At 57.4% G+C, this 115,343-nt stretch carries 102 protein-coding genes and 7 tRNA genes (2 of these 109 only partly in view); 32 read left to right on the forward strand and 77 right to left on the reverse strand.

Going from position 1 to position 115,343, the window contains the following annotated elements:
* The 35 genes from ribH to aspS all read right to left on the reverse strand — a co-directional run.
* Positions 1-346, reverse strand: partial view of a 6,7-dimethyl-8-ribityllumazine synthase gene (gene ribH, locus I6J19_RS08300; protein WP_038628949.1) — the 5' portion only. Its footprint begins 137 nt before the window's first position; 346 of the gene's 483 nt are visible here — the first part of the coding sequence; the start codon lies at positions 344-346; its stop codon lies beyond the left edge, outside the window.
* Positions 347-1,609 carry a bifunctional 3,4-dihydroxy-2-butanone-4-phosphate synthase/GTP cyclohydrolase II gene (locus tag I6J19_RS08305; RefSeq protein ID WP_187402584.1) on the reverse strand — a complete coding sequence of 421 codons (1,263 nt, stop codon included), beginning with the start codon at positions 1,607-1,609 and terminating at the stop codon, positions 347-349.
* Between the two features lie 11 nt (positions 1,610-1,620).
* Entirely contained in the window at positions 1,621-2,208 is a 588-nt protein-coding gene (locus tag I6J19_RS08310; protein WP_038628943.1) for a riboflavin synthase, read from the reverse strand.
* Positions 2,209-2,278: 70 nt separating this feature from the next.
* The gene (gene ribD, locus I6J19_RS08315) at positions 2,279-3,331 is read right to left on the reverse strand and encodes a bifunctional diaminohydroxyphosphoribosylaminopyrimidine deaminase/5-amino-6-(5-phosphoribosylamino)uracil reductase RibD (RefSeq protein ID WP_038628940.1); all 1,053 of its coding nucleotides are present in this window, start codon (positions 3,329-3,331) and stop codon (positions 2,279-2,281) included.
* 16 nt (positions 3,332-3,347) lie between these two features.
* The gene (rpe, locus tag I6J19_RS08320; RefSeq protein WP_038628938.1) at positions 3,348-4,016 is read right to left on the reverse strand and encodes a ribulose-phosphate 3-epimerase; all 669 of its coding nucleotides are present in this window, start codon (positions 4,014-4,016) and stop codon (positions 3,348-3,350) included.
* Positions 4,017-4,027: 11 nt separating this feature from the next.
* Complete coding sequence (locus I6J19_RS08325) at positions 4,028-5,485, reverse strand: RsmB/NOP family class I SAM-dependent RNA methyltransferase (protein WP_038628936.1); 1,458 nt, start codon at positions 5,483-5,485, stop codon at positions 4,028-4,030.
* Positions 5,486-6,460 (reverse strand): methionyl-tRNA formyltransferase, encoded by a 975-nt coding sequence (gene fmt / locus I6J19_RS08330; RefSeq protein ID WP_038628934.1) that lies wholly within the window; start codon positions 6,458-6,460, stop codon positions 5,486-5,488.
* 97 nt (positions 6,461-6,557) lie between these two features.
* The gene (def, locus tag I6J19_RS08335; protein ID WP_038628930.1) at positions 6,558-7,061 is read right to left on the reverse strand and encodes a peptide deformylase; all 504 of its coding nucleotides are present in this window, start codon (positions 7,059-7,061) and stop codon (positions 6,558-6,560) included.
* Between the two features lie 60 nt (positions 7,062-7,121).
* Positions 7,122-9,158 carry a primosomal protein N' gene (locus I6J19_RS08340; protein WP_038628927.1) on the reverse strand — a complete coding sequence of 679 codons (2,037 nt, stop codon included), beginning with the start codon at positions 9,156-9,158 and terminating at the stop codon, positions 7,122-7,124.
* A gap of 49 nt (positions 9,159-9,207) precedes the next feature.
* Entirely contained in the window at positions 9,208-10,425 is a 1,218-nt protein-coding gene (gene metK, locus I6J19_RS08345; protein WP_038628923.1) for a methionine adenosyltransferase, read from the reverse strand.
* Positions 10,426-10,543: 118 nt separating this feature from the next.
* Complete coding sequence (gene coaBC, locus I6J19_RS08350; RefSeq protein ID WP_038628920.1) at positions 10,544-11,824, reverse strand: bifunctional phosphopantothenoylcysteine decarboxylase/phosphopantothenate--cysteine ligase CoaBC; 1,281 nt, start codon at positions 11,822-11,824, stop codon at positions 10,544-10,546.
* A gap of 27 nt (positions 11,825-11,851) precedes the next feature.
* Entirely contained in the window at positions 11,852-12,130 is a 279-nt protein-coding gene (gene rpoZ / locus I6J19_RS08355; protein WP_005510796.1) for a DNA-directed RNA polymerase subunit omega, read from the reverse strand.
* Positions 12,131-12,247: 117 nt separating this feature from the next.
* Complete coding sequence (gene gmk / locus I6J19_RS08360) at positions 12,248-12,820, reverse strand: guanylate kinase (RefSeq protein ID WP_016422715.1); 573 nt, start codon at positions 12,818-12,820, stop codon at positions 12,248-12,250.
* 5 nt (positions 12,821-12,825) lie between these two features.
* Entirely contained in the window at positions 12,826-13,152 is a 327-nt protein-coding gene (gene mihF / locus I6J19_RS08365) for an integration host factor, actinobacterial type (protein WP_016422714.1), read from the reverse strand.
* A gap of 419 nt (positions 13,153-13,571) precedes the next feature.
* Complete coding sequence (gene pyrF, locus I6J19_RS08370; RefSeq protein ID WP_187402583.1) at positions 13,572-14,441, reverse strand: orotidine-5'-phosphate decarboxylase; 870 nt, start codon at positions 14,439-14,441, stop codon at positions 13,572-13,574.
* 1 nt (position 14,442) lies between these two features.
* Positions 14,443-17,802 carry a carbamoyl-phosphate synthase large subunit gene (gene carB, locus I6J19_RS08375; RefSeq protein WP_038628913.1) on the reverse strand — a complete coding sequence of 1,120 codons (3,360 nt, stop codon included), beginning with the start codon at positions 17,800-17,802 and terminating at the stop codon, positions 14,443-14,445.
* A gap of 24 nt (positions 17,803-17,826) precedes the next feature.
* The gene (gene carA, locus I6J19_RS08380) at positions 17,827-19,059 is read right to left on the reverse strand and encodes a glutamine-hydrolyzing carbamoyl-phosphate synthase small subunit (protein WP_371199671.1); all 1,233 of its coding nucleotides are present in this window, start codon (positions 19,057-19,059) and stop codon (positions 17,827-17,829) included.
* Positions 19,060-19,097: 38 nt separating this feature from the next.
* Positions 19,098-20,459, reverse strand: a complete 1,362-nt coding sequence (locus I6J19_RS08385) for a dihydroorotase (RefSeq protein WP_038628909.1) — start codon at positions 20,457-20,459, stop codon at positions 19,098-19,100.
* Positions 20,460-21,413 carry an aspartate carbamoyltransferase catalytic subunit gene (locus I6J19_RS08390; protein WP_016422709.1) on the reverse strand — a complete coding sequence of 318 codons (954 nt, stop codon included), beginning with the start codon at positions 21,411-21,413 and terminating at the stop codon, positions 20,460-20,462.
* On the reverse strand, positions 21,410-21,979 hold the full coding sequence (pyrR, locus tag I6J19_RS08395) for a bifunctional pyr operon transcriptional regulator/uracil phosphoribosyltransferase PyrR (RefSeq protein ID WP_038628907.1): 570 nt from the start codon (positions 21,977-21,979) through the stop codon (positions 21,410-21,412). The genes I6J19_RS08390 and pyrR overlap by 4 nt, the downstream gene beginning before the upstream one ends.
* 251 nt (positions 21,980-22,230) lie before the next feature.
* Positions 22,231-22,935, reverse strand: coding sequence for a transcription antitermination factor NusB (gene nusB / locus I6J19_RS08400; RefSeq protein WP_038628905.1), 705 nt, complete (start codon positions 22,933-22,935; stop codon positions 22,231-22,233).
* 48 nt (positions 22,936-22,983) lie between these two features.
* Positions 22,984-23,547 carry an elongation factor P gene (efp, locus tag I6J19_RS08405; protein ID WP_016422706.1) on the reverse strand — a complete coding sequence of 188 codons (564 nt, stop codon included), beginning with the start codon at positions 23,545-23,547 and terminating at the stop codon, positions 22,984-22,986.
* Between the two features lie 88 nt (positions 23,548-23,635).
* Positions 23,636-24,808 (reverse strand): M24 family metallopeptidase, encoded by a 1,173-nt coding sequence (locus I6J19_RS08410; protein WP_038628903.1) that lies wholly within the window; start codon positions 24,806-24,808, stop codon positions 23,636-23,638.
* Positions 24,805-25,281, reverse strand: coding sequence for a type II 3-dehydroquinate dehydratase (gene aroQ, locus I6J19_RS08415; protein WP_049180997.1), 477 nt, complete (start codon positions 25,279-25,281; stop codon positions 24,805-24,807). Before aroQ ends, I6J19_RS08410 begins: the two co-directional genes overlap by 4 nt.
* Entirely contained in the window at positions 25,281-26,387 is a 1,107-nt protein-coding gene (aroB, locus tag I6J19_RS08420) for a 3-dehydroquinate synthase (protein WP_038628901.1), read from the reverse strand. The genes aroQ and aroB overlap by 1 nt, the downstream gene beginning before the upstream one ends.
* An 87-nt stretch (positions 26,388-26,474) precedes the next feature.
* Positions 26,475-26,996, reverse strand: coding sequence for a shikimate kinase (locus tag I6J19_RS08425; protein WP_038628898.1), 522 nt, complete (start codon positions 26,994-26,996; stop codon positions 26,475-26,477).
* A 40-nt stretch (positions 26,997-27,036) separates the two neighbouring features.
* The gene (gene aroC, locus I6J19_RS08430) at positions 27,037-28,224 is read right to left on the reverse strand and encodes a chorismate synthase (protein ID WP_070560335.1); all 1,188 of its coding nucleotides are present in this window, start codon (positions 28,222-28,224) and stop codon (positions 27,037-27,039) included.
* A gap of 94 nt (positions 28,225-28,318) precedes the next feature.
* Entirely contained in the window at positions 28,319-28,930 is a 612-nt protein-coding gene (locus I6J19_RS08435; RefSeq protein WP_052155608.1) for a prepilin peptidase, read from the reverse strand.
* A 26-nt stretch (positions 28,931-28,956) separates the two neighbouring features.
* Entirely contained in the window at positions 28,957-29,772 is an 816-nt protein-coding gene (locus tag I6J19_RS08440; protein WP_038628896.1) for a shikimate dehydrogenase, read from the reverse strand.
* 14 nt (positions 29,773-29,786) lie between these two features.
* Positions 29,787-31,013, reverse strand: coding sequence for an endolytic transglycosylase MltG (gene mltG / locus I6J19_RS08445; RefSeq protein WP_038628894.1), 1,227 nt, complete (start codon positions 31,011-31,013; stop codon positions 29,787-29,789).
* A 258-nt stretch (positions 31,014-31,271) separates the two neighbouring features.
* Entirely contained in the window at positions 31,272-31,775 is a 504-nt protein-coding gene (gene ruvX / locus I6J19_RS08450; protein WP_038628891.1) for a Holliday junction resolvase RuvX, read from the reverse strand.
* Positions 31,776-31,812: 37 nt separating this feature from the next.
* Entirely contained in the window at positions 31,813-34,473 is a 2,661-nt protein-coding gene (gene alaS, locus I6J19_RS08455; RefSeq protein WP_038628889.1) for an alanine--tRNA ligase, read from the reverse strand.
* A gap of 128 nt (positions 34,474-34,601) precedes the next feature.
* Positions 34,602-35,987 (reverse strand): replication-associated recombination protein A, encoded by a 1,386-nt coding sequence (locus I6J19_RS08460; RefSeq protein ID WP_392389637.1) that lies wholly within the window; start codon positions 35,985-35,987, stop codon positions 34,602-34,604.
* A gap of 88 nt (positions 35,988-36,075) precedes the next feature.
* On the reverse strand, positions 36,076-37,257 hold the full coding sequence (locus I6J19_RS08465) for a phosphotransferase (RefSeq protein WP_049180992.1): 1,182 nt from the start codon (positions 37,255-37,257) through the stop codon (positions 36,076-36,078).
* Positions 37,258-37,404: 147 nt separating this feature from the next.
* The gene (gene aspS / locus I6J19_RS08470) at positions 37,405-39,234 is read right to left on the reverse strand and encodes an aspartate--tRNA ligase (protein WP_038628885.1); all 1,830 of its coding nucleotides are present in this window, start codon (positions 39,232-39,234) and stop codon (positions 37,405-37,407) included.
* Positions 39,235-39,517: 283 nt separating this feature from the next.
* On the opposite strand from aspS, the gene ypfJ reads away from it, so the two are divergent.
* Positions 39,518-40,405 carry a KPN_02809 family neutral zinc metallopeptidase gene (gene ypfJ, locus I6J19_RS08475; protein ID WP_038628883.1) on the forward strand — a complete coding sequence of 296 codons (888 nt, stop codon included), beginning with the start codon at positions 39,518-39,520 and terminating at the stop codon, positions 40,403-40,405.
* Positions 40,406-40,432: 27 nt separating this feature from the next.
* On the opposite strand, the gene hisS is transcribed toward ypfJ, so the two are convergent.
* Positions 40,433-41,716 carry a histidine--tRNA ligase gene (gene hisS / locus I6J19_RS08480; RefSeq protein WP_038628881.1) on the reverse strand — a complete coding sequence of 428 codons (1,284 nt, stop codon included), beginning with the start codon at positions 41,714-41,716 and terminating at the stop codon, positions 40,433-40,435.
* Between the two features lie 43 nt (positions 41,717-41,759).
* On the reverse strand, positions 41,760-42,431 hold the full coding sequence (locus tag I6J19_RS08485; protein ID WP_070432222.1) for an MBL fold metallo-hydrolase: 672 nt from the start codon (positions 42,429-42,431) through the stop codon (positions 41,760-41,762).
* Between the two features lie 608 nt (positions 42,432-43,039).
* On the opposite strand from I6J19_RS08485, the gene I6J19_RS08490 reads away from it, so the two are divergent.
* Positions 43,040-43,912 (forward strand): peptidylprolyl isomerase, encoded by an 873-nt coding sequence (locus I6J19_RS08490; protein WP_187402581.1) that lies wholly within the window; start codon positions 43,040-43,042, stop codon positions 43,910-43,912.
* 122 nt (positions 43,913-44,034) lie between these two features.
* On the opposite strand, the gene I6J19_RS08495 is transcribed toward I6J19_RS08490, so the two are convergent.
* From I6J19_RS08495 to ruvC, 8 genes are all read right to left on the reverse strand, one after another.
* The gene (locus tag I6J19_RS08495) at positions 44,035-46,296 is read right to left on the reverse strand and encodes a RelA/SpoT family protein (RefSeq protein ID WP_038628875.1); all 2,262 of its coding nucleotides are present in this window, start codon (positions 46,294-46,296) and stop codon (positions 44,035-44,037) included.
* Positions 46,297-46,303: 7 nt separating this feature from the next.
* Positions 46,304-46,840 carry an adenine phosphoribosyltransferase gene (locus tag I6J19_RS08500; protein ID WP_070432221.1) on the reverse strand — a complete coding sequence of 179 codons (537 nt, stop codon included), beginning with the start codon at positions 46,838-46,840 and terminating at the stop codon, positions 46,304-46,306.
* A gap of 110 nt (positions 46,841-46,950) precedes the next feature.
* Positions 46,951-48,168 carry a protein translocase subunit SecF gene (gene secF, locus I6J19_RS08505; RefSeq protein WP_038628873.1) on the reverse strand — a complete coding sequence of 406 codons (1,218 nt, stop codon included), beginning with the start codon at positions 48,166-48,168 and terminating at the stop codon, positions 46,951-46,953.
* Between the two features lie 6 nt (positions 48,169-48,174).
* Positions 48,175-50,100, reverse strand: a complete 1,926-nt coding sequence (secD, locus tag I6J19_RS08510) for a protein translocase subunit SecD (protein ID WP_038628872.1) — start codon at positions 50,098-50,100, stop codon at positions 48,175-48,177.
* 309 nt (positions 50,101-50,409) lie between these two features.
* The gene (gene yajC / locus I6J19_RS08515; protein WP_038628871.1) at positions 50,410-50,874 is read right to left on the reverse strand and encodes a preprotein translocase subunit YajC; all 465 of its coding nucleotides are present in this window, start codon (positions 50,872-50,874) and stop codon (positions 50,410-50,412) included.
* Positions 50,875-50,940: 66 nt separating this feature from the next.
* Positions 50,941-52,053: a Holliday junction branch migration DNA helicase RuvB gene (gene ruvB / locus I6J19_RS08520; RefSeq protein WP_016422683.1), complete on the reverse strand. Its 1,113-nt coding sequence runs from the start codon at positions 52,051-52,053 to the stop codon at positions 50,941-50,943.
* 66 nt (positions 52,054-52,119) lie between these two features.
* Positions 52,120-52,740, reverse strand: a complete 621-nt coding sequence (gene ruvA, locus I6J19_RS08525) for a Holliday junction branch migration protein RuvA (RefSeq protein WP_038628870.1) — start codon at positions 52,738-52,740, stop codon at positions 52,120-52,122.
* Positions 52,741-52,822: 82 nt separating this feature from the next.
* Entirely contained in the window at positions 52,823-53,380 is a 558-nt protein-coding gene (gene ruvC / locus I6J19_RS08530) for a crossover junction endodeoxyribonuclease RuvC (RefSeq protein ID WP_016422681.1), read from the reverse strand.
* A 115-nt stretch (positions 53,381-53,495) separates the two neighbouring features.
* Between ruvC and I6J19_RS08535 the strand changes: the two genes are divergently transcribed.
* Complete coding sequence (locus I6J19_RS08535) at positions 53,496-53,960, forward strand: DUF3817 domain-containing protein (RefSeq protein WP_038628868.1); 465 nt, start codon at positions 53,496-53,498, stop codon at positions 53,958-53,960.
* A gap of 156 nt (positions 53,961-54,116) precedes the next feature.
* Here I6J19_RS08535 and I6J19_RS08540 read toward each other — a convergent pair whose 3' ends face one another.
* The 14 genes from I6J19_RS08540 to I6J19_RS08605 form a co-directional block, all read right to left on the reverse strand.
* Entirely contained in the window at positions 54,117-54,869 is a 753-nt protein-coding gene (locus tag I6J19_RS08540) for a YebC/PmpR family DNA-binding transcriptional regulator (protein ID WP_005511479.1), read from the reverse strand.
* Positions 54,870-54,948: 79 nt separating this feature from the next.
* Positions 54,949-55,569: a pyridoxal 5'-phosphate synthase glutaminase subunit PdxT gene (gene pdxT, locus I6J19_RS08545; protein WP_016422679.1), complete on the reverse strand. Its 621-nt coding sequence runs from the start codon at positions 55,567-55,569 to the stop codon at positions 54,949-54,951.
* A complete protein-coding gene (locus tag I6J19_RS08550; RefSeq protein ID WP_016422678.1) occupies positions 55,569-56,447 on the reverse strand; it encodes an acyl-CoA thioesterase in 879 nt (292 codons plus the stop codon). Before I6J19_RS08550 ends, pdxT begins: the two co-directional genes overlap by 1 nt.
* A 2-nt stretch (positions 56,448-56,449) precedes the next feature.
* Complete coding sequence (gene pdxS / locus I6J19_RS08555) at positions 56,450-57,289, reverse strand: pyridoxal 5'-phosphate synthase lyase subunit PdxS (RefSeq protein WP_231367223.1); 840 nt, start codon at positions 57,287-57,289, stop codon at positions 56,450-56,452.
* 202 nt (positions 57,290-57,491) lie between these two features.
* On the reverse strand, positions 57,492-57,995 hold the full coding sequence (locus tag I6J19_RS08560; protein WP_016422677.1) for a hypothetical protein: 504 nt from the start codon (positions 57,993-57,995) through the stop codon (positions 57,492-57,494).
* 53 nt (positions 57,996-58,048) lie between these two features.
* Complete coding sequence (locus I6J19_RS08565) at positions 58,049-59,191, reverse strand: glycosyltransferase family 4 protein (protein ID WP_038628866.1); 1,143 nt, start codon at positions 59,189-59,191, stop codon at positions 58,049-58,051.
* A gap of 2 nt (positions 59,192-59,193) precedes the next feature.
* On the reverse strand, positions 59,194-60,096 hold the full coding sequence (locus I6J19_RS08570; protein WP_070432220.1) for a phosphatidylinositol mannoside acyltransferase: 903 nt from the start codon (positions 60,094-60,096) through the stop codon (positions 59,194-59,196).
* A gap of 11 nt (positions 60,097-60,107) precedes the next feature.
* On the reverse strand, positions 60,108-60,809 hold the full coding sequence (gene pgsA, locus I6J19_RS08575) for a phosphatidylinositol phosphate synthase (RefSeq protein ID WP_016422674.1): 702 nt from the start codon (positions 60,807-60,809) through the stop codon (positions 60,108-60,110).
* Positions 60,803-61,438, reverse strand: a complete 636-nt coding sequence (locus tag I6J19_RS08580) for an ATP adenylyltransferase (RefSeq protein ID WP_042388668.1) — start codon at positions 61,436-61,438, stop codon at positions 60,803-60,805. The genes pgsA and I6J19_RS08580 overlap by 7 nt, the downstream gene beginning before the upstream one ends.
* 150 nt (positions 61,439-61,588) lie before the next feature.
* Positions 61,589-63,583, reverse strand: a complete 1,995-nt coding sequence (thrS, locus tag I6J19_RS08585; RefSeq protein WP_222867254.1) for a threonine--tRNA ligase — start codon at positions 63,581-63,583, stop codon at positions 61,589-61,591.
* 159 nt (positions 63,584-63,742) lie between these two features.
* Positions 63,743-64,969 (reverse strand): Dyp-type peroxidase, encoded by a 1,227-nt coding sequence (locus I6J19_RS08590; protein ID WP_038628860.1) that lies wholly within the window; start codon positions 64,967-64,969, stop codon positions 63,743-63,745.
* 286 nt (positions 64,970-65,255) lie between these two features.
* Positions 65,256-65,864 carry a copper chaperone PCu(A)C gene (locus tag I6J19_RS08595; RefSeq protein WP_016422670.1) on the reverse strand — a complete coding sequence of 203 codons (609 nt, stop codon included), beginning with the start codon at positions 65,862-65,864 and terminating at the stop codon, positions 65,256-65,258.
* Between the two features lie 4 nt (positions 65,865-65,868).
* Positions 65,869-66,459, reverse strand: a complete 591-nt coding sequence (locus I6J19_RS08600; RefSeq protein WP_016422669.1) for a copper resistance CopC family protein — start codon at positions 66,457-66,459, stop codon at positions 65,869-65,871.
* A 185-nt stretch (positions 66,460-66,644) separates the two neighbouring features.
* Positions 66,645-66,719: transfer RNA gene (locus I6J19_RS08605), tRNA-Val, on the reverse strand.
* A gap of 359 nt (positions 66,720-67,078) precedes the next feature.
* Between I6J19_RS08605 and I6J19_RS08610 the strand changes: the two genes are divergently transcribed.
* The 6 genes from I6J19_RS08610 to I6J19_RS08635 all read left to right on the forward strand — a co-directional run bounded on the left by I6J19_RS08610 (position 67,079) and on the right by I6J19_RS08635 (position 67,736).
* Positions 67,079-67,151, forward strand: a tRNA-Gly gene (locus I6J19_RS08610).
* A 66-nt stretch (positions 67,152-67,217) separates the two neighbouring features.
* Positions 67,218-67,288: transfer RNA gene (locus tag I6J19_RS08615), tRNA-Cys, on the forward strand.
* 32 nt (positions 67,289-67,320) lie between these two features.
* Positions 67,321-67,395 (forward strand) — tRNA-Val (locus tag I6J19_RS08620).
* 27 nt (positions 67,396-67,422) lie between these two features.
* Positions 67,423-67,495, forward strand: a tRNA-Gly gene (locus I6J19_RS08625).
* Positions 67,496-67,561: 66 nt separating this feature from the next.
* Positions 67,562-67,636 (forward strand) — tRNA-Val (locus tag I6J19_RS08630).
* A 27-nt stretch (positions 67,637-67,663) separates the two neighbouring features.
* Positions 67,664-67,736: transfer RNA gene (locus I6J19_RS08635), tRNA-Gly, on the forward strand.
* 322 nt (positions 67,737-68,058) lie between these two features.
* Here the strand turns inward: I6J19_RS08635 and I6J19_RS08640 are convergent.
* Positions 68,059-68,556, reverse strand: coding sequence for a ferritin (locus I6J19_RS08640; protein ID WP_016422668.1), 498 nt, complete (start codon positions 68,554-68,556; stop codon positions 68,059-68,061).
* Positions 68,557-68,659: 103 nt separating this feature from the next.
* On the opposite strand from I6J19_RS08640, the gene I6J19_RS08645 reads away from it, so the two are divergent.
* From I6J19_RS08645 to msrB, 3 genes are read left to right on the forward strand one after another with little or no spacing between them, the layout of a single operon-like run.
* The gene (locus I6J19_RS08645) at positions 68,660-69,472 is read left to right on the forward strand and encodes a dihydrofolate reductase family protein (protein WP_038628857.1); all 813 of its coding nucleotides are present in this window, start codon (positions 68,660-68,662) and stop codon (positions 69,470-69,472) included.
* An 11-nt stretch (positions 69,473-69,483) separates the two neighbouring features.
* Complete coding sequence (locus tag I6J19_RS08650) at positions 69,484-70,872, forward strand: glycosyltransferase family 87 protein (protein WP_224792280.1); 1,389 nt, start codon at positions 69,484-69,486, stop codon at positions 70,870-70,872.
* Positions 70,865-71,290 (forward strand): peptide-methionine (R)-S-oxide reductase MsrB, encoded by a 426-nt coding sequence (gene msrB, locus I6J19_RS08655; protein WP_016422665.1) that lies wholly within the window; start codon positions 70,865-70,867, stop codon positions 71,288-71,290. Before I6J19_RS08650 ends, msrB begins: the two co-directional genes overlap by 8 nt.
* A gap of 91 nt (positions 71,291-71,381) precedes the next feature.
* Here msrB and hemQ read toward each other — a convergent pair whose 3' ends face one another.
* From hemQ to hemE, 3 genes are all read right to left on the reverse strand, one after another.
* Positions 71,382-72,080 carry a hydrogen peroxide-dependent heme synthase gene (gene hemQ, locus I6J19_RS08660; RefSeq protein ID WP_016422664.1) on the reverse strand — a complete coding sequence of 233 codons (699 nt, stop codon included), beginning with the start codon at positions 72,078-72,080 and terminating at the stop codon, positions 71,382-71,384.
* A gap of 86 nt (positions 72,081-72,166) precedes the next feature.
* Complete coding sequence (hemG, locus tag I6J19_RS08665) at positions 72,167-73,645, reverse strand: protoporphyrinogen oxidase (RefSeq protein ID WP_187402580.1); 1,479 nt, start codon at positions 73,643-73,645, stop codon at positions 72,167-72,169.
* A gap of 105 nt (positions 73,646-73,750) precedes the next feature.
* Positions 73,751-74,860, reverse strand: a complete 1,110-nt coding sequence (hemE, locus tag I6J19_RS08670) for a uroporphyrinogen decarboxylase (RefSeq protein WP_038628855.1) — start codon at positions 74,858-74,860, stop codon at positions 73,751-73,753.
* 134 nt (positions 74,861-74,994) lie between these two features.
* Here hemE and I6J19_RS08675 point away from each other — a divergent pair, with 134 nt between their 5' ends.
* Together I6J19_RS08675 and I6J19_RS08680 are read left to right on the forward strand one after the other, a co-directional pair.
* Positions 74,995-75,585 (forward strand): DUF3000 domain-containing protein, encoded by a 591-nt coding sequence (locus I6J19_RS08675; RefSeq protein ID WP_038628853.1) that lies wholly within the window; start codon positions 74,995-74,997, stop codon positions 75,583-75,585.
* Positions 75,586-75,625: 40 nt separating this feature from the next.
* Entirely contained in the window at positions 75,626-76,927 is a 1,302-nt protein-coding gene (locus I6J19_RS08680) for an HRDC domain-containing protein (protein ID WP_049181522.1), read from the forward strand.
* On the opposite strand, the gene I6J19_RS08685 is transcribed toward I6J19_RS08680, so the two are convergent.
* The 3 genes from I6J19_RS08685 to dut all read right to left on the reverse strand — a co-directional run bounded on the left by I6J19_RS08685 (position 76,928) and on the right by dut (position 79,678).
* Positions 76,928-78,193, reverse strand: coding sequence for a class I SAM-dependent RNA methyltransferase (locus tag I6J19_RS08685; protein WP_038628851.1), 1,266 nt, complete (start codon positions 78,191-78,193; stop codon positions 76,928-76,930). It abuts the gene before it with no gap.
* A gap of 134 nt (positions 78,194-78,327) precedes the next feature.
* Positions 78,328-79,107: a DUF3710 domain-containing protein gene (locus tag I6J19_RS08690; RefSeq protein WP_038628848.1), complete on the reverse strand. Its 780-nt coding sequence runs from the start codon at positions 79,105-79,107 to the stop codon at positions 78,328-78,330.
* Between the two features lie 118 nt (positions 79,108-79,225).
* Complete coding sequence (gene dut / locus I6J19_RS08695; RefSeq protein WP_038628845.1) at positions 79,226-79,678, reverse strand: dUTP diphosphatase; 453 nt, start codon at positions 79,676-79,678, stop codon at positions 79,226-79,228.
* Positions 79,679-79,844: 166 nt separating this feature from the next.
* Here dut and I6J19_RS08700 point away from each other — a divergent pair, with 166 nt between their 5' ends.
* The gene (locus I6J19_RS08700; RefSeq protein WP_038629599.1) at positions 79,845-80,321 is read left to right on the forward strand and encodes a DUF3093 domain-containing protein; all 477 of its coding nucleotides are present in this window, start codon (positions 79,845-79,847) and stop codon (positions 80,319-80,321) included.
* A 109-nt stretch (positions 80,322-80,430) separates the two neighbouring features.
* On the opposite strand, the gene I6J19_RS08705 is transcribed toward I6J19_RS08700, so the two are convergent.
* A complete protein-coding gene (locus I6J19_RS08705; protein ID WP_038628842.1) occupies positions 80,431-80,727 on the reverse strand; it encodes a DUF4193 family protein in 297 nt (98 codons plus the stop codon).
* A 203-nt stretch (positions 80,728-80,930) separates the two neighbouring features.
* On the opposite strand from I6J19_RS08705, the gene I6J19_RS08710 reads away from it, so the two are divergent.
* A complete protein-coding gene (locus I6J19_RS08710) occupies positions 80,931-81,539 on the forward strand; it encodes a LytR C-terminal domain-containing protein (protein WP_158407486.1) in 609 nt (202 codons plus the stop codon).
* 10 nt (positions 81,540-81,549) lie between these two features.
* Here the strand turns inward: I6J19_RS08710 and I6J19_RS08715 are convergent, their stop codons facing one another.
* Positions 81,550-82,443 (reverse strand): inositol monophosphatase family protein, encoded by an 894-nt coding sequence (locus I6J19_RS08715; RefSeq protein WP_049181526.1) that lies wholly within the window; start codon positions 82,441-82,443, stop codon positions 81,550-81,552.
* A 118-nt stretch (positions 82,444-82,561) separates the two neighbouring features.
* Here I6J19_RS08715 and ppgK point away from each other — a divergent pair, with 118 nt between their 5' ends.
* Together ppgK and I6J19_RS08725 are read left to right on the forward strand one after the other, a co-directional pair.
* Positions 82,562-83,317 carry a polyphosphate--glucose phosphotransferase gene (gene ppgK / locus I6J19_RS08720; protein ID WP_038628835.1) on the forward strand — a complete coding sequence of 252 codons (756 nt, stop codon included), beginning with the start codon at positions 82,562-82,564 and terminating at the stop codon, positions 83,315-83,317.
* Positions 83,318-83,713: 396 nt separating this feature from the next.
* Positions 83,714-85,285 carry an RNA polymerase sigma factor gene (locus tag I6J19_RS08725; RefSeq protein WP_038628828.1) on the forward strand — a complete coding sequence of 524 codons (1,572 nt, stop codon included), beginning with the start codon at positions 83,714-83,716 and terminating at the stop codon, positions 85,283-85,285.
* Positions 85,286-85,697: 412 nt separating this feature from the next.
* On the opposite strand, the gene I6J19_RS08730 is transcribed toward I6J19_RS08725, so the two are convergent.
* The 4 genes from I6J19_RS08730 to I6J19_RS08745 form a co-directional block, all read right to left on the reverse strand.
* Positions 85,698-87,305, reverse strand: coding sequence for an SLC13 family permease (locus tag I6J19_RS08730; protein WP_038628826.1), 1,608 nt, complete (start codon positions 87,303-87,305; stop codon positions 85,698-85,700).
* Between the two features lie 282 nt (positions 87,306-87,587).
* Entirely contained in the window at positions 87,588-88,028 is a 441-nt protein-coding gene (locus tag I6J19_RS08735; RefSeq protein WP_038628824.1) for a hypothetical protein, read from the reverse strand.
* Positions 88,029-88,067: 39 nt separating this feature from the next.
* The gene (locus I6J19_RS08740; protein ID WP_038628822.1) at positions 88,068-89,813 is read right to left on the reverse strand and encodes a DEAD/DEAH box helicase; all 1,746 of its coding nucleotides are present in this window, start codon (positions 89,811-89,813) and stop codon (positions 88,068-88,070) included.
* Positions 89,810-90,058 carry a DUF3039 domain-containing protein gene (locus I6J19_RS08745; protein WP_005509477.1) on the reverse strand — a complete coding sequence of 83 codons (249 nt, stop codon included), beginning with the start codon at positions 90,056-90,058 and terminating at the stop codon, positions 89,810-89,812. The genes I6J19_RS08740 and I6J19_RS08745 overlap by 4 nt, the downstream gene beginning before the upstream one ends.
* Before the next feature lie 174 nt (positions 90,059-90,232).
* Between I6J19_RS08745 and I6J19_RS08750 the strand changes: the two genes are divergently transcribed.
* The 6 genes from I6J19_RS08750 to galE all read left to right on the forward strand — a co-directional run bounded on the left by I6J19_RS08750 (position 90,233) and on the right by galE (position 95,902).
* On the forward strand, positions 90,233-90,772 hold the full coding sequence (locus tag I6J19_RS08750; protein WP_038628820.1) for a DUF3099 domain-containing protein: 540 nt from the start codon (positions 90,233-90,235) through the stop codon (positions 90,770-90,772).
* A gap of 38 nt (positions 90,773-90,810) precedes the next feature.
* Positions 90,811-92,376: a DUF7782 domain-containing protein gene (locus tag I6J19_RS08755; RefSeq protein WP_187402579.1), complete on the forward strand. Its 1,566-nt coding sequence runs from the start codon at positions 90,811-90,813 to the stop codon at positions 92,374-92,376.
* Positions 92,377-92,811: a D-aminoacyl-tRNA deacylase gene (dtd, locus tag I6J19_RS08760; RefSeq protein WP_038628816.1), complete on the forward strand. Its 435-nt coding sequence runs from the start codon at positions 92,377-92,379 to the stop codon at positions 92,809-92,811. It abuts the gene before it with no gap.
* 136 nt (positions 92,812-92,947) lie between these two features.
* A complete protein-coding gene (locus I6J19_RS08765) occupies positions 92,948-93,937 on the forward strand; it encodes a sigma-70 family RNA polymerase sigma factor (RefSeq protein WP_038628815.1) in 990 nt (329 codons plus the stop codon).
* Positions 93,938-94,241: 304 nt separating this feature from the next.
* Positions 94,242-94,922, forward strand: coding sequence for an iron-dependent transcriptional repressor DtxR (locus I6J19_RS08770; RefSeq protein WP_038628813.1), 681 nt, complete (start codon positions 94,242-94,244; stop codon positions 94,920-94,922).
* Entirely contained in the window at positions 94,919-95,902 is a 984-nt protein-coding gene (galE, locus tag I6J19_RS08775) for a UDP-glucose 4-epimerase GalE (protein ID WP_038628810.1), read from the forward strand. Before I6J19_RS08770 ends, galE begins: the two co-directional genes overlap by 4 nt.
* A 26-nt stretch (positions 95,903-95,928) precedes the next feature.
* On the opposite strand, the gene I6J19_RS08780 is transcribed toward galE, so the two are convergent.
* Entirely contained in the window at positions 95,929-97,041 is a 1,113-nt protein-coding gene (locus I6J19_RS08780; RefSeq protein WP_038628808.1) for a DUF4192 domain-containing protein, read from the reverse strand.
* Positions 97,042-97,270: 229 nt separating this feature from the next.
* Between I6J19_RS08780 and I6J19_RS08785 the strand changes: the two genes are divergently transcribed.
* Both I6J19_RS08785 and I6J19_RS08790 read left to right on the forward strand, forming a co-directional pair.
* Complete coding sequence (locus tag I6J19_RS08785) at positions 97,271-98,488, forward strand: PAC2 family protein (RefSeq protein WP_038628806.1); 1,218 nt, start codon at positions 97,271-97,273, stop codon at positions 98,486-98,488.
* Between the two features lie 42 nt (positions 98,489-98,530).
* Positions 98,531-101,050, forward strand: coding sequence for a DEAD/DEAH box helicase (locus I6J19_RS08790; protein WP_141737500.1), 2,520 nt, complete (start codon positions 98,531-98,533; stop codon positions 101,048-101,050).
* Between the two features lie 75 nt (positions 101,051-101,125).
* Here I6J19_RS08790 and I6J19_RS08795 read toward each other — a convergent pair whose 3' ends face one another.
* Complete coding sequence (locus tag I6J19_RS08795) at positions 101,126-102,058, reverse strand: hydrogen peroxide-inducible genes activator (RefSeq protein ID WP_038628799.1); 933 nt, start codon at positions 102,056-102,058, stop codon at positions 101,126-101,128.
* A 105-nt stretch (positions 102,059-102,163) separates the two neighbouring features.
* Between I6J19_RS08795 and I6J19_RS08800 the strand changes: the two genes are divergently transcribed.
* Together I6J19_RS08800 and ahpD are read left to right on the forward strand one after the other, a co-directional pair.
* Complete coding sequence (locus tag I6J19_RS08800) at positions 102,164-102,760, forward strand: peroxiredoxin (RefSeq protein WP_016422637.1); 597 nt, start codon at positions 102,164-102,166, stop codon at positions 102,758-102,760.
* 5 nt (positions 102,761-102,765) lie between these two features.
* Entirely contained in the window at positions 102,766-103,290 is a 525-nt protein-coding gene (gene ahpD, locus I6J19_RS08805; protein WP_038628796.1) for an alkylhydroperoxidase, AhpD family, read from the forward strand.
* A 125-nt stretch (positions 103,291-103,415) separates the two neighbouring features.
* Here ahpD and I6J19_RS08810 read toward each other — a convergent pair whose 3' ends face one another.
* Positions 103,416-104,633, reverse strand: a complete 1,218-nt coding sequence (locus I6J19_RS08810) for an MFS transporter (protein WP_038628793.1) — start codon at positions 104,631-104,633, stop codon at positions 103,416-103,418.
* A gap of 143 nt (positions 104,634-104,776) precedes the next feature.
* Positions 104,777-106,879: a neutral/alkaline non-lysosomal ceramidase N-terminal domain-containing protein gene (locus I6J19_RS08815; protein WP_038628790.1), complete on the reverse strand. Its 2,103-nt coding sequence runs from the start codon at positions 106,877-106,879 to the stop codon at positions 104,777-104,779.
* A 215-nt stretch (positions 106,880-107,094) separates the two neighbouring features.
* Here I6J19_RS08815 and I6J19_RS08820 point away from each other — a divergent pair, with 215 nt between their 5' ends.
* The 3 genes from I6J19_RS08820 (at position 107,095) to hrpA (ending at position 113,740) form a co-directional block, all read left to right on the forward strand.
* Positions 107,095-108,597, forward strand: a complete 1,503-nt coding sequence (locus tag I6J19_RS08820) for a DUF1846 domain-containing protein (RefSeq protein WP_038628787.1) — start codon at positions 107,095-107,097, stop codon at positions 108,595-108,597.
* A gap of 61 nt (positions 108,598-108,658) precedes the next feature.
* Positions 108,659-109,591 (forward strand): oxygen-dependent tRNA uridine(34) hydroxylase TrhO, encoded by a 933-nt coding sequence (gene trhO, locus I6J19_RS08825; protein WP_038628784.1) that lies wholly within the window; start codon positions 108,659-108,661, stop codon positions 109,589-109,591.
* 93 nt (positions 109,592-109,684) lie between these two features.
* Positions 109,685-113,740 carry an ATP-dependent RNA helicase HrpA gene (gene hrpA, locus I6J19_RS08830; RefSeq protein WP_038628782.1) on the forward strand — a complete coding sequence of 1,352 codons (4,056 nt, stop codon included), beginning with the start codon at positions 109,685-109,687 and terminating at the stop codon, positions 113,738-113,740.
* Here hrpA and nrdR read toward each other — a convergent pair.
* Entirely contained in the window at positions 113,737-114,219 is a 483-nt protein-coding gene (nrdR, locus tag I6J19_RS08835) for a transcriptional regulator NrdR (RefSeq protein ID WP_038628780.1), read from the reverse strand. The two genes, hrpA and nrdR, sit on opposite strands and share 4 nt — an antisense overlap.
* 865 nt (positions 114,220-115,084) lie before the next feature.
* Here nrdR and lexA point away from each other — a divergent pair.
* Positions 115,085-115,343: the 5' portion of a transcriptional repressor LexA gene (gene lexA / locus I6J19_RS08840; protein WP_038628778.1), read on the forward strand. Its footprint extends 443 nt past the window's final position; the window shows 259 of its 702 coding nt (coding positions 1-259); it begins with the start codon at positions 115,085-115,087; its stop codon lies off the right edge, out of view.

The following is a 115,343-nucleotide window of genomic DNA, read 5'->3' on the forward strand; positions in this document are numbered from 1 at the left end:
TCAATACACCATTGCCAACAGGCGTCTCACAGTCCAGTGCAATCCGCGTCAGCCCCTCAGTCACCGAGTCGCAGACATAGTCGAAGTGCGGCGTACCACCGCGGATAACGCATCCCAGCGCCACCACGGCGTCGTGAGTTCGCGCGAGCTGCTGTACCACAACCGGAATCTCCAGAGCACCGACGACAGTCACATCCGTGACTACAGCGCCGGCCTCCTCAGCCTGTGCCAGCGCTTCACGACGAAGCTGCCCAGTAATCTCCTCGTTCCAGTGAGAGGTGACCAGACCGACGGTCACACCAGTGGAATCGGGAACGGTAATTTCAGGAAGACCTGCGCCGCTCATCTACTGTGCTCCTTCTGTCGAAATGCCGCGGGTCTCCATGTACTCATCCAACCAAGGAAGTTCATGGCCCATGCGTTCGCGCTTTGTCAACAAGTATTTCAAGTTATCCTCGTTGACCTCAACTGGCACCGGTACCCGGCGGCTCATCTCCAGTCCATAACCACCTAGGCCGGCGCGCTTGGTCGGATTGTTCGTCAGCAGCGCCATAGAGGTGACCCCAAGATCCTGCAGAATCTGTGCACCAGTGCCGTACTCGCGGGCGTCCGACGGCAAACCGAGTGCGAGATTGGCATCAACGGTGTCAGCGCCTTCATCTTGCAGGTGGTAGGCCTGCAGCTTCGGCATCAGACCAATGCCTCGGCCTTCGTGACCGCGCATGTAGAGAATGACGCCGCGCCCTGCCTCGTGGACCATGCGCATGGAGTTGTGCAGCTGTTGCCCGCAGTCGCAGCGGCGAGATCCCAATGCGTCGCCGGTGAGGCATTCGGAGTGCACACGCACGAGGACATCCTGGCCATTGTTGGAAGACACATCCCCCACAACGAGAGCGACATGCTCGACACCGTCGATAAGGCTGCGGTAACCAATGGCACGGAACTCGCCGTAGTCGGTCGGCAGCTTGGTTTCGACAACGCGCTCAATCAAGTGTTCGTTGTGGCGACGGTATTCGATGAGCTGCTCGATGGAAATCAGCGCTAAATCGTGGTCGTCGCAGAAGCGACGTAGTTCCTCCGCGCGCGCCATGCTGGTCGGGTCTTCCTCGGAGACAACCTCACACAGCACACCGGCAGGACGAAGCCCTGCCAGGCGGGCGAGATCGACCGCAGCCTCGGTGTGGCCGGCACGGATGAGGACGCCACCATCGCGAGCTCGCAACGGAACCACGTGTCCCGGTCGGGTGAAATCGTGCGGGCTGGACGTGGGGTCAGCCAGAGTACGAATGGTGTTCGCACGATCTGTGGCGGAAATACCGGTCGTACCGGTGTTGGCATCCACGGTCACTGTGTATGCGGTACCGCGGGCATCCTCATTCTCCGACACCATCGGTGGCAGATTCAGACGCTCGCAGTCCTCGGCGGTCAGCGGTGCACAGATGTAACCAGAGGAATAGCGAACCATAAAGGCAACAAGTTCAGGCGTTACCTTCTCTGCGGCGAAGATGATGTCGCCCTCGTTCTCACGATCTTCATCGTCGACGACGACCACGGCCTTACCGGCTGCGATGTCCGCAATGGCCCGTTCAACAGAATCGAACTTAATCACAGTCTTGTAGCTTATCTTTCCAACATTTTCTCGACGTACTTGGCTAGCACATCGACTTCCAAATTGACCTTGGTGCCTACTGCGGTTGAACCAATAACGGAGTCCGTCAGCGTCGTCGGTATCAGGCTGACCTCAAAGAACCTCTCGCCTACTGCAGAGACAGTCAACGAGGTGCCATCCACGGCAATTGAGCCCTTTTCCACGACATACTTGGAGAGCTGCTTCGGCAGAGAAATCCGCACTACTTCCCAGCGTTCCCCTGGCGTGCGCGAAATAACCTCGCCGGTGCCATCGATATGTCCCTGCACGATATGGCCGCCGAGGCGTTGCCCTACTGCGGTTGCACGTTCGAGGTTGACCTTGGAACCGACCTCAACCTGGCCGAGACTCGACCTATCCAGAGTCTCTTGCATGAGATCAGCGGTAAAGAAGTCATTGTCAAACTCCACGACGGTCAAACAAACGCCATTGACAGCAATGGAGTCACCGTGGTGCACGTCGTCAAGCACGGTGGTCGCGCGAATGGTCAGCGTAATGGAATCGGCTTCGCGGTGGATTTCGCGAATTTCGCCGAGTTCCTCAACAATTCCCGTAAACATAGTGGTCAGGAAAATCCTTTACCGTTTGTTATAAATTGAAAGATTTTTTCCAAAATTAACTCTAGCCGGTCTACCCGCGATCTTTGCCACTGCGGAGTGCCGTGATCAAAATGTCATCCCCCAGAGTCTCTACCGCGACGGTACGGAAACGGGAGATGTCAGTGATGGTGGTCTCGTGGTTGGCCGATGTCACTGGCAGACCAGCGCCGAGAAAGGCCGGGGCAATATAGGACTCAATCGCGTCGACAGCATCGGCTTCTAAGAAAGCGCTGGCGAGCCGTGGACCGCCTTCTACCAGCACGTCAATAAGCCCCATATCCGCCATTGTCTCCAGCGCCACTTCCACATCGTGAGTGCGAATGTGGCGGAAGTTATCGCCACGGATATTCGCATCGGCGGCGACCTCCGAAGTGCCAATCGCGATGCGCAGAGGTTGTGTTGACAGCTCCTCGCCGTCTGGTGTGCGCGCGGTCAATCGCGGATTGTCGGCGAGCACTGTTCCCGTTCCGACGACAATCGCTTGCCGACGTGCACGATCGATATGTACCCGTGCCCGCGCCTGCTCCCCTGTGATCCACTGCGAGGTGCGGTCGGTAGCGGCAGCGAAACCATCCAGCGTGCCCGCAGTCTTCAGCGTGATGTGTGGGCGCCGAGTGCGCTGCCAATGTAACCATGGACGTAGGTAGCCAGCGGCTACTCGGTTACGCTGGAATTCTTCAACGACCTCGATGTCTTTATAACGCAACCACTCGCTGCCGCCAGCGGCCACGGGATTCGGATCGGCGACTGCAAATATGACGCGGGAAACACCGGCTGCCGCAAGTGCCTCGGTGCACGGTGGTGTACGGCCGATATGATTGCACGGCTCGAGTGTGACCACTGCAGTGCCGCCCTGAGCTCGTGGCCCCGCCATCTCCAATGCCTGTGGCTCTGCGTGTCGCCCGCCTACAGGCTCAGTTCCGGCCACACCTACCGCGATCCCTGCGGTATCGAGGATGACGCAACCAATCGGTGGATTGGGATAAGTGGTGCCTCGAACTCGCTGGCCGGCTTCTATGGCCAATGCCATCGCTTGCTCGTCAGTCAGCGGCTGTGCGGAGACGAGATCCGGAAACTGTGCCACCGTTTCTCACCGCCGTCTACTTAGTTGCAGCAGCGGTGGCCAATGCGCGCAGCTCATCGACAGCCGCCGCACGATCATCAGCGCCGAAAACGGCCGACCCTGCGACAAAGGCGTCGCAACCAGCGGCGGCAGCGGATTCGATGGTCTTGGCGGAGATACCACCGTCAATCTCGATCAGAGTATCCAGACCTTCGGCATCAATGCGTTCACGTAGCTTCTCGACCTTGGCCAGCTGATCCGGCATAAAGGACTGGCCCCCGAAACCGGGCTCGACACTCATGACCAGCACCTCGTCGAATTCGGCGAGGTGATCCAGCCACGGCTCAATTGGGGTACCCGGGCGCAGTGAGAACCCGGCCTTCACGCCCTGGGAACGAATGTGGCGTGCCAGTGCGATGGCGTCGTCGGCGGCTTCCACATGGAAGATAACGGAGCTCGCCCCCGCCTTAATGTAGGTGTCGACCCACTTCTCCGGGTTTTCAATCATGAGATGGACATCCAAGTACTTGTCCGTCACCGCAGCTACGGCCTCCAGCACCGGAGCGCCGAAGGACAGGTTGGGAACGAAATGGCCATCCATGACGTCGATATGTAGCCAATCTGCATTGGCTACAGCCTCAACCTCGCGGTCGAGGCGAGCGAAGTCAGCAGCGAGAATGGACGGGGCAATAATTGGTGCGCTCATAACCTCTGAGCCTAGTCGTTCTTGCGCAAAACTGAGAAGAACATCGCATCGGTCCCGTGGCGGTGTGGCCACATCTGCACAGATGGATACGGTCCGACATCAGTCATCGGCGCTACCAACTCGTGTGCACTCAGCTCAGTCGCCGGTAATTCCGTCACTGCCCTGTCGACAATGCCCCTGGTTTCCCGCAGATGCGGCGAACACGTGGAATAGACGATGATGCCACCCGGCCGTGCAAGACGCACAGCTTCGCTGAGCAGTTCAAACTGCAGCGTAGTCAACGAGTTCAGATCGGACGGCGACTTCCGCCAGCGCGCTTCCGGGCGACGGCGGAGCGAGCCCAAGCCAGAGCACGGCGCGTCTACCAAGATGCGGTCAAAGCCTGTCTCGAGCCCGGTATCACGACCATCCGCAACCGTTACAGTCACTGGTAGCCCGGTAGTAGCCTTCTTCACCAGTTCTGCGCGAGTCGCCGATACCTCAACAGCATCGAGCTTCGCGCCCTCAATAGCTGCAATGCCGCCGATGAAAGCTGACTTACCACCGGGGCCGGAACACAGATCTAACCAGCGGCCGCTGTCTTCACCGGCAACGGGTGCCATGGTGACGGCACGCGCAATGAGCTGAGAACCCTCGTCCTGCACCGCAGCCAAACCCTGTCGGACCGGCTCCAACTCTCCTGGGGCACCGGAGTCCAAGCGCACGCAGTACGGCGACCACTGTCCCTCTTCACCGCCAGTGATCAGTGCCAATTCTTCAGCAGTAATCTCGCCCGGACGAGCGACCAAGTGCACCAGCGGGCGGGCATCGTCGGCAGCGAGTGCCTGCTGCAGCTCACCGGCTTGTGCACCGAGTGCGCGGGCAAACTCCATAGCAATCCAGCGCGGGTGGGCATGCTTCATTGCCACGTAGCCAATCGGATCGGTCGCGGGATCCGGCGCAATCTCAGCCACCCATTCGCTTTCGGTCTTCGAGGAGACCTTCCTCAAAATGGCATTGACAAAGCCGCGCGCGCCAGGTCCCGCCACCTTCGCCACTGCCCGCACCGAGGTATCGACCGCTGCGTAGGCGTCGACGCGCGTACGCAGCAGCTGGTACGTGCCCAGGCGTAGCACGTCCATCACCGGTCCAGCAATATCGCTTAACGGGCGTGACGACGATGCCTCAATCACGGCGTCCAACAGGCCTTCCGCCCGCAGTGTGCCGTACGTCAGCTCCGTTGCAAAAGCAGCATCCCGCCCCTTGAGCTTGTGTGTCTTCAGCAACTTGGGCAGCAGCAGGTTTGCGTAAGCATCCTTCTCGCGAACGTCAGCTAGTACCTTCAGCGCGACCTTGCGTGGCTGGTCAATGCCACCGCGATTATCCCCTCCTCGGGTGTCACGGTTACGGTTGCGGTCATCGCGGTTCTGTCCGCCGCAGTTGCTGCGCTGCCGTCCGCCACCGGTGTGGCGGGGTTTGTCGTTGCCCATTTACTCGCAGACCTTTCCGCCGGGTTGGCTACCTCGCGCCCAGTCGGACGCATCCATCATCTTCTTACCCTGTGGCTGCACCTTCACCAGCTGCACATAGCCATCGGCACAACGCACGGATACCCGGTGTTTCTCCACTACCAACTCACCTGGTGTGGCGGCTGCCACCTCTGGAGCAGCTGCCTTTCGCACCTCGTCGACCGCAGCGCTGTCCTCGTCGGAAAGCGGGGTGAGCTCTCCGACCTTCAAACGTGAGCCGTCGAGGGTCGTCCACGCACCTGGAGCAGGCGTGAACGCGCGAGCGCGGCGGTCGAGAAGATGTCGCGGCTGAGTCCAAACGATTCGGGCATCCTCCGGCCCGAACTTAGCGGCGTAGCTGACGTCCTGTTCCGGCTGAGCAGTCGGACGCAACGCACCTGCTTCGATGCCGTCCATGGTGGCGGTTAGAAGATCCGCGCCGGAGAATGCGAGGCGGGTCAAAAGGTCGTCGGCATTATCGGTCGAGCGAATCGCTTCGGTGACGGTACCGAAAACTGGTCCGGTATCCAGGCCCTTTTCAATCCGGAAGGTACTGGCACCCGTGACTTCGTCGCCAGCGGCGATAGCTGCCTGCACCGGCGCGGCACCTCGCCAAGCAGGAAGCAGTGAGAAATGCAGATTTACCCAGCCGTGCATCGGTACATCGAGCAACTCCTCCGGCACGAGATTGCCGTAGGCGACGACCGGGATGCAGTCGGCGTTTAGTTCGCGGATCTGCTGTTGGATTTCCGCATCGCGCAGGGTAGTCGGGGTGAGAACGGGAATGTCGTGTTCCAAGGCCAGAGCCTTCACCGGCGAGGGCGAAAGCGACTTACCGCGGCCACGGCGGGCATCGGGGCGAGTGAGAACAGCAACGATCTCATGGTGGGAGTCTTCGAGTAACTTCTTCAGTGCAACGACAGCGGGTTCCGGGGTTCCGGCAAAAATCAGGCGCACAGTAAGTGGATTCCTTCCTGGTGGACCTAGTTGTTCTAGTTAATCTAGTGATGAAACTCGGGGCGCCACGCCCGGGGGGGGGCTAGGCGCAGGTGAGTTAACCGCGGTTGAGGAACCATTCCTGCTCACGCAGAGAGCGCATCGCGGTCTTGCGCTCGTCGCCCTCGAGACGCTTCAAAAACAGCACACCGTCCAGGTGGTCGCTTTCATGCTGCACGCAGCGAGCCAGCAGATCGTCAGCTTCGAAGCTCACCGGTGTGCCGTGGCGATCCTGGCCAGTAACGCGCACACGTGCGTGCCGAGTCACGGGTCCATTAATCCCCGGGATAGACAGGCATCCTTCGATTTCGTGGACAGTCTCATCGCCGATGGCTTCCCATTCCGGATTGACGATGTGCCCGCGGGTGCCATTGCAGTCGTAGACGAAGACGCGCTGCAGCACGCCAACCTGGTTTGCTGCGAGCCCGACACCCTGTTGCTCGTCCATGGTGTCGAACATGTCATCAATCAGGTGCGACAGCGTCGCGTCGAAATCAGTGACGGTTTCCGCCTTGGACAGCAACACCGGATCGCCGAAAAGACGTACCTCACGAACTGCCATGAACTTAGAGCCTCCAAGAAAACTGGTGTGAATCAAGCAATAACGCGCTCATTTTAGCAGCTAGCCGAAATTAATCGGATCGACGACAACGCGCACCGGCGTCGGGTCCTTCCTAGTCGCGCGAACGACCTGTGCTGCCTTCAACGCCGCTCCCACTACCCGTGCTTGACGACGGTCACAGCGAATCAACATCCGCTGAATAGGTGCACCCGGCTCCACGCCCGCTGGTGGCCTGGCGTTGCGGAGAAGGTCTACCGGCCCCAGAATTTCCGCACCCGATGGGACTTCCAGGGACTCCATGAAGTTACGCAGGCCCTCTTCAGTCCCATCCACCGCTGCCACGTGAAAGGCCGGAGGCAGAGCGGCAGCTGTGCGGTCGGCCAATTCCCTGTTCGCAGCGCCTACCGCGTCCCATGCCAGAAGATCGGCCACAGTCGGGACTGCAGCATCCGCATCGATAACCACCGCCCCGCCTTGCTCCCGCGGACGGGCAAGCGTGACAGCCCGAGACCAATGCGCATAGGCCTCTTCATGAGCGCGCAAGTCCTGCCGGCCAAGCATCGCCCAAGTGTCCAGCAGCATCACTGCACCGTAGCCCTCCGGCGAATAAGGCTCGGCTCCCGGCGTGGCCACCACGACCCTCGGGCCTTCGGGAATGTCGTCAACAATGCGTTCTCCAGAGGAAGCGATGACCGGGAATGGACTGAAAATACGGCCAAACTCCTCTGCCGTACGTTCACTGCCGACCACGACCGGCCGAATCTTGGTGGAACCGCAGCTATGGCAACGGTGGTGAATGTCAATACGACCACACCACCGACACGTCGGTGGTGCCGGGTCGTCCGGGCTATCGGACGGTGGAATTCCCAGTGGACCATTACACCAGCGACAGCGCGCAGGCGCGCCACAGGAGCGGCACGACAGTGTCGGCACATATCCCTTGCGAGGTACCTGGACCAGGATCGGAAGCTCTTCGCGCAGCGCGGCCTTTGCCCGTCGAAAAGCGATGGCAGGAAGGCGTCCCCTACTGACGTCATCCGGGTCTTCGGAAGTGTCCGTCGAGGCAATCATCTCCGGCATGGACTCAGCCAGGGTGTCAGTTCCCGCGACCAGATTGTGCGCCCAACCTGAGGAGACGAGCAGCTGCACCTCGGCTGTACGGCTATACGACGCAAAGATGAGAGCGCATCCTTCCTGCGCACTACGCGTCACCAACACCTCGCGAGAGTGCACGTAGGGTGCGCGGGGATCCACGAGGTTGTCATCGCCATCATCGACAATCACTGCTAAACGCAGATTCTTCACTGGCGCGTATGCTGCCGAACGCGTGCCGACGACTATGCGCCCCTGGCCGTGCAGGATATCCAGGTAGCGGCGATAGCGGGACTCGGGACCGAGGCCAGCCCCGAGAAGAGTGAGCTGACGGGCAGAAATAAGCTCGCGAAAAGCGCTCTCAAAGCGCGCCTGTGTGCGTGCGTCCGGCACAATGATGAGAACACCGCCACCATCGCGCGCGACCGAAACGCTGAGTGCGGCGAGCATGGTTGCCACCTGTTCGCCTGGAACTGGCTGCCACGCTGCGCGTGCCGGGGCACCCTTGCGGACGGAATCGACAAAGGATTCGCCGAAGACATAGTTGCCCCAAGCGGAAAGGTCCGGATCTTCGGTGGCAAGCTTTCCCAACTCCTCCCACGTCGGGGGCATGTTCTCCTTGCGAGCACGTTCGGCCCGTGCATGACGGGTTGGGATGGCGGAGCGAATGATGTTTGAGCGCGTTGCGCCGTAATACTCCGCCAGAGAATCCACCAACCGTCGAAGCTGAGGCGGATAGACAACCTCAGAGCTGATGACATCCTTGAGATAGGACAGTTTGCCGTCGTGAGTGGGCGTGGTACAGCGCTCCAGCACCAGCGCATTGACCAACTGGCCGTGGAAGCGAATCCGCACGCGGCAACCGACGACCGCTTCCTCCGCTAGCGCGCGCGGAACCAGGTAGTCGAAGGGGCGATCTAACTGCGGCAGCCCCAAAAGCGGAAGCACCCGCGCGACTGGCAGCTTCTCAGCTGCGGCGGCGGGTGCGAAGGGGGCGTCGGTCATAGAGTCTTACTCTACTGCCCTACCCCAGGGTAATGCTGGCGGGTGGTGTTTATCCCAGGCCAGCGGCTGCGCGGAGCTCTTCAACGCGGTTGAGCTGCTCCCACGGCAGGTCCAAGTCAGTTCGGCCGAAGTGACCGTAGGTGGAGGTCTGTGCATAAATCGGGCGCAGCAGGTCCAGGTCACGAATAATAGCGGCCGGACGAAGGTCGAAGACCTTGTTGATAGCCTCGCGGATGGCGTCGTCTGAAACGTGACCAGTGCCGAAAGAGTCGACGTAGAGGCCCACTGGGCGAGCGCGACCGATAGCGTAGGCGACCTGAATCTCGAGGCGGTCAGCCAGACCCGCGGCCACGGCATTCTTCGCAACCCAACGGGTGGCATAAGCGCCGGAGCGGTCCACCTTTGACGGGTCCTTGCCCGAGAACGCGCCGCCACCGTGACGAGCCATACCGCCGTAAGTGTCGACGATAATCTTGCGACCGGTCAGGCCGGCATCGCCCATCGGGCCACCGATAATAAACTGGCCAGAAGGGTTAACCAGCAGCTTCAATTCATCGGTAACAAAACGCTCGCGCAGGTTAGCGTCGTCGAGCACCCAATCGACGACGTGAGTCTTAATCTGCTCGGTGATCCACTCCTGGGTGACGTCCGGGTCGTGCTGCGTGGACACCACAACGGTGTCCAAGTACGCCGGGCTATTGTCTTCGTCGTAAGCGAAGGTGACCTGAGTCTTACCATCCGGTCGAAGCGATGGGACGATCCCTTCCTTGCGTACCTGCGTCAAGCGGCGAGCCAGGCGGTGCGCCAGTGCAATCGGTAGCGGCATATACTCCGGCGTTTCGTTGGTAGCGTAGCCAAACATCAGCCCCTGGTCGCCAGCGCCCTTGAGATCTTCTGCTTCGACTTCTCCACCAGAGCTGCGTGCTTCCAGAGAAGTGTGCACACCGTCGTGGATGTCTGAGGACTGCTCACCGATCGAAATGGAGACACCACAGGTTTTGCCGTCAAAGCCCTTTTCAGAAGAATCGAAACCGATCTCCTTCAATCGACTCCGGACAATACCGGGGATGTCGACGTAGCTTTTCGTGCGAACCTCGCCAACAACATGGACTAAACCGGTAGTCACCACAGTCTCGACGGCGACCATCGATGCAGAATCCTGCGCGAGCATAGCGTCAAGGATGGAGTCCGAAATCGAGTCGCAAATCTTATCTGGGTGCCCCTCGGTAACAGATTCACTGGAAAACAGCCGAAGATTAGAGGCCACGAGCAGTACAACTTTCTTCTAGATTATTTCCCCACCCCTGCGGTGTCGCTGCGGCGTGGGTTTTCGTTTGATTCGATAATTATAGACCAAGCGGTTCAGTCGCCGTAGTAGGCACCGGCTACTCCGCTGGCTGAGGTTCCTGTCGCAGCTCGGAAACTGCATCCAAAATCGAACCGGCCACCGAGAATTTTGAGCCCCGCGGCACGTCCCACTGCTCGCCATCGAGAGACAGCAACCATCCGACATTGTCAGTCGCACCGAAAGTTTGCCCACCCGAGACGTCGTTACACATGAGCAAATCGCAGCCCTTGCGAACAATCTTCTGCTTCGCAAGCTCGAGCGGCGTCGTCGTCTCGTCACCGGTCTCAGCCGCAAAGCCCACCATCGTCGTGGTCGCCGGAATCTCGCCCGCTTTACGACGCTCCACAGTGGTAGCCAAAATATCTGGGTTTTCTACGAGCTGAATGTTGCTCAACGCGTCGTCTGCGACGCCCTTCTTCATCTTGGCCCCAGCGGTCGATGCCGGACGGAAGTCGGCGACGGCGGCGGCAAAAATGCAGACATCGGCCAGCTTGGAGTGTGCGTGCGCGGCCTCGGCCATCTCCAAAGTGGAATCAACCCTTACAACATTCGCGCCCAGCGGTGTCGGCAACTGATCCGTATGTCCTGCCACCACGGTGACCTGAGCGCCACGCTGTGCTGCCATCTCGGCTAGCGCGAAGCCCTGACGACCTGAGGAGTGGTTGCCGATAAAACGTACCGGGTCGATAGCCTCACGGGTGCCACCGGCAGTAATCATGAAGCGTACGCCCTCGAAGTCGCGGCGGAAGTGGCGTGGATTCTCGACCGCTGCCAATGCTAGTGAAACAATCTGCTCTGGCTCCGGCAGGCGACCTGGACCGGTGTCCTTACCAGTCAAACGGCCATGGGCCGGATCGAGGACAATAGTGCCATGGCGACGAAGAGTCGCGACATTATCCCGCGTAGCTGGATGGTTCCACATTTCGGTGTGCATCGCAGGGGCCAACACCACTGGGCAAGTCGCCACAAGCAAGGTTGCGGTGAGCAGGTCGTCGGCACGCCCGTGCGCGGCGCGCGCCATAAAGTCGGCAGTCGCGGGAACCACGACGACGAGGTCGGCCTCCTGCCCCACGCGGACATGCTGAACCTCATCGACTGCGTCAAAAACTGTAGTCGACACCGGGTTCCCCGACAGCGCCTCGAAAGTAGCTGCACCTACAAAGTTCAATGCGGACTCAGTGGGAACGACACGAACATCGTGACCAAGTTCCTTGAAGCCTCGAACAACGTGTGCGGCCTTATATGCAGCGATGCCGCCGGCAACCCCGACGACAACCTTTAAACATTCGGATACGTCAGCATTACCGGCGGCATGCATACAGATATCTCCCCTTAAGGAAATGCTCTAGCCCTCAGTGTGGTCCAGCAGACCAGCGTTGATTTCACGAAGAGCGATGGACAGAGGCTTCTCAGCGACCCCCGGAGTAACCAGCGGGCCAACGTACTCCAGCATGCCTTCGTCAATCTGCTGGTAGTAGTCATTAATCTGGCGTGCACGCTTGGCAGCGAAGATAGCCAGAGCGTACTTCGAAGAAGCCTTACCAAGCAGCTCATCGATCGGCGGGTTGGTAATACCAATTGGCGGGTCGAACACTGCCTCGGTGGCGGTATTTTCCTGGGTCACGAGAAATCTTTCCTCAATAGAACGTGAGTTACTGGGGTGACAATAAAAATCGTCATAGCAATAGAAACACCATTGCTCGAAAGCGATTTCTACTATCTATGATGTGGAGTCGCCCTGTTACTTACCAGTAGTCAGCGCCCGAGCGATGGCCGCGACAGCATCATCGACGTTGTCGTTGACAACGACCTCATCGAATTCGTGCTGAGCATCCATTTCCACTCGTGCGGTTTCCAGGCGACGCTTGACTTGCGCCTCGGTTTCCGTGCCACGACCAGTGAGCCTGCTGACGAGAATCTCCCAGCTTGGCGGAGCCAAGAACAGCAGGTGAGCATTGGGCGCTACCTTACGGATGGAGCGGGCTCCCGCCAGATCCACCTCAACGAGTACTGGACGCCCCTCGGCGAGAGCTTTATCCACCGGGCCGCGCGGCGTACCAGAACGCTGCAGACCACCGTGGATTTCAGCCCACTCGAGCATCTCTCCTGCATCAATATGCTGTTGGAACTTCTCTGGGGTCACGAAGAAATAGTCGCGGCCATCGACCTCCCCCGGCCGTGCGGCGCGGGTGGTCATGGAAACGCTGAAGTACAGTCCGGGAACCTCGGCACGAAGCCGACTGACAACAGTGGATTTTCCTACACCGGCAGGGCCGGCGAGGACTACCAACTGACCGTTTTCATTCCCGGCCACTGCGACTAGTCCTCCACTGCGTAGCCGAAGCGCTCCAGCAGAGCGCGACGCTGACGGTCACCCAGGCCACGCAGACGGCGGGTCTGAGCAATCTCCAGGTCATTCATGATGTCCTGCGCCTTGACCTTGCCGACCTTCGGCAGAGCCTCGAGCAGAGCGGAGACCTTCATCTTGCCGATGATCTCGTTCTCGTCAGCCTGCTTGAGAACCTCTGGCAGGTCGATAGCGCCACGCTTCAGCTTGTCCTTGAGCTCTGCGCGTACCTTGCGGGCCTGAGCTGCCTTCTCGAGTGCTGCTGCACGCTGCTCCGGGGTCAACTGCGGAAGGGCCACGTGTTCCTCCGTAAAAATAGATTGGTTAGCTTCTTATTTACTAGCACGAGCCTCGCGTCCACCAAAGGCAGGCAACGACACCGTGCTTAACGATTGGAGACCGTACCGCACTCACCGGTTGTTGAGGCAAATGCTGACGGGGTGTCGATAAAAATGACACCGGGGCTTTATCCGCCCCACCTTTCGGTCGTGGTCAACCAACTCCGGCGATTGTAGCACCGTTTGCCCAGGAGAATGGAAATTGACCACGGTTTTTGTACGAAATCTCCTAGGAATTGTCACAGTAACTTGCCTATACCTACGCCACCGCCATCCGAGGGTCATTAGGAAAATCCCGGCAGCTAGGTACGGAAGAGCCCGCAGGGGCACCTGTTCTATGAGGTGTCCCCGCGGGCTTCTGACAATTCGGCGAACTGCTGCTAACTCTCGGAAAGGAACGGAGCTGCAGCTTCAATCGTTGCGCGCCGCAGCGCAGCAGGATCAGGTCCAGCGGAGAGAATCGCACGCGAAATATTCGGCAGTGCAAGCCCCTTGGATTCCCCTGCCAGACGATCTACATCTGCCGGGGTTCCACCCTGAGCTCCCACACCGGGCATGAGAATGGGACCGCGCAGGTCACTGAGCACCGGGGCGTCGTCAAGCGTTGCGCCAACAACAACGCCGATGCTGCCCGCCTTTGCACCACCGTCAATTTGGCGAGCATTAATAGCGGCTGCCTGGTTGACCATGGTCTGAGCCAGAGTCTCACCCGAAACCATCGCCTTCTGCACTGACGCACCTTCCGGATTGGACGTCGCGGCCAGCACAAACAAGCCCCGTCCGTTCTCCAACGCCAACGAAACCGCCGGATCAAGAGCACCGAACCCAAGGTACGGAGATACCGTCAGTGCGTCGGCGTCTAGCGGCGAGCTATCCGACAGCCAGGCTTCGGCGTATGCAGCCATAGTCGAACCGATATCGCCACGCTTGGCATCTGCAATCGACAGCGCACCTGCGTCCTTCAGGTCCGCCAACGTCCGCTCCAGGACGGCAAAGCCCTTGGAACCGTAGGCTTCGAAGAACGCCACCTGGGGCTTGACGACGGCAACGATGTCACCAAACGCTTCGACGCATGTGGTGGCAAAGCGCTCTAGACCTTCTGCCGATCGCGGTAACTGCCAGGCATCAAGCAACCTAGGGTGCGGGTCGATTCCCACACAGAGCCGGCCGCGCTCGGCGACAACCTCGCTGAGGCGATCGCCGAAACTCTTAATTGTCCGCACTGCGGATCCTTCAGCCTTCGCGGTCATGTTAGACCTGCTCCTGAGCAGCCAACTCTGCCGGGTGGAGCTCCTGCAGAGCCTTAACGCTCATCTCACCGTTGCGCAGTGCCAGGATGCCTTGCAGTGCGGCGACAGCACCCTGAGCGGTAGTCACACAAGTTACGCCCTGGCTCACCGCAGCGGCGCGAATCTCGTATCCGTCAGAACGTGCGCCAGCGGAACCGGATGGGGTGTTGATAATGATGTCAACCTCACCGTCGCGGATCATGTCGACAATGTCGCGCTCGTCAGACGGCGCTTCGGAATCAGTCGTACGCTTTGCGACGACCTCACACTCGACACCGTTGCGGCGCAGCATGCCGGCAGTACCCTCCGTTGCCAGGATGCGGAAGCCCATATCCGCCAGCGTGAGAATCGGGAATACCAGAGTGCGCTTATCGCGGTTGGCCAGCGAGACGAAGATCGTGCCCTCGGTCGGCAACTCACCGAAACCGGCCAGCTCTCCCTTGGCGAAAGCAGCACCAAAGTTGTCGGCCAGACCCATGACTTCACCGGTGGACTTCATCTCCGGGCTCAGCAGGCTGTCGAGAGCGCGGCCCTCAAAGTCGCGGAAGCGGTTGAACGGCAGGACGGCTTCCTTAACCGCAATCGGAGCGTCAGCGGGCAGAGAACCGCCGTCGAAGTTGGATGGAATCATGCCCTCTTCGCGCAGTTCCGCGATTGTAGTACCCATCATGACGCGGGATGCGGCCTTAGCCAGCGGAACCGAGGTTGCCTTGGAGACAAACGGTACGGTACGAGATGCACGCGGGTTGGCTTCGATGACGTAGAGGGTCTCGTCCTTGAGTGCGTACTGAACGTTCATCAGGCCCTTCACACCGATGCCGTGTGCCAGTGCCTTGGTGGATTCACGCACCTTGTCGATGATGCTTCCGGACAGAGTCATCGGAGGCAGCGCACACGCGGAGTCACCGGAGTGAATACCGGCTTCCTCGATGTGTTCCATGACGCCGCCGAGGTAGACCTCTTCCCCATCACACAGTGCATCAACATCGATTTCGATGGCGCTGTCCAGGAAGCGATCAACCAGTACCGGGTGCTCATTGGACAGCTCGGTAGCGCGGTTGATGTAGTCCTCCAGGGTGGCCTCATCGTAGACGATTTCCATGCCACGGCCGCCGAGGACGTAGGACGGACGGACCAGCACCGGGTAACCGATGCCAGCGGCAACCTGGCGAGCTTCTGCGAAGGAGGTGGCGGTACCGAACTCCGGCGCCGGCAGGTTGGCCTCAGCCAGGACCTTGCCGAACTCACCACGGTCCTCAGCCAGGTCGATTGCCTCCGGGCTAGTGCCGACAATCGGAACACCTGCGGTCTGCAGACGCTCAGCCAGGCCCAGCGGAGTCTGGCCACCGAGCTGAACAATGACGCCTGCGACCTTTCCAGACTGGCTCTCAGCGTGGTAGACCTCAAGGACATCCTCGAAGGTCAACGGCTCAAAGTAGAGACGGTCTGCGGTGTCGTAGTCGGTGGAGACGGTTTCCGGGTTGCAGTTGACCATGACGGTCTCGTAGCCAACGCGGGAGAGCTCGAGGGCTGCGTGAACACAGGAGTAGTCGAACTCAATGCCCTGGCCGATGCGGTTCGGACCGGAACCGAGGATGATCACCTTTTCCTTCTCGGTCTGCGGAACGACCTCGGACTCAGCAGCCGGGTCCAGTTCGTATGCCGAGTAGTGGTACGGAGTCTGTGCTTCGAACTCGGCGGAGCAGGTATCGACTGTCTTGAAAACCGGGTGGATATTCAGGCGCCAGCGCAGCTCACGCACGCCGTCTTCCCCGGCCAACTCCGGACGCAGAGCAGCAATCTGGGCGTCGGAGAGACCCCAGTACTTAGCTTCGCGAAGTAGATCGGAGGTCACCACCGGAGCGTCGATAAGCTCCTTGCGGATATCCTGCAGGTTTTCCATCTCGGCAATAAACCACGGATCGAGGCCAGAAGCTTCGTGGATCTGCTCAATGGAAGCACCCAAACGCTGAGCCAGCTCAACGTCGTAGATGCGGCCTTCAGTCGGACGCTTCAGGTCCTCAAGGACAGCGTTGACATCGTTTGCGCGCTCACCTGCGAAGTCCTCATCCGGAACGGTCCAGAAACCAGCTGGCTTGTTCTCCAGCGAGCGCATGACCTTACCGAGCGCGCCGATGTAGTTGCGGCCGATAGCCATGGCCTCACCGACGGACTTCATGGTGGTGGTCAGCGTGTCGTCAGCACCAGGGAACTTCTCGAAAGCAAAGCGTGGAGCCTTGACAATCACGTAGTCCTGCACCGGCTCAAACGCAGCTGGGGTTTCACCGGTGATGTCGTTGGTGATCTCATCGAGGGTGTAGCCGATAGCCAGCTTGGCAGCAATCTTTGCAATCGGGAAACCAGTTGCCTTGGAAGCAAGCGCCGAGGAGCGGGAGACGCGCGGGTTCATCTCAATGGTGATGATGCGGCCGTCATTTGGATTGATGGCGAACTGGATGTTACAGCCACCGGTGTCAACGCCGACCTCACGCAGGATTGCGATGCCCTGGTCACGCATGGTCTGGAACTCGCGGTCGGTCAGAGTCATCGACGGAGCGACAGTTACCGAGTCACCAGTGTGGACACCGAGGGCATCAACGTTTTCAATGGAGCAGACCACGACAACGTTGTCGTCGCCATCGCGCATGAGCTCGAGCTCAAATTCCTTCCAACCGAGGATGGACTCCTCAATCAGAACATTGGCCTCGGGCGATGCGGCTAGGCCGCCACCTGCAATACGGTCGAGGTCTTCCTGGTTGAAAGCCAGACCGGAGCCCAGACCACCCATGGTGAACGAGGGGCGAACAACGACCGGAAGACCGAGCTCTGCAACAGTCTCATGGACTTCTTCCATGTTGTGGCAGACGCGGGAACGAGCGGACTCGCCACCAATCTTGGCGACGATGTCCTTGAACATCTGGCGATCCTCACCGCGCTGAATGGCCGGAATATCAGCGCCAATCAGCTCGACATTATACTTTTCCAGAATGCCCTCGCGGTCCAGCTGAATAGCTGCGTTCAGTGCAGTCTGGCCACCGAGAGTTGCCAGGACAGCGTCAATCGGGTTGCCCTCTGCAGCTTCCTTGGCCAGGATCTTTTCGATGTACTTGGTTTCAATCGGCTCGATGTAGGTGGAGTCTGCGAACTCCGGGTCAGTCATAATCGTTGCCGGGTTAGAGTTAACCAGCGTGACTCGCAGGCCCTCTTCGCGCAGCACGCGGCAAGCCTGGGTGCCGGAGTAATCGAACTCGCAGGCCTGACCGATAACAATCGGGCCGGAGCCGATAACCAGTACGTGGTTGATGTCTGTACGACGTGGCATGGTGTTAGGTCCCTTAGCCCTTTCCTACTTGTTCGAGTTTCCGGTTGCGGACTTGTTGAAATCGACCTTCTGAATCAGCTCCAGGAAGTCATCGAAGAGAGAGTGCGCATCGTGCGGGCCGGCTGCGGACTCTGGGTGGTACTGCACAGAAAAGGCCATGCCGTTCTTCAGTGCGACACCTTCAACGACGTCGTCGTTAAGGCAAGTGTGCGTAACCTCTGCCTCGCCCCACGGAGTATCGAAACTCTCGCCGGCCTTGCCTTCAAGTGCGAAGCCGTGGTTCTGAGCGGTGATAAAGATGCGGCCAGTGCGGTGGTCCTTCACCGGAACATTGACGCCGCGGTGGCCGAAGACCAGCTTGTAGGTGTTCAGGCCGAGTGCCCGACCAAGAATCTGATTACCGAAGCAGATACCGAATAGCGGCATGCCGTCATCGAGTGCGGCCTTGGCGACCGCAACCATCTCATCAGCAGTTGCCGGGTCACCCGGGCCGTTGGACAAGAAGACGCCATCCGGCTGGTATTCCTTCTTAATATCTTCGTACGGAGTGTTAGCCGGAACCACTACGACTTCCAGGCCACGCTTAGCCAGCTCACGCGGGGTGTTGGACTTAATGCCCAGGTCGTAGGCCACAACACGTGCCTTCTTCTCCCCCTGTGCTTCCACAACATAGGCCTGATCGGTGCTGACCTCGCGAGCCAGATCCGCGCCCTTCATCGCAGGCTGAGCGCGAACGATTTCCACCAGCTTATCGACGGGTTGCTGTGCGTCCTCACCAGAGAAAATACCAGCGACAATCGAGCCATTGTCGCGCAAATGGCGAACCAGCGCGCGGGTATCAATCTGGCGGATACCGATGATGCCCTGTGCCTTCAGCTCATCTTCCAAGCTGCGCTCGGAGCGCCAGTTGGAGGGAATACGCGATAGATCGCGGATAATAAAGCCCGCTGCCCAAATCTTGTTTCCACGGGACTCGTAGTCCTCGTCATTCCAACCGGTGTTACCGATCTGTGGTGCAGTGGCCACAACCAGCTGGCGGTGGTAGGACGGGTCAGTCAGGGTTTCCTGGTAGCCCGTCATAGCGGTGGTAAAAACTGCCTCACCCAGGGTCGTACCGGTGGCGCCAAAACCGCGTCCGCGGAACACTCGTCCATCTGCCAATACCAGGACTGCCGCTGTAGCGGCCGCGGCCTGCGACTCGTTGCTCACGTTATTGCCTTTCAGTTGGGTAGCGTGCGAGGAATTTACATTAATCATACGGGACGCATGTGAGTTTTTATGCGTTGACATGAATATTATCCAGCGACCTCTCCGTTAAGAGCGGTCACCTTACCGCGCAGCACGGTAGCTGCCACGGACACGGCCATCTCCATTTCCTCATAAGGAGTGTTCTCGGACTTCGACGCCAGGTCTTCGCCGCGGACCGTCCACTTTTTGCCCGGGTCAACAACGGTCAGGTTGGCAGGCTCACCGACAGCGATTGGTCGGCCGTGCCCCGGCAGCTTCACAATTTGAGCAGGACGCTCACTCATAACCTTGGCCAGCCAGCGCCAATCACAATCGCCCTTCAAAACAAACTCTTCGGCGATGATTGGCATCGAGGTCTCCAGACCAAGCATGCCGGGCTTAGCGTGCTCAAACTCGCAGCACTTTTCTTCAGAGCCGTGCGGAGCATGGTCGGTAGCGACACAGTCAATAATCCCGTCAATCAGAGCCTGACGCAGAGCCAGGGTGTCGCGCTGCTCACGCAGCGGCGGGTTGACGCGGTAGACGCCGTCGTAGGTCTCCAGCTTCTCATCGGTGAGAATTAGGTGATGTGGGGTAACCTCGGCGGTCAGCGGAATGTCATGCTCCTTTGCCCACTTGACCAGCTCAACAGTGCCTTCGGTGGAAGCGTGGCAGATATGCATGCGTCCGCCGTAGTCGCGAGCCATGATGGCATCTCGGGCCACGATGGACTCCTCGGCTACGCGCGGCCACCCGGTCAGGCCCAGACGTGCGGCGGTCGCACCTTCGTGAGCCGATGCATCTGCGGTCAGACGCGGATCTTCGCAGTGCTGCGCCAGCAATACGTCTTCGCCGCGGGCGTATTCAATCGCGCGGCGCATAATCAGCGGATTGTCGACGCACTTACCGTCATCGGAGAACATGCGTACCTTCGCCTGCGAGTCTGCCATCATGCCGAACTCGGTCAGCGTCTCGCCCTTCAGGCCCTTAGTAATAGAGCCGACCGGGTGAATGTCGCAGAGGTTCAGCGCCTGGCCCTTGAGCCATACCGACTCAGCAATCGAAGGGTCGTCGGTTACCGGAGCGGTATTGGCCATAGTGAACACTGCGGTGAAACCACCGCGTGCTGCGGCAGCGGAACCAGTGGCCAGGGTTTCCGTATCTTCACGGCCCGGCTCACGCAGGTGCACATGGATGTCGACCAGACCTGGCAGAAGAACGAGGGAGTCGAACTCCAGGACCTCTACCCCGTCCTCGACCGTGAGGTTTTCGCCAATCTCAGCGATAACGCCATCGTCAATCAAGACGTCGACATCTTCGCCTTCACCGTAGGGGCGCACACCCTTCAGCAGTAGTTGTCCCCGTGCAGGTGCTGCCAATGGTCCTACCTCGGGGTACGAGGCTTCGTCATATTCATTGCGATTCGACATTTATGCCTGCCCTTCCAAGTTGGCGGAAACGCCTGAGGTCAGCAGTGTGAAAAGAACTGCCATGCGGACGTGGACACCGTTGGCTACCTGCTGCAGCACGGCAGTGCGCGGCAGATCAGCGACGGCATCGTTAATTTCCATGCCACGAAGCATCGGACCTGGGTGCATCACAATGCAGTCGTCGCGAAGCATCTTCTCACGAGCCTTCGACAGCCCGTAGCGAGTGGCGTATTCGCGATGGGATGGGAAGAAACCTCCGTTCATGCGCTCCTGCTGAACGCGGAGCATCATCACGGCATCAGCATCTCGGATCTCGTCTTCCATGCGGTAGGCAACACGCACCGGCCAGGTCTCGATGCCAAATGGCAGCAACGTCGGTGGGGCGACGAAGACGACTTCGGCGCCGAGCTTGCTCAGGAGATCGGCGTTAGAGCGGGCGACGCGAGAATGCAGGATATCGCCAACGATGACGACCTTGCGCCCCTCAATTCCACCGAGACGCTGACGCAACGTCACCGCGTCCAGGAGAGCCTGCGTCGGGTGCTGGTGCTTTCCGTCACCCGCGTTGATGATCGATGGGCCGTTGCCAAATTCCTCAGTCCACTTGGCGATCAGCTGTGCCGCTCCCGACGATGGGTGCCTAACGACGATGGCATCGCCGCCGATAGCATCCAAAGTCAGCGCGGTGTCTTTCAGGCTCTCGCCCTTCTTCACAGAGGAAGAGGAAGCTGAGATATTAATAACATCGGCGCTCATCCACTTACCCGCAGTCTCAAAAGATGAGCGGGTGCGCGTGGAGTTCTCGTAAAAGAGGTTGTAAATAGTGCGGCCGCGCAGGGTCGGCAGCTTCTTAATTTCCCGACCGCGGATGACCTCCTTAAAACGATCGGCCTCATCCATCAGGCCGACAATTTCATCCTTGGTCAAATCCGCAATGCTAATCAGATGTTTCACTGTTCCTCCGCCCGGGTGAGAATAACCGCGTCGCGGCCGTCAAGCGCCTCGACCAGCACATCGACGTCTTCGTCGCGGGAAGTTGGCAGATTCTTACCGACGTAATCGGCGCGAATTGGTAGTTGGCGATGACCACGATCGACCAGCACTGCAAGCTGGATTACTCGCGGGCGACCGATATCAGCAATAGCGTCGAGTGCGGCACGAATCGTGCGACCTGAGAAAAGGACATCGTCTACGAGAACAACGGTGGTTCCGTCAATTCCGGAGTTCGGAATATTCGTGGGCTGCAGGGCGCGGTGCGGGCCCTTGCGCAAGTCATCCCTGTATAGGGTGATATCGAGCGATCCAGTTTCCGGACGTATGCCGGAGAACTGTTCAATCAAATCGGCTAGCTTTTCCGCCAGCGGCACGCCACCAGATGGAATGCCGAGGAGAACTACGCGCCCAGCATTTGGGCTATCCAGCGCAGTTTTTTCAATAATTTGGTGCGCGATGCGCGCGACGGTACGTGCAACTTCGTCTGCATTGAGCAGCTCGGTTGTTTGCGGCGTTCCTTCGCTCATCGTGACCTCCTTCCCCGCCTCTCAGTGCGGTCCGTTAAAGGATGTCTTGATTGTGGATATTTGATTATCAGTCTGCATGACCCGCAACTACGGTCGCGGTGCAAACTTCCGCTGACCAGAATAGCACCCACGCTTAGATTGCCTCTAAATGCAACAAAGCTCCAAGCCCCCAAAAAAGGGACTTGGAGTTTCAGACAATCCGCGAGAAACGACTGCGATTGACTCGCAGTAATCCCGGCCGCTTTTACTGGCTAGGACCCGTTCTCGCTCTTAGCCACGTCTTCAGCCACCAGCTTGGCAATATCGCTCATGTCCAGGCCGGTAATCTTAGCCATCTCATCGGAGTCGACCAATGCCTTGTCAGCTTCCTCATTTGCGGCAGCCTGTGCCTGGATAGCTTCATCGAACTGGGACTCGCCCACCGAAGTGCTCACAGCTGCAGCTGCCAGGCGTGCCTGGTCGGCAATCTTGGCTTCAGCATCGAGTACTGCGTTGATGTACGGTGCCGCCACATCAGTGGAGTATTCCGATGCCAGCTCAACGCCTTCCACCACGGCCACACGCGGAGGCACGTCGGAGTTGTAGAACAGCTCCCAGGTGGAAAGACGCAAAATAGCGCGGTCGACTGCCGGTAGGCGACGCAGCGGCCACTCCTCCGTCAGGTACGAAGAAATCGTAGAGTCGATACCGATGATCTCCGCAGCTACACCGCGCACAATCTGCTCGGTGTACTCCGCAATTGGATTCACATCCAAATCGGGATTACGGACCATTTCCAGCCGCTCTTCAAGAAGCTTGACGACGTCGACGCCTCGCTGCTCGGCCTCAAAAAGCAGATCTACTGCACGACGGCGCGCACGGTAGCGCGCGCCGTGGCGCTTGTAGTTAGGTTCGCGAACGTTCGCGGACTCCTGCGCATCCGAGGTGTCAACGGACTTGTGATCCTTTTCAGTCATGGATGTGTATGTATCGCTCTCAACAAAAGGGTGAACTAGATGAGGGAATTAGTGGTTGACGCGGGACAGGTAGGAACCGTCACGGGTGTCGACCTTCAGAACGTCGCCGGTTTCGATGAACAGCGGCACCTGAATCTCAGCGCCAGTCTCCAAAGTTGCCGGCTTGGTGCCACCGGTGGAGCGGTCGCCCTGCAGACCCGGGTCGGTCTGCTCAACCTTCAGTTCGACCGAAACAGGCATTTCAGCGAAAAGAACGTTGCCCTCATGGAAGGACACCTGGCAGGTGGTTTCCGGAAGCAGGAACTTAGCACCCTCCGGCATCTGAGCATCCAGGATGGAAATCTGGTCGTAGGTCTTGTCGTCCATGAAGACGTATCCTTCACCGTCGTGGTACAGGTACGTCATGTCGCGGCGGTCGACGGTAGCAGTCTCAATCTTGACACCAGCGTTGAAAGTCTTGTCAACAACCTTGCCGGTCAGAACGTCCTTCAGCTTGGTGCGGACGAATGCCGGACCCTTACCTGGCTTGACGTGCTGGAACTCCACGATCTGCTGAAGCTTGTTGTCGTGCTTGATAACTAGACCGTTTTTAAAATCTGCGGTGGTAGCCAACTAAACTCTCCTGAAATTGTTAAAAAGCTCTCTGACGAAACCACGATACTCCGTATCTCATCGAGAGAAAAATAAAAACGCCGTGATGTTAGGCTCGCGGTTTCGGCAGCTGTGTAATAATTTCCGGCTCGGTGTCAGTGATAATCAACGTATCTTCGATGCGCACACCGCCGAACCCCGGAACATAAATACCAGGCTCGATGGTCAACGTCATGCCAGCTGCCAACTTCCCCTTGCCGGTGCGAGCGGCAAATGGAGCCTCATGCACCTCGATACCAATCCCGTGGCCGGTGGAATGGACGAAGTGTTCCCCATAACCAGCATTTTCAATAATGTCCCGGCATGCTGCGTCAACAGCCACAACATCGGCCCCTGGCACGGCCGCTTTTACGCCGGCCAGCTGTGCTTCCAGTACGACGTTGTAAATCTCTCGGGCTTTCTCGTCTGCGAACTCCACACCGGCAACGATCGCGCCGGCCAGATCCGACGACGTACTGTTCGGATTGTTTTCGCTTGACGACGTTGCCGTCTCACCGGCAAAGAGGGTACGTGTCATATCGGAGTTGTAGCCCCCGGCAAAGGCACCAAAGTCAATAGTGACCAGGTCACCTGCCTCGATTACGCGATCTTCCGCTCCGTGATGTGGCTTGGCGGAATTCGGGCCGCTTGCGACAATCGTGTCGAAGCTGGGCCGATCGGCACCATGCATGCGCATCCGGTACTCCAACTCTGCGGCGACTTCGCGCTCCTTGCGGCCGGCGACCACGATGCCGTCGTGAAGCAAGTCCTCGAATGCGCGGACCGCGATGTCGGCGACGTGGCGCAGAGCGACGAGTTCCGTATCGGACTTGATTTCCCGCAGTTTAGAGACGACGCCCGTAGTCGATACCAGCTCGAGTGCCTGTGGACGGGCATCCTCTAGCTCTTGGTAAGCAGCCATGGTGAGGAACTCAGATTCAACACCAAGACGCGAAATATCCAACTTTCGGGCTTGACCGACGAGTGCCACGCCGGTGTTGCGGGCGGTGAGTAACTCCACGTCCGGTGCCTGCTTGCCAGCCTGAACCGTATAGCGGCCGTCGGTGGAAAGCAGCGCTTCCCCACTGGCCGCAACAATCAAACCAGCATTCGAGCCGTGGAAACCCGTAAGCCAACCAACATGCGTCGGATTGACTGTGAGGAAACCGTCGCAGTCGTTGTCGGACAATGCGTCGATAAGAGCGGCTCGGCGGGCGGCGTAGTTCGTGGAGATATCTGTCATAGTGTCGTACTCACCCTTCTCAGTGCCATGGAATAGCCATCAGTTCCACATCCGACGATAACGCCCGCGGCAAGCGCCGAAAGATACGAGTGATGCCGAAACTCCTCCCGGGCGTGAATGTTTGAAATATGAACCTCGTGGAAGCCCGGGCCGTCGGCAATCTCGGCGAGCGCGTCACGTAGGGCGACGGAGGTGTGTGTCAACCCTCCTGGATTGATAATTACTGGCCAACCGTAATCAGCAGCTTCGTGAACCCACTCGATGAGCTGACCTTCATAGTTGGATTGGCGGCAATCCACTACGACGCCAAGCTCCTTGGCTAGGGTACGAAGTTCAGATTCGACATCGGCCAAAGTAGTGGCACCGTAAATTTCTGGCTGACGCTTGCCCAGACGATCGAGGTTCGGGCCGTTCAAAACAAGCACGGTCGGAATCGCCGTCGTGGCATCCGTTGCTGCACGAAGAGAGGTCATTAGCGGGTTGACTCCTCAGATGCGGCCTGCCCACTGTTGCAGAGCAGTTCGTATGCACGCTCGAGGTCATCCATGCCCGGGCCTTCAAGACGGGCTGTTTCACCGGGGTTTTCCAGAATAACGAATCGGATCGCACCATCGCGGTTCTTCTTATCCCTGGTCATAGCATCGTAGAGCTCGGTAAAACGACCCGCCTGGTAGGTCGTTGGCAGCCCAATGGACTCTAGGATGCGACGGTGGCGGTCTACAAGTTCCTGATTAATATGTCCGGTGATCTTGGCCAGCTCGGCGACATAAACCATGCCTACAGCTACGGCGTGGCCATGGCGCCAACGGTAGTTTTCAAAGTGCTCAACTGCATGACCGAAAGTGTGGCCATAGTTAAGGATCTCGCGGAGGCCAGATTCCTTCAAATCCTCAGCGACAACGCGTGCTTTGACAGCAATCGCGCGCTCGACCAGTTCTGGCAAGTCACCGTCAACATCGAGGCAGGTCTGCGGGTTTGCCTCGTAAAGATCGAGAATCTTCGTGTCCGCGATAAATCCAGCCTTGATGATCTCTGCCGTGCCCGCAATCAGTTCAGCCTTCGGCAAGGTGCGCAGGACATCCAGGTCACAGAACACCGCGGCAGGCTCGTGGAAGGCGCCGACCAGGTTCTTTCCGGCTGCAGTGTTGATACCGGTCTTACCGCCGACAGCTGCGTCGACCATGCCGAGCAGCGTTGTCGGGACCTGGATAACCTTCACTCCACGCATCCACGCGGCGGCGACGAATCCACCGAAATCTGTGGCTGCACCGCCGCCAATCGCGATTACCGCGTCACGCCGGCCCAGACCGCGTTCACCAAAAGTGTCCCAAACTGTTTCAGCAACTGTGAGCGTCTTGCCCTCCTCCGCATCAGGAATCTGGATGCTGAAGGCATCGACTCCCTTGTCCGCCAGTGCCTTGATGACGCCGAAGCTCAGCTCTTGAACGCTCCCCTGGTGAATCACCGCAACCTGGGAGGCAAAGGTAACGGCCTCCGCAATCTGCTCGGTGAGTCCATGCCCCATGGTCACCGTGTACGGGGATGGGCCTTCAACACGGATTCTGCGGGTTGAGTTCATTGTCAGTCCCTAGTCGTTAGCGTAAGAAATGTATGGAGTTGCTGGTTATGCGGCAGTGATTAGCTACCGCCATTTAATAGTCGCCGGTTAAGCCTCGTCGCAGGTTTCATCGAGGTAGCTGAGGATCTCGGCTACAACGCGCTGCGGGGAACGTTCGTCGGAACGCACCTTGAAAGTGGCTGCATCTTCGTAGAAAGCTCGGCGAGCCTCATAGAGTGCGCGGTAATGAGCCTCTGGGTCAGCCGCCTGGAGTACCGGGCGCGAATTGTTACCCGCGGTACGGCGGACGCCCTCTGCAATGCTGATCTCGAGGTAGACGACGTTATGGTCTGCCAGCAGGTCACGGGTCGCCTGCGAAATCACGGCACCACCGCCAAGTGAGACGATTCCGTCGTGGGTCAGAGCCTCCGCCACAACTTGTTCCTCGATGCGGCGGAATTCCGGCTCTCCCAGCTCGGAAAAGACTTCCCCACAAGTCTTGCCCATGCGCTGTTCAATCATCTCATCGGTATCCGTAAGTCTCGTGCTCAATGCACGAGACAGTCGACGACCGATGGTGGACTTTCCCGATCCGGGCGGTCCGACAAGGACAATAGTAGGAACGGACATTCCCCTCGTTTTACCCTTCTTCGTGTGCGCGACAGTGGCGCTATTTCCAATCAAGGCGACGTCGAGTCTGCTCCAAGTAGCCCTCAACGTTACGCTTGGTTTCCTCCAGGCTATCGCCGCCGAACTTCTCCATTACTGCACGCGCCAGTACTAGCGCGACCATTGCCTCTGCGACAACACCGCCGGCCGGGACCGCGCAGACATCAGAGCGCTGGTGGATCGCGGTAGCTGCATCGCCGCTGGCCATATCAACGGTCTTCAACGCACGCGGAACGGTCGAAATTGGCTTCATCGCAGCACGTACAACGAGAGGTTGAGCATTAGTCATGCCACCCTCCAGGCCACCGGCGCGGTTAGTTTCACGATCCACGCCGTCGTCGGTACGCACCATTTCATCATGGGCCTCGGTGCCACGGCGACGGGCTTCCTCAAAACCGTCGCCGATCTCCACGCCCTTGACGGACTGAATTCCCATCAAGGCACCTGCAAGCTGCGAATCCAGACGGGCATCACCGGAAATGTGCGATCCCAGCCCCACCGGCAGACCGTGGACAACGATCTCGACGATGCCACCGAGAGTGTCGCCCTGCTTCTTGGCGGCCTTGATTTCGTCAATCATCGACTCCTCCGCAGCTGCGGAGAATGCACGCACTGGCGACTCGTCAATCTTGTCCTGATCGGCGAAGGTCGGCAGTGGCCCCTCGTAGGGCTCGGAACGACCGATGGAAATAACGTGGCTGACAACTTCCACACCGAGAGTCTCACGCAGAATTGAGCGGGCCACAACTGATGCCGCCACACGTGCTGCAGTCTCACGAGCCGATGACCGCTCCAGGATGTTTCGAGCATCGGTGTGATTGTACTTCAGCATGCCGTTGAAATCGGCATGCCCCGGGCGCGGGCGGGTTAAGGTGGCGCCACGAGCTGTATCCAAAACAGCTGGCTCAACCGGATCCGGGCTCATGACCTCAGTCCACTTGGGCCATTCGGAGTTGCCGACCATTATGCCAATCGGCGATCCCAGCGTCTCACCATGTCGAATGCCAGTCAGCAGCGTGACCTCATCAGCCTCAAACTTCATTCGCGCGCCGCGACCATAACCGAGACGGCGGCGTGCGAGGTGGCGTGATACGTCATCTGTAGTCAGGGGAAGTCCGGCTGGCGCACCTTCTACGAGAGCGATAAGCGCTTTGCCGTGAGATTCACCCGCGGTAGTCCAACGAAGCATAGGTATCATAATGTCACGTTTGCCGTACTTCTTGTGCATTTGGGGGCATACAAGTTTCAAATATGCCCCATTTTATCGCCCCTGGTCTACCGCTTCAGGGGACTTGTAGGTGCCCTCCGCTTATCCCCCACACAATGGCAGTTGCTGCAAGCATTGCAGGCCCATGAGGCACGCTCGCCGGCACACGCGCGGTTTTTGCTTTACGACGGTCACCCCAGCCCCGCTTTCCCGCCGTGACTACTGCGATGAGGAGAGTGAGTCCCGCAGCCAACAGAATTGCCACTGCAATCCAGATCGCTGCCGCCACCGGCTCGCCCGATACCACACCGACACCGCCACCGAGAATTGCTGCGAGCTTCACATCTCCAGCCCCCATAGAGCGTCGGTTGATTATGAAGACTGCTACATAGAGGCCAAACCAGAGGCCTATTCCTGTTCCTATGGCTGCGACTGCACTGGCGAAATCGTCAGCCAAGGTGCCTTTATGCTGGAGCACCATTCCAGTGATCGCTATCAGGCCCACTCCCCCTAGCATCAACCACCAGTTCGGCAGTCTTCGCCGGATCACATCCAACCAGCAGCCAGTACCGCCCCAGCCGAGAACAAGCAACACGACTAGGTAATAGAAAACCCGGTCAAGGTAGACCGGGTCAATCCTGTGCTGTCCAATCGGAGACAGCCCTATCTCAGTTATGTCCCACCCCATAACTTTGGGATTGTAACGGGTGTGAGTTAGATCGGCAGCGCTGCACGCATCGCCTCGACATCGGGAGTGCGCCCAGTGAACTGCTCGAACTGTCCCACCGCTTGATGTAGCAACATGGACAGTCCACCGACCGCCTGTGTCCCTCCGCGTTCGGCTGCTTTCACAAGTGGGGTTGGCCAGGGATTGTAAATAACATCGAGAATCTTCGGTGCTCGAGCGAGGTAGCCAGCAACCGATTCAATTGCGGCTGACGGCACCGTAGAGACCAGCACGTCGGCATTGCCAGCAATATCTGCCAGGTTTGGAGCGTCAAAAGTCACCCAAACAAATTCCATCCCCAGCGCGGCAGCTAGCGGTTCAATGTCATATGCGCGCTTGGAGCGCGCTATTACAGTCACATGATTGACACCCAGCTGCGATAGCGCCCAAAGTGCCGGTCGTGCCGTGCCACCGGCACCAACAACAACGGCGCGACCACGTGGTGCGTTCGTGCAGTCAATCTCGCGCAGTGCTCCCAATACACCGTCACCATCAGTGTTGTCGGCGAACCAGCCCGAATCGCGACGGACCAGGGTGTTCGCCGAACCAATTAGCCGTGCGCGCTCACTGACTTCATCGGCGAAGTCCAGCGCGGCAAACTTGCCGGGCATCGTGACGGAAAACCCCTGGAAACTGGGGTCTGCGCCACCAACGACGTCGGCAAGCTCTTCGGCGTTGCACCGAATGCGGTCATAGTGCCAGTCATTCATTCCCGCAGCGCAGTAACCGGCGTTGTGAATAGCCGGCGAGTACGAGTGATCAATCGGATCTCCCAGCACGGCTGCGCGATGAGTTATAGGCATAGGAGTTCTACCTCTTAGCGGTTCGAATCCAGCACGCCATTGCTGCGTGACTCGTCAATAGCGGCCTCGTGCTCTTCGAAGGTCGTGCTAAAGACGGTATTCCCTTCCTTGTCCACCGTGACAAAGTACAGCCAGGTGCCGTCAGCCGGATTTTCCATGGCACGAATCGCCTCGATGGAGGGCGAAGCAATAGGGGTTTCCGGCAGCCCCTCCTTGGCGTAGGTGTTCCATGCGGTCTTTCGCGCGCGGTCCTCATCCGTGGTTGCGATTTCCTGATCCGGCAGATCGTAATTGACTGTCGAGTCGAACTGCAGCTGCATCGGCTCCTCCAGACGGTTCAGAATAACGCGAGCGACCTTATCGAAGTCACCATCTGGCGACTCCATCTGAATCAGAGAAGCTGCGGTAATCAGCTCGTATGGAGACAGACCAACCATGTCCGCTGAAGCCATGAGCCCTGTGTCCTCATAGTTCTTCACCGATTCCTTGACCAATTTTGCCAGCATCTGTTCGGGCGTCTGCTGCGGGTCAAGGTGATGAACACCTGGCGTAATGAGTCCCTCAAGACGACGAGGGTCGTTGCCACGCGCAGTTACCGCGTCCCGTGCCCATTCTGGAACACCGAGCGCGGCCAAATCAGCCTCGCCAGCAGCACGTTCGAGATCGGTCTTGGACACGCAGTCATTGTCCTCAACGCAAGTGGCCTCTGAAATAAGCGAGAAAATTCCCTTACGCACATCCGATGAGGACACAATGCGGGTATCGGCGAAACGGGCGCCAGTCGGAATGTCAACGGTACCGACCTGATTTTCGACATCCAGAAGAGCCTCGACGGTCTCATCGGCCTTCATCCGCTGGTGGAGTCGGTAGAAACCCGGCTGCAATTCACTTGAATGGGAGTTTTCATTCGCGGCCTGGATGAATGCACGGGAAGACTTGACGACGCCGCTTTCCACCAATTGGTTGGACAAATCAGTAAGTGACGTGCCTTCACTGACCTCAACAATCGTCATTGGCCCCTCGGCTTTGCCGTCGTAATCGTCTACAATGCCCCCACGATTCCAGACGAGGCCAATCACTGCGAGGACGAACACGCATAACAGGACAGAAGTCACATTGATTGCCACTGCCGTTTGGCGGTGGCGAACCCGAGGCTTTGTCCCACCGCTGCGAGCACCAGCGCGGTCCCGGTCGTCACCGCCGCTACCAGTGCGGCGCGCAGTCTGCGCGTCTTTACTCATCAATAATCTCCTCGAACGCAGCTCACTCTCCCATCGGTATCAGCGCGGAGTCTTCCCATTTGGGTGCGACACGCGACTAACAGCGACTGGTACGACATAGCTTTACGACGAAGTCGTAGCACTAGGTTGCATTGTAGGTGTGAATCGCCACTTCAACTTTTCAAATCCCATGCACGCAGAAACGTGCTCAGATATTACACACTTAATAATTGCGCAAAGGTGGGTGAATTGTCACCTTTCGGTAACTTTTGTGTGCCCCTAGTCGGTATTTTCGTCCAAAGATTTTGCCCGTCTGTCCAACCAGGATTGTAGAATTTCTACTGCCGCAGCCTGGTCAATAATCTTCCGCCCGGACTTAACATCAATACCTGCTGCGTGCAGCCTTGATTGAGCCATTACCGTCGTCATCCGTTCATCGGCGTAATGCACTACGACTCGGTCACCGAGTCGGCGCTGCAGCCGGAATCCAACGTCAGTAGCTTTCCGCGCAGAAGTCCCGAACGTGCCGTCGAGCATAAGGGGCATCCCGACAACAATCTCGACGACCTCAAGTTCAGTGGCGAGTCCCACGAGCCGGTCAATATCCGGCCCGTCAGGATCTTTTCGCCCCGTTGCTCGAGTGACTGTTTCAACCGGGGTCGCCAGGATACAGTCGGGGTCAGAGACTGCGACACCAACGCGGACATCGCCGACGTCGATTCCGAGCCGCCGACCCCAACCGGGATCATCCTGACCGGGGGTATCAATGCGGGGCTTAGCCATTGTTTACTGCTCTTCCGATAGCACAGCCGTTAATTGACTACTTGGACAGTTCGGCCTCAACAGCGGCCAATGCTGCGTCGATACCGGAGGCATCAGAGCCGGAGCCCTGTGCCATTGCCGGTTTACCGCCGCCCTTGCCGCCGACCTCGGCGCCCATCAGCTTCACCAAATCGCCGGCCTTAATACCGCGATTGACGGCTTCATCCGAAACCGAGGCCACAAATGGAACCTTGCCGCCAGCGTTGGAAATCAACGCAATAACGCTTGGGCGATCCGCAAGACGCTTCGCCAAGTCATTAGCCAGCGAACGGATGTCCTTCATCTCCGTACCGTCGGGAAGCTTAAGGCCGAGGTAAGTAACATCGCCGATGGTGCGAGCGGACTCCAGGTGAGATGCGGCATTGGCCAGCAGCTGTCCGGCCTTGAAATCAGCGAGCTGCTTCTCTGCAGCCTTGAGCTTCTCAGCCAATGCTGCGATGCGGTCTGGCAGCTCAGCAGACGGAGCCTTGAATTCAGTGGCCAGTCGTTCAGCCAGGAGACGCTCGGTGGACAGGTAGCGGAAGGAATCCATACCCGAGTAGGCCTCAATACGGCGCACGCCCGATCCGACAGAGGACTCGCCCAGCACAGCTACCGGACCAATCTGCGAAGAATGCGAAACGTGGGTACCGCCACACAGCTCAATTGAGAACGGGCCACCGACCTCGACAACGCGGACGATGTCGCCGTAGTTTTCGTTGAACAATGCCATGGCACCAGCGGCCTTGGCCTCTTCCAACGGCATCTCGGCAGTATTGACAGCCCAGTCGTTGTCGACAGCCTCATTGGTAATCTGCTCAATCTCACGGAGCTGTTCCGGTGTGAGCTGCTCACCGTACTTGAAGTCGAAACGGAGGTAGCCCGGCTTATTCATGGAACCAGCCTGAGTTGCAGTATCCCCCAGTACCTGACGCAGAGCACCGTGAATCAGGTGAGTTGCAGTGTGCGCCTGACGAGCACCGTGACGCCACTGCTCGTCTACCAAAGCTTCAGCGGAGACGCCCGGGGTAAACTCACCGGCTGTGACGATGCCCTTGTGCAGCCACAGCTTCTTGCCCACCTTTTGGACATCGTTGATGTGGACCACAGCGCCGGAATCAGTCACGATTCGACCACGGTCAGCCAGCTGACCTCCGGCCTCGGCATAGAGCGGAGTGCGGTCGAGGATAACCTCAATCTCATCGCCCTCTGCGGCAAACGCCTGCTTCTGGCCATCGGCAATGATGCCGAGAATCGTGGATTCGTCGGCAAGCCGATCGTAACCAGTGAAGGACGTCGGGTGTTCATCGATGAACTCGCGGTAGACGTGCAGGTCGGTGTGCGACTGTTTCTTTGCCTGGCTGTCGGCCTTTGCACGCGCACGCTGCTCAGCCATCTCGCGATCGAATTCCTCGCGGTCGATGGTCAGGCCAGCTTCTTCGGCCATCTCGATGGTCAGGTCGATTGGGAAGCCGTGGGTGTCATGCAGGGTGAAGGCATCGTGACCGGATAGAACGGTTTTACCCTCTGCCTTGGCCTTGGTGGCCGCGCGCTCGAACAGCTCCTCACCAGCGGACAGAGTCTTGGTGAAGGTCTTTTCCTCGGCGACGGCGACGCGGCGAATACGGTTCCAGTTCTCCGCGATCTCTGGGTACGACGGGGTCATGGTCTCGGCCGCGATACCAATCAGCTTCTCCAGCACTGGACCGTTAGCTCCGAGCAAGCGCGCAGAGCGGATAATACGGCGCAGAAGGCGACGCAGAATATAGCCACGATCGGAGTTCGAGGGAGTGACGCCGTCGAGCATCAGCATCAAGCCGGTACGGCTGTGGTCAGCGATGACGCGGAAACGGATGTTGTCCTGGTGGTTCGAGCTGTATTTCGAACCGGTTAGCCGCTCTGCCTCGTCGATAACCGGACGCAGTAGGTCAGTTTCGTAGACGTTGTCGACACCCTGCAGCAGGAAAGCAACACGCTCGATACCCATACCGGTATCGATGTTCTTCTTCGGCAACGGGCCAAGAATCTCGAAAGAGTCCTTGCCTGTTCCTTCGCCACGCTCGTTTTCCATGAAGACGAGGTTCCAAATCTCGATGTAGCGATCCTCGTCGGCCTCTGGGCCACCATCAGCACCGTACTCCGGGCCGCGATCGTAGAAAATCTCTGAGCACGGACCACACGGGCCAGGTACACCCATGGACCAGTAGTTGTCCGCCATACCTCGGCGCTGAATGCGCTCCTCCGGTACACCAACCTTCTCGTGCCAGATGTCATGGGCCTCATCGTCGTCGAGGAAAACCGTTACCCACAGCTTCTCAGCCGGGATGCCAAAGCCGCCGTCCTCAACAGCACCAGTCAGAAGGCTCCATGCATGAGTGATGGCACCTTCCTTGAAGTAATTTCCGAATGAGAAGTTACCCGCCATCTGGAAGAAGGTGTTGTGGCGAGTGGTGATACCCACCTCTTCAATGTCCAGTGTGCGCACGCACTTCTGAATCGAGGTCGCGGTGGAGAAGTCCGGAGTCTCATTGCCGAGGAAGTAGGGCTTGAACGGCACCATGCCGGCATTAACGAACAGCAGGTTCGGGTCATCCAAAACCAGGGAGGCACTGGGGACCTCGGTGTGTCCCGCCTTTACGAAATGCTGGATGAAGCGATTTCGAATTTCATGAGTCTGCACGGTGTTCTACTTCCTCGTTTCACGTCGAGCGTCCGAGATGTTTAATACAAAACTAGCAGTCTACCCGCTCGGTTCGAGCAACTTTAAAACCACCCCACCGGCACCCCGTAGATCCCGACCGATCTCGCCTACTTCGATTTCCGGCGGCTCCCCCGGATAATTCGGCGAATGCGTCCGAGGTACTCAGCCATGCCGTTTTCACGACCATGATTGGATGGAACGAAATAATCAGTGCCCACCAACTGATCTGGTGGATACTGTTGGGCAACGACACCCATGGGGTCATTGTGCGGGTAGATATAGTCCACCGCGTGACCAAGGTCCTTAGCCCCGCTGTAATGTCCGTCGCGCAAATGCGGTGGCACCGGCCCGGTCTTCCCGGAACGAACATCCTTCAACGCCCCGTCGATTGCGCTTATGACCGAATTGGATTTCGGTGCCGTGGCCAAGTGAATCGTGGCCTGCGCCAGCGTCAGCCGGGCTTCCGGCATGCCTATCAAGGCAACGGCCTGCGCCGCGGCGACGGCGGTTTGCAGTGCTGTCGGGTCTGCCATACCGATGTCTTCGCTAGCCAGAATTACGATTCGGCGGGCAATAAACCGAGGGTCTTCCCCACCCTCAATCATCCGCGCCAAGTAGTGCAGGGCAGCATCGACATCAGACCCTCGAACGGACTTAATAAACGCGCTGGTGACGTCGTAATGCTGGTCGCCATCGCGGTCATAGCGAACCACGGCCCTGTTGATCGAATTGGCAAGCGACTCAGAGGTAATCTGCTCACCGTCGGCTACGGCTTCTGCGGCTGCCTCGAGGTACGTGAGGGAACGACGAGCATCACCAGCTGCCAGCGCAATGAGTTGATTACGTGCATCGTCTGTAATACTGACGCGACCATTGAGGCCGCGCTCATCAGTAAGTGCTCGATCAATGAGCGTGCCGACGGCTTCGTCATCCAGTGGCTGCAACTGTAACAACAGTGATCGACTGAGCAGCGGGGACACCACTGAGAAGGATGGGTTTTCCGTCGTTGCCGCAACGAGAAGGACAATCCGATTTTCCACGGCACCCAACAGGGCATCCTGCTGGGTCTTAGAGAAGCGGTGCACCTCGTCGATGAAGAGCACCGTTTGAATGCCCTGATTAACGAGCGTGCGACGAGCAGTATCGATAACCGCACGCACTTCCTTCACCCCGGCATTAAGCGCGGAAAGCGCTTCAAAGTGTCGACCGGTCGCCGCGGAAATCAAACTGGCAAGAGTGGTCTTGCCAGTTCCAGGAGGGCCAAACAGAATAACGGAGGTGTCGCCGCCCCCCTCGACCAGACGGCGCAACGGTGCTCCGGGTGCTAGCAGGTGGTCTTGACCAACGACTTCATCCAGGTTTCGCGGTCGCATCCGAACAGCCAATGGCGCATGTGCACCTGGGTGGAAATAGGTGTTCGCATCGGAGTTCAGGCCAGTGCTTGCTGGCCCCGCACCCCGACCTTGGCTCTTGGCCGCCGCAGGGCCGGCAATCGAAGGCTCGTCGAAAAGCCCTGGAGCGTCATCGGCGGAGCCGTTTGCACCGCCTGTCGGCAGCTTATTCGGATCCGCCACGTATGCCCTAGCCTTCCTCTTGCTCTAAGAAATCAATTACAGCATGTGCGAACTTTTCCAGCTCGTCGGCACGATCGTCCTCACATCTATGGGCGAACTGCGCAATGGCGCGAGCTGTGTTAGCCATGTCGCGTCGCTCCAATGCTGAGCCACCAACTTCCGGCTTCAGGTCCGTACGTCCTTCATGCCCCACCCACAGCGCTTGCTTCGGAGAACCGAAGACGGAAACCGTTGCGGAGATGAAGAACCAACCGAGCAAAGCCGCAGCAATGAACGCCATCATACGGCGGTCGCTCGTGTCGCGATACCAATGGTCACGAATCTCTTCCATCCATGCACGGACAAATGCGTCGACCTCTGCCTCCGATGGGCGCTCCACGAAAACGTGCAGCGGGAAGCCTGCGACGACGCTGGCCACGTCGAAGATGACATCGCGGTAACCAGCCCACTCATAGTCGAGGAACTGGACCTTGTCCGCCAGCAGAATGTTGTCCGGGGCGAGGTCAAACGGAGTAAACGCCCTATGCGTGCCCTTCTCAATTCGACGAGCAGCATCCTCACCGAAAGAGCGCACAGCGTCGGGAACAGGAATACCGGAGCCTTCAATAGCTCGCATGCCAAAGCGAATCCCCGACACAATGCCGTGGTCACGCGCCTCGAGAGCCTCACGATCGACCTTGTTCTTCACCCACATACGACGACGCAGGGTCTCAAACCCCTCTTCGCGAGTATGCGTGTGAATATGCATCCGGCCCAGCGACGCGCCGAGACTGCGGAACGCGCGCAATCGACGCTCTTCATCGCCACGAAAGAGTACGTCCGCAAGAGTGTCCACGACACCGACGTCGCTGAGAACCAATAGCTGCTTTGAAACATCGTAAGCAAGAAGCTGAGGCCCCGGGCGAACGTCGTCAGGCAGCGTATTGATGAACTGGTACGCCACGACTTCCCGTAAAACGGCGGGATCGACACCTTCAGTCATCGTAGGAATTTGCTTTACGACGACCGTGCGCTCCTGCATAAAGGGATTTGTGGCGACCCGTACGCGGACAACAAGAGCGTTTGACTGGCCTGTAAGTACTTCTGGATCCGACAACACTGGAGTGCCGCCGAATCGTGCGGAAAGCAGTGTCTCTGCATCTTTAACTACACTGTCAACTTCTGCTGCAGCGTCGTCCGAGTACTCCATTGAATGCCCTTTCAATGAGCCAGTTTCAGTCAGGCGATACGGATGTCGCGTTGTGGCCCGTACCGCCTTAGTTAGGAGGAATCGACCCCGCTCGCGCTGTTCACGCTGGAGTGGCGGAGCACATTCCTCGCAATGTGATTTCTTTGTTTACTTGCTGTCGCCTGCGTCGGCTGCTGCCTTAGCGGCGTCTGCCTTCTGCTTTGGCTTCGGCTTGAAGTCGATACCGGTCTCCTTGCGCTGCTGAGCGGTAATCGGAGTCGGGGCGTCAGTCAACGGATCAACGCCGCCACCGGACTTCGGGAAGGCGATAACATCGCGAATGGAGTCAACGCCGGCCAGCAGGGAAACGATACGGTCCCAACCGAATGCGATACCACCGTGCGGCGGAGCGCCGTACTGGAAAGCGTCCAACAGGAAGCCGAACTGCTCCTGTGCCTCTTCCTCGCCGATGCCCATAACATCGAAGACGCGCTTCTGGACATCTGGGCGGTGAATACGAATGGAGCCGCCACCAATTTCGTTACCGTTGCAGACGATGTCGTAGGCGTAAGCCAGTGCGTTGCCCGGATCCTTGTCGAAGGTATCCATGTGCTCTGGCTTCGGCGAGGTGAAGGCGTGGTGCACAGCAGTCCACTGGGAGTGGCCCAGGGCAACGTCACCGGAAGCGGTAGCGTCGGCAGCCGGCTCGAACAACGGTGCGTCGACGACCCAGGTGAATGCCCAGTCGCCTTCCTTGATCAGGCCGAGCTTCTTGGCAATCTCTCCACGAGCAGCACCCAGCAGTGCACGGGAGCTCTTAGCATCACCTGCAGCGAAGAAGATGCAGTCACCCGGCTTTGCGCCGACGTGCACCGCGATGCCTTCACGCTCTGCGTCAGTAATGTTCTTGGCAACCGGGCCACCCAGAGTGCCGTCCTCCCCGACGAGGATGTAGGCCAGGCCCTTCGCGCCGCGCTGGCGGGCCCAATCCTGCCAAGCATCGAGTTGACGACGAGGCTGCGATGCGCCACCGTCCATAACAACTGCACCAACGTAGTCGTTCTGGAAGACACGGAAAGTGGTGTCCTTGAAGAACTCAGTGCACTCCACCAACGGAATGTCGAAGCGCAGGTCTGGTTTGTCAGAACCGTACTTCTCCATGGCCTCCTTGAAGGTCATGCGTGGAATCGGAGTCTGAACAGTGACACCGGCCTCGGCGAAGATAGCAACCAGAATCTCTTCTGCCAGCGCAATGACATCGTCCTGCTCGGCGAAGCTCATCTCAACGTCGAGCTGAGTGAACTCTGGCTGGCGGTCAGCGCGGAAGTCCTCATCGCGGTAGCAGCGGGCAATCTGGTAGTAGCGCTCCATACCAGCGACCATAAGCAGCTGCTTGAACAGCTGAGGGGACTGCGGCAGTGCATAGAAAGTGCCCGGCTTCAAACGAGCCGGCACTACGAAGTCACGAGCGCCTTCCGGCGTAGAGCGAGTCAACGTCGGAGTCTCGATTTCTGTAAAGTCGTGGCTGTCCAGCACCTTACGTGCTGCGCGGTTGACAGCCGCACGAAGACGCATAATTTTGGCCGGGCCTTCACGGCGTAGGTCTAGGTAGCGGTACTTCAGGCGAGCTTCTTCGCCCACAGTGCCAGAAGTTCCAACGTCCTCGAGCTGGAACGGCAATGCCGCCGACTCGTTGAGGATGGTCAGCTCCGTAACATTGACCTCAATTTCTCCCGATGCCAGGTTCGGGTTTTCGGAGCCCTCCGGGCGCTTCTCAACGACACCGGTGACCTGAATGCAGTACTCGCTGCGCAGGTGGTGTGCACGCTCAGCAACTTCACTGTTGCGGAACACAACCTGGGCGTAACCGGAGCGGTCACGCATGTCAATGAAGATCACACCACCGTGGTCACGGCGGCGTCCTACCCAACCGGTCAGGGTTACTGTGCTGCCGGCGAGGTCAGCGCGGAGGTCTCCGGCAAGATGCGTACGAAGCACTGCGAATTGGTCCTTCCAAAATTGGTGCTATAGGGATTAACGCTGTGGATAGCGGTTTCGTCCGTGTAGTCTACCTTGAAGCCATTAAGGTGAGAAGAAGACCCCGGTTATTTTGCCTATTACCGGTCATCGCCCCGGTCATCGCCTTGGGTCTACCTCGGGCTTCATGTACTCACTTAGACATAGATTTTTGTAGGCCTTGACGTTGACTTCCATACGGACACTTTGACGCAGCGCTATTCAATGGCCCGTTTTCCGAACCCTATGCAATAGTCTTACTCCTATGACCTTCCGGAATGACTTCCAAAAGAGCTCGGCTCGTGCCGAGCGACGCTCGGGTGGTGGCCGCGCTATTGCAGTAGGCGGTGGCGGCATCGGCGGCCTTGTCCTCATTGGCCTGTACTTACTTCTCGGCGGCGACCCGGGACAATTGGGACAGCTGACAGGTGCCCAGAACAACCAGTCCTCTCAGACTGCACAGCAAACCCCTGGTGAGGATCCCTGTAAAACCGGCGAAGATGCCAACAGCCGCATCGATTGCCGGATGGAATTCACCGGCATTTCGGTCGACCGAGTCTGGGAAGAACAGCTTCCCGCACAGGCCGGCATCGGGTACACGAACCCAGACCTAGTCCTCTTTGAAGGCTCCACTCAGTCGGGCTGCGGCGCAGCGTCCTCGTCCACCGGCCCGTTCTACTGCCCCGCCGATCAAACGGCCTACTTCGACACGGAGTTCTTTAGCACCCTGGAGCGCATGGGCGGAGGCAACGGCCCGCTCGCGCAGGAGTATGTCGTAGCCCACGAATTCGGTCACCATATCCAAAATTTGGAGGGTACGCTCGGCCGCAGTAACTACAACGAGCCTGGCCCCGATTCCGATGCCGTAAAGATTGAGCTGCAGGCAGACTGCTATGCGGGTATCTGGGCTCATTACGCGGACAAGGGGCCGGACGCAATCCTCGAACCGCTTTCCGACGAGCAAGTTGCCGATGCCCTCAAAACTACGAAGGCCATTGGCGATGACACCATCCAGCAGCATTCCGGCGGTGGTGTTCAACCGGACTCCTGGACCCATGGCTCAGCTGAGCAGCGTACGAAGGCATTCCTCACCGGCTACAAGTCAGGAAAGATGTCTCAGTGCGACACTCTCGAGCGCGGTGTCTACAGCTAGACTCCGCACTCAACAAATGCGCGTTTCCTAGATGCGCGACTGCAACTCCTGAACCAGCGCATCTAGGGCCACCGCGTGCTGCTCGTGGGACTCGAGGTCCTTCAGCTGAACCTCGCCCGCAGCCAATTCAGATTCGCCGAGAACCAACGCAAATCGGGCTCCAGCGCGATCGGCACCCTTCATTGCACCCTTCAGCCCGCGGCCACCGTAGGACATATCCGCGCGGATACCCGCTTGGCGCAGCTTATTGATCTGCACCGCCATAGTGTGAGCGGCTTCTTCACCGAGCGCAACACCATACACATCGACGCGTCGACCGTCGCTAGCCTGCTTGCCCTCGGCTTCCAGCGCGAGCAGTGCACGATCCACACCCAAACCAAAGCCAATTCCGGACAGCTCTTGGCCGCCGAGCTGCGCCATCAGGCCGTCGTAGCGACCACCGCCACCGATACCCGACTGAGCACCAAGGCCGTCGTGAACAAACTCGAAGCACGTCTTGGTGTAGTAGTCCAGCCCCCGCACCATTCGAGGATTGATGACATAGGGCACCTTCATGTCATCCAACAGTCCAGTCACAGCTTCAAAGTGACTGCGAGCGCTGTCAGAAAGGTGGTCCAGCATCAGTGGTGCGTCGGCAAGCATTTCCTGCATTTCCGGTCGCTTATCGTCGAGGACGCGCAGCGGGTTGATGTTTGCACGGTGGCGAGTTTCCTCATCCAGCGGCAGCTCAAACAAGAATTCCTGCAGCTTAGCGCGGTATTCGGGGCGACAGGTGTTGTCACCGAGGCTTGTCAGCTCAAGCCGGAATCCTTCCAGGCCGATGCCGCGGAAACATGCGTCGGCAAGCGCGATGACCTCAGCGTCCAGCGCAGGATCATCGACGCCGATTGCCTCTACGCCAACCTGCTGCAACTGACGGTAACGGCCCGCCTGCGGGCGTTCATAGCGAAAGAACGGCCCCGCGTAGGAAAGCTTGACCGGCAGCTGACCGCGGTCGAGATTGTGCTCAATGACCGCGCGCATCACGCCCGCGGTACCCTCCGGGCGCAGGGTGACCGAGCGGTCGCCGCGGTCGGCGAACGTGTACATCTCCTTGGTGACGACGTCCGTCGATTCACCTACGCCGCGTGCAAAAAGCCCGGTTTCCTCGAAAATTGGCAGCTCAATGTGCTCATAGCCCGCAAGTCGTGCGCGGTGCTGGAATGAGTTTCGCACCGCCTCGAATTCGCGGGAGACCGGCGGGACGTAATCCGGCACGCCCTTGGGCGCGGAGAATGGCTTCAACTTCTTTGGCTTCTGGCTAGAGTTCACTCCGCTAACTCTACCTGCCAACTCTCACGACGTGTCAGCCAGGCTAGGTGAGGTTTTGCAGGAAGGGGTTGGTCTCGCGCTCCTCGCCTATCGACGATGCGGAGCCATGGCCCGGAAGAATCATGAGGTCATCCGCCAGCGGGAGAACCTTATCCTTCAACGACTGCTGCATGTGCTCCGGACTACTGCCCGGTAAATCTACGCGACCGATAGCCCCCTTAAAGAGGACGTCCCCGCTGAAGATAATCTCATCTTCCCCATCGGAAGCGCGCAGCATTACGCACCCCGGCGAGTGACCCGGTGCGTGAATGACTTCGAAATTCAACCCTGCCCACTTTACTTCGTCGCCATCCTCGAAGAAATCGGCTTTCGTATAAGTCTGCATGGACTCGATGTCAAAGAGGTGTCCGAAAGAAGAACCGCCGAGTTTCGGATTGGCCAGCAACACATTGTCGCTTTCGTGAATGAAGACGGGGATATCCCAGAAGTCGGCAGCCTCCGCGACATCGCGAATGTGATCGATGTGGCCATGCGTCAACAGAATTGCCTCCGGCTTCCAATTTCGTTTCTCAACCTCAGTGCGCACAACCTCAAGTGCCCCCATGCCCGGGTCAATAATGACGCACGGGGTAGCCAAGTCGTCCATCTCCGGAGTGCCTGTTGCCACGTAGCAGTTGGTCTGAAAAGGGCCGGCTGCAAATCCAAATATCTCCATAGCGCACATTCTATCGAGTGTCTGCTTGGCTCGAGCTGGGTTCATTTATCACGCTGTTAAGTTCCCGCTAAAACGACGGCTGATAGGTGGCGAAACTCGTAGAACTGTTCTTGGCAATTGGAACTGACGATTGGAAGCTTTTATGCAGATTACGTACTCAGCCACTATCACCTTTTTCATCCTGACAGCTGTGGGAACGGCTCTAGCAGGTTATCCGCGACTGGCCTTCATCCTTTTCATGTCAGCCGCAATAAGCCTGGGTGCGAGGAGTCTAACTCGCCGTTGTCGTAGTCGCGTTGTCGAAGGCACAGGCAGAAGTAAGAGCTGCATCACGCCGGAGAAGGTGAAGAAGTACCGTCGCCAACACCCCGGTGTCGGCATCAAAGAAGCTGTCGAAGCTCTACGTGCTAAAGCGGAACGCCCTTTCCCATGCCGACTTGGCCTGTCATCTCGCAAATGAGAACCGACTCCGGGCATAATGGTCGATTGTGTACGCGACGGTGACCGACTGAGCTTTCACCTCAAACTCGGTCACTATCTATGGGCAAAACCGTCCGCTGGTGTGCCGTCACCGGCAATCGATGACTAACAGATACGGAGAGAGACTAGTGGCCAATAATGAGCAAAGGCGCAAAGATGCGATGCGGACGCTCGAGCGCGAACTTAAGCGCCGTGCACGTGCCGAGAAGCTGAAGCCACTGGGTGTTGTCGTAACCACCTTGGCTATCCTGCTCTTTATCGGTGGCGGAATCTACCTGCTGACCACGGCTGGCGGCGCTGACGACAATGAGGCCGCTGATGAATCCACGACTCCAGTCGAACCTGCAGCTCTGACAGCTACTCCCGTCAGCGGTGAAAAGGTTCCGATGAAGCGCTCTTCCGCGCTTCCGGAAACCGTGACCTGTGACTACCCGGATGATGGCGAGGCATCGAAGGATATCGATAAGCCAGCTACCGACAAAGTTCCCGCCACTGGCACTGTAACCATCACTCTGAAGACTAACCAGGGCGACATTCCGATGGAGCTGAACCGCGCTATTTCACCTTGCGGTGTCAATGCGATTGAGCACATGGCCAAGTCCAACTACTTCGACGACACCGTGTGCCACCGTATTACCGGTGGTGGCCTGAACGTTCTGCAGTGTGGTGACCCGACTGGTACCGGTAGCGGCGGCCCGGGCTTCAAGTTCGCTGGCGAGTGGCCGGTCAAGGATTCCGGTCTGGATCAGAACACCCCGTTGGTGTACCCGAAGGGCTCTATCGCCATGGCAAACCCGAGCGACCCGGATGCCAACGGCAGCCAGTTCTTCCTCAACTGGGCAGATTCTCAGCTGCCACCGCAGTACACCGTGCTTGGCTCCATGACTGACGAGGGCACCAAGACGGTTGCGGACATTGCGAAGAATGGTATCGAGGGTGGCGGTACCTCTGACGGTAAGCCAGCTAAGGAAGTCCGTATTGAGAAGGCGGAAGTCAAGTAGTTGACTCAACTAACTGATTGAGAAATTCATCAAAAACAGGGCCAAGGTGTTTCACCTTGGCCCTGTTTTAATACCGACGCGGCCTCAATCTTTATTCACATATCGATGCGCTGATAAACCGGCTACTGACCAGAAGTAATGCGGTAGACATCGAAGACTCCCTCGACACCGCGCAGAATGTTGAAGATATAGCCCATCTGCTTAGTGTCCGAAACCTCGAAGCTAAAACGCATTACGGCAACGCGGTCATCGGAGGTATGGGAGGACGTCGACAGGATTGAGACCTTCTGATCAGAGAAGACGCGAGTGATCTCCGAGAGCAGTCCGTGACGGTCAAGTGCTTCGATTTGCACCGTAACCATAAAGACCGCCCCGGAGGAATCTGTTGCCCAGGAGACCTCGATAATGCGCTCGGGCTCCTGGTGGAGTTTTTCCGCATTGGTGCAATCCGTGCGGTGCACGCTGACACCGCCACCGCGGGTGACGAAACCAAAGATGGCATCGCCAGGCACCGGTGTACAGCACTTGGCCAACTTGGCAGCCATATCCGCACTGCCCTCCACAAGCACGCCGGTGCTGTCGGCGCGACGCGGAGTATTGTGCACACTCATCTTCGAAATCGGAGTGCGCGAGACCAACTGCTCTTCTGCATCGTCTGTGCTCGAGAACTGCGCCATCAGACGGTGCGTCACATGCTGAGCCGATACCTGCCCCTTACCAATCGCGGTATAGAGCGCATCGACATCCGCATAGTGCAGCTCGGAGGCAATCTGCTTGATGGACGCCGGAGTGAACAGGCGGTGCATCGGCAGACCACCGCGCTGTACCTCTGCCGCCAGCGCATCGCGTCCGGCATCGAGTGCCTCCTCGCGTCGCTCCTTGGCAAACCACTGGCGAATCTTTGCCCGCGCACGGGGAGTTTTAACGAACTTCTCCCAGTCCTTGGACGGACCAGAATGGGCATCCTTGGACGTGAAAATCTCGACGCGGTCACCGGTTTTTAGCGGTGATTCCAACGCCACCAACTTGCCGTTGACCTTGGCACCAATACACCGGTGGCCAACCTCAGTATGGACCGCGTAGGCAAAGTCGACCGGCGTGGAGTCCGCGGGCAAAGTGATGACATCACCCTTCGGCGTGAACGCAAAAATTTCAGTGACTGAGAGATCATAGCGCAGCGAGTCCAGGAACTCGTTAGGATCTGCGGCCTCGCGCTGCCAATCCAGCAGCTGACGCATCCACGCCATCTGATCGACTTCGGCGGAATCTCCCTTATGAGAGCCTTTTGTTTCCTTGTAGCGCCAGTGTGCGGCAATGCCGTACTCAGCGTTGTAGTGCATCTCATGGGTGCGAATCTGCACTTCTAGCGGGGCCCCACCTGGACCAATGACCGTTGTGTGCAACGACTGGTAAACCCCGAAGCGCGGCGCGGAAATATAGTCCTTGAATCGCCCCGGCATGGGTTTGAACAGCGAGTGGACGGCGCCCATGGCGGCGTAGCAGTCCTTGGTCGTGTCCACCAGAACTCGAAGTCCGACCAGGTCAAAAATCTCGTCGAACTCGTGGCCGCGGACAATCATCTTCTGATAAATCGACCAGTAGTGCTTCGGCCTGCCCTGTACCTCAGCAGCAATGTGAGACTCCTTCAGATCCTTCTGAATCATCTCGGAGACTTCCTGGATGTACCGGTCCCGCTGCGGCGCTCGGTCTGCGACCAAACGCACAATCTCGTCGTACTTCTTCGGGTACAAAATGGCAAAGGAGAGATCTTCCAACTCCCACTTCACGCTGGCCATTCCCAAACGATGCGCCAGGGGTGCAATCACCTCGAGGGTCTCGCGGGCCTTCTTAGCCTGCTTTTCCGGCGGCAGGAAACGCATTGTGCGCATGTTATGCAGCCGGTCAGCCACCTTGATAACCAGCACGCGCGGGTCCTGGCTCATGGCGATAATCATCTTTCGCACGGTCTCTGCCTCGGCGGCGGAGCCCAACGCAACCTTGTCCAATTTGGTCACGCCGTCGACTAGGCGCGCGACCTCTGGGCCGAAGTCCCGTTCCAGGTCCTCCAGCGTGTAATCGGTGTCCTCGACCGTGTCATGCAGCAGCGCCGCCACCAGCGTGGTGGTATCCATACCAATCTCGGCGGCAATAGTGGCGACTGCAAGCGGGTGAGTGATGTATGGCTCGCCGGATTTCCGGTACACGCCGTCGTGAAGGCGCTCGGCGGTATCGTAGGCACGCTGAAGCACAGCTAAATCCGCGCGCGGATGCACCTGCCGATGCACCGCGACAAGGGGATCTAGCACCGGGCGGGTCTTCGTTCTGTTTCCGGTAAGGCTTCGCGCTAGGCGAGCACCATAACGGCGTGCGGGCCCTTCAGCCATGGCTCATTCACCCCTTATTAACCACGTACAGAGGCAGATCAGCAAGCTTCTCCCGAGCGCCCAGGCCTTCAACCTCCAGCACGGTGCACAGCCCGGTCACCTCGACACCAGCTGTCTCTAGCAGGGCGCGAGCTGCACACAGGGTGCCACCAGTTGCCAACACATCGTCGACAAGTACGGCCTTCTTGCCCTTCAGCTCAAACCCACGAGCCGGAATCTCAAGCGCGGCCGTACCGTATTCCAGTTCATAGGTCTCCGTCAGCACAGGTGGTGGGAGCTTGCCCTTCTTACGAATAGCGAGCACTCCCAGTCCGAGCTTGTATGCCACCGCAGAACCCAGCAGGAATCCACGCGCATCGAGGCTGCCGATAATATCGGCCCCGAACTCTTCCACCTTGGCGGAAATCTCGTCCACAAGCAGGGCGAACGTCGTGGCGTCGGCAAGCGCCGGCGTCAGGTCCTCGAACAGTACGCCCTCAACTGGAAAATCGGGCACAAACCGAATCTGATCAGCTAATGCCTCACGCGCGTGTGCATACGACACAGGTTTAAGCTCCTTTTCGGCAAAAAGAAAAAGTGCGGGTACCTGTCAACGATACCCGCACAATGCGCTTTTAAAGTAGTTTCACCCGAACCACTGGGAGGTGCTACCTCCTACTGCCCCGGACGCCAGGACAGCGGCTTGTCTTCATCGCCCTTAAGCTTCGGGGTCTTCACCGTTCGTTTCGGCGTCGACTGTTCCATTTCGCTTGCAGACGATTCCTTCGCGCCCAAGTCCTCCGCGACATCAGCAGTGGCGGAATCGGTGTCCGATCCGGCCCGCTCAGATGCCTTTGCGCGAGCAGACAGTACCGCCTCGTCATGCTTGCGGTATTCACGCTGACGCGACTTGAGCGTTACCAACAGCGGCGAAGCCAGGAAAATCGAGGAGAACGTGCCCTGAATAATGCCGATGAGCTGAACCAGCGCCAAATCCTTCAGCGTACCGACACCCAGCATGCCCACGGCGATAATCATCAGTGCCAGGATTGGCAGCAGCGTCGACACTGTGGTGTTTATAGAACGCATGATGGTTTGGTTGACAGCCAGATTCACCAGCTCGGCGTAACTTCTACGTGTCGATGAACGATATCCTGCCGTATTCTCGTCGACTTTGTCGAAGACCACGACGGTGTCGTACAGCGAGAACGACAGCACGGTCAGGAGACCGATAATGGTGGCCGGGGTGACATCAAGGCCGATCAGCGCGTAGATGCCCATAATCACGATTGCGTCCACGGCCAGGGCGAGGATGGCAGAAATGGCCATGTCACGCTCGAAGCGGATAGTGATGTAGGCGAATACCAAGCCCAAGAACACTACTGCAGCCAGCAGCATGCGGTTGGTAATCGACGAGCCCCACGATTCCGAAACGGTCGAGTCACCAATCGCATCCGGGGTCTGCTCCCCCTGTGCGTCGACGGGTTTGAATGCGTCGTTCAGTGCGACGCGAGCATCATTAATCTCGCCCTGGGTCAGCTTCTCTGAGGTGATTTCCAGAATGCGGCCTTCGCCAGAACCGATGATCTGCACCAACTCCGGCTTGACGCCGGTGGCGTCGGTGAAGACCTCCTCAGCCTGTTCAGTCGTCACTGACGCAGGCGGCATAGTCATCTTGGTGCCGCCCTCGAAATCGATACCGAAGCTGAACCCTCGAATCAGCATCGATGCTAACGCAACGACAATGACGGCAATCGCAATCTGGTACCAGCGCTTCCGCTTACCGACGATATTGATTCCACCCTCGCCGGTGTAGAGGCGGCGGAAGAATGAGTCCTCGTTAGCCGCGTCATTTTCACTAGTCAGCGCCGGATTCGTCTGAGTAGTATTCATGGATTCCTACTTCCCCTCATTCGCGCCGGAGTCAGCCGAACCGGTGTCGGCAACTGCACTGGCGGCTGCATTGGAGGTGACAGCCTTTTTACCGGTAGCTACGGACTTGTTCCTGTTAGCGACCTCCATGACTGAACCAAAGCCGTTCATGGATGGTTTGGACAGTGCCGGCCACTTGCGAGTAGCCAGAATGACCAGTGGCGCAGTCACCAGGAAGGCGGTCACAATATCGAATGCCGTGGAAAGACCAAGCGTGAATGCGAAACCACGCACATCGCCAACAGCCAGGATGTAGAGGACCACAGCCGCAATGATGGACACAAAGTTACCCGACAGGATCGTACGCCGTGCTCGTCGCCAAGCATGGGGTACCGCAGAGCGGAATGTCCTACCCGCACGAATCTCATCCTTAATGCGTTCGAAGAAGACGATAAAGGAGTCAGCTGTCACGCCGATGGAAATGATGATACCGGCGATACCAGCGAGATCGAGTGAGTAGCCAATCCAGCGACCGAGCAGCACAAGCACGCCGTAGACCATCGCACCAGCTGCTGCCAGTGAAACCAGCGAGATGGCTCCGAGGCCTCGGTAAAGAACGATTGCGTAGACGACAATCAGAGCAATACCGATAATGCCGGCAAGCAGACCGGCCTCCAGGGAGGCCGACCCCAGCATGGCTGGAATGGTCGTAGTGGTACCGCCCGGCTCGCCGTCCTCACCTGCGAAGGACAGTGGCAGTGCGCCGTAACGCAAGTTATTCGCCAGCGCCTGTGCCTCATCGATAGTGAAATCACCCGTGATTCGAGTAGCTGAACCGACCGGGGTTGCCTCCTGAATCACCGGGGCGGAAATGACCTTCGAGTCCAACACGATAGCGACCTGCCGCTGCAGGTAGTCATTGGTCAACTTGGTCCATGTGCGAGCGCCGGTGTCGTTCTTACCGGACTTGAAGCTAAAGGAGACCTGAATCTGACCAGACTGCTGATCGTAGCCACCGGTAATCGGCGCGTTAGTATCAATAGCGTCACCGGACAGACGCTGGCCCTTGGCCTCGTCGTTCTGCCCAATCAGCAGCGGAGCCTTGCCCAGGAAGATTGCCTTACCGCCTTCTGGCGCACAGGTCACCAGCGGCTTGGCCGGGTCATCGGCACCCTGTAGCGAATCAACTGCATCGCGGTTATCGCAGGTCATTAGCGCAGCGGCTGCAAACTGTGTCGTTGGATCTTCGGACTGGCGAGTCGCCAACAGCACGTCACGAACCTTCGTACGCAGCTCTGCCGCTTCAATCGAGTTCGCCGGCTTTGCCGGAGCCGTTGCGTCCAGCTTCGGGGCCTCGCCCAGCGACGTGGACAATTCCTCCGGGACCGGCTGGTCCGGGTTCTGTTCCTTGAAGGCATCAATTGCACGCTTCTGCGTTTCATTCATGTCCTTGTACAGGTCATCGACGCGCTTGGTGGCATCCTCCTTCGACAGGACACCGACTGACACCCAATCTTCAGCAGTCTTCTTAACTACCTCGCCAAAGGCAGCCTCATCAGGGCCCTGCGTGGGCTGCTCTACCGGACGGAAGAAGAGCTGCGAGGTCTGGCCGAGCGTACGCGCCTCCTGTGAGTCTTCACCCGGCACGGTAATGACCAGCGTGTCACCGTCGGTGACAACTTGAGCGCCACTGACGCCCATGCCGTTTACGCGGTTCTCCAGAATCTTGCGAGCCTGGTCCAGCTGATCGCGCGTCGGCTTTTCGCCCTGCGGTACCAGGGTTACTCGGGTACCACCCTGCAAGTCGATGCCCAACTTTGGCTTGGCTGATCCGCCGCCGGTGAAAAAGACGAGTGCGTACGTAAGAATGAGGAAGCCAACAAACAGTGCCAACAGCCACTGCGGCCAGTTCCTCTTGAATGTATTCGCACCGGATCTGGATTTGCTGTTCAAAGCAAAGTCTCCTGAATCGTGACGTTTAGGTACTTAAGCGCTTCGGGAAGAAACGCATGTCTATAACCACACCGCGAACTCGCGCGATACCAGGCAGGGGCATTGCGGGCGTCGCTAAGCAAAGCTATAAACACCAACCGCTCGAGAATAACCGATTTAGCGGCCTGCGCCGGTTTTGACTTGTACCTATTTAGTGAAAATCTTGCCCACGCTTGCCGACGGCGAAACCTGGGGCGCGCCCGTAGCCCCACGGCGCACGCTACAGCTTGGATGCATGCAAACCGGCAGGGCGTGGGCGTACGAAAACTGCTACTGCTTCTCGGTGGAAGTGGATCCGTCTGGATCCGAGGTATCCGGATTACTCGGGGTATTCGGGTTCTCGACCTGCTCATTGATGTCCGAAGCTTTATTGTCAGCCGGGCCGTGGCCGGTGATTTCTTGAACATCGCCGACGTGGTCATCTGGCGCATCGGAAACACGGCCACGTCGATCACGGTGAGCGTAGCTAGCTCCGGTACCGGTGGTGAGGTTGCGGGCAATGGCACCCTTTTCCCAACGGGTCACGATGCCGTCAGCGATGATTAGGTCGACGGTTGTTTCGGTCGCATCAACGACCACACCATGCATACCGGAACCGGTGATGACCTCCGCGCCCGGGGCCAACTTATCCTGCATGTCCCGGATGGTGCGCACCTGCTTGTTCTGCTTGATGATCTGCCAAATTGGCAGCGCCAGGAACAAGAAAATAAGTAGGAGGAGAATAGTTTGATTCATGTCTGCCGAGTTTAACGAATTGCCAGCTAGCAATTCCACACTGACCCGGGCGGGTCGATGAGAAAGCTATTCTCCGATAGTTCCCTCCGGGGGCTGCAGCCCCAAGTGCCGCCATGCTCGGGCAGTTGCCACGCGTCCGCGCGATGTACGTGCAATCATCCCGGCACGGACCAGGTAGGGCTCGCACACTTCTTCCACAGTCGAGGGCTCCTCACCCACTGCCAACGCCAGGGAATTCACGCCCACAGGGCCGCCACCGTGCCCCTTGACCAGGGCCGTCAGCACTGCCCGATCCAGACGGTCGAGCCCCAGCTCATCGACATCGAAGACAATCAATGCCGCCTTGGCCGCACCAAGATCAATAACGCCACCGGAGTGGACATCGGCGAAATCGCGGACGCGACGCAGCAGGCGGTTGGCAATTCGCGGTGTACCGCGCGAACGCGACGCAATCTCCACTGCAGCCTCCGGGCTGATGTCTACCCCGAGGATCCCAGCGGCACGGGTAACCACCTTTGTCAGATCTTCGACCTCATAGAACTCCATCTGCGCGGTAAAACCAAAGCGGTCACGCAGTGGGCCAGTCAGCATACCCGAGCGCGTCGTCGCACCGACCAACGTGAATGGTGGAATCTCGAGTGGAATCGACGTAGCTCCAGGCCCTTTGCCTACGATGACATCAATACGGAAATCTTCCATTGCCATGTACAGCATTTCTTCCACTGGCCTGGCAATGCGGTGAATCTCATCGATAAACAGGACATCACCCTCGAGCAGGTTCGACAGCATTGCTGCCAAATCGCCAGCGCGAATAAGCGCCGGACCGGAGGTCATTCGCAGGGAGCTCCCCATCTCCTGCGCAATAATCATGGCCATGGTGGTCTTACCCAGCCCGGGAGGTCCCGACAACAGAATGTGGTCCGGAGTCACATTTCGCCCCCGTGCCCCGGAAAGCACTAAATCCAGCTGTTCGCGGACCTTGGGTTGGCCGATGAACTCCCCTAACGACTTTGGTCGCAGGTTCGATTCCGCATCGGCTTCCTCGACCTGAGCGCGGGCATCGACATCACGTTGTACACCATTTCCACCACCGCCAAAATGGTCGTTGGCTTCCCCACCTAAAGAGTCCCTGAAGGGATTGCCCGACACGTTAAACTCCGTGCGCTCGATATCGCTCATAGTCCCCTCATCCTAGTGCACTGCCAATTTTCATCATCAATGTAGCTGCAGGTCCTCGACCTGGATTTACTTGTCACCCAATGTCTTTAGCGCCGCCTTCAGCGCCATTGAAGTATCCAAGGTCGGATCAATCCGAACAACGGTCTCCGCTGCCTCATTCGCGTCAACTTCCGGGAACCCAAGCCCGACCAAAGCACCAACGACCTGATCCAGATCTGCCTTCAAAACAAGGCCAGGTGCTGCTCCGTTTGCAGCTTCCTCCGGCGGCGATACCGCCCTGTCCGCGAAAACCTCGACCTTATCCTTCAATTCAACCAACAGGCGCTCCGCCAATCGCTTGCCGACGCCGTTAGCTGCTTGCAAGGCCTTCGCATTCTTTGAGGCGACCGCATTGGCAATCTCCGCCGGCGACAGTACCGAAAGAACAGACATCGCGACCTTTGGCCCCACCGTCGAGACAGTGCGCAGGAGCGCAAACATCTCACGTTCCTGTGAATTGGCAAAACCAAAGAGCGTAATCGCGTCTTCACGAACCGCCATTGTGGTCAACATAAAAGTCTGCTCATGCCTCACCAACTGGGAAGCTAGCCTGCCTGTAATGGTGACCAAATGCCCGACACCACCGCACTCGATAACGCAATAGTCCGCACCGAGGTCGATAACTTCACCGCGAAGAGATGCAATCACTTCTCACAATTCCTTTCACTACGGCTTCCCTGAAGACACCGCGATAAACGCCGAACTCACAAGTGTTCTCTAGCAAGCTCCCCTACCGCGAGGGATTCTCACGGCGAGAAAGCTCCAACTCCCGCTCCTCGTGCTGCTTCGCAAGCGCAGCCAAGGTGTCGCGCTGGCGTTGCAGAACCGGACCACGCCAACAGTGGCAGATAGCGATAGCCAAAGCATCCGCTGCATCTGCAGGTTTTGGCGGAGTTTCCAACCCAAGGATTCTCGTCACCATCATGGTCATCTGCTTCTTATCAGCTCGACCGTTGCCGGTGAGCGCCTTCTTTACCTCCGATGGCGTGTACATATGCACTTCCAAGCCGCGTCTCGCCGCAGCGAGGACAAGGACACCAACCGCGTGCGCCGTCTGCATCACGGTGGACACGTTGCCGCGTTCGAATACCCGTTCCATCGCAACCACGTCCGGCTCGTACTCATCCATCCACTGCTCCACGGCATTGGAAAGCCGTAAAAGACGATCCTCCAACGACGCCGTGGTTGGTGTGCGGGCGACCCCCACAGCAATGGGAATGACTTTCCTGCCCTGAGTACCTTCCGCAATGGAGAGACCACAACGAGTAAGGCCAGGGTCGATGCCCATCACCCGCAGAGATCCAGCTCGATAATTCACTCCTCCACTAATACCATATTTCGAACAGCTGTTTGTATCGTAGCTAGAAGGAGTACCAACCGTTGGTTCTGATACGTTTAACACCATGAATTCACCGAAGAAGCTCTACGGCGTTCTCGCTGCAGCTGAAATGGTCACGTGGGCTCTGCTGCTTTTAGGCCTGGCGCTGAAGTACCTGTTCAAAGTCACTGACGCCGCCACCACTATCTTCGGCACCATCCACGGCTTTACGTTCCTGTGCTACGTAGTCACCACCATCATGGTGTGGATCAACCAGCAGTGGAGCTTTGGCCGCGGTGTCATCGGCCTCGCCTCTTCTATCATTCCATTCGCAACCTATCCGTTTGAACGAAACACCCTGAAGGCAGGCCTTCTGGATCGGCCCTGGCGCTTTACCGACGAATCCGAGGAGCCACAGGGCATATTCGAGTGGGCACTCGCCATGATTATTCGTCGCCCCTTTATCTCGGCGTTCGTCATCTTGATTGTTCTCGCGGTGGTCTTCACACTGTTGCTGATGGCCGGACCTCCGACTCAGTGGTTCTCCTAGGACGCCCATAAAAAAACCAATCCCCATCGGACTGCTTTCCGATGGGGACTTCCTGTTGACACCAGCTCGCCGAGCAATTCAGCGTTGCCGACTGCCCTACCACGGGCACCCTTTAACGCCGAGAAGCCAGTCAGCAGAACCGTCGACAAAAAACGCCTAGTCGTCGAGTTCGGCGATGACCTCGTCGCTGATGTCGGCGTTCGAGTAGACGTTCTGCACGTCGTCGGACTCTTCGAGAGCGTCAATCAGACGGAAGAGCTTGCGTGCGCCGTCAGCATCGAGAGCGACTGTGGTAGAAGCGCGGTAGTCCTGATCTGCGGAGTCGTACTCCATTTCGGCATCGACAAGAGCGGTGCGGACATTCATCAGATCGGTAAAGGCGGAGACAACCTCGAACTTTTCACCCAGGTCGTTGACTTCCTCTGCACCGGCATCGAGAACCGCCATGAGCAGGTCATCCTCGGTCAGCTCGCCCTTCGGCAACTCGACGACACCCTTCTTTTCGAAGAGGTACGCCACGGCGCCGTTGTCCGCCATGTTGCCGTTGTTCTTGTTGAACGCCGAGCGCACATCGGAAGCAGCACGGTTACGGTTATCCGTCAGGCACTCCACAATCAAAGCGACGCCACCAGGTGCATAGCCTTCGTAGACAATGGTCTCCCAGTCAGCACCGCCGGACTCCTCGCCGGAACCACGCTTGCGGGCACGCTCAATGTTGTCGTTGGGAACCGAGGCCTTCTTGGCCTTCTTGATCATGTCATCGAGGGTGGGGTTACCAGCAGGATCACCGCCGCCGGTACGAGCCGCGACCTCGATGTTCTTGATCATCTTTGCCCACTCTTTGGCGCGCTTGGCGTCATTAGCAGCTTTCTTGTGCTTTGTGGTTGCCCATTTTGAATGACCCGACATGTGCTAGTTCCTACCAATCCTCTCGTCAATACCCATATAGCTGGGAATTAGTCAGGTGTTCATTATACAAACTGGGGATTTAAATTCCGACAAGCTCTCGCAAAAAGAACTCGTGGAGCCGAGTCTCCCCCGTCGACTCCGGGTGAAAGCTGGTGGCCATCGCAGCCCCCTGCCGTACTCCGACCACTGTACCGGCGGTCTCTCCAGCCGATTCTGGCACCCGCGCTAGCACCTCAACGTCGTCGCCGACACGCTCGACCCATGGGGCGCGAATAAAGGCGGCGTGCACAGACGACTGGTCACCACCAATCGCCAGCTGCGGGATATCCAAGTCAGTTTCAAAGGAATCCACCTGACGGCCAAATGCGTTACGACGGACCGTGATGTCAATCGCTCGCAGGTTTACGGCATCCGGACGGGTATCGAGCACTTCGTCGGCAAGCAAAATCATGCCTGCGCAGGTGCCATATGCCGGAAGGCCATCGCGGAGAGCTTCCCGCAGCGGGCCTTCAAGCTCATTGAAGACCATCAACTTGCTCATGGTCGTGGACTCGCCGCCGGGCAAAATTAAGCCGCTAAGTCCCTCCAGGTCACGGGGCAAGCGCACCTTTCGGTGCGGGACGCCGAGCTGGTCAAGGACATATCCGTGTTCGGCAACGTTGCCCTGAAGAGCGAGGATACCGATTGTTTCCTGTGTCATTAATCTAGGTTCTCACTGCGAGCATCGAAGTTCGTCGCCACTGGCACGGGCTCGACACCCGGGGCCAGGCTTCGGGTCAGCCCTTCCTGCGTGACGACGGCCACGAGCTCGCCCTTTTGGTTAAAAATGCGACCGTGAGTCAGTGCGCGACCCGCATGCGCTGATGGTGAAATCTGGTCGTAGAGCAGCCATTCATCCGCACGGAACGGACGCATAAACCACATCGCGTGGTCGAGGCTGGCTTCCTGGACCTCAACGCCTGGATGCGGAACGAGTGCCGATGACAGCAAAGTCATATCCGACATGTACGCCAGCGTGCAGACGTGGAAGGTCTCGTTATCCGGCAGGCGATCCTTGCACCGGAACCACACCAGCTGCTGAGACGGGGTGTATTTGTTGTGTTCGAACTGATCATCCGGCACTACCCGGATATCCCAGTCCGCCCACTCGCGCATTAGTAGACGACGTGTGTTCGTCATCTCAGAGGTGTCGGTGACCACATCTTCAGGATCTGGCACCTTGCGCATCACGTCAGAGTGCTCGAGTCCCTCATCCCCCTTACGGTGGAAGCTGACCTGCATGACGAAAATCGTACGGCCATCTTGCACAGCTTCGACGGAACGGTGGCAGAAAGACCGGCCATCGCGAATTCGCTTGACCATGTACACCGTCGGGATATGGGGGCGGCCCGGGCCTACAAAGTAGGCGTGGAGGGAGTTCACCGCGAAGGTATTACCCACCGTGCGCGTCGCCGCGACGAGGGACTGGCCGGCAACTTGGCCACCGAAAGTGCGCTGTAGGATTGACTTAATGACTGGGCCACGGAAAATGTCCCGGTCAATCTGCTCCAGATCTAATACCTCGCGGATGTTAGCCATTTTTACCAGCCACGCTCAGCGAGTCGGTGCGGCTGCGGAATCTCGTCGACGTTGATACCGACCATTGCCTCGCCGAGCCCGCGGGAGACATCAGCGATGACCTTCGGATCATCGTAGTGCTGAGTTGCCTGGACTATAGCCTTGGCGCGCTTCTCCGGATCACCGGACTTGAAGATACCGGAGCCAACAAAGACACCCTCAGCACCGAGCTGCATCATCATTGCAGCGTCAGCCGGCGTTGCAATGCCACCTGCGGTGAAGAGTACGACCGGCAGCTTACCGGTCTCAGCGACCTCGCGTACCAGCTCGTACGGTGCCTGCAGCTCCTTGGCGGCAACGTAGAGCTCGTCCGGAGCCATAGAACGCAGACGGTTAATTTCAGCGCGGATGGTGCGCATGTGAGTCACAGCGTTGGAAACATCACCGGTACCGGCCTCACCCTTCGAGCGAATCATGGCAGCGCCCTCGTTGATGCGGCGCAGAGCCTCACCCAGGTTGGTCGCACCACAGACGAACGGCACGGTGAAGTCGAACTTGTCGATATGGTTCGAGTAATCGGCCGGGGTCAGAACCTCGGACTCGTCAATGAAGTCAACACCGAGGGACTGCAGAACCTGTGCCTCAACAAAGTGGCCGATACGGGCCTTGGCCATAACCGGGATGGAGACGGCATTGATAATGCCCTCGATCATGTCCGGGTCGGACATACGCGACACGCCGCCCTCTGCGCGAATATCGGCGGGGACGCGCTCCAACGCCATCACGGCAGTTGCGCCGGCATCCTCAGCGATCTTGGCCTGCTCCGGAGTAACGACGTCCATAATGACGCCGCCCTTCATCATCTCAGCGAAACCACGCTTCACGCGTGCAGTGCCCTGCCCGGAGTTGTTCTCAACCGTGCTCAACGAACCCTACTTCCCTAATACAACTGGTGAATGTGACTGTTTGTAGTCGTTTAACACTATAACGCCTGGACTAGACAGTGCTGTTCATTGAGTCAGAAAACACGGCGAACTTCCAGCACAACGGCGGGATTTCCCACAATTAAGCTGTTGTCAGTCCATCTGCAACATCGAAATATTCCGGTTCAGGTGCAGTACCCGCCAGCCGCAGCGCGCGCACTAGCGGCCTGGCTCGCAGTGCTTTCGTATCCGTCACCGCATCATTGTAGAAACGGCGGGCGAGCTCGAGCCGCGTGTGGGCGTCAGAAAGCTCAATTGCCATCGTTCGGTCCACAGGCTGTTCCTCATAGAGCGCCACAATTTTCCTAGTCAGTTCGTTTTCCACGTCAGCGCGCTGTCCAGTGTTGTTGGCTCGAAGTGGTGTGGCTTCCACCTTCGTCACTACGCCGGCGAGTTCCGGGTAGGCGGCACGAGCGACTGCAGCCCTTCGCCCCAACGCCGCTTCCAGTGAGGAACGCGCCAAGTCGGTGCGAATGTGCATACGGTTCAAACGCGTCGCTGTCGATGAAGCCACCAAACCGCTAACGAGTACGACAATCAGCGCAATGACCAGGACAACGACCCAGATTGGAACGGTTACGTCCACCGAAAACCCACTTTCACTCCGCTGCGTTTAATCAGCTGCCACGACGGAAATCTTTATGGCGCAATGACGACCTTTTCGCCATCCATGCGCACCGTATCGTACACACGCAGAACGCCGTCGGCGACCTGCGACCAGTCATATTCCCAAGCCCGTTTATGCCCGAGTGCGCGAAGCTCCTCCCCCAACTTTGGCTGCGTCAAAAGGCGTACGACTGCATCCGCAAGGTCTACGGAGTTACCGTTTTCAAAGTGAAGCCCGTAATGGCCGTCGTCAAGCACGAGTTTGAACGCATCGATGTCGCTGGAGATCACCGGCGCACCCGCCGCCATCGCCTCTACCAGCACGATGCCGAAACTCTCCCCACCACGCTGTGGGGCAATGTACGCATCCGCATCGGCGAGTATTGACGCCTTAGCATCCTCCGAGAGTCTGCCGACGAAATGCAGGACATCTGCGTTTCTGCCCGCTTTACGACGAGCTGCCGCGACATCACCATCACCAACGACACAGACCTCAAGCTGTGGAATCTCCGCACGTATTGCTGGCAGCGCGTCGAGCAGAACGTCAAAGCCCTTGCGAGATTCGTCGAAGCGTCCGAGGAACACAAGCCGATAGAACCCCTCACGCCGCGGCGGGATCTCGGGCAACGATGAGGCGGCCGGACAGGACTCGAAATCTCCAACACGGACACCATTGGGAATGAGTACCGGGTCGCCGCCGAGTTGCTCAACCTGCCAGCGACGTGCCACTTCCGAGACAGCGATGCCTCCCCGAATGCGTTCAAGGTACTTCCGCAAAAATGGCGTGGCCAGCTTCAATGCCAAGGAGTCCGTCGCCGCAGAGTGATAGGTCGCGACAATTGGACCGACCGAGTTTACTAACGACAACATTGAAAAACTGGGCGAATTCGGCTCATGGATATGAAGAATGTCAAAGCTACCTTCCTCAATCCATGTGCGGACTCGACGGCTCGTGCGGGGACCAAAAGACAGCCGAGCGACCGAGCCGTTATACGGAATCGGGATGGCGGCACCACCTCGAACAACGAAATCCGGAACGTCCGCCTGCACGCTAGCCGGGCCGATAAGACTGACCTCGTGGCCGCGACGGATGAACTCCTCACACAGGTCAATCGCGTGAGCTTGAACCCCACCTGGGACATCGAACGAGTACGGGCACACCATTCCGATTCGCACGGCTACTTTGACCTCTTCTTATCCGCTGGCCACAGTGGCTGCATCATGTGCCAATCCGCTGGATGCTGGGCAATATCAGATTCAAAAACAGTAGCGATGTCCTGGACAATGTCAGCTAGATTGCGCCCCTCAGTCGGCACGAATGGATGCGCTACAAAACGCCAGCCATCGCGCGTGTAGGACAGGCCCGCGGGCATAAGCCGAGCGCCGGTGTCCAGTGCCAGCTTTGCTGCACCGACCGGCATGGTAGTCTGCTCGCCGAAAAAAGTGACCGGGACCCCGTGGCCGCCGAAGTCACGATCAGACAGCAGGCACACAACGCCACCGTCTTCCAATCGCTTCTGCAGTTCCGGCATCGCGGGTTTGCCACCGGTAAGCGGGAGAATGCGGAATCCGAGGGATTCGCGGTACTCCACGAAAGCGTCGTAAAGCACTTCTGGCTTCAGCCGTTCCGCCACGGTACTGAACCGGCCATGCCGGGAAACGAGCCACATACCTGCCATATCCCAGTTACCAGAATGCGGCAGCGGGATGACGATGGAATCTCCTGCCTCGAGGGCCTCAGCAACTCGTTCGAGTCCATCGCTGGTGGACTCGACTGTGTCTGCCAACTCTGGCGACGCGATGGAGGGCAACCGGAATGCCTCCACCCAATAACGTAGATAGGAACGCATGGAAGCCCGAATAAGACCTTGCGGCACTTCCTCAGGTGGGCAGCCCATAACGCGAGCCAAGTTCTTGCGAAGCTGGCGGGTAGTCGCGGGATTTGCTGCTACACGATCGGCGGCTATGTTGCCGATACGGTAGGCCACGCGTTCCGGCAGCAGACCAAAAATCTTCCACCCGGCCATATAGCCGAGCGCAACGAAATCATTTTTAGAGCGAGGCAGGAAGAAACTAGTCATTGTATCCTCCTTTAGTTGTAGGAATCAGCCGAACCCGTGGACTTCGGAGCAGAGTCAGGGTTAATAGATGAACTATCAGCTGCGCCTTCTGGCGGGGCGATGGGATCCAACGCTCCTGGCTGCTTAGCCACCATGTACAAGCGCTGGACGACGGTGAATACCGACCCAATCGCCAGGAGCCACATCGCGACGTAGAGGACATAGTCCACGCCAAGCCCCTGGAGCCCAATGCCGATTAGACCGATAATCAGGCGCTCCGCACGTTCGACGAGACCACCGTTGACCTTAAGGGCGCTGGCCTCTGCCCGAGCCTTAACGTAGGAAATGACCTGGGAAGACCCCATGGTAATCAGTGTCAGAATAAGCAGCACTGGATCCGCGTCATGGTGATACACCACCCAATACGCTATCGCCCCGAACAGTGCAGCATCAGTAATGCGGTCACAGGAAGCATCCAGCGTCGCTCCGTATTTCGTTCCCTGCCCTCGAAGTCTGGCCATCGTGCCATCGAGCAGGTCAAAAGCTGTGAAAATAGCGATTGAAACCGCAGCTGCAAAAAGATGGTTGGTAGGAATCAGGATTACCGCAAGCAGAACGGAAACTGCAGTTCCCACCAGGGTGACCGTGTTCGGGCTAATCCCGACCCGCAAAAGTGCAGCGGCTACCGGTTCAACTACTGGGCGGATTGGAGCCCTGCCACGGACACTCAGCATGCTGCCCCATCCTCCTGATTGAGGGCACGCCAGCCGTCGGCAAGCAATTCGCGCGTCTGACGAAGCGCCTGCGGTAGCACCTTGGTGCCGTCGATCACGGTCATGAAATTGCTGTCGCCGGACCAGCGCGGCACAACGTGCATGTGCAGGTGGTCAGCAACCGAACCGCCGGAGGCCTTGCCCAAGTTGAAACCTACGTTGACGGCGTGCGGACGCGAAACCGATTTGAGAGTACGAACCGCATGCTTGGCAAACCGCATCATCTCGGCCGTTTCTTCGTCGGTCAAGTCCTCAAGGTTGGCGACTTCGCGATATGGAACCACCATGAGGTGCCCTGGGTTGTACGGGAACAGATTCAGAACGGCGTACACCCACTCGCCGCGAGCGATAATGAGTGCTTCCTCATCGCTTTGCTTCGGCAAATCAACGAAGGGGTTACGGGATGGCTTGGAGTTATGCACACCACGCTTGACGATGTAGTCCAGCCGGTACGGTGCCCATAAGCGCGTGAGCCGATCCGGTTCGCCGTAACCGCTGTCGACGTATACGCCATCAGACGATTCCTGCTGGCCGGCATTGCCCTGCTGCTGCGGAGGCAACTCTTCACTTCCCGACTGATTCACTGCCATCCCCTTCGTTGCGTAACCGGGCCCCATTCGAGCCCCGACCACATATGTTTCTCTGCTGTAGTTTACGACCTCGCGGTCAACTTCTTTGGATTACCACGCGTGGTTCACCAGTTAAAACAACGCGGTCGAATAAGAGAGCGTTAGCGACCTCTAGAGAGCAGAGACATTCTCCTTGTTCGGCTGTTCGTTATTCCGCGAAGCAACCCAATCACAGATGATGTCCACAGCCTTCTCAACTGCCACCCCGTTAATCTGGGTGCCATCGAGGAACCGGAAGCTGACGGCACCTGCCTCAATGTCGCGGGCACCAGCCAGAATCATGAACGGAACCTTGGCCTGGGTGTGGTTGCGTATCTTCTTCTGCATGCGGTCATCCGACGTATCCACGTGGACGCGGATGCCACGAGACTTCAGCTGTGCAGCAAAGTCCTCCAGGTGCGGGATACAGTCATCCGCAACCGGGATACCAACAACCTGTTCCGGCGCCAGCCAGGCGGGGAAAGCACCCGCGTAGTGCTCCAATAGGACGCCAAAGAAACGTTCGATGGAGCCGAACAGCGCACGGTGGATCATAATCGGGCGCTTCTTGGTGCCGTCAGGTGCGGTGTACTCGAGCTCGAAGCGCTCCGGCAGGTTGAAGTCGAGCTGAACGGTCGACATCTGCCAGGTGCGGCCGATGGCATCGCGGGCTTGGACGGAAATCTTCGGGCCATAGAAAGCGGCTCCGCCCGGATCAGGAACGAGCTCGAGGCCAGAAGCATCGGCAACGCGCTGGAGAATTGCCGTGGACTTCTCCCAAATTTCATCCGAGCCGACGAACTTCTTTTCGTCCTTCGTAGACAGTTCCAGGTAGAAGTCATCCAGGCCGTAGTCACGAAGAAGCGAAATGATGAAGTCGAGGACACTAGTGAGCTCTTCTTCCAGCTGATCCTCGGTGCAGTAGATGTGGGCGTCGTCCTGCGTAAAGCCACGGGCTCGGGTCAGACCGTGGATAACACCCGATTTCTCGTAGCGGTAGACGGTGCCGAACTCGAACATACGAATCGGAAGTTCACGGTAGCTGCGACCACGCGATGCAAAAATGAGATTATGCATCGGGCAGTTCATCGGCTTGACGTAGTAGTCCTGCGGAGCCTTGGTGCAGTTGCCGTGTTCGTCATATTCGCCGTCGAGCTGCATCGGCGGGAACATGCCATCCGCGTAGAAGTCCAGGTGACCGGACTTCTTGAACAAGTCGCCCTTGGTTACGTGCGGGGTGTTCACAAAGTCATAGCCCGCTTCGATATGACGGCGACGGGAATGCTGCTCCATCTCGTTGCGGATGATGCCGCCCTTGACATGGAATACCGGGAAACCAGAACCAATCTCATCTGGGAAGCTGAACAGATCCAGCTCAGAGCCCAAGCGGCGGTGATCGCGCTTCTCAGCCTCGAGCATGCGGTCAAGGTACTCATCTAGCGCTTCCTTGGACTCCCACGCAGTGCCGTAAACACGCTGCAGGTTATCGCGAGACTGGTCACCACGCCAGTACGCAGCGGAAGAACGCGTGATCTTAAAAGCAGGGATGTAGCGGGTGGTCGGTACGTGCGGGCCGCGGCAAAGATCAAACCACTCGGTCTCACCGGTACGCGGATTGACGTTGCGGTATCCGGTCAAGGTCGTGCCTGCACCACCGACGTCGACATTGGCCTCATCATCTTCGGACACCTTGCCGGCCGACTTTTCAACAATCAGCTCGAGCTTATACGGCTCGTCGGCAAGCGCTTCCTGCGCCTCATCAGCAGACTCGAACGCGAAGCGTTCGAACCGCTGACCAGACTTGATGATCTTCTTCATACGCTTTTCGATGCGCTTGAGATCCTCCGGCGAGAAAGGCTCATCGACACGGAAGTCGTAGTAGAAACCATTGTCGATGGCAGGGCCGATGCCCAGCTTCGTCCCAGGGAACTCCAACTGCACGGCCTGAGCCATCACGTGAGTCGCAGAGTGGCGAATGACATCACGACCGTCCGGAGTATTCGCCGGAACGGGCTCGAAGACGGTTTCCACTTCTGGCTTAAAGGACAGATCCTTCAAATTGCCTTCAGGATCGCGGACACAAACGATGGCGTCAACGCCCTTGTTCGGGAAACCCAGGTCTCTCATCGCCTCGCCCGCAGAAACTCCTACGGGCACGGAAAACGGTGCTGGGGTTGCAAATTCTTCTGACACGGCGTGCGTGTACTCCTTTTCAAAGTGTCTTCGAAAATCACATACCTGGTGACCTTCGTCAGTCGTTCACACACTTTACCGCACGGTCAAAACTCAGGCCTCGAAAAGGTCCTGCGCCCAGTACTCCTCCTCAGAAGTTCCTCGCGGCATAACAAACACGGCGGATCCAATGTGGAAAATCCACTGATTGAGACGGTCGTTCTTGGACAGCCGCTCCTGAATCGGATTGAACTGCTCCAACGGGTCCTTCTGGAAACAAATGAATACCAGGCCGGTGTTGGTCTCGAATCGACCATTCGGTTCCGGTGGCAGGTCATAGTTGTAGACCCGTCGCAGAATCCGCTGATTAGGTTTCTCCTTCGGAGGCATGGACAGTGCAACATGGCTGTTCGGATCCGTCAGAGGCAGACCATATTCATCAGTCTTCGCCAGGTCGACGGTCTCAAACTCGTCCTTACCTCCAATTGGCGCACCGGTGCCGATATCTCGGCCGGTAATAACAGTGCGGCTTTCGCGGTCCAAGACATCCCAGCCTGGAATATCCATTTCGATACGGCGGACAACCATCGCTGTACCGCCCCGCAACCAATCCGGGCCACTGTCAATCCACACTTGCTTGTCGAATTCTTCACGAGTGCGCGGGTTGACCGTACCGTCCTTCTGACCGAAGAGATTGCGCGGGGTCTCGCCTTCCTGCCTAGAACCATTGGCGTGCTGGAAGCCAGCTTGCACCCAATGGACGTCCAAATAAGAGCCCGAATTTCGGATCATCATTCGGGCCGCGTGGGAGACCATTACCGGGTCATCCGCACAAATCTGCAGGCACAGGTCTCCACCGTTCCACTCCGGGCGGAGCTCATCGTTAACGTACTTTGGCAGATCCTCCAGCCACTCGGGCTTCTGGTCTTCCCTATCGATGATTGTGAAGAAGTTTTCCCCATATCCAACTGTGATAGTCAGATTGGCCGGACTCCCCATGAGCTCAGGCTCCAAGTCCGTTCGAGTAGCCTTGCCAGCTGTCATTCGGCGAGCGTCATCGGTCCAGGCACGCATGAGGTTTTGGAGACGATTGCGATTAACCCCCTTCTTTACGTTGAAGGCTATTAGCCATAGATTCGCCTGTGCGGGCGTCGCAATCCCCGCCTGATGAGCCCCATCAAAAGGTACGGTTGCTGTCTGCAAAGGCGGTTTCGGCGGCTCTTCCTGTGGACGTTCCAACCCAATCGCCTGGGCTTCCGGCACCCCCAGGGCGAGCGCTGAAGCTCCTGCGGCGGTGCCGAGCCCGCCAAGAAAACGCCTTCTAGAAAAGCCTTCGGACATGTTGTGCACTCTTACCTTTCTGATTACTTCAAACTGGAGCACATAAGGTGGCTGGGAATCCAACGATTTTTCAATGGCTTCAACACAACCACTGGCCTATCCAATTCGACCGTATCGAAAACCTTTTTCGGAAAAAGAAAGGCGCCGGAGTTCGATGCATATGCCGCAATAACCTGCCAACTCCAGCGCTTCTGCCACCATTAGATCCAGTTAATCAATTCCTCGACGTACCTGAGCTCACGCCCGCTTTACGACGAGCCATTGCTTGACCAACTTGTCACAAGAATTAATGGTGCGAGTGATCCATCTCACCGCCGCCCATATGCTCTGGGTTGTTCAGGTCACCGTCATTACCGTAGTCCTCTTCGCCCGCCGGCTGGACACGAACCTCAACGTCCTGGGTGATGCTAGAGCCGTCGGAAAGCTCAATGACGAGCTTGTACTCAGCTCCCACATCCATAGCTTCATCATTGTCCATGATCATGAAGTGAGTGCTACCCGGTTCGAGAACGAGTTCGCCATTAGCCGGAATCGTCAGACCTTCCGGCACCTCGAACATCTTGCCGTCCTTGGTGTCGTGCTGCTCGAACTTCGTGCCCTCCTTCAGCCCCTCAAGCTTGAAGGAGGAAACCTTGATGTCCTTATCGGTGTTGTTGGTCAGCGTACCGAAGATGGCGGTCATGCCCTTGTCAGCCGGCTTTTCCTTGATGTAGGCATCGGCCAGCTGTACAGCAGCATCGCTCTTCTCCATCTCAGAAGTAGCCTCGGTCGCAGCGGAGGTTGCGGACTCAGTCACCTCAGCAGCAGTGTTATCGTCGGATGAGCAACCTGCTAGAGCAAGGGTCAGAGCTGCGGAACCAGCAATCAGTGCAGTTGCAGTGCGATTGAGTTTCATGTGCCTATTTTGCCTTTCGATTAATAACGGTGACGACAGCGGCGATGATGACGATAAGTCCACCACCGAGGCCATAAGCCCATAGCGGTATTGACTTCGTTTCCTCGGCGTGTGCACCGGTTTGACGAGATTCTGCCCCAGCTTCGGCTGCGCCAGCAGCATCCGGATCAGCCACTGAGAAAGAGGTCTTTCCTCGGGTGGAGTGACCATCAGAGGAGGTAATCTGGAAACCAATAATGTAGTTGCCAGGCCCTGGATTAATCTCCTCAGGAATATCCAAAGAGACCTCATTACCCACTACTTCTGGCTCGTGGGAGTACAGGACTTCCTTGGCATCTGCATCACTAATTGCAACGGTGTTGAAGTTGTTCTTGGGGTTGCCGGAGAACTTGAGAGAAACGTGGTGCGGAAATTCATCGAGAACCTGCTTGTCGCCTGGATTCGATGACAGGACGGAATCATGAGCACTCGCAGGGACTGCATTGATAACGGACGCGCCGGCAAAGACCGCAAGCGCCGCAGCGGCGGCTACCGCACGTCGGAAACCCGACTTTGAGAACCGAAACGTTTCGCCTGAAGCGACCCGGGGACTCACTAGAACAGTTCAACTCCTTTAAGCGGGACAGTTCGAGAAGAACAGCAGTAGTATGACCGCTGCCCCTGTACCTATTGTCGGATGGTAGCCCAGAAAAGTTCCCGAGAGAGACGAATATAGTTCAGGTCACACAGCAAAACCCCGGCCGCGCCGTTTTTATACGATGCGTCGACCGGGGTTTTAAATGGTAGTCCCAACTGGGTTCGAACCAGCGACCTTTCCGGTGTGAACGGAACGCTCTTCCACTGAGCTATGGGACTGGAACAGAAAAGCACTAAGCCTTTGCTGCTCTGCGGAATAAGTTAGCACGCGTTTTGGAGATTTCCCTAATTGAGTTGCGTTGCGTTTGCGATTGCGCAGTTCGAAGATTTTTTACCGCATCGATGGAACTCCATGACGATAGCGACTCGATAGGCGCCCAGTAACAAACCCGCGAAAGCGAATAAATGACATTGTTGCGATTCAGAGGCATCAAAGATTGGTCTTTAGCCCTACGCCCACAGGGACAATACAGATGTTCACCTGGTAATTTGTAATCAATCGCACAATCACGCTAAAGTATCTTTCGCACCGCAAGGGAGCAATTGAGATTTTCTTTTCGCCCTCCTTGCAACGCGATGCGGATGTAGCGCAGCTGGTAGCGCATAACCTTGCCAAGGTTAGGGTCGCGGGTTCGAGTCCCGTCATCCGCTCTGGTTTCTCAAGAAGTTAGGCCCTGTGGTATAACTTCGAGGCAACCACTGAGGCGGCAGCCTCACGGTGGAATGGCCGAGTGGCGAGGCAACGGCCTGCAAAGCCGTGTACACGGGTTCGATTCCCGTTTCCACCTCAGCAGAGATTCCTTACCGGTTTCGATGTATTGCGCGATTAGCTCAGTGGGAGAGCGCTTCCCTGACACGGAAGAGGTCACTAGTTCAATCCTAGTATCGCGCACCACGTAAGCCCTTATGGGCGAACGTATTTGCGGATGTAGCGCAGCTGGTAGCGCATAACCTTGCCAAGGTTAGGGTCGCGGGTTCGAGTCCCGTCATCCGCTCAGTGCAAAGCCCCCTTCTCTCAGAAGGGGGTTGCGCATGAAAGCTTTTATATAGCTTTTAACCCAGCGCGATTAGCTCAGTGGGAGAGCGCTTCCCTGACACGGAAGAGGTCACTAGTTCAATCCTAGTATCGCGCACCACGTAAGCCCTTATGGGCGAACGTATTTGCGGATGTAGCGCAGCTGGTAGCGCATAACCTTGCCAAGGTTAGGGTCGCGGGTTCGAGTCCCGTCATCCGCTCAGACTAACTCCCTCCCGGGTATCCGGGAGGGAGTTTTCGTTTAACCTCAGTCAAGCAACCAATTTCATTGAGCCTTACCCCCCCCCCCGTGTTAAGTAGCAAGACATGTCTTTCACCGGGCGTCTCGGCTGCCAAGTTTTCCAATTCGGCGGGCTTTGCTGAGCAGCTCACTCGCTTAGGACTATGAATGATCAGCCCATGGCAGCTCCACGAATTTAGGTTTGACTCATCGATTGAGGCTCCAGCTGAATAGAAATGACCGCCCCAGGCACTTAGCCCTGAAGCGGTCTTTTCTATCAAATTTGTGAACTGAACTCGAGGTTACGCTGCGTCGCGAGCGCCGAGCTCCTTGTCCAGGCGCAGCAGGCCAGCGCCATCGTCACCCAGAATCTCCAGGCGACCGATGATGCCGCGGACGGTGTCCTCTTCCTCAATCTGCTCAACTACGAAGCTATCCAGCAGCGGACGAGAGTCGATGTCACCTTCGCTGTCAGCAAGGTTGCGCAGGTTACGGATAGATGCCGAAACCTTCTCCTCGTGCTCGAGCGCAATGCGGAATGCATCGATAGCGGATGTGACCTTCACCTCCGGCGCCTCGACGGCGCCGATCTGCGGGCGATTGTCGCGAGCGTCAAGGTGGTTAATGAACTGGTTGGCGTGATCGATTTCTTCCTCCGCCTGTGCACGCATCCACTCTGCCATACCAGAAAGGTCCAGCAGGTCCAGCTCGATAGCGAGCTGACGGTAGACGTGCGAAGCGGTGAGCTCCATAGTGATCTGGTCGTTGAATGCCTTTTCAAGGGTATCTGTGAGTCGCATACCTCCACTATAGGCAAAACCCTCGTAAACAACAACGATTATGGCGCTGCCCTTATAAGCCAGGCCTTGCCTACTTTGCAATCGTGAGCTTAACCTCAGCGGTATGGCTACACTCACATCCGCAAACCCATCTACCGATGAACTTCTTCACTTTCTTTCCCGACCAGCACAAACGACACCTGCTTCAGCGCCGGAGCTCCCCGCCACTCCCACAGTCACCGCCATCGCCGTCACCAGTATGGACGGACGTGGCGCCATCGAAGGCACCTCAGGACAGCTTGGCAATGACACCGACGCCACAATTTTCAACACGCTTCGTGCGCTTGCCGACGTCGTTTTCGTCGGCACGGGCACCATTGTCGCAGAAGACTACGGCCCAGTTGAGATACCGGAGCACCTAGAGGCCGTTCGTCAAAAGCTTGGTCGCTCTGAGCATGTGGCAATGTCCACGCTCTCGCGTTCCTTGGACTTGGACGTAGAGTCCGACTTTTTTACAAACGCAGAAGCGAATCCTCCGATAATCTTCACCCCTACTGAGGACACTTTTAATAGCGAAGAGGAAACAGCCGCGCACGAGAACAAAGTTAAAAAGATAGAGTCAGCCGGGGCGCTCGTCGTTAAGCTCCCTAACCCCTCAGTAGGTGCGGCGATAACGTGGCTGGCCGAGCACGGCTACCGCGACATTGTCGTAGAGGGTGGTCCGACGATGTATCGAGAGGCGTTGCAGCAAGGGTGCGTTGACGAAGTGTTCCTGACGTTGTCGCCGACGTGGGTGGGTAACGGTCCCCTGACTTTCGGCGAGAACGACCCTGAAGAGGAATCGAACTCGACGAACCCGCAGGCTTTTGAAGTGCGGGGTATCCTACGTTCCGACTCACACATCTTCCTACGCTATTCCCGCAGCTTCACCCAGTAGGGTGGAGTATTGTGAGTAAACCAAAAATCGACGTGAGCGCAAGCGCAACGGCATTAACGCAAACGTCCAAGGACACGCCAGGAACACCTTCGGTGGCTCCACGCCCTCTGTCTCGGCAGGTGTCGCGAGGACTCAGCGCTTTCTTGTGGCCTATCGCAGCTGTGGTAATTTTTCACCGCACCTGGGTTTTGCCGAAAGACGTGTCTGGCACAGATGACTTTACGACGGTCTGGTCAGCAATTAATCGATTCGTGTCGCAGGTACCCGTTTATTCGGAAGACTACGTAACAGCCGATCCGCACTATCTGTATTCCCCAGGCGCTACCCTACTTTTAGCCCCGATTGATTTGTTCGGCTCGCTTGAATCGGGCCGAATCTGGTTTGCGGTATTTCAGTCAGCTGCAATCATTGCGGCAATTGTGTTGCTACTCAGGTGGCTTGGTATTGCGCGCTCTGGCCCCATCATTCCAGCGTCGATAGCACTGCTTTACCTCACGGAACCCGTTACCAACACGCTTGATTTTACGAACGTCAACGGTTCACTGTTCCTTGCATTAGTGCTGTTTTTTATTGCACTGACCGAGCGACGCAATATCCTGGCCGGCCTGATTATCGGTATCGCAATCACTATCAAGCCCGTATTCTTGCCAATGCTGTTCCTACCGTTCATGCGCAGGCAGTTCTCTACGATACTGACCAGTATCGGGGTGGTAATTGCAGCCAATGCCGTTGCGTGGCCGCTCATGGTCCAACCACGTGACTACCTAGATATCACTATCCCCTACCTGGGAGTTGTCCGTGACTTTGCGAATGCTTCACTGACTGGGCAGCTTGTTTGGCTGGGTGCCCACCCGACATTGATCTTGCTGTGGCAAATCTTTTTCGGCATTTTTGTCTTGGTATCTGTCGTTCTCCTTCTTCGCTGGCTCGAAAGGGATGAGAAATTCTGGATTGCTACAACTTCCGGAGTTCTCTTCACCGGCGCGTTCTTCCTTTCCAGCCTAGGACAGCAGTACTACTCGATGACGCTCTTGCCAATGGTTCTCACCGTGCTTCGCCCATTGGTTTTGGATTGCGACAATGAAGGAAATATTGGTTCGACTGTCATGTTGAATTGGGGCGCAGGACTCGGAGTCGTACTCTGTTTCTTCTACGCCAATTGGTGGATTGATGAGGATGACCTATTTTTCCCGTGGTTCACGGTTGCAATCGGCGGTATTGGATGGGCCGTTCTTATTCTCTCCATCACGGCAGCACTGATTCGAATGACGATTGTGGATGCCGTCAATGGGCGTAGCTTTGCATCCGGCTTCAGCTGGCTGGGTGACTGGAAGATCGCAGGCGGGAAGTTTAATCAGGAATCTGATCTCAAGTCTGAGGAGGCTATTCAGAATGGATAATTCGCATAGCGAAGACTGGAATCTAAGCGAAGAAGAATGGCGCGAACTCCTCAGTGTCGCAGAGTACCAGGTTTTGCGTCAGGCAGGTACTGAACGCGCCTTCACCGGTGAGTACACCGATACTAAAACTCAAGGTGTATACCGCTGCCGGGCTTGTGGTTACGAGCTGTTTCGCTCGAACGAGAAGTTCGACTCTCACTGCGGTTGGCCATCTTTCTTCTCTCCACTAGCAGGAGACCGCATTATTGAGCGACGAGATACGAGCCTCGGTATGGTCCGCACCGAAGTGCTGTGCAGTCGTTGCAAGTCTCACCTCGGCCACGTCTTTGAGGGAGAGGGATACAATACTCCAACCGACCTGCGTTATTGCATCAATTCAATTTCACTCACGCTGGAACCGGACAAGACGGCTGAATAACCGGATAAAGAAACAGCGCCGCTGGTCACAATCCCGTCAGTTAACGGGGCTTGACCAGCGGCGCTGCTGATTTTCTCGTAGATTGCACGGGCTACGGCAGAACGTTGATAATCTCCGCGATGTCATCGACGCGACGGCCCGTGTGGAACGGAATCTCTTCGCGGACGTGCAGACGAGCCTCGGTGTAACGCATCTTCCACATCAAGTCCACAATGCGGTCGAGCTCCGGCCCCTCGAATGCAAGGATCCACTCGTAGTCGCCGAGTGCGAACGCCGGGACAGTATTGGCGCGCACATCCGGGTAGTCACGACCGGCCATACCGTGTTCAGCAAGGATGCGGCGACGCTCGGTTGGCTCCAGCAGGTACCAGTCGTAGGAACGGACGAATGGGTAAACCGCAATCCATCGTCCTGGCTCTTCACCCATGATGAACGACGGCAGGTGCGACTTATTGAACTCAGCTGGACGGTGCAGCGCAGCGTTCGACCAGTGCGGGGTGGATGCCTGGCCCAGCGGAGTCTCGCGCAGGAAAGCGTTGTAGAACGCCTGCAGATCTTCCAGTTTCTCTGCGTGAATCCAGAACATGAAGTCAGCTTCAGCACGCATGGCCGAAACGTCGTAGAAACCACGGATGATCAGATCGGTGTCTTCGTAACGAGCCAGGAATTCCTTGGTCTTAGCCACTGCCTCTTCGCGGTTTTCTCCGAGTGCGCCCGGGGTCACCTTGAAGGTAGACCACATGGTGTAGCGGATGGTGTCGTTGAGCTTCTTGTAATCGAGCTTGGTCATCAGTTCTCTCCTAGTTCGGTTGAAAAGTCTGTTCAAAAATTCAATGGTTCGGCGCCAGTTTCGTACTCAGCACCAATCTCGCAGCTTTATCCCAGCTCCGCAGCAATCTTGTTAGCCGCAGCCTTGGCGTTGGAAATACACTCCGGAATGCCCGGGCCACTGAGCCATGCCCCTGTTGCTGCAAGCTTAGGCACCTCGTCCAACTCGTGGCGAGCAAAATCCATCAAACCTCCATGCCCCATATCGAAGCGTGGAATCCCTGCCCACCAACGCTGGACGAAAACCGCTGTCGGTTCAGCATCAAAGCCAGTCGCCTTAGCCAAATCCGCCTTTGCCCTGGCGATGAGGTCTTCGTCGCTGCGATGCACGTGCGAGTCATCATCAAAACGGCCGAAACTTGCCCTCACAACGGCACCGTAGCGCTCACCAATATGTGGCCACTTTCGGGACGACACTGTGAAAGCTTTCGCGGACAGGTCCGCACCAATCTCACACAACACGCCGTTGATCTCCGGCAGTCCGTCCGATGTGTCGAAACACATACCGACCACCGCCGAGTTCGACGTGTCTACCCCACCGATAAGCTCTGCCGCCTCTGGAGCAAGGCTGCTCAACAGCTCTGATGTGGTTGCAGAAGGTGCCGCCAGGACAACACCGTCGACGTCGATCGTGTTAACGCTCGTGCCGCTTTCCGACGGCGCTTCCACTGTCACCTCAAAGCCATTGTCATGCTGCCGCAAGCCAGCAGCCTTCGTCGACAAGAGGAGTTCGGCTCCCGATTCGTCGGCAAGCGTGTTGTAGAGGACCTCGAAGCCATCTCGGAACGTTTGGAAGACTACCGGTTGCTTCGTCTTCGCAGAGTCTGTCGCAGCCTCACTGCTCAGACGCGCCTGCTGCGCCTGCTTACGTGCTTCCAGAACGCGCTGGACAGCGCCGGTGAGGCTGACATGATCACCGACACTGGCAATTTCATCAAGCGCTGCCGCCAGCTGTGGGATGGTCGCACGCAGGCCCAGATTGTATGCGGTGGTTGAGTAGACGCCCCCGAGCAGCGGGGAGACGATGCGGTCAACCACTTCTTCACCGAGACGCGCCGCGACCAGCTGGCCGACATTCATGTCGTCGCCCAGTACCCAGTGCAAGGCTGGAGTGAGCTCGGGGTTCGACTCAGCATCAATCTTGGCGAGGGTGGCCTCGCTGAGGAGATAGCCCAACCCCTCTGAGCTTCCTGGAATACCGGTGACCGTATTGCGCGGAAGGTCCTTGAGCTCACCGCCAATGTAGAGCTTGGAAGGCGACCCCGAAGGGGCGACTAGCTGATCCGCCAAACCGAGTTCCTTGAAAAACTCGGTGGCATCGTGACGGAATGCCAGGTACGCCTCAGCGCCCGCTTCAAGAGGGCCGTTAGCTCCTGGTCGAGTCTTCAGCTTGCCGCCGACCTGTGCACTGGACTCGATGACAATAATTCTTGCGGCGGGTCCGAGCTTTTTACGCAACTCATACGCTGCGGTCAGGCCGGAGATACCGCCACCTACGACGGCAATGGTAGAAGGTTGTGCAACCACGGTATTTCGTACGCTTTCTCTATGCCCGCCCCTCGAGCGGGCACGGTCGATAAGACTTGTAGAAAATTAGCTAGTGCGTGTTTTACACGCCTGTTGCGTCGGCTATTACGTTGCGTGAATGATTTCAACGGCGCGCGTAATCGCGTCGGCATCGGTATTCGGTAGCACCCCGTGACCCAAGTTGAAGATATGTCCACGGGCATCACCACGCTTAATTGCACGGTCCGCTTCAGAACAGATGCGCTGGATCTCTTGGGTCATTGCAGCTTCACCGGCAAAGAGAATCGCCGGGTCAAGGTTACCCTGCAATGCAAGGCTGTTTTGCGCCGGGTCTGCGCCTCGGTGAACGTCGGAAAGCGTGGCACGAATGCGGTTGGCAGCAACGTCCAGTGGCACGCGCCAGTCGACACCCATGACTTCTGGGCCGGCTTCAGCCATCGCACCGAGAAGCTCGCCGGTCCCCACACCGAAGTGGATGCGCGGAATGCCGACGTCGGCGAAGGCCTGGAAGATTTGCTTCGAGTACGGCAACACAAAGCGGCGGTAATCACGCTCGGTAAGATAGCCAGCCCAGGAGTCGAAGAGCTGAATAGCGTCCACGCCAGCGCCAATCTGCGCGCGCAGGAAAGCAATCACCATCGGAGTGATTTTCTGCATCAGGTGACCCCACAATTCAGGGTCCGAGTGCATCAGCGCCTTAGTGCGCTCGTGATTGCGGGATGGACCGCCTTCAATCAGGTACGATGCCAAGGTGAATGGTGCACCGGCGAAACCAATGAGTGCCTGGGTATCAGTCAGCTCTTGCAGAATGAGGCCGATACCCTCGGCCACCGGAGCGAGTTGCTCTTCTGTGACTTCCGGTAGCGCCTTGATGTCTGATTCTGAGCGCACCGGAGTATCCAATACTGGACCGCGACCAGGAACAATATCCAGGTTGACACCCGCGGCCTTCAGCGGCACGACAATATCGGAAAAAAGAATCGCAGCATCAACGTCGTGCCTACGTACCGGCTGCATAGTAATCTCAGCGAGCAGTTCCGGACGGAAGCAGGAGTCCAACATACCGATGTCCTTGCGCACCTCACGGTACTCAGGCAGTGAACGACCGGCTTGCCGCATAAACCACACCGGGCGGCGCGAAGGAGTTCGACCGTAAGCTGCATCAAGAATCGGGGCATCAGTCAAAGTGCGACGATTGTTCATACCGACAATCATGCCCCACTTACCTTAGAAATTAATGTGTGGGGTACTAAGAACAGGGAAATCGCTCGCCCTGCTGTGCGTTTTCGGCGAAGCGTTTGGTCGCTTTCCGCTCTGTTCGGCGCGCCTCCCACTAACGCAAGCGTCATATGGCTAAGTTCAGGCACGTGAATGGAACCGATTCAACGCCACAGAACTTCCGCGCCGCGGTCGAGTCAATGCACTCTGCTGAACTGCGACCTGAGATTGCTCTGGGCACCGTTCGGCCACCGCAGAAGCTGGCACCGTTTAGCCACGCTGTCTCGCTTGAGGTCACGCAGCCCGAAGCTGATATTGTCCCCGAGTCCTCGGACGATGATGCCTTTGGTCGTTTAATTTTGCTCCATGACCCCCGCAGTGAGGAAACCTGGGACGGTGACATGCGCTTGGTTGCATACATCCAGGCAGATATGGATGCCTCCCTCGCGGAAGATCCGCTGCTTCCCCAGGTTGCCTGGCAATGGCTCACCGAGGCTCTGGCTGAGAACAACGCCGAACTGTCGAACTTGGGTGGCACGGTGACAACTACGAACTCTGTCCGCTACGGCGAGATTGGTGGCAAGCCACAGGCCTTTCAATTAGAAATGCGCGCATCGTGGACTGCTCGTGGTACCGACCTGCGCACTCACGTTGAATCCTTCGCTCAGGTACTAGCGAACGTCGCCGGTCTGCCACCCGTCGGCGTATCCCTGCTGGGCTGATACTGGCAACTGCTGATACCGACGACCGAAGAGGCGAGCGATGAGCTCCGACGTGGAAACTAGTCCCGACGTAGAGGTAAGACTTGCCCCCGCCGAGGGAACTCCACGCGTGCTTTCCGACATCGACGAAATTATTGACGCCGGTGAGCAGCTAGCCAAAGGACACGGTTGGCTCGCAGTCGATACTGAACGAGCTTCGGCATATCGCTACGATGACCGCGCCTTCCTGCTTCAATTTCGCCGCCGTGGAGCGGGCACCTTTCTCATCGATCCCGAAGACGGGCGCAAGGCGATGGCCGTTTTCGGTTCCTCAGTCAACGACCTGACCTGGATTATTCACGCAGCTCATTCTGACCTTCCCTGCCTCGCAGCCCTGGGCCTCTACCCCACCAAAGTCATTGACACTGAGCTGGCCGGTCGCCTTCTCGGACTCGAGCGAGTCAACTTAGCAGCTCTGACAGAACGACTCCTCGGAGTTGGACTTGCCAAGGGGCACGGTCGAGAGGATTGGTCTACTCGTCCACTGCCAGCGGATTGGCTGGACTACGCAGCCCTGGATGTCGAGCTGCTTATCGAACTCGCCGAGGTTCTTTGTCAGGCGCTAGCTGAGCTCGACCGTTTGGAATGGCTAGAGCAGGAATGCGAACGCGAACTCGCTACCAACCGTAAATACCTCGATGGTCTACACGTCGGACACTCGTGGCAAGGACTCAAAGGCATTGGGAAGCTGCGCACTTCCGAACAACTCCACGTCGCCCGTGCACTGTGGACTGAGCGTGACGAAATCGCGCAGCAACGTGATGTCTCCCCAACACACATCATGGGGCACAGCGTTCTACGTACAATCGCAGAACAACTCCCAGGTACGCAGCGTGAGCTGACTGCAATCCGTGGATTTCCACGTCGCCGTCGCGGTGCTGCGGATGCTTGGTTGAAGATCGTTAATGAAGCCCGTCAGGAACCCAGGTCATCATGGCCGAAGCCTCAAAAGCCGCCTCGCAACGAGATGCCACACTTTCGGCGTTGGGCTGAACATGCCCCACAAGCCGCCGAGATTTTCGAAACCACGCGAGACTGCATCGACAACGTCTGTGCCCAAATACACCTGCGCAAAGACACACTCATCACTTCCGCGCAGACACGTGAACTTGTTTGGTGGATTCACAGCCGCGCAGTCGGCTCATTCGTATTCCGCCACCACGACAACTACGCTGGCGGCCTGCCAGCCGTTACAGAAATCTCCGCCCACCTCAGCGAACAGGGTTTCCGCCCATGGCAGGCACATTTGCTTGCCGACGTAATCGGCGCCAACGTCCTTGCGCCCATGCGGCACCCACTCTAGCTACAGCTGCTCTAGCACCGCGATGGTTTCAAAGTGATGTGTTAGGCCAAATGCGTCTACGACCTCGAGGTGTTTGAACGCGTAGCCGTGGTCAGCCCAGTACCGGGCATCGCGCGCAAAAGTCGCCGGATCGCAACCGAAATGTACAACCGTGCGTGGCTTGGCCTCAGCAATAGCGGCAATGGCATCCTTACCGGCACCGGAGCGCGGAGGGTCGAGAACGACGACATCCGGATTTGGTGTTTTCTCATTAGCAACTTCGCGGCGCACAACCTTGGTGACATCCCCAGTAACGAACCGAACTGGTGCCGCAGGTGTCGCATTCCCACTGTGATCAGCTGCAGTGAAGGCCCTGCGCCCCGCCGTCGCTGCCGCGGCAAACCCCTCGACAGAGAGAATTGATCCCTCAGCGTCTACTAGCTTGCGCAGCGCCGCCGCCAGAACGCCTGCGCCGCCGTAGAGATCCCAAGCACAGGAGAAGGACTGACCGGCCAACAGGCTAATGATGCGCGAGCCATAGAACTCAGGAGCATAGCGATGAGCTTGCCAAAAACCGGTAGTCGGCACATCGAAAGTAATGCCGTGAACAGTGTGCTGTGTGGTTGGCTCGCCTTCAATCACTGTTTGCTTGCGATTCCGGCCACTGCCGGAGACGTACACAGCGCTTCGGTTACCCTCGGCATCCATTGCCACATGGAGTTCTCCCAGCTTCGGCTTCTTGCGACCTCGACCGCTAGCGGGCTTAGCAACGGGGATGGTTCCGGCCGTCGAAAAGCCAGCGATGAGATTGGGAACTGTTTGGACGCACTCGGAGCCGATGACGAGCTCGTGGGAACGGGAACGACGTAACCCCGCTCGTCCCTGGGAATCCACGCCCAGCCGCACGCGCGTGCGCCAACGGGAGGTGGGAGCCAGTGGAAGGACATCGATAGCTGGCAGTTCGTCGGCGGTGAAACGTCCAAGCCGGCGCAGGCAATCGGTCAGGACATCAACCTTGAGACGCGCCGCGTGCTCAGGATCAATAAAACCCCAGTCGCAACAACCCGCGCCCTGCCGAGCTGCTTCGCAACGCTGTGAAATTCGATGCTCTGAGGCATCCAGAACCTCAACGACATTGCCGCGCCACAGCTTGGCATCAGGTTTGGCAATTTCGACAACAACGCGTTCGCCGGGGATGCCGCCGGTGACGAAACCGATACGTCCGTCATAGCTGGCAATGAATTCTCCGCCGGCAGCGGGACGGTCAATAGTCACTTCGATGTTCACGCAGTGTGATACTACCCGCTGACAAGAGAAAAGCCGCCGTCGGGTGACGGCGGCGGGCAGCGCACAGTGGCGCCTGCAAATCCTTTTCTAACTGGACAAGCAGCTAGCTTCTCTGTGCTGGCGGGTTGACCAAACTAATTGGTGGAACCATCCGGGTTGATACCAGTAGCGCCTGGCACCTGCCCTGGTTCACCTTCAGCTTGAGCAGCCTGGGTCTGCTGCTGGTATGCCTGACGAATCTGCTCCGCCATCTGGGACGGCAGCGTAACCGGAAGCGGCTGACCTGCCGGCATCGGGTTCTCACCGCGAGAGACGAAGCTACGGGCAAGGAGACCGCGGGCGAGGTCCGCAAGTTCCTCCGCCCGATCAGCCGGACCGGAGGCCGTCATGCGAAGCATCCAACGCGGGCCGTCGGCGCCAATGATTCGCATCTCCATATCGGAGGTGCGGCCAACGACCTCAGAACCCCACGGCCCCTGCTCAACGTGGACATCGAGGCCATCGGACTCAAGACCGTCCTTGATTTCCTGAGCGGACTCCTCCCAGAGGCCACCCGACGTCGGAGCAGCGAATGCTACAGGAGTTACGCGACCATGCTCAGTGGCGACGTGCAGCATGGTTGGACCTGTCGGCCCCATCTCCACCTGAATATCACCAACGTGAGGAATAGGCAGCAGCATCGAACCGAGGTTCAGGCTGGCCTTAGCGAAGTCTGAAAAATCAAACTGCGTCGGGCTAGCGCTGCTGATATCGAAGGGGCCGTTTGCTGGTGCGTTCTCCGCGGCGGTTTCCGACGCGTCGTCATGCAGGGTTGCGGTAGCTTCCTCAGAAGCTGGCGCCGCAGAGTCGGTGGTAACGGCCTCTGCCTCAGCAGCTGGTTCTTCTGGCTGGTTCTTCTTTCCAAATGGCCACATGGTGGTTTATTGACACCTCGCTAAAAAGAAATTTTTGTATACACCTTTGTAAACGCTTTATTGAGCTCTTCACGCATTGAACCACACTTGGTGGGGTCCCCGCGCTGTCAGAGACGTTTTAAAGCGTCGTGGACACTCCGGTTGACCCGTGACCGCCCGCACCGCGTTCAGTTTCATCGAGTTCATCGACCTCCACCATCGGACTGAGCTCGACCTTCTGCACAACCAACTGTGCGATTCGATCACCTTTGGTGATCTCCACCGCATTGGTCGGATCCAAGTTGATCAGGCAGACTTTAAGCTCACCACGGTAACCGGCATCAATCGTGCCGGGAGCGTTGACGATGGATAGCCCCTTTTTGAAAGCCAATCCGGAGCGTGGATGAACCAATCCCACTGTGCCCGCCGGCAAGGCAATGGCAATTCCGGTTCCGACGAGTGCCCGTTGCCCTGGTGCTAGGACGACATCCTCCGCTGAGCTCAAATCCACACCGGCATCATCAGCATGCGCACGCTGGGGGATCACTGCGTCTTTAGTGAGCTTTTTCACTTGCACCGGAGCATAAGTCATCTCTTCGTATATCCTTCGCTGTCGCGTCTTTTAAGAACCGCACTTCGGCCTTGTCAGTACCGAGCATAGCCGTGCCCTAGAATGGATAACCGTGAGTGGAAAAGATAACCTGCAGCCTCGTCGCGACGACAGCTCAGCATCCGTCTCTGAAGGTGCGGCAATAACAATCAGCTCGAGCGGAGATTCATCGATTGTCTATTCCGAAAAGCTCTGGGTTCCCTGGTGGTTCTGGGTACTCGGCGGTGTTGCCGTTTTCGTATGCACGGCTCAGATTGGCTTTAACCGTTCACCGATTTGGCTTGTCATCGGCGGCATTATTTGTCTAGCCGTAGGCGTGTGGGTGCTGTTGACTATGTCGAAGACCACGGTGTCCGTGGAAGTGGACAGCACTGGTGAACGCTGGCTTCACGCTGGCACGGCAGTTTTGCCAGCATCGGTCGTTGCCAAATCCCTGGTGGTCCCGAAGTCCGCGCAGCGCAATGCGTTGGGCCGTCAGCTCGATCCAGCAGCATTCCTGGTTACGCACACGTGGATTCCCACGATGGTGCTGCTAGTCCTCGACGATCCAGACGACCCAACCCCCTATTGGCTGGTCTCCACCCGCCGCCCCGAGGCACTACTTGACAGTCTCTTCGACCGCTAGGTCACAATCTCTCACCGCCGCTACACGCTTGCCGACGACCCCAGCGCCGCCATAACCGTGGTAGTGGCGGTTTTCCTTTTCCTAGGAAGTTATCCCAGTTGTGCGGGGATTAGGCACAGTCCTGGCAGATGGGGAAACCATCGCCGTTATCGATTGCAATCATCGAGCGGTGCATGACCATGAAGCAGGAGCCACAGGTGAATTCATCGTCTCCCTTCGGGGCGACATCCATATCGAATTCTTCACCCGCGATGTCGGCGACCGGCAACTCGAACGGCTCGACAATTTCGCCGTCGTCGGTGTCGTCGATTTCCTTCTCAGCAGATGCAGCCTGAAGGCCCTCGAGGGAATCGGTCTCCAGCTCTTCGGTTTCACGAGTACGCGGGGCATCGTAGTTTACAGCCATGTCCCAAACCTTCTTTCTGGACCTTTGCTAGACATTGTGAACTGACTTTTTCTCGGAGAATACAACGCGTTGAGACGATTGACACCCTGTACTCTCCAGTGCCTTTCTCAGCGGATATTAAGGCAATTCACGCTATCTGTCATCTCTGCAGGTCAGAACAGATTTCTATGCCCATTAGTCGAGGAGAGGATAACATGATGGTCATGAGTTCAGGCCCCGCGAGCACTTCGAGCGCATCACATCGACGAAAAATTGTTCCCTACGTGGTGGTTTCCGTCGTAGCTGTAGTGATTGCCGCTACGTCGTGGGTATTGGCATTCCGCAGCCAACCGGCCAGTTATCCGGTCCCCTGTTCCCTCCCCGCAGCTGGCACCCCTGTTTCCTCCACCACGCTAATCGGAGAACACGTCGTTCCACCGTCGGATGTTCATGTGCGCGTCTATAACGCCAACGGCAAAGTCGGCCAGGCTACAACCGTCGCCGAACAATTGCGGCAACTCGATTTTGTTCTCGATGAGCAGGTTCCCTACGGCAACGACCCTATTGTGGAAAACCAAGACCTCGGCTGCTTCGGCCAGCTGCGTTATGGCGAGCAGTTCAATGGCCACGCCGCAGCGCTTCACGCTCTTTTCCCCTGTTTTGAGCTCATCCACGATGGTCGGCCGGATGCAACCGTCGATGTGTCGTTGGGTAAGGGGTTTAAGGACCTCGAAGTAGTCAGCCAGGTTGAGGAAACGTTGTCCGCATTGAACCGTGGAGAACAAGCCGATCTAGAGGGGTTAAGCTCATTAAGCTCGAGCACCTGTTCCTAGACAGACGCCCCTAATTCCTAGCCTTCGCGGTCGCACCATCCAATGCTTCGAAGAACGCATCGGCAACTTCAGGATTCGCCGCACCGACACCGAAGTCGAGCGGGTCTCCCTCCGGCCGGCCAGCAGCGTTGGCACACTGCGTGAATTCCGGGACCCTAATTCTTGCGCCTGCTTCAGCCGCAATCAGAGCACCTGCTGCATAGTCCCAAATCTTGATGTCGTGTTCGTAATACGCATCAACACGGCCGTGCGCCACCATGCACAAATCGAGCGCCGCCGATCCCATGCGCCGAATATCTCGACACTCCCCCAACAACTGCGACGCTATCCGCCCCTGCACCTGCCGGAGATTAGCGGAATAGCTGAATCCTGTTGCCACAAGTGTCTTTTCCAGCTCGGCCGTTGGGGAACAACTAAGCGTCTGCACAGTGCCGTCCCGCCGAGAAACCTGAGCGCCCTCTCCCTTTGCTGCACTGTAAATCTCTCCCGAGGACACATTTGCCACTGCACCCGCCACGACCTCATCGCCTACGGCGCAGGCGATACTCACAGCAAAGTTGGGCAATCCGTAAAGGAAATTCACTGTGCCATCGATGGGGTCTACGATCCAGGTCACCGCTTCGGCCGCGTCAGTAGCTTGCGCTTGAGAGCCCGGGCCGTCGTCAAGCCCGCCTTCTTCGCCCAAAATACGGTCGGAGCTGCTAAACGCCTTGATGAGCGAACGAATGAGCTCCTCAGATTCACGGTCGACGACGGTGACCGGGTCAACAGCTGAGGACTTCGTTTCGGAGCTTGCTAAAACGCCATCGGAGCCGAGTTCGACCCGACGACTGGCGATGTGCGCCGCGGCTGCGCGGGCAATAAATACCGCGCGATCGCGCAATTCCCTGACGCTGGGTCGCACAGATCCGGGGCTATTCGGTGCACTAAACCCCCTATTATCTGCCCTGCTAGCGAGTTGTTCGGTGCCACGCGAGTTAATGCTCATGCCCCCATTGTGTCTGTTTCGTACAATTTGAGCTATGGGACAACGAATTGGATTTGGCATCGACGTCGGAGGCTCTGGAATCAAGGGTGGCCGCGTGGACCTTGATACTGGGCAGCTTATTGGCGACCGCATTAAGATTTTCACGCCACAGCCGGCAACCCCGGAGGCGGTTGCGAAGACCATTGCGGAAATTGTGGACATTGCGCAGTGGGATTCCGATGTCGGCATCACGATTCCGTCCGTCGTACATAATCAGATTGCCTTGCTGGCCGCCAATATTGACGGTTCTTGGGTTAATACGAACTGCCAAGAGCTCTTCGCTAAACATCTGCCCAACAACAAAGCGCACGTGCTTAACGACGCTGACGCTGCCGGCCTCGCTGAAGTCCAGTTTGGCGATCCGGGCAATAAAACTGGCGCCGTGTTGTTGCTAACTTTTGGTACCGGCATCGGCTCCGCGCTTATTCATGACGGATTGCTCTACCCCAATTCGGAGTTAGGCCATCTCGTCATCGATGGCACGGAGGCCGAACACTTTGCATCCGCGAGAATTAAAGATGTGGAGGGGCTCGGCTTCGAAGAGTGGGCTGAGCGCGTGAGCAAGGTGCTTAGGACCTACGAGGCGCTGTTTTGGCCGTCACGGATTATCGTCGGCGGCGGAATCAGCCGCGAACACGAAAAGTGGATTCCGCTGTTGACATGTAAGACTCCAGTTGTCCCGGCAAGTTTGGATAATAATGCGGGTATTGCTGGCGCCGCATTTGCAGCTGACCAGGGGCTTTACCCTTAAACAGTTTCATTTCTTGGGTGGGGATTGGTAGCTACGCGTCGGGCGTGACACGTGGTTGAAGCCATGCCCCGTGGCGGCGATTTTCAGAATTGGTTTACAATAAGAAGTTGACTCACGGCAAGGTTGAATAATCAACAGGCTCGAGGAGGATTGGGAAAATCGAATTCAAGCGCACTGCTTCGATGAGGATTTTCACCGATTGCTTCTTCGCTAGGAGCCAGAAAAGCAACACTGATGACCGTGGCACGAAAAGGTCAGCGCTGAATGTTCTCCATTCAGCTAGCTGGCTGCAGACGAAGTAAAGGCGCACCACTGGCGCGTTGAGCTTCTCTCTGACCGAGAGAAGCTGGCGGCGGCTTTGGCGGCGCACACAACGTACATCGTGAAAGGGCGTTCGTGGCAGGCAACGAACTGGGGCAAGCTCAGGACCAATCCACCGGGAGTGGCACCGGTTCAGCTACTCCTGCAAAGAAGGCTGTAAAGAAGGCCATCAAGAAAGCAGTGAAGAAGACCGTGGCAAAGAAGACTGCCGCGAAGAAAACTGCCGCCAAGAAGACGGCTGCCAAAAAGACAGCTGCTACCGAGACTGCGGCGAAAAAGGCGACCGCTAAGAAGGCAGCGGCCAAGAAGACCGTGAAGAAGGCGGCTAAGAAGTCGGTCGCTAAGAAGACCACACGTAAGGCCGCCGCCAAGAAGGCAACTAAGCGGACAACGGCTGCGAAGGCCACTGCGGCCAAGGCTGCTGCAGCGAAGGCGAAGGACGCGCAGGCTCTCGACGCAACTGAGAACGAAGAGCTCGAGGACGAGGAACTCGATCACGACTTGGAGCAGGAGCGGGACTACGACCCAGATCTGGATGATGATCTCGAAGACGATGATTTTCACGACGATCTGGATGATGACGACCTCGAAGATGATGAAGAAGAGGACGACGAGGACGACGAGGACGAAGACGAAGACGAGGATGAAGAGGACGAGGGCGACGAGGTCTGGAACGAGGACGAGTCCGCTCGTCTGCGTCAGGCCCGCAAGGATGCTGCCCTCACCGCCTCCGCTGACTCTGTCCGCGCCTACCTCAAGCAGATTGGTAAGGTCGCGCTGCTGACTGCCGAGGAAGAAGTCAGTCTGGCAAAGCGCATCGAGGCTGGTCTGTATGCGCAGTACAAGATTGACGAGGCCAAGGAAGCCGGCGAGCGCATCGCTTACGCTCAGAAGCGCGACTTGCGCGAGATTTCTCGCGACGGTCAGCGCGCCAAGAACCACCTGCTCGAGGCCAACCTCCGTCTCGTGGTATCCCTGGCAAAGCGCTACACCGGCCGTGGCATGGCTTTCCTCGACTTGATTCAGGAGGGCAACCTCGGCCTGATTCGCGCCGTCGAGAAGTTCGACTACACCAAGGGCTACAAGTTCTCCACGTACGCAACGTGGTGGATTCGCCAGGCCATTACTCGTGCAATGGCCGACCAGGCTCGAACCATTCGTATTCCGGTTCACATGGTCGAGGTCATTAATAAGCTCGGCCGTATCCAGCGTGAGCTGCTCCAGGATCTCGGCCGCGAGCCCACTCCGGAAGAGCTCGCTAAGGAAATGGATATCACCGAGGAAAAGGTTCTCGAGATTCAGCAGTACGCTCGTGAACCCATTTCGCTAGACCAGACCATCGGTGACGAGGGCGACTCCCAGCTCGGTGACTTCATTGAGGACTCCGAGGCAGTCATCGCCGTGGACGCCGTGAGCTTCACGCTCCTCCAAGATCAGCTTGGCGACGTTCTGGAGACTCTCTCCGAACGTGAAGCCGGTGTCGTCCGTCTGCGCTTCGGCCTTACCGACGGCATGCCACGTACTCTTGACGAGATTGGCCAGGTCTACGGTGTGACACGCGAGCGCATCCGTCAGATTGAGTCCAAGACGATGTCCAAGCTACGTCACCCATCGCGTTCGCAGGTTCTGCGTGACTACTTGGAGTAAAGCTTTAACCTGGAGTCGTAATTGGGCTAACTGCTAAGCCCAGAAAATTGGGCTTGGATAAGGTTGCGCCACTTATTCGAGCCCGATTTTTTTCTTCGGGAGCTGGGCTAGCGAGTTAGCGACTGCGTTTATGACAAAATGGCCCACAAAAATGGCCTGAAAGTGTCATAAACTCCGACAGTTTCACATTTGCAGCGCGTAATATCTACGGTTGTCAATTTTGGGACTAGCTGCCATGTGCACAAATCTACTGCCGGACTGAACGGCGTAGGGCCAGCTGGAGGCAAAAGCAAAACCCCGAACCACCAAGGTGGAACGGGGCGAAGGAGCATCTAAACAACGCTAGGCGAAGCAGTCCGCTGGCGGTCCAGCAAACTGGACCACCATCCAATACCGGCTACTACATACCCAGCTAGTACACGACGCCGAATACCCACTGCAGCAGCGTCAGCGAAGCCACAGAAATCACAATCAGCGCAATGATGTTCAGCCAAACACCGGTCTTGACCATGTTGTCCATGCTGACGTAGCCGGAGCCGTAGGCGATGGCGTTCGGCGGTGTTGCAACCGGCATCATGAACGCCGAAGTAGCCGCCAGTGCAACTGGAACAGCGAAGATCATCTGGTCGTGGCCCAAGCCGATTGCCATCGCACCAACCAGCGGCAGGAAGGTCGCGGCCGTCGCGGTGTTAGACGTGAACTCGGTCAGGAACAGCACAACGGCGCCGACGACAACCACGAGTGCAGCCACTGGCATCCAGCCGAGGGTAGACAGCTGCTCGCCAATCCAGTCCGACAGCCCAGAGGCACCGAACTGCGAGGACAGCGCCAGGCCACCACCGAACAGCAGCAGCACACCCCACGGCAGCTCCAACGCATTTTCCCAGCGCATGAGCTTCACGCCATCAGGGCCACCCGGAATCAGGAACAGTGCAATACCTACCGTCATCGCGATTACCGCATCGGCAATCTTGGTGTCTGGCAGCAGCACCGGAACAAAGACCCACGCCAGCGCAGCCGCGATAAACACCATGAGCACGCGACGCTCACCCGCCGACATACGGCCGAGACGCTTGAGCTCGTCACGCATCAGTTCGCGTCCGCCTGGAATATGCGCAATCTCCGGCTTAAACAGAACACTTGTCAGCAGGAACCATGCACAGAGCATGAGCACAACCGCCACCGGGACACCCAGCAGCATCCACTGGCCAAACCCAATGTTGACACCCTGCTCCGCCATGTAGGCCGCCAGCATCGCGTTCGGCGGAGTACCAATAATCGTTCCCAACGAACCAATCGATGCCGCGTAAGCGATACCCAGCATCAGCGCGATACCGAAGTTCGACTTTGGCATCGGGTCGTAACTTGACGACGACTCCTCCGCCTCCTCCAGCGCATCCCCACCAGGGGTTTCGGCGACCGATTCACTCGCAGATCCCGCATCCTCTGCAGCAACTTTCTCATCGTGCAGCATTCGGACAATCAGGCTCAGCACGGACACACCGATTGGCAGCATCATCACGGCCGTGGCCGTGTTGGATACCCACATCGACAGGAAGCCAGTAGCCACCATGAAGCCTAGAATCAGCATCTTTGGTGACGACCCCATGAGCACCAGGACCCACAATGCGACACGCTTGTGTAGGTTCCAACGCTGCATCGCCAGTGCCAACAGGAAGCCGCCCATAAAGAGGAAGATGGTCGGGTCTGTGTACTTGCCCGAGAAATCCTTAATCTCCGCGAGGTTGAGAATCGGGAATAGCGCCAGCGGCAGCAGAGCCGTAACGGCAATCGGGATAGCCTCGGACATCCACCACACGGCCATAAGCACTGCTACACCTGCGGTTGCACGCAGGTTGTGATCGAGCTCAGCCGGCATAAAGAAGTACACGAGCAAGGACAGGATGATACCGAGTCCTAGACCGGTGCGCTTACGGAAAAGCTCCCGGCTGAGGTAACCACGGTCTTGTTGGCCAGGTGACAGTTCCGGGGAGTTGTCGCGCGTAGATGTCGCTGCCACGATTCACGCTCCTATTTAATAATCAGCAGACATCCTGTATTGCACGCATGTTCACACGTTTACCGCATGTAGGGGATGCCAAATGTGGGTACTTTCTGACACCAATATCATTACCAACACTCGGCCAAATATGAGATTTCACTAAGAAACCCCCGGCCGAAACCGCAGGCAGTTGGACTTCGGGGGTGGATTACGGGGTTAGCTCATTTCCTCATTGCGCATCTGGCATTAACCGAAAACTCCGGGCACAAAGTAACACCGCCATTGACTTCGCGTCCGAACTCACTCCGATTGCTTCTTTGGCTGGTCAGTCCCCATCTGATTGGAGATGCACTCGGCATACTCTCCAGAGGTACGCTCGAATTTCTCGCACTTCGACATCGCGTCTGATGTCGACCAGTACAGCATCAGCGACACCACGGCGGCTGCAATACCCGTCACAATGCCGACAACGCCCAATCCGAACGAACCGCTGATGACCGCGTCTTCCCCAGCAGCCTGCACGCGCTTCTTCGCGCTCAGCGCCTTCGCCATCGCGATGATGCCCAGAACAATGCCAAAGACTCCGAGGATGCCACCAACGATCATCCAGGACATCAAGAGTCCGCCGACACCAAAGATCAGTGCCAGCACGCCAATAGTCCGACTGTCATTGCCTGGTACAGCCGACAAACCACCGCCGGTCAATTCCGACGGCCTCGACTTATCACTGCTTGCCGACATTCTTCTCTCCACCATAGATTGCTCAGTTCGCTTGAAACCCTACCAATTACGCAGGTAGCTAATGCGATCGCGCAACTGCTCCTCCGTACACAGCGCAGTCGGCGGGCCACCACAGGCGCGCCGAACCTCGTTATGCACCTGACCATGTGGCTTACCGGTTCGCGCCGCCGTCATAGACACCAGCGTATTGAGTTCCTTCCGCAACTTCGGCAACACCTCACTGGCCACCTTCTGCGGCCTCGGGTACGCCGATCCCTCAATGCGGTGGACCGCGCCGCCTTCGCCTCCGCTTGACGACGATTCCCTCGCCTCCTCGCGGGCTTCCTTCTCTCGGGCACTGGCGGCTTTAAGCTGTTCATCCTGCCGCTGACGCAGCAAGAGTCGCATTTGCTCAGCGTCGAGAAGCCCGGGCAAGCCAAGGTAGTCAGCTTCTTCAGCGGAACCGGCAACGGTTGCGGTGCCGTAGGAGGAACCGTCGTAGATCAGGTAGTCGAGTTCAGCATCCGCGCCAATGGATTCGTAGGCCGGCAGCAGTTCGTCGGGCTCATCCTTACGCCGGTTAGCTTCGGCGACCAAGTCATCTTCCCAGCCCTCCGAAGGCCGATCCGGTTTACCGAGCACGTGGTTGCGCTGCACCTCCATCTGCGAGGCCAAGTCGAGCAGCACAGGAATCGACGGCAAGAAGACGGACGCAGTCTCCCCCGGCATGCGGCTTCGCACGAATCGTCCGATAGCCTGCGCGAAGAATAGCGGAGTCGAGGAACTAGTCGCATACACGCCGACCGCCAACCTTGGCACGTCCACGCCTTCGGAGACCATTCGCACAGCCACCATCCACTCGTCGGTGGACTCGGAGAAGGTCTTAATGCGTTCCGACGAGCCAGGCTCATCCGAAAGCACCAACGCCACCGGTGTGGAGGCAATCTGCTCGAGAATGCGCTTGTACGCACGGGCAGTTGCCGCATCGGAGGCGATAACCAGGCCACCGGCATCGGGAATATGCTGCCTCATCTGCGAGAGCCGGGTATGCGCTGCCCGCAGCACCGACGGCATCCACTCGCCCTTTGGATCAAGCGCGGTGCGCCAAGCTCGAGTGGTCTCCTCTGGGCTCATCACGGTACCCAGACGCGCAGCGAACTCATCACCCGCGCTATCACGCCAGCGAGCTTCACCGGAGTAAGCCAAAAAGACCACTGGGCGCACGACGCCGTCGGCAAGCGCATTGGAATAGCCGTACGTGTAGTCAGCGACGGAGCGCGAGTAACCATCGCCATCCGGCGAGTAGCGAACAAACGGAATTGCCGCGTCATCGGAGCGGAACGGCGTACCAGTTAAGCACAGGCGGCGTTCGACATCACCGTAAGCCTCAGAAATGCCGTCGCCCCAACTCTTGGCATCACCGCCGTGGTGTACCTCGTCCAGAATCACCAATGTCGGCCGAGCGGTGGCTACGGCATGGTGCTTAAACGGATGCACTGCGACTTGGGCGTAGGTCACAACAATTCCCTGGTAGGAAGGGTTTACCACACCCTTGGCGTTGGAGAACTTGGGATCCAACGCAATCCCCGAACGAGCAGCAGAGGCAGCCCACTGTACCTTCAGGTGCTCAGTAGGCACTACGACGATAATGCGCTCGACAATCCGCCGCGACAGCAACTCACTGGCGATACGCAGAGCGAAGGTCGTCTTACCTGCGCCCGGTGTCGCCACTGCAAGGAAGTCCTTGGGGTTAGTCGCCAGGTATTTGTCGAGGGCCTCCTGCTGCCATTTACGAAGCCCGCTCACTTGCGACGCAGGGACTTGTAAATCCGCTCGCAGTCAGGGCATACCGGTGAACCCGGCTTCGCCGACTTCTTCACTGGGAAGGTTTCACCGCACAGAGCAACGACGTAGGAGCCGTTGACCGCGGAGTTCACGATCTGGTCCTTCTTGACGTAATGGAAGAACTTCGGAGTGTCGTCCCTCGTCGACTCATCGACGCGGGTATCGGTGCGTTCAATCGTCTTTGTCGTCTTCAATGGAGTGCTCACAGATTCCAATTGTGCCCCATTGGTCAAATTATGCCTAGCGCCCCAGGTGCTTGCCGCTGCTGACTGCTACCTTCCACAGCCATCCACAACACCGCTGCGACTACGCGAGCATGCAGCTGCAACGGGCATAGCTAGTTGAGACACCCCCACGCCACAGGCGTATGCTAGGCAACCATGGCGCGAATCAATGACCGTCGCGACTCCGCGCTGCCGAAACGCGGAAGTTCCCGGCGACGCAAGAAAGACGCGGCGTTGATTACCGACGCCCGCGGCTCAAGGATTCGCAACTACGACCACCGCCGCCACGTCTACGCGGCCCTGCAATGGTCTCGCATTCCATTGCTACTTCTTTCCGGCGCTTTTTACCTGTGGTGGGATGTGCCGTGGATTGCGGCGATTCTCATGGTCGTCTCCGTACCCATGCCGTGGATCGCGGTTGTCATCGCCAATGGCGTTGGAGAACCCGCTGACAAGCGCAAACCGCGCGTCTACAAGCCAGGAGTTGTACGCGAGCAAAACCGCAAATGGGAGGAACAACAGCGCCAGCGCGCCCTCAAGGAAGCGGAGATGCGCGCGCTCGGTTCTGCTGCCAGTACCGAAGACACCGACGCACCGCCGCGGTCCGGTAACGAGACCACCTCAAATCCCTTCGATGACGCAAATGTCATCGATATGCCGGAAGACGACGATCCGTCGTCAAGCTCCCCTAACTAGCCCCTCCGCCCCGCTTTACGACGAAGGTAGTGCCTACGATGACCTTTTCCCCCTCCACCTTCACCCCACCGACTGATCAGCAGCTTCGTGCTTTTGTCGACTGTGCAGAGGAATTCGCCACCGCACTTAGGCGCCTTGAGTTTTCCAGCGAGTCACTGCGTCGAGTCCTAGGAGCCGAGGGGTTAGCCGCGCTGGACCGCGGTGAGCCCGGCGTTGTCGATGCTCTGCTTACCGAGACGGACGGCGTTTCTGCGGATACTGTGACCGCGTTGCGTCTTCTCATCCTGGGCGATTTCGCCGACGCAGAGCAGCTATTTGGAGCTGAGCTGACAGTCAAGTTGCTGGACAGCGGCATACTTGCCGGCACCGCCAGCAACGCACAGGTGTGTATCGATGTGCGCCCGGTCGAGATTGCGGGAGTCGACCGTATTATCTTTTCCGACCGCGACGCCTCTATGAACGATCACGTTCCTGGACCCGATCATGTCCTAGGCGTAGGGCGGGCTTCCCGCTCTCTCCTCGATATTTCGTCGACCTCGGCGGTGGAATCCGTACTCGATCTCGGTGCCGGTTGTGGCATCCAGAGCCTTGCCCAACCTGATGCAAAGTCGATTGTCGCGACAGACATTCACCCCCGCGCGCTGTTTTTTGCCCGCGCTACTTTCGCAGCTAATGGCTTCGACCAAGCGCAGGCTCTCGAAGGTTCGTGGTTTGAACCGGTTGCAGGCCAGAAGTTTGACCGCATTGTGGCCAACCCGCCGTTCGTCGTAGGACTGCCAAGTGTGGAACATGTTTACCGTGACTCAGGACTGAATCTGGACGGTGCCACCGAGCTTATGATCCGCGGTCTGGCCGACCATCTCACCGACGGCGGCACGGCGCATCTACTCGGCGCTTGGGCCCATATCGAGGGCGAGAGTTGGCAACAGCGCATCGCTTCTTGGCTCCCTGCTGAGGGCCTCGAGGTGTGGGTAACGCAACGGGATCTCGCTACGCCGGCGGAATACATTGGCACCTGGCTTCGAGACGAGTCCATCGACCCCCGCAGCCCAGAGGGGTGCGAGCGCTCTCGTGCCTGGCTGGAGCACTTTCGCAACAGCGGCGTGACAGGCATCGGGTTCGGCTACATCACAGTCCAACGCATCAACGGCCCGACTTCCGCCGTGTGCGAGGAAATGCCGCAGCCTTTGGCCGCTCCCTTCGCCGCCGAAGCCGAGGAGTATCTCGGCCGCGCCGAATGGCTTCGTGCACAAACTGCCGACACCATCCTCGAAGCTTCCTTTACCGTGCGCCCCGGTGTCGCCATCGAACGCGTTTCGCTTGCCGACGTCGAAAGCGGCCAGGGCTTCACTGAGTTCGATACGCGCCTCTCACGCACCGATGGCCCCGCCTGGACACACTCAATCGATGAGTCCGTGGCAACCATTCTGGGTGCGCTGCATCCCGAAGCTGCTCTGGGCTCAGTCATCGACATCATGGCAATGTTTGGAGCCTTCGATGAGGCCGACGTACCTGCCATCAAAGACGCCCTAGTTCCCATTGTCGTTGACCTGGTTCGCCATGGTCTGATTCTCCCCACCGAGCTCTTGGAGGATAAACAGTAAATGAAAGCCGTTCTCACCCGAGTTAAATCCGCGTCAGTCACTGTCGACGGTTCCGTTGTTGGGCACGTTGACGGAGGCGATACTGGTGCCATTTTGGCGCTCGTAGGCGTTGGCCGCGAGGACTCTGCTGATGCTTGGGAAACGATGGCCCGCAAGATCGCGGAGCTGCGCATCCTGGATGGCGAACTCAGCGCTGTCGATGCTGGCGCCCAGGTGCTCGTCGTTAGCCAATTCACGTTGATGGGGGCGACAAAGAAGGGACGGCGGCCGTCGTGGGTAGACGCGGCTCCGGGCCCAGAGGCCGAACCCGTCATTGAAAAAATTGTCGAGAACTTGCGCAATCGTGGCTTGACGGTCGAAACAGGACAATTTGGGGCAATGATGGAGGTGACATCAGTCAACGATGGCCCCTTTACAGTTCTTGTGGAATGCTAGTGACGGTAGTTTTTCTTAACATTATATTTGCATGGCAAAATTACCCTATTGACATTCATCACCTTTCACGGGAACATTTTCGTAACTCCGTGCGTTGTAGTTATTGAGTCCACTTAAAAATCCAGGAGGCAGATTCATGAAGAGTGCCGATATTCAAAATGACGAACTGGAAGGTCAGACAAGGGACAAGGGGCGCCGCACCGGCAATAACTCCAACCCGTCCGCCGATTTGGTTCGTGTGTATTTGAACGGCATCGGAAAGACTGCTCTTCTCAGCGCTGAAGAAGAGGTGGAACTTTCTAAGCGCATTGAAGCCGGTGTATACGCCGAGCATTTGCTGCAGACCGGCGCAAAAATGACCCGTGCAAAGAAGCGTGATGTCAAGATTTTGGCGAAGGAAGGTAAGGCCGCACGCGCCCACCTACTCGAAGCCAATCTCCGTCTTGTGGTCTCGCTGGCGAAGCGCTACACCAACCGCGGTATGCCGCTGCTGGATCTAATCCAGGAGGGCAACTTGGGCCTCATCCGCGCCATGGAAAAGTTCGATTACACCAAGGGCTTCAAGTTCTCCACATACGCAACGTGGTGGATTCGCCAGGCTATTACCCGCGGTATGGCTGATCAGTCGCGTACTATTCGCCTCCCTGTCCATTTGGTTGAGCAGGTCAACAAGATTTCTCGTATCAAGCGTGAGCTCTACCAGCAGCTCGGCCGTGAGGCTACGAATGAGGAATTGGCAGAGGAATCCGGCATTCCAGAAGCCAAGATTGAGATGCTGCTGCGTCAGTCCCGCGATCCGGTGAGCTTGGACATGCCAGTGGGCACTGACGAGGAAGCTCCCCTGGGAGACTTCATCGAGGACTCAGAGGCAACTGATGCTGAGGAAGCAGTTGTCGCTTCCCTGCGTCACCACGATGTCCGCAAGGTTCTGTCCACTCTCGAGATTCGAGAGCAGGAAGTTATTAAGCTCCGCTACGGTCTCGACGATGGCCTACCCCGCACGCTGGATCAGATTGGCCGCCACTTCGGCCTGTCTCGCGAGCGCGTCCGCCAGATTGAGCGGGAAGTTATGTCCAAGCTGCGCGAGGGAGACCGTGCTGACAAGCTGCGTGAGTACGCAAACTAACGCCACATGGCGGTGACATCGATAGGGTTCCCAATTTCAGCCCTGAGATAGAGCTGGACTGCAATGCCGACCCCCGTGCGGGAGTTTCATCCACACTGGCGGTCGGCGTTTTCGACTGCAAGTCGAACTTTCGACATCGCGTACGCTCCCTTACATCTCAGCAGCGCCCACCGAACCAAGCTTTTCGCTGCCTAATCAGCACCACAGCCACTGGATTTGCGAGCCCTAACATCTTTCTTACGCAAATGTGGTTATCCTAATACTTGAGTGAAAACTTTTAAGACTGCGTTATCGGAGGAAAACCGTGAGGGATTTGGTTGACACCACGGAAATGTACTTACGTACGATTTTCGAACTCGAAGAAGAGGGCATCATTCCTTTGCGTGCTCGCATTGCCGAACGCCTTGAGCAGTCGGGGCCGACCGTTAGCCAAACCGTTGCGCGCATGGAGCGCGATGGCCTTCTTGTAGTTGCCCCAGATCGCAGCTTGCAGCTTTCCGACGAGGGCCGCAGGCTGGCCACAGCTGTCATGCGTAAGCACCGCCTAGCTGAGCGCCTACTTACGGATGTCATTGGCCTCGAATGGGACAAGGTTCACGATGAAGCCTGCCGCTGGGAGCACGTAATGAGTGACGAGGTCGAGCGCAAACTTCTCGACGTGCTCGACTCTTACACACGCTCCCCATTCGGCAACCCGATCCCCGGTTTGGAAGACCTCGGTGGAACTCAGTCACCAAAGCCGTTAGAGAACGTTCGCCGGCTCTCCGACCTAAACCCCGGTGAGTACACGATTGAAATCGTCCAGATTAACGAAATCCTGCAGGTCGAGCAGAGCTACATGAAGCGTCTCCACAAGGCCGGAATTATGCCGGGTACTGAAGCACTTGCCGAGGTTGCCGCTGGCCGCGTGACTCTTGCCCGCGGTGATCATTCTCTCGACATTCCAGATACTCTGTCTCACGCGATCATGGTGATTACCAAATGAAACTCCTAGTCACTGGTGGTGCCGGCTACGTCGGTAGCGTTTGCTCGGCAGTATTGATTTCTCTTGGCCACGACGTCACCATTCTGGACAACTTCTCTGTTGGCAACCGTGATGCGGTACCGGAGGGCGCAACCCTAGTCGAAGGTGATGTGGCGGACAAGGCCTACGAGGTTCTGTCCTCCGACAGCTTCGACGGTGTCGTTCATTTCGCTGCGAAATCGCTTGTTGGCGAGTCCGTCGAAGTTCCTTCCGACTACTGGCACAACAATGTGGGCCAAACCCTGAAGCTACTCGACGCGATGCGTGATACCGGTACGAATAGCTTGGTGTTCTCTTCGACAGCCGCAACCTACGGTGAGCCAGAGAAGACACCAATTACCGAAGACATGCCAACCGCACCGACTAACCCTTACGGTGCCACTAAGCTGGCCATGGACTACGCCATCGCGTCTTACGCCAAGGCATACAACATCGGCGCTACCAGCTTGCGTTACTTCAATGTGGCGGGTGCCTGGGACGGTTTTGGCGAAAACCGTGAGGTAGAAACTCACCTCATTCCACTGGTACTCCAGGTTGCGCTTGGTCATCGCGACAAGATTATGGTCTTTGGCAATGACTGGCCGACTCCGGACGGCACCGCGGTTCGTGACTACATCCACATCAAAGACCTCGCGGATGCGCACGTATTGGCACTGGAGTCCAACGCGCCGGGTACGCACCGTATCTTTAACCTCGGTTCTGGCGACGGCTTTTCGGTTCGCCAGGTCATCGAGACCTGCCGTAAGGTCACCGGTCACCCGATTCCCGCTGAGGATGCACCGCGCAGAGCCGGTGATCCGGCAACTCTTATTGCCTCTTCCCAGCGTGCCATGGACGAGCTCGGATGGAAGCCCAATCACACGGAGCTGGAAACCATCGTCGCCGATGCATGGGAGTACACCAAGACCCTCGGCGACCGAGCCCACTCGGCGCACCGCTAGGTACGGCAGCACAGCTTGCAGGGTCGCTATTCAATTCGCGGCATTTTCACCTTGTATACCCTGCGCAGTACCTCTTGTGCTGCCCCAAGAATTGTGCCGACGCACCTCGGCACAATTTGATTGGCGACCGCAATTTCCAGCAACTGAGTCAGTGAATGATTCGGTTGCTCCCTCGCTGCCTCATCGAGGGCTGTTTGCGCATAGTTCTCCAGTCCAGCCGCGAACTTTGCGATGGCAAAACACGCTAAAGCGTTTGCACGCAGGCTGCCGCGGTGGACAATTGCGGCCTCGCGCCAGATTTCTCCCATTGCTTGCGCCAACTGCGTAGTGATGAAAATCATGGACATATCGCGCAAGGTAACGTTGGTCAGTGCTGCAGCAATGGCATATCCTGCGTTTTCATCGCGCACCGCCTCATGTGCTTCCATCACACCATCGGCCACGTTTTCGACGGCGGTTTTTAGCATGTCGAAGTGCTCAATGAGCGCGGGATTGTCCGAACCAATTTTGAGCTTCCTCGGCTGCTCAACGGCTATCGCTCGTTCCCGGAGGCGTTCAATCAGAGCCCTATCTTTACTGTCGCGGAATTGACCACCTCGAAAATAACTGCGGTACTCCTCATAGTTTTTGAAAATCTGTTCTCCCTGCCGAGAGATTAGATTTGCATTCTCGGTCATCAGACTGTCACCGACAATGCCGACAATCTCTCCCTGCTCGTCCGTGACAACTTCCCCCGCAGCAATAGTGGCAACGCCCGCCAAACGCACCTCATGCAGACCGCCTTCTCGCAGCCAGCCTGTAATAGGTGTCGAGTCCTTTTCAATCCCCCAGGATTCGTCGATGATAAACACATCTGCGTGAGTGCAGCCTTCATCGAGCAAGAAGTCCGCAGCTGCCCGCACCAAGTCAGGATTGCTCTCCATCGAGGCCACATCCTTGATCAGCATCGGGCCAGCATGCGCTGTCGGGTCAAACTCGACCTTGCCGTCGATGAAATCTTCGACCTGCTGACGGTACAACGCCGCAATCACTACCTGCCCCCGCGGATAGAATCCAACGATTCCTGGCAGGTTCGTCAGAAAGACACTCGGCTCAATTTCAGGCATCTTTCCTGCACCGAAATTCTTTTTGTTTCCCATTGATTCCTTACCCCTTTTCCCCCATTGGGATAGCTCGACAGCGGACAATCCTCTCGCCATCTGGTGGCTCTCATTGTTATCGAATCCGCAACAGCCTTGCTTGTGCGCGACCGGAAGAATCGGCGCATCTGTGGACTACTTTCGACTTGTGGATAACTGGAATATTTTCTGCGGTATCCTGGTTGCTTACTTCAAATGACGAAAAATGTGATGCAGGAGGTAGTCGTACGTGAGTGATCCGACCGACAAGCCTCAGGGCAATATGTACGAGGTAGTTTTCCCGGTTCCTGACGTAACGGGAAGCGAGGGGCATCTGACCCTGGTCATTGCGCTTAGCGGTTATGCGGATGCCGGTAATGCAGTCTCGGAATCAGCTAGTTTCCTCTTGGATGCTCTCGAGCACCGTCCATTGGTGAACTTTTCTATCGACGAGCTGATTGATTATCGTTCCCGCCGTCCCGCTGTGACGATGAACCGCGACCAGATCGTGGATGTATCCGATTTGAACCTGTCGCTCAATGTGGTTCGCGACAACGTCGGCAAGCCGTTCTTACTGCTGTCTGGCCCCGAGCCAGACATGCGGTGGGAGGCTTTCTCGACTGCGGTCGCAGATTTGGCTAAGCGCTACGATGTCGGTCGGACCGTGTCACTGTACTCGGCGCCGATGACGGTTCCGCACACCCGACCGCTGGGCATCATCGCCCATGGCACAGATAAGCGGAAACTCAGTGATATGCATACCTGGGGCAACCGCGTCACGGTTCCGGGTGCTGCGAGCCTGAACATTGAGTACGAGCTTGCAAGCCGCGGTTGTGATGCCTTTGGTTTCACCGCGCAGGTACCACACTATGTCGCGGCCTCTGAGTATCCGCTGGCATCACTGCGGCTGTTGCAGGAGGTAGCAAAGCTAGCCAAGCTCAAGCTCCCGCTTGAGGCGTTGGAGAAGGAATCCGCGCGGGTGGCGGAGCTGCTCAATACGCAGACGAATGATTCCGGCGAGGTCTCTCAGCTGGTCAATCTTCTCGAGGAACAGTACGACCAGGAAGTTCAACGTCGTCAAGAGCTGGAGACGTCTCCCCTGCTTGGGCCTAACGGCGAGATGCCTTCGGCCGACGAGATTGGCGCTGAGTTCGAGAAGTTTCTCGCTTCCCAACCGCTGCGTCCAGTAGAGGACTCTTCCTCGCTTGACACCGAGGCGGAAACCCCGGCCAACGCGGATTCCTCGGCAACTACATCAGAGGACGCTGACGCACAGTCGGAAGAACCCGAGTCGACCTCGGCGGATGATAAGTCTGCGGAGTTTTCTGCAGACGAAACTGCCGAACAGCCTGAGTCTGAACAGCCCCGGGAAGAGCAGCCTCGGGAAGAGCAGGCAGAAAGCGAAGAATCCGGTGAACCGGAAAAGCCTCGTCGTCGGCGTGGCTGGAAGCCCTGGTTCCGCTTCTAATCCGGGGTTACCGCTAGGGTGGGAAGCGTGTCACTATCTGAAATGCTTCCCAACCTAGCTGAGGTTCCTGAGTCCCTTTTCGACGATGCGATTATGGACTCATTCATTGCCTGGACCAGGGACCAGGGCATCACGCTCTACCCGGCGCAGGAAGAGGCCGCTATCGGTTTGGCTGGTGGCGACCATGTCATCCTTGCCACTCCAACGGGGTCGGGCAAGTCGATGGTAGCTATAGCCGCCCATTTCTGCGCGCTTGCCCGTGGTCAGCGCAGCTTTTACACAGCGCCTATTAAGGCCTTGGTCAGCGAGAAGTTTTTTGCCCTCTGCGAGGTCTTTGGCGCTGAAAATGTCGGTATGATGACCGGCGATGCCACCGTCAACGGCGGCGCCCCCATCATCTGCGCAACTGCGGAAATTGTCGCCAATATCGCCCTGCGCGACGGGGCCGACGCCGATATTGACCAGGTGGTAATGGATGAATTCCACTTCTATGCGGATCCCGACCGCGGCTGGGCATGGCAGGTGCCACTGCTCGAGCTTTCCCGTTGCCAATTCTTGTTGATGTCCGCCACTCTCGGCGATACTCAAAAGTTTGAGACGGATCTGAAGGAACGCACGGGCCTCGACGTCAACCTCGTTACAGGTACGACGCGCCCGGTGCCGTTGGATTTCCACTATGTCTACACGCCAGTTCATGACACGCTGGCGGAGTTGCTGAAATCCGGAAAAGCCCCAATCTACATCGTCTTTTTCTCCCAGCGCCAAGCAGCTGAACAGGCTCAAGCACTGACCGGTCTGAAGCTGCTGACGAAGGAGGAAAAGGAGCGGATTCGCGAGGAGATTGGCGATTTCCGGTTTACCACGGCCTTTGGTCGAGTTCTTTCCAAGTTGGTGCGCCAGGGCATTGGCGTCCACCATGCGGGAATGCTGCCGAAGTACCGTCGTTTGGTTGAGCGTCTCTCTCAGACTGGTCTGCTGAAGGTTATCTGTGGCACGGATACCCTCGGCGTCGGCATCAACGTGCCTATTCGTACGGTGCTAATTACCGGTTTGGCCAAATTCGATGGCCGCCGTAGCCGTATTCTCAAGTCACGCGAGTTCCACCAGATTGCTGGACGCGCCGGCCGTGCTGGCTACGACACCGAGGGCACCGTAGTTGTCGAAGCACCTGAACACGAAATCGAAAATGCCAAGCTGCGTCGCCGTGCCGGCCAGGATGAGGCCAAACTGAAGAAGTTGCGGCTGAAGTCCGTTCCCAAGGGCGAAGTGACATGGTCGGAGAAGACCTTCGACAAAATCGTTTCTCAGCCACCAGAGCCGCTGACCAGTCGCTTTGCAGTTACCAACGGTATGTTGCTCAACGTCATTGCACGTGGGGGCGATACCTACGAACACATGCGTCATCTGCTGCGCACCAATCACGACACCCGCCACCAGCAAAACGAGGCTATTCTGACCGCAATTGAGCTCTACCGCGGTTTGGTCAACGCGGGAATCGTCGTCACGCATGGCGAGGGCGATGACTGCCGCCCCGAGCTGACAATGGAGCTGCAGCGTGACTTCGCGCTCAACCAACCACTGTCGCCTTTCGCCATCGCCGCGCTCGAACTGCTGGATAAGGACAGCCCGAACTACGCACTCGATGTCATCAGTGTGTTTGAGTCAATTCTGGAAGACCCTCGCCCGCTGCTCATCGCGCAGCAGAAAAAGGCACGCGGTGAAGAAATTGCCGCGCTCAAGGCCGAAGGCGTTGATTACACCGAACGTATGAACATCGTCGAAGACATCACATGGCCGATGCCGCTTGCCGACAAGCTGGAGGGCGCATTCGACACCTATGCCCAAGGTCACCCGTGGGTGCGTGAGTTTTCGCTGTCGCCCAAATCTGTGGTGCGCGAGATGGTGGAAAAGGCCATGACTTTTTCGGATGTGGTATCTGAGTACGGAATCGCCCGCTCCGAAGGTATTTTCTTGCGCTACCTCACCGATGCCTGGCGCACTTTGCGACACACTCTCCCACCGGAAGCTGCTAACGAGGAGCTCCGGGACATTGTGGAATGGCTCGGCGAGCTCGTTGTGCAGGTGGATAACTCCCTGGTAGATGAATGGGCGCAGATGGCCGATCCGGACAAGCCATTGGACGAAGAAACTCTCAAGGAAGCGGCTTTTGGCACCGACGAGTCGCGGCCTCTTACCGGCAATGAGCGTGCATTTACCCGTATGGTGCGCAATCTCATGTTCCGCCACGTGCAGCTCTTTGCCTTTGAAAAGGAGGAGGAGCTGGCCGACCTGGACAACTACCTCGACGACGCACCAGATTGGCCTGCCGCGATGGATGACTACTTCGATGAATACGATGACCTAGGCATCGATGCTAAGGCTCGCGGCGGCGATATGATTTCGATTGACCGCAAGGCTGGTGAGGGCCTATGGCATGTGATCCAGATACTCGATGATCCTGAGGGTGACCACGGTTGGCGCTTTGAAGCGAACGTTGACTTGGCTGCATCTGATGAATGCGGCGAAGTCAGGTTGGCATCACTGCGAATTATTCAGGGATAAACGCTAAACCGGGCTGGAACTGCCAGCCCGGTTTGGCTTACTTCGTACGCTACTGCAACATGCGCCAAGAGAGCTTTAGGCAATAGCGTCTATGTATGCCTGCCGTACCAGTTCGGCAATTCGATTGAACTCGCCGCCGCGTACCGATGATGCCCGGTGAACCAGCCCAATGGTGCGTCCCGGCCGTGCCGGACCCTCGAATCGCGCAACAGCCAGACCGGGACGGTCCGCCTCAATCTTGACAGCCGATTCCGGCACAAGCGACTGCCCCAACCCACCGGCAACACACTGCACGACGGTCGATAGAGAAGCCGCCCGTGTTTCCAAGCCGGAGGTCTCGCCGTGAACAGCATCGACCTTGCGACAGATATCCAACACCTGGTCACGCAGGCAATGACCGTCGTCAAGTAGGAGCAAGTCCAAGTCCCTGATTGCCTCAAGCTTTACGTCTTCCTTACCTGCCAGCGGATGATCGTCTGGCACGACGATGTAGAACTCTTCGTCGTAGAGGTAAATTTCTTCAAAGGAAGGCACATCGGACGGCAGTGCCATGATGGCTGCATCAATGGTGCCGGAACGAAGTGATTCGATGAGGCGCTCGGTCGGCTCCTCGACGATCCTAGGCCTTAGATCTGGCAGCTCGTCACGAACTAACTGGAGGAAGTTGGGCAGCACGTATGGAGCAACCGTAGGGATAACACCAATGGATAGTGGTCCGGACAAATCATCTGTACGGCCAGATGCGCGAGCAACAATCTCGTCAACAATTTCAGATGCTTGGCGTGCATAAGGAATCAGACCGCGACCGAGTGGCGTCACCAGCACTCGGCGAGTCGAACGCTCTACAAGCTGCACCCCCAGTCCCTGCTCAAGGGTGGAAAGCGCTTGTGACAGGCTGGGCTGTGAAATGCCGAGACGGGCAGCGGCTTGACCGAAGTGACCGGTATCGGCAATCGCGACAAAGGCACGTAACTGAGGCAAAGTGGGCCGATAATCTCTATTACGCATACCTATAAGCTTACACGAGCTTATTAACTTTTTCCTCTTGACGGTTTGGGAATCCATAGGCATAATGGCGTGTGACCCCAGAAGGAATACATTCAGGAGGATTCCATGGCAATTTTGACTGTTGGCGACAAGTTCCCCGAGTTTTCTCTAACCGCTCTCAAGGGCGGCAACCTGCGTGATGCAAACGCTTCTTCTCCGGATGACTACTTCGAGCAGGTAACCAATGAGTCCTACGAGGGTAAGTGGAAAGTCGTCTTCTTCTACCCGAAGGACTTCACCTTTGTCTGCCCGACGGAGATTGCTGCATTCGGCAAGCTGAACGAGGAATTCGAAGACCGCGACACCGTTATTCTCGGTGGCTCTGGCGACAACGAGTTCTCCCACTTCAACTGGCGTGCAACCCACGAGGAACTACTGGACATCCCGTTCCCGATGTTCTCCGACATCCGCCACGACCTGATGCGTGCACTCGGCGTCGAGAACGCTGACGGTGTTGCAGATCGCGCAACCTTCATCATTGACCCGGACGGCATCATTCAGTTCGTCTCCGTTACCCCGGACGCTGTCGGTCGTAACGTTGACGAGGTTCTGCGTGTTCTCGACGCTCTTCAGTCTGAAGAGGTCTGCGCATGTAACTGGCAGAAGAATGACCCGACCAAGAACATCGACAAGATGGATGTTCTGAAGCAGGAGCTGAAGTAACTCATATGAGCATCGATAACCTTCGTTCCGGCCTACCGGAGTACGCCAAGGACATGAAGCTGAACCTTGGCACTCTCACCCGTTCTACGGAACTCTCCGAGCAGCAGCTGTGGGGTACCCTGCTTGCATCTGCTGCTGCCACCCGCAACGAGACCGTCTTCTCCGAGATTGCTGAGGAAGCCAAGGAGCACCTGTCTGACGAGGCTTTCGAGTCTGCGCTTGGTGCGGCTACCGTTATGGGCATGAACAACGTCGCTTACCGCACTCGCCACATGCTCGGTGATGACTACGCACAGGTCAAGTTCGGTCTGCGCATGAACATCATCTCCAATCCGGGTGCCGAGAAGGAAGACTTCGAGCTGTGGTCTCTGGCAGTTTCTGCCATCAACGGCTGTGAAGCATGCGTGACCTCCCACGCAAAGGTCGTCCGCGATGCTGGTCTGACCAAGGAGCAGGTCTGGGAAGCTGTGAAGATTGCAGGCACCGTCTCTGGTATTGCACAGGCTGTCTTCGCTGAGGCTACCCGCTAAATATTAGGAGGATACGTTCGGCTTTGATAGTCGAACGCTCCCCCGCAGGATTTCCTGCTGATCAAATAGCGCCCAAGGAACCAATTTGTACCGGTTCCTTGGGCGCTTTTTCTTATTCGTTTCGGCTACTGCTGCGGAGGGTAATAGCCCGGATTTTCCTGCGCTTCATTAATAACTCGACGGCCACCGATGAGCTGGCGGTAGATGTGCACCTGAACCAGCATAGCCAGCGGCATTGTGTACAAGATGCCAATATAGAAGAGCATCGCACCTGCGGAAGAAACAATCGACGTCAGTATGAATGCAACAAGCATCGTCCAATATTGGGGCTTTACCAGGCGCCAAGCGACAACCGGCGCCTCAAGCGCAGTTGCTCGACCATCGAAAACAAGTAGTGGCATAGTCGCTGTAATTGGCATGATGAAAATCGACGTCAACAACAAAACCAAGTAGCCCAGTGGAATCATCGCCGCGGCAGCTTCACTGCCATTGGCGGACAGGGATACTCCAGCGATGAAGAGCACCATCCCCGGCAGCATGGCGAGCAGTCCCACCAGGAACGTGACAATGTAGACACCGATAAGAGATCCCCACCTGTTTACACGGAAGAAAGTACCGTAGTTCGGCACTCTCCCATCGACAGCTTCGAATGCACCGCGCAGCATAAATGCCTGCATCGCGAACATGCCCACGGCAAATAGGAGTGCCATCGCGCCGACAGTCGCGAACATTGACCCTAGATCCTCAAACGGAACATCGCCTGGATAGTTCGGCTCAAATTCCGGATCGAAGTCACCAGAGGCAAAGAGAATTGCCGCTGCGCCAACAATCAGGGCGACTAGTACGGCGAAGAACGTCAGCATGACGCCAAGCCAAGAAGCAAAATTGCTATTTAGACTACGAAACGCTGCGGAAAAGGCACTTCCAATGTCGACCTTCGTCGGCCCTTGTGCCACAGGCTTCACCGGTGGCTCATTGCCACCTGGCATGTTGACTCCGGGAGCAAGTGCACCGGCTGCAGGATTCCCCCCTGCCGGTTGCTGCCAGTAGCTTGATCCCGCACCATAGGGCTGGCCACCATAGTTCTCGCTTGGCTCGCCAGTTCCGTAGGACGGAATATCGCCATAGGCCTGTTCCCTACCGTGAGCCTGATTCCACTGTGGCGAATCCTCTGGTCCACGCGAGCCATGTTGTGCGTCCGAATCGACCCCGTAAGGGTTGTAGTCCTGCGAACCATTGTTGGGAAAACCGTGGCTCTGGGAGTCATAGTTACTGGACTCATTGTCCCGGCTGCCGTCACCGTAAGGATCGTTGTTGCTGTATGGATTGTTTGGGGTATTCATGAAGCAGACTGCTCCTGCCAAATTGACGGATACATACAAATAATGCGCACAACGGACTATACGTGAGACAAGCCCTTGATGAGATTTTAATGGGCCAAAGTATAAGTCACGTTGTGCGCATTAATGTATTTAATTGGACGTTCTTACACGAGCTCCACCGAAGCGACTCCCTCGAATTCGTTCAATGAATCACCAACACCCAACGCGCTACCACGCACGATGATGTCATACTTGCCCGGCGCGACTCCTCCGGTCTCCCAAGAGACCTTGGCGGTGGTATAAATACCGTCCTTGGCAAATTCAATGACAGTTGCCTGGTCCCAGTCGTCGGAAACAATCTCACCGCGGTCATTCTTGATAAGTAGGTAGCCGTCTTCCAGTCGCAAGTCGTTATTCGGATTTGCCGCGACGAATTGGGCAACGGCTTTCTGCCCTACCGTGACGCTTGCCGTGGATTCAAGCACGTCACCAAAATTCTTGCCCATTGGAGCGGAATCGATAACCTTTCCTCCTGCTGGCGACGGCGGGATGATGCCAGTGAGATCGCCTGCCGCACGGCCTGGCTCGACCGCAATGCCGTCGGCAAGCGCGTGAGCGAGATTGTGATAAATGGAAATCATCGCACTGAGCGTGTACTTGCCGAAAGCCGTTGCGCCGCCCTCGTAGTCCTGCTGATCGTATTCCTCTGGGGTAGCGACGTAGTGGCCATAGCTGTTGGTGTAGCCCTGGCAGATGACAGTATCGATTGGAACACCGAGGACTTCAGCGACGTGCTGACGCATGCGGTAGCCCGACATTGTGGTGGGTTCAAGGCCATTGGTGATCAAGGTGAAGCCACCGATGCGGGTGATGGAGAACATGTGGGTCTGCTGGAGAAGACCATCGATGTAGCCGACTGGCAGCAGGCACTCTTTGTTGCCCTGAATCTCCCCGATGTTTTTCGGGAGTACGACGTTATTGAGCTGGTGCACCCACGGCGTACCGCCGCGCTCGCCTTCGTTGAACCCGAGGGCTGGTTCTCCACCGCCATCCTCCTGGCTACTGGCTGCGAAGGCCGCACCGAGGATTGCAGGTCCAGTGCGGTGCGGCTGGCCGTCGGGCGTGAATTGGCCGTCGATGTCGACATCGCCAAGGTTGACCCACTTGTGGACAGTGGAGATACCGCCTCCTGGCAGTGCAATGGTCTGTCCCTGGGTAGCGTCAATCTGACGCTGACCGAGAATGCGGGCGGACTCTGCTTCGTCTCCGTTGCCTGGGCCCGAATTTGGCACGAGCCCCATGTTCGGGCTGATGTCACCCGGGCACGACATGGTAAATGCGGCGACAAAGGGGGCATCGGCCGGCTCACGGTGGGTAACCCCGCGGTCGACCTCGACCTTCCATGCTGCGTAGCCCTTGTTGTCGCCGTCGATGATGGTGTGCTCGGGACCGAAGGTGGTCGGATGAATTCCATACCAGTTAATGAATCCGACTTCGCGGCCACCGCGACTCACGTGCAGTGTATGGCTTTCCGGGTTGACTCCGTCGGGGAAGCGACGCAGCTCTTCTTCAGGGTTACGCTTAAATGCCTGCAGGGAGCGGTTGACACCCGCATCCTTGGCAATCCCCTTGGTCAGGTGGATAGTCGACGGCTGGTAATCAGCGTGTGCACGTTCAATAGCCTTGACCACACCGACGACTACAGCTTCGAAAGTGACGGGACGGAATCCGAGGGTAGTCAGGTCAACCATGAGATGGCCCGACGTACCTCCCGGCGCAACATGCGTGTGAGATGCGCAGATAAGCACGTTGCCCTCATGGTAGAGGTCTCCGAAAAGAGCTCGGAGACGCCGCAGAACTTCCATCTGGATGGACTGGAACATGAGCCCCATGTCTGCGGTGACGTGGACGACACGGTTGTCGTTGTCATCGCCGAAGATGAATGCACGCGCCATCTGGCGAAGACGCAGACCCGAGGTGATCTGATCCATGACCGCATACCCGTTCATGCCAGCGCCGAGTGGCTCGCCTGTCATATCGGCCATTCCTCGACCGACATTCAAATTGGTGGTCGAATTCCCCGCGGCGGCAGAAGCCCCGTTTGCAGGAGCGGCGTTTGCCTTAGGTGCACCACTTACGGCAGGCATCATACTCGCAGCTGACACGGCAGTTGCTCCGACGAGGAAGCCTCGCCTGCCCACTTGGTACGGGGCGCGTGCGGTTGGTTCTGCCGAATTCGACGATGATGCCATCTGGGGATCGAGCATGTCACATCCTCTTCATATTTCTTTTTGAATATCAATATGCTGGACTTTAATCAGACAATCCCCTACGCGTGGCCTAATTCACCAAAGTTTCCAAAATCCCCCCGCGACAGCAGTAACCGATACGACATTCGCAAGGCGGTATCACTACCATGGGCACAGTAGAATTTCGCAATATTTAGCGCGCTCCCCGCAGACACAACTTCAGAAAGGGCACCATGGGTCAGGCTGTCGGTTTTAACCGCGAGAAGTACATCGAAATGCAATCCGCTCATATTAAGAAGCGGCGCGCAGACATCGCAGGTGAAGGCGGCAAGCTCTACCTCGAAATGGGCGGCAAGCTATTTGATGATATGCATGCCTCGCGTGTTCTCCCAGGCTTCACACCTGACAATAAAATCGCTATGCTCGATCGCCTCAAGGACGATCTGGAAATCATGGTGTGCATCAATGCCAAGGATTTGGAGCGCCACAAGGTCCGCGCTGACCTCGACATCACTTACGAAGACGATGTGCTGCGTCTCGTCGATGTTTTTCGTGAACGCGGGTTTGTTGTCGGCAGCGTCGTCGTCACACAGCTTTCCGACGACAACACCCTGGCAAAGAACTTCATTGAGCGCCTGCAGCGACTCGGATTGAGCGTAATCCGCCATCGCAATATCGAGGGCTACCCAACAAACACCGAGAAAATTGTCAGTGAAGCCGGCTTCGGACTGAATGAATGGGCGCAAACGACGCGGGACTTGGTCGTTGTCACAGCGCCGGGCCCGGGCTCCGGAAAGCTGGCGACCTGTCTATCGCAGATTTACCACGACCACAAACACGGGATTCGTTCCGGTTACGCAAAGTTTGAGACCTTCCCTATCTGGAACCTGGCGCTCGAACACCCGGTAAATCTGGCCTACGAGGCGGCAACGGCTGATCTCGATGACATCAATCTCATCGACCCTTTTCATTTGGCCGCCTATGACACCAAGGTCACCAGCTATAACCGCGATGTCGAGGTCTTCCCACTGCTGCGCACCCTGCTGGAGAAGCTCGCGGGCGAGTCGCCGTACAAGTCACCGACCGACATGGGCGTCAATATGGCCGGTTACTGTATCGACGATGACGAAGTGTGCCGAGAGGCATCCAACCAAGAAATCGTTCGCCGTTACTACAAGGCTCTTGTCGACGAACACAAGAACAGCGCAGACGACGAAGTTTCGCAGCGCATTGCCATGATTATGAGCAAGGCCAACGTGTCGACAGCTGCCCGCCGAGTCGTCGCACCAGCACTTGAAGTTGAGAAATCTACCGGGGCGCCGGGCAGTGCAATCGAATTGCACGATGGCACAATCATCACGGGCAAGACCTCTGAGCTGCTCGGATGCTCAGCAGCAATGCTGCTCAACGCTCTCAAGAAGCTCGCCAATATCGACCCGGACTTACACTTGCTCTCCCCTGCTGCTATCGAGCCAATTCAAACGCTTAAGACGCATCACCTGGGCAGCCGCAACCCCCGCTTGCATACCGACGAGGTCCTTATCGCCCTTTCCGTGTCGGCGGCCACCAGCGACGACGCCCGCGCAGCCCTCGCCGAGCTGAAGAACCTTCGAAACTGCGATGTCCACACCACCACTATTCTCGGCAGCGTGGACGAAACAATTTTCCGCAACCTCGGTGTCCTAGTTACTTCCGAGCCCAAGTACCAGAAAAAGGCACTCTATCAGAAGCACTAAACCAGACCACCAGCTCACGTCGAAAATAGGATAACTGGGAGAGCAGACTAGAATAGTCCCCGTGAGCATCAGCAAGATTCTTCTGTACTACCAGTTCGCCCCGCTGTCCGATCCGCGTGCCATTATGCTGTGGCAGCGCGATCTTTGCGAATCGTTAGGGCTTAAAGGTCGCATTCTGGTGTCCGAGCACGGCATCAACGGCACCGTCGGAGGTGATCTCGATGCCTGTAAGAAGTACATCAAGAAAACCAAGCAGTACCCCGCTTTTCACTCCATGCAGTTCAAGTGGAGCGAAGGCGGCGCTGATGACTTTCCGAAACTCTCCGTCAAGGTTCGCGACGAAATCGTCGCTTTCGGTGCTCCGGGCGAGCTTAAAGTCGATACCGAAGGTGTCATTGGCGGCGGCACACATTTGAAGCCAGAAGAGGTCAATAAACTGGTCGAAGAACGCGGCGACGATGTCATCTTCTTCGATGGCCGCAACGCAATGGAAGCCGAGATTGGCAAGTTTAAAAACGCCGTCGTCCCGGACGTAAAGACCACGCACGACTTCATCGACGAACTGGAATCCGGCAAGTACGACTGGATGAAGGACAAGCCGATTATTTCCTACTGCACCGGCGGCATCCGCTGCGAGATCCTCTCCGCGCTTATGAAGAACCGCGGGTTCGAAGAGGTCTACCAAATCGACGGCGGTATTGTCCGCTACGGCGAAAAGTTTGGCAATAAGGGGCTGTGGGAAGGCTCTCTCTATGTCTTCGACAAGCGCATGCATATGGAGTTTGGCGATGGCATCGAAGATGAGGACTACGTACAGCTCGGACACTGCGTCCACTGCGGCAAGCCCACAAACACCTTCCAAAACTGCATCAACGAAGACACCTGCCGTCGACAGGTGCTTATCTGCGATGACTGCTGGGAGGATACCGAGACACAGCACTGTGGGCGCGAGGACTGCAAGGAAGTTGCCGAAGAGCTAGCAGCCGCAAAGTAGGACGCTTCCTGCTGCCATCGGACCATCTTGAGCGTCTCCAATCAGCACAGATGTGGGTTGTCTACCAAGACACGGCTAATCTAGTAGGCAACCATGACTACTCCTAGCCGTTCTGATAAACCAGCTCCACGTGTCCAGTCGGGAAACCACCACTCCCGCCATCGCAATTCCGCCAGGCCGCAGCGCTCTGACAAGCCTGCTAAGGACACGCGTAAAAAGGAGCTCTACCAGCTCGCTGATCAATTACCTATTCGGGAGGCCCAGTCCTTCCGACGTCGGCTAAAGCGAGCATCCGCGCCGAAGGCGCTGTCTGCAATCTCTGCAGACCTCGACTTTGCGCTGGAGCGGTTAGAAGATCGTCGTAATGCGATTCCTCGCATCACCTACCCGGCGCAGTTGCCGGTGTCCGCCCGCCGCGACGATATTGCAGAGGCGATTGAGAACAATCAGGTCGTCATTATTGCTGGTGAGACTGGCTCTGGTAAAACTACCCAAATCCCGAAGATATGCCTAGAACTGGGACGCGGGGTGCGGGGCAAGATTGGCCATACGCAGCCACGTCGTATTGCGGCGCGTTCGGTGGCGGAGCGAATTGCCCATGAGCTGGGCGAGAAGATTGGACAGCACGTCGGTTATGCGGTGCGTTTTGATGACCGCGTGGGCAAGGATACCTGCATTAAACTGATGACCGACGGTATCCTGCTGGCCGAAATTGGCCGCGACCGACTGTTGCGTGAGTACGACACCATCATCATCGATGAGGCGCACGAACGCAGCCTCAACATCGACTTCCTGCTGGGATATTTAAAGCATATTCTGCCGCAGCGCCCAGATCTGAAGATCATTATCACTTCGGCGACGATTGATCCGGAACGGTTCGCCCGTCATTTCGCGCCTGACGACGAGCACACTGCGCCCATCATCGAGGTGTCAGGGCGCACCTACCCGGTGGAAATCCGCTATCGCCCTCTGGTGCGGACTGTTGTTGCGAAAAATGGGCAAGAAAAGGAAGTCGCCATCGAGCAGATCGATGGTGTTATCGCTGCGTGCGAGGAGCTCATGCGGCTTGGCGACGGCGATATCCTGGTGTTCTTTTCGGGTGAGCGCGAGATCCGAGAAGCAGCCGAAGCCATCGAGGGCAGGCGCTGGAAGGGTGTAGAAGCCGTTCCACTGTTCGGTCGGCTATCTAATGCAGAGCAGCACCGAATCTTCACCCCGCACTCCGGGCGCCGCATTGTGCTGGCGACCAATATCGCGGAGACGTCGCTGACGGTGCCGGGTATTGAGTACGTCGTCGATACTGGTACCGCACGCATTTCCCGGTACTCCACCCGCACGAAGGTGCAGCGCCTGCCAGTCGAGGACATCAGCCAGGCATCCGCGAATCAGCGCTCTGGACGCTGTGGTCGTGTAGCTGATGGCGTGGCGATTCGTCTCTACAGCGAGGAGGAATTTCTCTCTCGCCCCGAGTTTACGGATCCGGAGATTCTGCGCACCAATCTCGCTTCGGTTGTACTGCAAATGATTTCGTTGCGGCTTGGCGCGATTGAGGCCTTCCCCTTTGTCCAGCCACCAGAGCACAAGGCAGTGCGCGATGGCATTAACCTGCTCACAGAGCTTCAGGCTATTACCACCACGTCGGCGTCTGGGAGAGGCCGTGAATCTGACTCCGGCGCCAGTGCCGACGCCCCCGAGCTGACGGACATCGGCCGACAGATTGCCCGTATACCTGTCGACCCGCGCCTTGCCCGCATGCTGGTCGAAGGGTACGAAAACACCACTCTTGGGGCTGTGACCGTCATTGTCGCCGCGTTGTCTTTGCAGGATGTTCGCGAACGTCCGCTGGAGTTCCAAGCTCAGGCAGATCAGCTACATGCCCGTTTTAAGGACACCACCAGCGACTTCAACTCCCTGCTGAAGCTCTGGGAATACCTGGAGGAAAAGCGCCGCGAGCTTAGCGGTAACCAGTTCCGCAAGATGTGCAAACGCGAGTACCTCCACTATCTGCGCGTTCGCGAGTGGCAGGACTTGGTGCGTCAGCTCCACCAGGCAACGGCTGAGCTGGGCTGGAGTCTTTCGGCCCGCAGCTTAACCAGCGGTGTCGACGATCCCGACGAGGTGGCAAAGTCGCTGTTACCGGGTCTGTTATCGATGATTGGTACGCGCGAGGGCGAGGGCAAGGAATTTACTGGCACCCGAAACACGAAGTTCCTCATTCACCCCTCGTCCGCGCTGGCGAAGAAGCCACCCCGCTGGGTGATGGCTGCGGAGATCGTCGAGACTTCTCGAACTTTCGCTCGAAACGTTGGCACCATTCAGCCTCAATGGGTCGAAAAGGTGGCTCCTCACCTGCTGAAACATCAGTACTCGGAACCGCACTGGTCGGCTAAACGCGGTGCGGCTATGGCTTACCAGAAGTCGACGCTCTACGGCGTGCCCGTAGTCGTTGACCGACTGGTGCCTTATCACCGTGTTGATGCGGATGCCGCACGCTCTATGTTCATCCGCTGCGCACTTGTCGACGGCGAGTGGAACACTCATCATGAGTTCTTCAAGAACAACCAAGACAAGCTGGCCGAAGCTGCGAAGATCGAGGAAAAGCAGCGGTCCCGCGGGATTGTCGTCGACGACGATGTTCTTTACGCGTTCTACGACTCCAAGTTGCCTGCTTCCATTACCACTGCAGCCAATTTTGACCGCTGGTGGAAAAAGACCAAACCCAAGCAGCCGAATCTCCTCGATTTCGATCCGAACAAGCTGCTCAATCCGGATGCCGGCGATATCGATGACAATGCCTTCCCCGAAATGTGGCAGCAGGGCTCCGTCGATTTCTCGCTGTCCTATAAGTTCGAACCGGGAGCTCCTGATGACGGCGTAACCCTTCGCGTCCCGGTTCCTCTCCTGGCGGGTCTGCGTGAAGATGGCTTCGACTGGCAGGTTCCCGGTCTGCGCGCCGAGCTCGCAGAAGCCTATATTCGCACTCTCCCGAAGGCTCTGCGTAAGTCAGTTGTCCCCGCGCCGGATTTCGCACGCCGCGCGCTGGAGACAATGACGCCGTATTCAGGGCGCTTCGTTGATGTTTTCGCCGATGCTTTACGACGGCTCGGAGGCTCCGGCATCAATGGAGCCGATTTTGACCCGTCCAAGCTGCCAGCGCACCTGCGCTTTAACTATGCGGTTATCGACCGACACGGCAATATTGTCGATCAGAGCCGTGATCTCGCCCCCTTGCGCGCTAAGCACGCGGCAACTGTCTCGACTGCCGTTTCGAAGCGTGCAAAGTCTGCAGCCCACGAAGCCGTGAAAAAATGGACTTCGGACAATCTCGGCACTGTGGCAGAGACAGTCAAAAGTACTGTCGACGGTCAATCGGTCACCATGTATCCGACGCTTGTGACCACTAAGGATGGCGTGGCCGTCGAAGTCAAACCAACTAAGGCCCAGGCCGAGGCCACATTGGCAACTACCAACCTGACTATGTTGTTGCGCGAATGCCCCGTCAACGCTGCACAAATGACTAAGGGACTTCCACTTCAGCAACGCGTTGGTGTGGATGCGTGGCCGCATGGCGGCGCAGATGGACTCGTCGAAGACTGCCGCGTCGCAGTAATCCGCGATTGCATGATAGCTGCTGGTGGCCCGGTACGATCCCCCGAAGAATTCAACAAGCTACTTGAACAGGTTCGCTCCGGTGTCGCCTCGGAGGTACGCCAGTTGGTTGTCGGCATTGCACAGGCCATGCCGGCCTATGTCTCGGTGACTAATCAGCTGGATAAGTGGGAAGGCGATGCTATTGACGATATGCGTCGCCAGCTGGAGTTCATGTTCCCCAAGGGAGCGGTGGCCAAGCACGGATGGCAGCACCTGCGTCATTTGCCACGCTATCTACAAGCGATGGAGATTCGCCTTGAGGAAATGAACCGCGATCCCGGCCGTGATGCGGACCGTGAAGATGAGGTTACTGAGGCTCGTGAATATTTAGCTGCGAAACTCGAGCGGCTGCCCAAGGGGCGAGCGCATTCTGCGGAAGTTCGGGATATTCAGTGGCTTATCGAAGAGCTACGCGTCAGCCTCTTTGCCCAGCGTTTGGGAACAGCCCACAGTGTTTCCCTGACCCGAATAAAAAAACGTGTGGATAAGCTGCGCTAAGGCATCTCCGCTTCCTTGCCATGCGCCTGTGGTTTCTTTCCTTTGCGCATGCTGGAGATTTCCTGGATGAAGTCATCCGCCGAAGAAAATGACTTGTAGACGGAAGCGAACCGGAGGTAACCCACCTCATCCAATTCTTTCAATGGTTCAAGGATGGCGAGACCGATATCATTTGAGTCCACCCGAGGCGTGCCTTTCTCGCGGAGGCTCTCCTCCACTTTTTGTGCAAGCTTCTTCAGCTGAGACTCTGATACTTCACGCCCCTGGCACGCACGTCGAACACCCTGGATAACCTTTTCACGGTTGAACTCCTCAGGGATTCCATCCCGTTTAACAACCATCAGCTGCGAGCGTTCAATCGTAGAAAAACGTTTACCGCAATTCAGGCATTCTCTCCGGCGACGAATCCCCATACCGTTATCTATTAACCGTGAGTCCAAGACTCGTGTCTGATCATGGTGACAAAACTGGCAATACACAGCCTCCAGTCTACGTCCAACCCCAACGCCGGAAACCGGAATGATTATTGCGCGGAGTAGGAAGCGTACGTAGACGTAAAGGTGCTTTCGACTGTCTCACTTTCCCCTTGTTCAAAGACCACGCTGCCGAAAACTCCGAAGAAAACACCAAGCCCTAGAGCCCATACCGCCATCAAACGAGTCAGGTTAGTGCCTGAGGATACATCACTACGATTGGACTGCTGCGCCCTGCTAACAGGTAGAGACGGGCGCCCGTAGTTGACCGAGACATGACTAGGCCGCGACCTGTCCCTCCGCATTCGCGCCGATGAAGCCCCATCGCGATTGCGCTGTGCAATACGTGCACGCTGACCGGGCCGAACGATGTGCTGCGTGCAAGACGCACTACGTTCACCCCACACCAACGGGGCTTTCCGTGTCGTCCGAGCAGAGGGCTCGGAAACTTGAGAAAAGTCAATATCAGATGCGCTGCTAACACCTAGTGCGGTTGAAACCGTAGACATCATGTTTTCTCCCTTTCCAACGTTGACTCTCCCACCGTTGCCGGCCTGGAGAGAATAAGAGTTGTACGACCGTTTCCCGACGCTCTGGAGACTATGTCCAAGGGCGGATGCAGAGAATCCGTCTAGACCTTTTCATCAAACGACTGTTCGAGTAACTTGTCATGTTCGATTTATAACACCATGTTCGAACGTTGTCTACTGCTATCCGGTTTTATTTTCGATTTTCGGAACCGCCACGGCCTCCGAGCACGGATTACGCAGACTTTTTCCAAAGAATCCAAGGACGTGCGGTGTTCGATGCTCGACGATTCGAACAGTTTTGAGCTATCATTCATTCGAAAGAGTTTGAGAAGGGATGTTCCATGGCTCAAAAGAAGAAAGCGAACCCTAAAACACTCACCGATCGGCAGCGTCGCATTCTTGATGTCATTTCGGATGCCGTCGTACTTCGCGGATACCCACCGAGCATTCGAGAAATTGGAGATGCCGTGGGCTTGAATTCCACCTCGTCGGTGGCATACCAACTCAAGGAGTTGGAAAAGAAGGGCTTTCTCCGCCGCGACCCACACAAACCCCGTGCGGTAAACGTAAGGGATTCGAAATCCTCAGCTGGCACTTTCA

This window comes from Corynebacterium amycolatum (assembly GCF_016889425.1).
In the GTDB taxonomy this organism is placed as follows: domain Bacteria; phylum Actinomycetota; class Actinomycetes; order Mycobacteriales; family Mycobacteriaceae; genus Corynebacterium; species Corynebacterium amycolatum.

Coding starts and splice junctions, on each gene's coding strand:
- ruvC (WP_016422681.1), bottom strand. CDS start 53,380: ATGGGCATCGACCCTGGCCTTACTCGTTGTGGTCTCTCCATTGCGGAA.
- I6J19_RS08820 (WP_038628787.1), top strand. CDS start 107,095: ATGGGTCAGGCTGTCGGTTTTAACCGCGAGAAGTACATCGAAATGCAA.
- I6J19_RS08465 (WP_049180992.1), bottom strand. CDS start 37,257: ATGGAGTACTCGGACGACGCTGCAGCAGAAGTTGACAGTGTAGTTAAA.
- dut (WP_038628845.1), bottom strand. CDS start 79,678: ATGACTTATGCTCCGGTGCAAGTGAAAAAGCTCACTAAAGACGCAGTG.
- I6J19_RS08705 (WP_038628842.1), bottom strand. CDS start 80,727: ATGGCTGTAAACTACGATGCCCCGCGTACTCGTGAAACCGAAGAGCTG.
- aroB (WP_038628901.1), bottom strand. CDS start 26,387: ATGAACTCAACCCGCAGAATCCGTGTTGAAGGCCCATCCCCGTACACG.
- I6J19_RS08310 (WP_038628943.1), bottom strand. CDS start 2,208: ATGTTTACGGGAATTGTTGAGGAACTCGGCGAAATTCGCGAAATCCAC.
- hemQ (WP_016422664.1), bottom strand. CDS start 72,080: ATGACCAAGCTCGATTACAAGAAGCTCAACGACACCATCCGCTACACC.
- I6J19_RS08710 (WP_158407486.1), top strand. CDS start 80,931: ATGAGTTCAGGCCCCGCGAGCACTTCGAGCGCATCACATCGACGAAAA.
- I6J19_RS08755 (WP_187402579.1), top strand. CDS start 90,811: ATGACCTTTTCCCCCTCCACCTTCACCCCACCGACTGATCAGCAGCTT.
- I6J19_RS08385 (WP_038628909.1), bottom strand. CDS start 20,459: ATGTCGAATCGCAATGAATATGACGAAGCCTCGTACCCCGAGGTAGGA.
- I6J19_RS08735 (WP_038628824.1), bottom strand. CDS start 88,028: ATGTCGGCAAGCAGTGATAAGTCGAGGCCGTCGGAATTGACCGGCGGT.
- I6J19_RS08780 (WP_038628808.1), bottom strand. CDS start 97,041: ATGGGAAACAAAAAGAATTTCGGTGCAGGAAAGATGCCTGAAATTGAG.
- I6J19_RS08595 (WP_016422670.1), bottom strand. CDS start 65,864: ATGAAACTCAATCGCACTGCAACTGCACTGATTGCTGGTTCCGCAGCT.
- nusB (WP_038628905.1), bottom strand. CDS start 22,935: ATGACTGAAAAGGATCACAAGTCCGTTGACACCTCGGATGCGCAGGAG.
- msrB (WP_016422665.1), top strand. CDS start 70,865: ATGGATAATTCGCATAGCGAAGACTGGAATCTAAGCGAAGAAGAATGG.
- I6J19_RS08675 (WP_038628853.1), top strand. CDS start 74,995: ATGGCTAAGTTCAGGCACGTGAATGGAACCGATTCAACGCCACAGAAC.
- I6J19_RS08340 (WP_038628927.1), bottom strand. CDS start 9,158: ATGACCGACGCCCCCTTCGCACCCGCCGCCGCAGCTGAGAAGCTGCCA.
- pdxS (WP_231367223.1), bottom strand. CDS start 57,289: ATGATGAAGGGCGGCGTCATTATGGACGTCGTTACTCCGGAGCAGGCC.
- I6J19_RS08790 (WP_141737500.1), top strand. CDS start 98,531: ATGCTTCCCAACCTAGCTGAGGTTCCTGAGTCCCTTTTCGACGATGCG.
- carA (WP_371199671.1), bottom strand. CDS start 19,059: ATGATTAATGTAAATTCCTCGCACGCTACCCAACTGAAAGGCAATAAC.
- I6J19_RS08590 (WP_038628860.1), bottom strand. CDS start 64,969: ATGTCCGAAGGCTTTTCTAGAAGGCGTTTTCTTGGCGGGCTCGGCACC.
- carB (WP_038628913.1), bottom strand. CDS start 17,802: ATGCCACGTCGTACAGACATCAACCACGTACTGGTTATCGGCTCCGGC.
- I6J19_RS08495 (WP_038628875.1), bottom strand. CDS start 46,296: ATGGCTGAAGGGCCCGCACGCCGTTATGGTGCTCGCCTAGCGCGAAGC.
- I6J19_RS08750 (WP_038628820.1), top strand. CDS start 90,233: ATGGCGCGAATCAATGACCGTCGCGACTCCGCGCTGCCGAAACGCGGA.
- I6J19_RS08690 (WP_038628848.1), bottom strand. CDS start 79,107: ATGTGGCCATTTGGAAAGAAGAACCAGCCAGAAGAACCAGCTGCTGAG.
- ruvX (WP_038628891.1), bottom strand. CDS start 31,775: ATGGCTAAGCCCCGCATTGATACCCCCGGTCAGGATGATCCCGGTTGG.
- I6J19_RS08640 (WP_016422668.1), bottom strand. CDS start 68,556: ATGCGACTCACAGATACCCTTGAAAAGGCATTCAACGACCAGATCACT.
- ahpD (WP_038628796.1), top strand. CDS start 102,766: ATGAGCATCGATAACCTTCGTTCCGGCCTACCGGAGTACGCCAAGGAC.
- I6J19_RS08800 (WP_016422637.1), top strand. CDS start 102,164: ATGGCAATTTTGACTGTTGGCGACAAGTTCCCCGAGTTTTCTCTAACC.
- I6J19_RS08580 (WP_042388668.1), bottom strand. CDS start 61,438: ATGGCAGTGAATCAGTCGGGAAGTGAAGAGTTGCCTCCGCAGCAGCAG.
- secF (WP_038628873.1), bottom strand. CDS start 48,168: ATGAATACTACTCAGACGAATCCGGCGCTGACTAGTGAAAATGACGCG.
- pyrF (WP_187402583.1), bottom strand. CDS start 14,441: ATGACCGCGAAGGCTGAAGGATCCGCAGTGCGGACAATTAAGAGTTTC.
- yajC (WP_038628871.1), bottom strand. CDS start 50,874: ATGAATCAAACTATTCTCCTCCTACTTATTTTCTTGTTCCTGGCGCTG.
- ypfJ (WP_038628883.1), top strand. CDS start 39,518: ATGACCTTCCGGAATGACTTCCAAAAGAGCTCGGCTCGTGCCGAGCGA.
- I6J19_RS08425 (WP_038628898.1), bottom strand. CDS start 26,996: ATGTCCGTTCCTACTATTGTCCTTGTCGGACCGCCCGGATCGGGAAAG.
- I6J19_RS08410 (WP_038628903.1), bottom strand. CDS start 24,808: ATGACAGATATCTCCACGAACTACGCCGCCCGCCGAGCCGCTCTTATC.
- pdxT (WP_016422679.1), bottom strand. CDS start 55,569: ATGACACAGGAAACAATCGGTATCCTCGCTCTTCAGGGCAACGTTGCC.
- I6J19_RS08815 (WP_038628790.1), bottom strand. CDS start 106,879: ATGCTCGATCCCCAGATGGCATCATCGTCGAATTCGGCAGAACCAACC.
- hrpA (WP_038628782.1), top strand. CDS start 109,685: ATGACTACTCCTAGCCGTTCTGATAAACCAGCTCCACGTGTCCAGTCG.
- dtd (WP_038628816.1), top strand. CDS start 92,377: ATGAAAGCCGTTCTCACCCGAGTTAAATCCGCGTCAGTCACTGTCGAC.
- coaBC (WP_038628920.1), bottom strand. CDS start 11,824: ATGCATGCCGCCGGTAATGCTGACGTATCCGAATGTTTAAAGGTTGTC.
- I6J19_RS08550 (WP_016422678.1), bottom strand. CDS start 56,447: ATGGCTAACATCCGCGAGGTATTAGATCTGGAGCAGATTGACCGGGAC.
- I6J19_RS08325 (WP_038628936.1), bottom strand. CDS start 5,485: ATGGGCAACGACAAACCCCGCCACACCGGTGGCGGACGGCAGCGCAGC.
- I6J19_RS08535 (WP_038628868.1), top strand. CDS start 53,496: ATGAATTCACCGAAGAAGCTCTACGGCGTTCTCGCTGCAGCTGAAATG.
- mltG (WP_038628894.1), bottom strand. CDS start 31,013: ATGAGTAAAGACGCGCAGACTGCGCGCCGCACTGGTAGCGGCGGTGAC.
- I6J19_RS08645 (WP_038628857.1), top strand. CDS start 68,660: ATGGCTACACTCACATCCGCAAACCCATCTACCGATGAACTTCTTCAC.
- I6J19_RS08570 (WP_070432220.1), bottom strand. CDS start 60,096: ATGACTAGTTTCTTCCTGCCTCGCTCTAAAAATGATTTCGTTGCGCTC.
- I6J19_RS08485 (WP_070432222.1), bottom strand. CDS start 42,431: ATGGAGATATTTGGATTTGCAGCCGGCCCTTTTCAGACCAACTGCTAC.
- I6J19_RS08435 (WP_052155608.1), bottom strand. CDS start 28,930: ATGGGGTGGGACATAACTGAGATAGGGCTGTCTCCGATTGGACAGCAC.
- hemE (WP_038628855.1), bottom strand. CDS start 74,860: ATGATTGTCGGTATGAACAATCGTCGCACTTTGACTGATGCCCCGATT.
- I6J19_RS08795 (WP_038628799.1), bottom strand. CDS start 102,058: ATGCGTAATAGAGATTATCGGCCCACTTTGCCTCAGTTACGTGCCTTT.
- thrS (WP_222867254.1), bottom strand. CDS start 63,583: ATGAGAGACCTGGGTTTCCCGAACAAGGGCGTTGACGCCATCGTTTGT.
- I6J19_RS08440 (WP_038628896.1), bottom strand. CDS start 29,772: ATGCCTATAACTCATCGCGCAGCCGTGCTGGGAGATCCGATTGATCAC.
- ppgK (WP_038628835.1), top strand. CDS start 82,562: ATGGGACAACGAATTGGATTTGGCATCGACGTCGGAGGCTCTGGAATC.
- I6J19_RS08680 (WP_049181522.1), top strand. CDS start 75,626: ATGAGCTCCGACGTGGAAACTAGTCCCGACGTAGAGGTAAGACTTGCC.
- I6J19_RS08540 (WP_005511479.1), bottom strand. CDS start 54,869: ATGTCGGGTCATTCAAAATGGGCAACCACAAAGCACAAGAAAGCTGCT.
- pgsA (WP_016422674.1), bottom strand. CDS start 60,809: ATGCTGAGTGTCCGTGGCAGGGCTCCAATCCGCCCAGTAGTTGAACCG.
- rpe (WP_038628938.1), bottom strand. CDS start 4,016: ATGAGCGCACCAATTATTGCCCCGTCCATTCTCGCTGCTGACTTCGCT.
- I6J19_RS08765 (WP_038628815.1), top strand. CDS start 92,948: ATGAAGAGTGCCGATATTCAAAATGACGAACTGGAAGGTCAGACAAGG.
- aroC (WP_070560335.1), bottom strand. CDS start 28,224: ATGCTTCGTTGGACTACCGCGGGTGAATCTCACGGCAAAGCGCTTATC.
- def (WP_038628930.1), bottom strand. CDS start 7,061: ATGGCAGTTCGTGAGGTACGTCTTTTCGGCGATCCGGTGTTGCTGTCC.
- galE (WP_038628810.1), top strand. CDS start 94,919: ATGAAACTCCTAGTCACTGGTGGTGCCGGCTACGTCGGTAGCGTTTGC.
- ruvB (WP_016422683.1), bottom strand. CDS start 52,053: ATGAGCGATATCGAGCGCACGGAGTTTAACGTGTCGGGCAATCCCTTC.
- aroQ (WP_049180997.1), bottom strand. CDS start 25,281: ATGACCTCTCTTCGTGCAGCAACGGATGCCACGACGGCGATTCCGACC.
- pyrR (WP_038628907.1), bottom strand. CDS start 21,979: ATGAGCGAAGGAACGCCGCAAACAACCGAGCTGCTCAATGCAGACGAA.
- I6J19_RS08810 (WP_038628793.1), bottom strand. CDS start 104,633: ATGAATACCCCAAACAATCCATACAGCAACAACGATCCTTACGGTGAC.